Annotated in this window: 94 protein-coding genes, 2 tRNA genes, 1 pseudogene and 1 riboswitch; of the genes and pseudogenes, 59 read left to right on the forward strand and 38 right to left on the reverse strand. The window is 63.0% G+C overall.

The window, feature by feature from the left end:
- The first annotated feature begins 90 nt into the window (after nt 1-90).
- Together IE083_RS05255 and IE083_RS05260 are read left to right on the forward strand one after the other, a co-directional pair.
- Nucleotides 91-540: a GNAT family N-acetyltransferase gene (locus tag IE083_RS05255; RefSeq protein WP_189352584.1), complete on the forward strand. Its 450-nt coding sequence runs from the start codon at nt 91-93 to the stop codon at nt 538-540.
- Nucleotides 541-658: 118 nt separating this feature from the next.
- Nucleotides 659-1,588, forward strand: a complete 930-nt coding sequence (locus IE083_RS05260) for a 2-hydroxyacid dehydrogenase (RefSeq protein WP_189352585.1) — start codon at nt 659-661, stop codon at nt 1,586-1,588.
- Nucleotides 1,589-1,664: 76 nt separating this feature from the next.
- Here IE083_RS05260 and IE083_RS05265 read toward each other — a convergent pair whose 3' ends face one another.
- The 7 genes from IE083_RS05265 to IE083_RS05295 form a co-directional block, all read right to left on the reverse strand.
- Nucleotides 1,665-2,123, reverse strand: coding sequence for a COG4315 family predicted lipoprotein (locus IE083_RS05265; protein ID WP_229799613.1), 459 nt, complete (start codon nt 2,121-2,123; stop codon nt 1,665-1,667).
- Between the two features lie 86 nt (nt 2,124-2,209).
- Nucleotides 2,210-2,653, reverse strand: coding sequence for a multidrug/biocide efflux PACE transporter (locus IE083_RS05270; protein WP_229799614.1), 444 nt, complete (start codon nt 2,651-2,653; stop codon nt 2,210-2,212).
- Nucleotides 2,653-4,341 carry an ABC transporter ATP-binding protein gene (locus IE083_RS05275; protein WP_189352587.1) on the reverse strand — a complete coding sequence of 563 codons (1,689 nt, stop codon included), beginning with the start codon at nt 4,339-4,341 and terminating at the stop codon, nt 2,653-2,655. The genes IE083_RS05270 and IE083_RS05275 overlap by 1 nt, the downstream gene beginning before the upstream one ends.
- Nucleotides 4,342-4,423: 82 nt before the next feature.
- Nucleotides 4,424-5,509 carry an ABC transporter permease gene (locus IE083_RS05280; protein ID WP_189352588.1) on the reverse strand — a complete coding sequence of 362 codons (1,086 nt, stop codon included), beginning with the start codon at nt 5,507-5,509 and terminating at the stop codon, nt 4,424-4,426.
- Between the two features lie 4 nt (nt 5,510-5,513).
- Nucleotides 5,514-6,452, reverse strand: a complete 939-nt coding sequence (locus IE083_RS05285) for an ABC transporter permease (RefSeq protein WP_189352589.1) — start codon at nt 6,450-6,452, stop codon at nt 5,514-5,516.
- A gap of 26 nt (nt 6,453-6,478) precedes the next feature.
- Nucleotides 6,479-8,251: an ABC transporter substrate-binding protein gene (locus IE083_RS05290; protein WP_189352590.1), complete on the reverse strand. Its 1,773-nt coding sequence runs from the start codon at nt 8,249-8,251 to the stop codon at nt 6,479-6,481.
- A gap of 118 nt (nt 8,252-8,369) precedes the next feature.
- On the reverse strand, nt 8,370-9,278 hold the full coding sequence (locus tag IE083_RS05295; RefSeq protein WP_189352591.1) for a LysR family transcriptional regulator: 909 nt from the start codon (nt 9,276-9,278) through the stop codon (nt 8,370-8,372).
- Between the two features lie 127 nt (nt 9,279-9,405).
- Between IE083_RS05295 and IE083_RS05300 the strand changes: the two genes are divergently transcribed.
- A complete protein-coding gene (locus IE083_RS05300; RefSeq protein WP_189352592.1) occupies nt 9,406-10,188 on the forward strand; it encodes a DODA-type extradiol aromatic ring-opening family dioxygenase in 783 nt (260 codons plus the stop codon).
- A gap of 1 nt (nt 10,189) precedes the next feature.
- On the opposite strand, the gene IE083_RS05305 is transcribed toward IE083_RS05300, so the two are convergent.
- The 5 genes from IE083_RS05305 to IE083_RS05325 all read right to left on the reverse strand — a co-directional run bounded on the left by IE083_RS05305 (nt 10,190) and on the right by IE083_RS05325 (nt 15,020).
- Nucleotides 10,190-11,053: a LysR substrate-binding domain-containing protein gene (locus IE083_RS05305; protein ID WP_189352593.1), complete on the reverse strand. Its 864-nt coding sequence runs from the start codon at nt 11,051-11,053 to the stop codon at nt 10,190-10,192.
- Nucleotides 11,013-12,152 (reverse strand): alanine racemase, encoded by a 1,140-nt coding sequence (gene alr, locus IE083_RS05310; protein ID WP_189352594.1) that lies wholly within the window; start codon nt 12,150-12,152, stop codon nt 11,013-11,015. The genes IE083_RS05305 and alr overlap by 41 nt, the downstream gene beginning before the upstream one ends.
- A 58-nt stretch (nt 12,153-12,210) precedes the next feature.
- Nucleotides 12,211-12,975: a transporter substrate-binding domain-containing protein gene (locus IE083_RS05315; protein ID WP_189352595.1), complete on the reverse strand. Its 765-nt coding sequence runs from the start codon at nt 12,973-12,975 to the stop codon at nt 12,211-12,213.
- A gap of 282 nt (nt 12,976-13,257) precedes the next feature.
- The gene (locus IE083_RS05320; RefSeq protein ID WP_189352596.1) at nt 13,258-14,124 is read right to left on the reverse strand and encodes a lipid A biosynthesis lauroyl acyltransferase; all 867 of its coding nucleotides are present in this window, start codon (nt 14,122-14,124) and stop codon (nt 13,258-13,260) included.
- Nucleotides 14,125-14,138: 14 nt separating this feature from the next.
- On the reverse strand, nt 14,139-15,020 hold the full coding sequence (locus IE083_RS05325; RefSeq protein WP_189352662.1) for a lysophospholipid acyltransferase family protein: 882 nt from the start codon (nt 15,018-15,020) through the stop codon (nt 14,139-14,141).
- Nucleotides 15,021-15,090: 70 nt separating this feature from the next.
- Here IE083_RS05325 and metK point away from each other — a divergent pair, with 70 nt between their 5' ends.
- The 3 genes from metK (at nt 15,091) to metF (ending at nt 18,966) form a co-directional block, all read left to right on the forward strand.
- Nucleotides 15,091-16,260 (forward strand): methionine adenosyltransferase, encoded by a 1,170-nt coding sequence (metK, locus tag IE083_RS05330; protein ID WP_120809244.1) that lies wholly within the window; start codon nt 15,091-15,093, stop codon nt 16,258-16,260.
- Between the two features lie 136 nt (nt 16,261-16,396).
- A riboswitch (S-adenosyl-L-homocysteine riboswitch) is annotated at nt 16,397-16,460 on the forward strand.
- Nucleotides 16,461-16,564: 104 nt separating this feature from the next.
- A complete protein-coding gene (gene ahcY / locus IE083_RS05335) occupies nt 16,565-17,980 on the forward strand; it encodes an adenosylhomocysteinase (RefSeq protein ID WP_189352597.1) in 1,416 nt (471 codons plus the stop codon).
- A gap of 149 nt (nt 17,981-18,129) precedes the next feature.
- Nucleotides 18,130-18,966: a methylenetetrahydrofolate reductase [NAD(P)H] gene (gene metF / locus IE083_RS05340; RefSeq protein ID WP_189352598.1), complete on the forward strand. Its 837-nt coding sequence runs from the start codon at nt 18,130-18,132 to the stop codon at nt 18,964-18,966.
- A gap of 58 nt (nt 18,967-19,024) precedes the next feature.
- Here the strand turns inward: metF and IE083_RS05345 are convergent, their stop codons facing one another.
- Together IE083_RS05345 and IE083_RS05350 are read right to left on the reverse strand one after the other, a co-directional pair.
- Entirely contained in the window at nt 19,025-20,824 is a 1,800-nt protein-coding gene (locus IE083_RS05345) for a sensor domain-containing diguanylate cyclase (protein WP_189352599.1), read from the reverse strand.
- A gap of 240 nt (nt 20,825-21,064) precedes the next feature.
- Nucleotides 21,065-21,547 carry an Lrp/AsnC family transcriptional regulator gene (locus IE083_RS05350; RefSeq protein ID WP_189352600.1) on the reverse strand — a complete coding sequence of 161 codons (483 nt, stop codon included), beginning with the start codon at nt 21,545-21,547 and terminating at the stop codon, nt 21,065-21,067.
- A 229-nt stretch (nt 21,548-21,776) separates the two neighbouring features.
- On the opposite strand from IE083_RS05350, the gene hppD reads away from it, so the two are divergent.
- From hppD to IE083_RS05375, 5 genes are all read left to right on the forward strand, one after another.
- Nucleotides 21,777-22,844 (forward strand): 4-hydroxyphenylpyruvate dioxygenase, encoded by a 1,068-nt coding sequence (gene hppD, locus IE083_RS05355; RefSeq protein WP_189352601.1) that lies wholly within the window; start codon nt 21,777-21,779, stop codon nt 22,842-22,844.
- Between the two features lie 101 nt (nt 22,845-22,945).
- On the forward strand, nt 22,946-23,929 hold the full coding sequence (locus tag IE083_RS05360) for a fumarylacetoacetate hydrolase family protein (protein WP_189352602.1): 984 nt from the start codon (nt 22,946-22,948) through the stop codon (nt 23,927-23,929).
- Nucleotides 23,922-24,581: a maleylacetoacetate isomerase gene (gene maiA / locus IE083_RS05365; RefSeq protein WP_189352603.1), complete on the forward strand. Its 660-nt coding sequence runs from the start codon at nt 23,922-23,924 to the stop codon at nt 24,579-24,581. The genes IE083_RS05360 and maiA overlap by 8 nt, the downstream gene beginning before the upstream one ends.
- A gap of 111 nt (nt 24,582-24,692) precedes the next feature.
- Nucleotides 24,693-24,768 (forward strand) — tRNA-Phe (locus tag IE083_RS05370).
- A gap of 23 nt (nt 24,769-24,791) precedes the next feature.
- A tRNA-Phe gene (locus IE083_RS05375) sits at nt 24,792-24,867 on the forward strand.
- Nucleotides 24,868-24,981: 114 nt separating this feature from the next.
- On the opposite strand, the gene IE083_RS05380 is transcribed toward IE083_RS05375, so the two are convergent.
- Nucleotides 24,982-25,584, reverse strand: coding sequence for a MarC family protein (locus IE083_RS05380; RefSeq protein WP_189352604.1), 603 nt, complete (start codon nt 25,582-25,584; stop codon nt 24,982-24,984).
- A gap of 105 nt (nt 25,585-25,689) precedes the next feature.
- Entirely contained in the window at nt 25,690-28,227 is a 2,538-nt protein-coding gene (locus tag IE083_RS05385) for a THUMP domain-containing protein (RefSeq protein ID WP_189352605.1), read from the reverse strand.
- Nucleotides 28,228-28,342: 115 nt separating this feature from the next.
- Here IE083_RS05385 and mutY point away from each other — a divergent pair, with 115 nt between their 5' ends.
- From mutY to IE083_RS05430, 9 genes are all read left to right on the forward strand, one after another.
- Nucleotides 28,343-29,413: an A/G-specific adenine glycosylase gene (gene mutY, locus IE083_RS05390; protein ID WP_189352606.1), complete on the forward strand. Its 1,071-nt coding sequence runs from the start codon at nt 28,343-28,345 to the stop codon at nt 29,411-29,413.
- Nucleotides 29,414-29,452: 39 nt separating this feature from the next.
- Nucleotides 29,453-31,660 carry a RelA/SpoT family protein gene (locus IE083_RS05395; RefSeq protein WP_189352607.1) on the forward strand — a complete coding sequence of 736 codons (2,208 nt, stop codon included), beginning with the start codon at nt 29,453-29,455 and terminating at the stop codon, nt 31,658-31,660.
- A 224-nt stretch (nt 31,661-31,884) separates the two neighbouring features.
- Nucleotides 31,885-32,601 (forward strand): purine-nucleoside phosphorylase, encoded by a 717-nt coding sequence (gene deoD / locus IE083_RS05400; RefSeq protein WP_189352608.1) that lies wholly within the window; start codon nt 31,885-31,887, stop codon nt 32,599-32,601.
- A 351-nt stretch (nt 32,602-32,952) separates the two neighbouring features.
- Nucleotides 32,953-33,381 (forward strand): 50S ribosomal protein L13, encoded by a 429-nt coding sequence (rplM, locus tag IE083_RS05405; protein WP_189352609.1) that lies wholly within the window; start codon nt 32,953-32,955, stop codon nt 33,379-33,381.
- A 17-nt stretch (nt 33,382-33,398) separates the two neighbouring features.
- Nucleotides 33,399-33,791, forward strand: a complete 393-nt coding sequence (rpsI, locus tag IE083_RS05410) for a 30S ribosomal protein S9 (protein WP_189352610.1) — start codon at nt 33,399-33,401, stop codon at nt 33,789-33,791.
- Between the two features lie 121 nt (nt 33,792-33,912).
- A complete protein-coding gene (gene argC, locus IE083_RS05415) occupies nt 33,913-34,956 on the forward strand; it encodes an N-acetyl-gamma-glutamyl-phosphate reductase (RefSeq protein ID WP_189352611.1) in 1,044 nt (347 codons plus the stop codon).
- A 90-nt stretch (nt 34,957-35,046) separates the two neighbouring features.
- Nucleotides 35,047-35,397 carry an iron-sulfur cluster insertion protein ErpA gene (erpA, locus tag IE083_RS05420; protein ID WP_120809234.1) on the forward strand — a complete coding sequence of 117 codons (351 nt, stop codon included), beginning with the start codon at nt 35,047-35,049 and terminating at the stop codon, nt 35,395-35,397.
- A 67-nt stretch (nt 35,398-35,464) separates the two neighbouring features.
- Entirely contained in the window at nt 35,465-36,322 is an 858-nt protein-coding gene (locus IE083_RS05425) for a CheR family methyltransferase (RefSeq protein ID WP_189352612.1), read from the forward strand.
- A 47-nt stretch (nt 36,323-36,369) separates the two neighbouring features.
- Entirely contained in the window at nt 36,370-36,756 is a 387-nt protein-coding gene (locus tag IE083_RS05430; protein WP_189352613.1) for a group II truncated hemoglobin, read from the forward strand.
- A 77-nt stretch (nt 36,757-36,833) separates the two neighbouring features.
- Here IE083_RS05430 and folB read toward each other — a convergent pair whose 3' ends face one another.
- Nucleotides 36,834-37,193: a dihydroneopterin aldolase gene (folB, locus tag IE083_RS05435; protein ID WP_189352614.1), complete on the reverse strand. Its 360-nt coding sequence runs from the start codon at nt 37,191-37,193 to the stop codon at nt 36,834-36,836.
- A 68-nt stretch (nt 37,194-37,261) separates the two neighbouring features.
- On the opposite strand from folB, the gene plsY reads away from it, so the two are divergent.
- Nucleotides 37,262-37,888: a glycerol-3-phosphate 1-O-acyltransferase PlsY gene (plsY, locus tag IE083_RS05440; RefSeq protein ID WP_189352615.1), complete on the forward strand. Its 627-nt coding sequence runs from the start codon at nt 37,262-37,264 to the stop codon at nt 37,886-37,888.
- Nucleotides 37,889-37,949: 61 nt separating this feature from the next.
- Here the strand turns inward: plsY and IE083_RS05445 are convergent, their stop codons facing one another.
- Nucleotides 37,950-39,332, reverse strand: a complete 1,383-nt coding sequence (locus IE083_RS05445; protein WP_229799615.1) for a cryptochrome/photolyase family protein — start codon at nt 39,330-39,332, stop codon at nt 37,950-37,952.
- A 17-nt stretch (nt 39,333-39,349) separates the two neighbouring features.
- The gene (locus IE083_RS05450; RefSeq protein WP_189352617.1) at nt 39,350-39,637 is read right to left on the reverse strand and encodes a hypothetical protein; all 288 of its coding nucleotides are present in this window, start codon (nt 39,635-39,637) and stop codon (nt 39,350-39,352) included.
- 19 nt (nt 39,638-39,656) lie between these two features.
- Between IE083_RS05450 and IE083_RS05455 the strand changes: the two genes are divergently transcribed.
- From IE083_RS05455 to yacG, 7 genes are all read left to right on the forward strand, one after another.
- The gene (locus IE083_RS05455) at nt 39,657-40,625 is read left to right on the forward strand and encodes a porin (RefSeq protein WP_189352618.1); all 969 of its coding nucleotides are present in this window, start codon (nt 39,657-39,659) and stop codon (nt 40,623-40,625) included.
- Between the two features lie 171 nt (nt 40,626-40,796).
- Nucleotides 40,797-42,500: a type IV-A pilus assembly ATPase PilB gene (pilB, locus tag IE083_RS05460; RefSeq protein ID WP_189352619.1), complete on the forward strand. Its 1,704-nt coding sequence runs from the start codon at nt 40,797-40,799 to the stop codon at nt 42,498-42,500.
- Nucleotides 42,501-42,514: 14 nt separating this feature from the next.
- The gene (locus tag IE083_RS05465) at nt 42,515-43,732 is read left to right on the forward strand and encodes a type II secretion system F family protein (protein ID WP_189352620.1); all 1,218 of its coding nucleotides are present in this window, start codon (nt 42,515-42,517) and stop codon (nt 43,730-43,732) included.
- The gene (locus IE083_RS05470) at nt 43,732-44,586 is read left to right on the forward strand and encodes a prepilin peptidase (RefSeq protein ID WP_189352621.1); all 855 of its coding nucleotides are present in this window, start codon (nt 43,732-43,734) and stop codon (nt 44,584-44,586) included. Before IE083_RS05465 ends, IE083_RS05470 begins: the two co-directional genes overlap by 1 nt.
- Nucleotides 44,579-45,229 carry a dephospho-CoA kinase gene (gene coaE, locus IE083_RS05475; RefSeq protein ID WP_229799616.1) on the forward strand — a complete coding sequence of 217 codons (651 nt, stop codon included), beginning with the start codon at nt 44,579-44,581 and terminating at the stop codon, nt 45,227-45,229. Before IE083_RS05470 ends, coaE begins: the two co-directional genes overlap by 8 nt.
- Nucleotides 45,226-45,984, forward strand: a complete 759-nt coding sequence (gene zapD, locus IE083_RS05480; RefSeq protein WP_189352623.1) for a cell division protein ZapD — start codon at nt 45,226-45,228, stop codon at nt 45,982-45,984. Before coaE ends, zapD begins: the two co-directional genes overlap by 4 nt.
- Before the next feature lie 6 nt (nt 45,985-45,990).
- Nucleotides 45,991-46,173, forward strand: coding sequence for a DNA gyrase inhibitor YacG (gene yacG / locus IE083_RS05485; RefSeq protein ID WP_189352624.1), 183 nt, complete (start codon nt 45,991-45,993; stop codon nt 46,171-46,173).
- Between the two features lie 76 nt (nt 46,174-46,249).
- On the opposite strand, the gene IE083_RS05490 is transcribed toward yacG, so the two are convergent.
- On the reverse strand, nt 46,250-47,488 hold the full coding sequence (locus IE083_RS05490) for an N-acetylmuramoyl-L-alanine amidase (RefSeq protein WP_189352625.1): 1,239 nt from the start codon (nt 47,486-47,488) through the stop codon (nt 46,250-46,252).
- The gene (gene tsaE / locus IE083_RS05495; protein ID WP_373295172.1) at nt 47,449-47,934 is read right to left on the reverse strand and encodes a tRNA (adenosine(37)-N6)-threonylcarbamoyltransferase complex ATPase subunit type 1 TsaE; all 486 of its coding nucleotides are present in this window, start codon (nt 47,932-47,934) and stop codon (nt 47,449-47,451) included. The genes IE083_RS05490 and tsaE overlap by 40 nt, the downstream gene beginning before the upstream one ends.
- A gap of 43 nt (nt 47,935-47,977) precedes the next feature.
- Between tsaE and queG the strand changes: the two genes are divergently transcribed.
- Complete coding sequence (gene queG, locus IE083_RS05500) at nt 47,978-49,018, forward strand: tRNA epoxyqueuosine(34) reductase QueG (protein ID WP_373295171.1); 1,041 nt, start codon at nt 47,978-47,980, stop codon at nt 49,016-49,018.
- 41 nt (nt 49,019-49,059) lie between these two features.
- On the opposite strand, the gene IE083_RS05505 is transcribed toward queG, so the two are convergent.
- Both IE083_RS05505 and IE083_RS05510 read right to left on the reverse strand, forming a co-directional pair.
- Nucleotides 49,060-49,521 carry a GNAT family N-acetyltransferase gene (locus tag IE083_RS05505; protein ID WP_189352628.1) on the reverse strand — a complete coding sequence of 154 codons (462 nt, stop codon included), beginning with the start codon at nt 49,519-49,521 and terminating at the stop codon, nt 49,060-49,062.
- The gene (locus tag IE083_RS05510; protein WP_189352629.1) at nt 49,521-49,940 is read right to left on the reverse strand and encodes a MaoC family dehydratase; all 420 of its coding nucleotides are present in this window, start codon (nt 49,938-49,940) and stop codon (nt 49,521-49,523) included. Before IE083_RS05510 ends, IE083_RS05505 begins: the two co-directional genes overlap by 1 nt.
- A gap of 306 nt (nt 49,941-50,246) precedes the next feature.
- On the opposite strand from IE083_RS05510, the gene IE083_RS05515 reads away from it, so the two are divergent.
- The 8 genes from IE083_RS05515 (at nt 50,247) to IE083_RS05550 (ending at nt 60,484) form a co-directional block, all read left to right on the forward strand.
- Nucleotides 50,247-50,996, forward strand: coding sequence for an electron transfer flavoprotein subunit beta/FixA family protein (locus tag IE083_RS05515; RefSeq protein WP_189352630.1), 750 nt, complete (start codon nt 50,247-50,249; stop codon nt 50,994-50,996).
- A 3-nt stretch (nt 50,997-50,999) separates the two neighbouring features.
- On the forward strand, nt 51,000-51,932 hold the full coding sequence (locus IE083_RS05520) for an electron transfer flavoprotein subunit alpha/FixB family protein (protein ID WP_189352631.1): 933 nt from the start codon (nt 51,000-51,002) through the stop codon (nt 51,930-51,932).
- Between the two features lie 187 nt (nt 51,933-52,119).
- Nucleotides 52,120-53,904 carry an acyl-CoA dehydrogenase gene (locus tag IE083_RS05525; RefSeq protein WP_189352632.1) on the forward strand — a complete coding sequence of 595 codons (1,785 nt, stop codon included), beginning with the start codon at nt 52,120-52,122 and terminating at the stop codon, nt 53,902-53,904.
- A gap of 359 nt (nt 53,905-54,263) precedes the next feature.
- Nucleotides 54,264-55,397: a glutamine-hydrolyzing carbamoyl-phosphate synthase small subunit gene (carA, locus tag IE083_RS05530; RefSeq protein ID WP_189352633.1), complete on the forward strand. Its 1,134-nt coding sequence runs from the start codon at nt 54,264-54,266 to the stop codon at nt 55,395-55,397.
- A 16-nt stretch (nt 55,398-55,413) separates the two neighbouring features.
- Nucleotides 55,414-56,061 (forward strand): leucine efflux protein LeuE, encoded by a 648-nt coding sequence (gene leuE, locus IE083_RS05535; protein ID WP_189352634.1) that lies wholly within the window; start codon nt 55,414-55,416, stop codon nt 56,059-56,061.
- A 76-nt stretch (nt 56,062-56,137) separates the two neighbouring features.
- A complete protein-coding gene (gene carB, locus IE083_RS05540; protein ID WP_189352635.1) occupies nt 56,138-59,347 on the forward strand; it encodes a carbamoyl-phosphate synthase large subunit in 3,210 nt (1,069 codons plus the stop codon).
- 157 nt (nt 59,348-59,504) lie between these two features.
- Nucleotides 59,505-59,981 carry a transcription elongation factor GreA gene (greA, locus tag IE083_RS05545; RefSeq protein ID WP_047966974.1) on the forward strand — a complete coding sequence of 159 codons (477 nt, stop codon included), beginning with the start codon at nt 59,505-59,507 and terminating at the stop codon, nt 59,979-59,981.
- Nucleotides 59,982-60,052: 71 nt separating this feature from the next.
- Entirely contained in the window at nt 60,053-60,484 is a 432-nt protein-coding gene (locus IE083_RS05550) for a DUF4149 domain-containing protein (protein ID WP_189352636.1), read from the forward strand.
- Between the two features lie 112 nt (nt 60,485-60,596).
- On the opposite strand, the gene yhbY is transcribed toward IE083_RS05550, so the two are convergent.
- Nucleotides 60,597-60,923: a ribosome assembly RNA-binding protein YhbY gene (yhbY, locus tag IE083_RS05555; protein ID WP_189352637.1), complete on the reverse strand. Its 327-nt coding sequence runs from the start codon at nt 60,921-60,923 to the stop codon at nt 60,597-60,599.
- 88 nt (nt 60,924-61,011) lie between these two features.
- Between yhbY and rlmE the strand changes: the two genes are divergently transcribed.
- The 5 genes from rlmE (at nt 61,012) to IE083_RS05580 (ending at nt 66,866) form a co-directional block, all read left to right on the forward strand.
- Nucleotides 61,012-61,629: a 23S rRNA (uridine(2552)-2'-O)-methyltransferase RlmE gene (gene rlmE / locus IE083_RS05560; protein ID WP_189352638.1), complete on the forward strand. Its 618-nt coding sequence runs from the start codon at nt 61,012-61,014 to the stop codon at nt 61,627-61,629.
- 70 nt (nt 61,630-61,699) lie between these two features.
- The gene (ftsH, locus tag IE083_RS05565; protein WP_189352639.1) at nt 61,700-63,607 is read left to right on the forward strand and encodes an ATP-dependent zinc metalloprotease FtsH; all 1,908 of its coding nucleotides are present in this window, start codon (nt 61,700-61,702) and stop codon (nt 63,605-63,607) included.
- Between the two features lie 208 nt (nt 63,608-63,815).
- Nucleotides 63,816-64,646 carry a dihydropteroate synthase gene (gene folP / locus IE083_RS05570; protein WP_189352640.1) on the forward strand — a complete coding sequence of 277 codons (831 nt, stop codon included), beginning with the start codon at nt 63,816-63,818 and terminating at the stop codon, nt 64,644-64,646.
- A 74-nt stretch (nt 64,647-64,720) separates the two neighbouring features.
- Nucleotides 64,721-66,052: a phosphoglucosamine mutase gene (gene glmM, locus IE083_RS05575; protein ID WP_189352641.1), complete on the forward strand. Its 1,332-nt coding sequence runs from the start codon at nt 64,721-64,723 to the stop codon at nt 66,050-66,052.
- 169 nt (nt 66,053-66,221) lie between these two features.
- On the forward strand, nt 66,222-66,866 hold the full coding sequence (locus IE083_RS05580; protein ID WP_189352642.1) for a DedA family protein: 645 nt from the start codon (nt 66,222-66,224) through the stop codon (nt 66,864-66,866).
- A 75-nt stretch (nt 66,867-66,941) separates the two neighbouring features.
- Here IE083_RS05580 and IE083_RS05585 read toward each other — a convergent pair whose 3' ends face one another.
- Both IE083_RS05585 and IE083_RS05590 read right to left on the reverse strand, forming a co-directional pair.
- Nucleotides 66,942-67,283 carry a ComEA family DNA-binding protein gene (locus IE083_RS05585; protein ID WP_189352643.1) on the reverse strand — a complete coding sequence of 114 codons (342 nt, stop codon included), beginning with the start codon at nt 67,281-67,283 and terminating at the stop codon, nt 66,942-66,944.
- Between the two features lie 51 nt (nt 67,284-67,334).
- Complete coding sequence (locus IE083_RS05590) at nt 67,335-68,117, reverse strand: cytochrome C assembly family protein (protein ID WP_229799617.1); 783 nt, start codon at nt 68,115-68,117, stop codon at nt 67,335-67,337.
- A 136-nt stretch (nt 68,118-68,253) separates the two neighbouring features.
- Between IE083_RS05590 and ffh the strand changes: the two genes are divergently transcribed.
- The 3 genes from ffh (at nt 68,254) to purB (ending at nt 72,015) form a co-directional block, all read left to right on the forward strand.
- Entirely contained in the window at nt 68,254-69,609 is a 1,356-nt protein-coding gene (ffh, locus tag IE083_RS05595) for a signal recognition particle protein (RefSeq protein WP_189352645.1), read from the forward strand.
- 56 nt (nt 69,610-69,665) lie between these two features.
- On the forward strand, nt 69,666-70,565 hold the full coding sequence (locus tag IE083_RS05600) for an ATP-grasp domain-containing protein (protein ID WP_189352646.1): 900 nt from the start codon (nt 69,666-69,668) through the stop codon (nt 70,563-70,565).
- Between the two features lie 79 nt (nt 70,566-70,644).
- Complete coding sequence (gene purB / locus IE083_RS05605; protein WP_189352663.1) at nt 70,645-72,015, forward strand: adenylosuccinate lyase; 1,371 nt, start codon at nt 70,645-70,647, stop codon at nt 72,013-72,015.
- Nucleotides 72,016-72,218: 203 nt separating this feature from the next.
- Here the strand turns inward: purB and rpoS are convergent, their stop codons facing one another.
- The 5 genes from rpoS to nadA all read right to left on the reverse strand — a co-directional run bounded on the left by rpoS (nt 72,219) and on the right by nadA (nt 76,795).
- Entirely contained in the window at nt 72,219-73,169 is a 951-nt protein-coding gene (gene rpoS, locus IE083_RS05610) for an RNA polymerase sigma factor RpoS (RefSeq protein WP_189352647.1), read from the reverse strand.
- Between the two features lie 47 nt (nt 73,170-73,216).
- A complete protein-coding gene (locus IE083_RS05615; protein ID WP_229799618.1) occupies nt 73,217-74,344 on the reverse strand; it encodes a peptidoglycan DD-metalloendopeptidase family protein in 1,128 nt (375 codons plus the stop codon).
- A complete protein-coding gene (locus tag IE083_RS05620; protein ID WP_189352648.1) occupies nt 74,341-75,012 on the reverse strand; it encodes a protein-L-isoaspartate(D-aspartate) O-methyltransferase in 672 nt (223 codons plus the stop codon). Before IE083_RS05620 ends, IE083_RS05615 begins: the two co-directional genes overlap by 4 nt.
- Complete coding sequence (gene surE / locus IE083_RS05625) at nt 74,997-75,737, reverse strand: 5'/3'-nucleotidase SurE (RefSeq protein ID WP_189352649.1); 741 nt, start codon at nt 75,735-75,737, stop codon at nt 74,997-74,999. The genes IE083_RS05620 and surE overlap by 16 nt, the downstream gene beginning before the upstream one ends.
- Nucleotides 75,738-75,877: 140 nt before the next feature.
- Nucleotides 75,878-76,795: a quinolinate synthase NadA gene (nadA, locus tag IE083_RS05630; RefSeq protein WP_189352665.1), complete on the reverse strand. Its 918-nt coding sequence runs from the start codon at nt 76,793-76,795 to the stop codon at nt 75,878-75,880.
- Nucleotides 76,796-77,035: 240 nt separating this feature from the next.
- Here nadA and IE083_RS05635 point away from each other — a divergent pair, with 240 nt between their 5' ends.
- The 6 genes from IE083_RS05635 (at nt 77,036) to xerD (ending at nt 82,728) form a co-directional block, all read left to right on the forward strand.
- Nucleotides 77,036-79,738: a bifunctional acetate--CoA ligase family protein/GNAT family N-acetyltransferase gene (locus IE083_RS05635; protein WP_189352650.1), complete on the forward strand. Its 2,703-nt coding sequence runs from the start codon at nt 77,036-77,038 to the stop codon at nt 79,736-79,738.
- Nucleotides 79,739-79,815: 77 nt separating this feature from the next.
- Nucleotides 79,816-80,064 carry a 30S ribosomal protein S16 gene (gene rpsP / locus IE083_RS05640; RefSeq protein WP_047966732.1) on the forward strand — a complete coding sequence of 83 codons (249 nt, stop codon included), beginning with the start codon at nt 79,816-79,818 and terminating at the stop codon, nt 80,062-80,064.
- Complete coding sequence (gene rimM / locus IE083_RS05645; RefSeq protein ID WP_229799620.1) at nt 80,061-80,606, forward strand: ribosome maturation factor RimM; 546 nt, start codon at nt 80,061-80,063, stop codon at nt 80,604-80,606. The genes rpsP and rimM overlap by 4 nt, the downstream gene beginning before the upstream one ends.
- Nucleotides 80,606-81,373, forward strand: coding sequence for a tRNA (guanosine(37)-N1)-methyltransferase TrmD (trmD, locus tag IE083_RS05650; protein ID WP_120810434.1), 768 nt, complete (start codon nt 80,606-80,608; stop codon nt 81,371-81,373). Before rimM ends, trmD begins: the two co-directional genes overlap by 1 nt.
- A 4-nt stretch (nt 81,374-81,377) precedes the next feature.
- Nucleotides 81,378-81,740 (forward strand): 50S ribosomal protein L19, encoded by a 363-nt coding sequence (rplS, locus tag IE083_RS05655; protein ID WP_047966729.1) that lies wholly within the window; start codon nt 81,378-81,380, stop codon nt 81,738-81,740.
- An 82-nt stretch (nt 81,741-81,822) separates the two neighbouring features.
- Nucleotides 81,823-82,728, forward strand: coding sequence for a site-specific tyrosine recombinase XerD (gene xerD / locus IE083_RS05660; protein WP_189352651.1), 906 nt, complete (start codon nt 81,823-81,825; stop codon nt 82,726-82,728).
- A gap of 178 nt (nt 82,729-82,906) precedes the next feature.
- On the opposite strand, the gene clpA is transcribed toward xerD, so the two are convergent.
- Together clpA and clpS are read right to left on the reverse strand one after the other, a co-directional pair.
- On the reverse strand, nt 82,907-85,183 hold the full coding sequence (gene clpA, locus IE083_RS05665) for an ATP-dependent Clp protease ATP-binding subunit ClpA (RefSeq protein ID WP_189352652.1): 2,277 nt from the start codon (nt 85,181-85,183) through the stop codon (nt 82,907-82,909).
- Nucleotides 85,183-85,491 carry an ATP-dependent Clp protease adapter ClpS gene (gene clpS / locus IE083_RS05670; protein WP_047966726.1) on the reverse strand — a complete coding sequence of 103 codons (309 nt, stop codon included), beginning with the start codon at nt 85,489-85,491 and terminating at the stop codon, nt 85,183-85,185. Before clpS ends, clpA begins: the two co-directional genes overlap by 1 nt.
- A gap of 229 nt (nt 85,492-85,720) precedes the next feature.
- Between clpS and IE083_RS05675 the strand changes: the two genes are divergently transcribed.
- Nucleotides 85,721-85,924, forward strand: a complete 204-nt coding sequence (locus IE083_RS05675) for a cold-shock protein (protein WP_047966725.1) — start codon at nt 85,721-85,723, stop codon at nt 85,922-85,924.
- A 123-nt stretch (nt 85,925-86,047) separates the two neighbouring features.
- Here IE083_RS05675 and icd read toward each other — a convergent pair whose 3' ends face one another.
- Nucleotides 86,048-87,292 carry an NADP-dependent isocitrate dehydrogenase gene (icd, locus tag IE083_RS05680; protein ID WP_189352667.1) on the reverse strand — a complete coding sequence of 415 codons (1,245 nt, stop codon included), beginning with the start codon at nt 87,290-87,292 and terminating at the stop codon, nt 86,048-86,050.
- Nucleotides 87,293-87,592: 300 nt separating this feature from the next.
- Complete coding sequence (locus tag IE083_RS05685; protein WP_189352653.1) at nt 87,593-89,830, reverse strand: NADP-dependent isocitrate dehydrogenase; 2,238 nt, start codon at nt 89,828-89,830, stop codon at nt 87,593-87,595.
- A 469-nt stretch (nt 89,831-90,299) separates the two neighbouring features.
- Here IE083_RS05685 and IE083_RS05690 point away from each other — a divergent pair.
- Both IE083_RS05690 and aceK read left to right on the forward strand, forming a co-directional pair.
- A pseudogene (locus IE083_RS05690) lies at nt 90,300-90,902 on the forward strand (pseudouridine synthase); the annotation flags it as partial.
- 249 nt (nt 90,903-91,151) lie between these two features.
- On the forward strand, nt 91,152-92,915 hold the full coding sequence (gene aceK, locus IE083_RS05695) for a bifunctional isocitrate dehydrogenase kinase/phosphatase (protein ID WP_189352655.1): 1,764 nt from the start codon (nt 91,152-91,154) through the stop codon (nt 92,913-92,915).
- 52 nt (nt 92,916-92,967) lie between these two features.
- Here the strand turns inward: aceK and IE083_RS05700 are convergent, their stop codons facing one another.
- The 3 genes from IE083_RS05700 to IE083_RS05710 form a co-directional block, all read right to left on the reverse strand.
- Nucleotides 92,968-93,399 (reverse strand): hypothetical protein, encoded by a 432-nt coding sequence (locus IE083_RS05700; RefSeq protein WP_189352656.1) that lies wholly within the window; start codon nt 93,397-93,399, stop codon nt 92,968-92,970.
- Nucleotides 93,400-93,511: 112 nt separating this feature from the next.
- Nucleotides 93,512-96,055, reverse strand: coding sequence for a DNA mismatch repair protein MutS (mutS, locus tag IE083_RS05705; RefSeq protein ID WP_189352657.1), 2,544 nt, complete (start codon nt 96,053-96,055; stop codon nt 93,512-93,514).
- Nucleotides 96,056-96,146: 91 nt separating this feature from the next.
- Nucleotides 96,147-97,583 carry a sensor domain-containing diguanylate cyclase gene (locus IE083_RS05710; RefSeq protein ID WP_189352658.1) on the reverse strand — a complete coding sequence of 479 codons (1,437 nt, stop codon included), beginning with the start codon at nt 97,581-97,583 and terminating at the stop codon, nt 96,147-96,149.
- Nucleotides 97,584-97,820: 237 nt separating this feature from the next.
- Here IE083_RS05710 and hsdR point away from each other — a divergent pair, with 237 nt between their 5' ends.
- From hsdR to IE083_RS05735, 5 genes are all read left to right on the forward strand, one after another.
- Nucleotides 97,821-101,369: a type I restriction-modification system endonuclease gene (hsdR, locus tag IE083_RS05715; RefSeq protein WP_229799621.1), complete on the forward strand. Its 3,549-nt coding sequence runs from the start codon at nt 97,821-97,823 to the stop codon at nt 101,367-101,369.
- A gap of 142 nt (nt 101,370-101,511) precedes the next feature.
- Nucleotides 101,512-101,838 carry a helix-turn-helix domain-containing protein gene (locus tag IE083_RS05720; protein ID WP_189352659.1) on the forward strand — a complete coding sequence of 109 codons (327 nt, stop codon included), beginning with the start codon at nt 101,512-101,514 and terminating at the stop codon, nt 101,836-101,838.
- Nucleotides 101,835-103,070, forward strand: coding sequence for a type II toxin-antitoxin system HipA family toxin (locus IE083_RS05725; protein ID WP_229799622.1), 1,236 nt, complete (start codon nt 101,835-101,837; stop codon nt 103,068-103,070). The genes IE083_RS05720 and IE083_RS05725 overlap by 4 nt, the downstream gene beginning before the upstream one ends.
- A gap of 73 nt (nt 103,071-103,143) precedes the next feature.
- Nucleotides 103,144-104,601: a class I SAM-dependent DNA methyltransferase gene (locus IE083_RS05730; protein WP_189352660.1), complete on the forward strand. Its 1,458-nt coding sequence runs from the start codon at nt 103,144-103,146 to the stop codon at nt 104,599-104,601.
- Nucleotides 104,598-105,890, forward strand: a 1,293-nt coding sequence (locus tag IE083_RS05735; RefSeq protein WP_229799623.1) for a restriction endonuclease subunit S, incomplete at its 3' end; no start/stop codon positions are given. The genes IE083_RS05730 and IE083_RS05735, both read left to right, overlap by 4 nt.

The following is a 105,890-nucleotide window of genomic DNA, read 5'->3' on the forward strand; positions in this document are numbered from 1 at the left end:
CTGTGTTTTGGATGATCCGAATTATCTCATACGGCTCGTTAAGTCCGACAGGCTGCTAGACTGGCGGCTCCATCACTCGGGAGTCCGCTCATGTCGCAGCACCGTTTCCAGTTCAGTCTTGGCGCCGATCCGCAGGCGCGCGAAGTCGTCCAGCTGGGCCTCAAGGCCTTCAACGTCGGGCAGATCGGCGACTACGCCTATCAGGACCTCGAACTGTACGCGCGCGATGCGGCCGGCGCGGTGGTCGGCGGCCTGTTCGGCCACTCCGGCATGGGCTGGCTGTACGTCGATTACCTGTGGTTGGCCGAGGCGCAGCGTGGCGTCGGGCTGGGCGCGCAGTTGATGGCGCAAGTGGAGGACGAGGCGCGCCGCCGTGGCTGCGTCGGCGTGTTCCTGTACACCTACAGCTTCCAGGCGCCGGACTTCTACCACAAGCTGGGCTACCAGTTGCTGGGCGTGCTGGACGACTGCCCGCCGGGGCACCAGCGGCTGTACCTGAAAAAGCCGCTGCCGGCGGTCGCGGAGTCACCTGCCGCCTGAGCCGTGTGCTGCCGGCGGCGCGGCAGTGGCCAAGCGCGGCTGTCGCGCCCGGCCGCATCGCGCCGCTGGCGGCGATTCGCAGTAAGATGTCAGCCTCACCGTTATCGCCAGGCCCGCCATGATCCTGATCCACACTCCCAGTGCCAAAGAAGTTGCCGCCTACCTCGACCTGTTCCGCGCCGCGCTGCCGCAGCATCGCTTCATCAGCCTGGACGAGATGACAGCGCCGGAGGCGGTGCGCTACGTGATTACCTGGGGGCCGCCGCCGGCGCTGTTTGCCCGGCTGACTAAGCTTGAGGCGGTGTTCGCGCTCGGCGCCGGTGTCGACAAGCTGCTGGCGCGCGACGACCTGTTGCCGGCTACGCCGATCTACCGCCTGCTTGATGGCGGCATGGCGCAGCAGATGAGCGAGTACATCCGCTTCGGCGTGCTGTCCTACCAGCGGCATATGGATGTCTATCGTCGCCAGCAGGCGGCGGGGGTGTGGAAGATGCTGGCGCCGAAACTGCCGGCCGACGTGCGTGTCGGCGTGCTGGGGCTGGGCGAGATCGGCAGCGCGGTGGCGCAGGCGCTGGCCGCCGACAGTTACCAGGTCAGCGGCTGGAGCCGCTCGCCGCGCCAGGTGCCGGGCGTGGACTGCCTGTTCGGCGACGAGGGACTGGACGAACTCTTGGTCGGCAGCGAGGTGCTGGCCTGCGTGTTGCCATCCACGCCGCAGACGCAGGGCCTGCTCAACGCGCAAAGGTTGGCCGCACTGCCGCCAGGCGCGATGCTGATCAATGCCGGCCGCGGCGACCTGTTGGACGAGGACGCGCTGCTGGCGCTGCTGGATGCCGGCCACCTGCGCTGCGCGCAGCTGGACGTGTTCGCCAGCGAGCCGCTGCCGCACGGCCATCGCCTGTGGCAACACCCGGCGGTGACGGTGACGCCGCACATCGCCGCCATCACCCTGCGCGAGGAAGCCGTGCGCCAGATTGCGGCCAATCTTGAACGGCTGGTGGCGGGCGAGGAAGCGCAGGGGCGGGTCGTGCGCGAGCGCGGCTACTGATGGCGTGATGGCGCCGCCGGCCGCAGCCGGACAGCGCTGCGGCCAACCTTGCCTGCTGGCTTACCCCGCTGTTGCGTCACGGCCGCACCACATGCCATACGCCGCCGATATTGTCGCCCAGGGTATCGCCCGGGCTCTGGTCGCCGGACCAGAAATACAGCGGCCTGCCGCGATGGGTCCATTGCTGGCTGCCGTCGCTACGCTGGACAAGGCCGAAGTCGCCGCTGGCGCTGGCGCCGGCCGGGGCGAGATAGGGCGGCCACTTCATCGCGCAGTCGCCGTTGCAGGCGCTGCTGCCGGCCTGATCGCGGTCGAAGCGGTACAGCGTTCTGCCGCCGTGTGCCATCAGCATGCCGCCGTGAAATCTTGCCGGCGCCATCATCATCATGCCGCCATGCATGCCGCCGCCTTGCATCATCGTGTCGTCCTGCGGCATGGGCATGCCGCCCTGCGGGTGATGGGCGCGATGGCCGTAGCCGGCACAGCCGGCCAGCAGCGACAGTGCCACGGCGGCAAGAATCAGGGGAGGGTTCATGATCGTATCCTTTGCTCAAGTGTGGCACATGCCTCCCTTACCATAGCCCATGTCCCGGTGCGGACGGCCGCGAATGTGCCGCAGCCTCAGGGTTGGCCGCAGGCCGGCCGGCGCGCCAGGAGCCGGGTGCGGGCGTGGTCGTAGCACCAGTTGAACACATAGGTGTAGGGCAGGAAGAACAGCAGGATGCCGACATCGAGCAAAAACGCCTGCCAGTAGCTGATTGCCATCCACCACGCCGCCACCGGCACGCACAGGAACACCAGCCCGCCCTCGAAGGCGATGGCGTGCTGGCAGCGCACCAGCGGCGTGCGCTGCCAGCCGGTGCGCCGCTCCAGCCGTTCGAACAGCGCACCAAACAGCATGTTCCAGCTCATCGCGATGCCGGACATCAGCAGCGCCAGCACGCCGACGTGGCCGAGGCCGGTATCCAGCAGCCTGCTGCCCAGCGGCACCAGCAGCGCCATCGCGCACACCTCGTACAGCACGGCGTGGAAGATACGTTCACGCAGCGTCTTGTCGGTAGTCATCAATGCGGCCAACCTTGCGGGATGGCGTCCAGCAGCTGGCGGGTGTACGGGTGCTGCGGCGCGGCGTACAGGGTGTCGGCGTCGGCCAGCTCCACGCAGCGGCCGTGCTGCATCACCAGCACCTGGTCGGACAGGTGCTTCACCACCGCCAGATCGTGCGAGATGAACAGGTAGGACAGCCCCAGCTCGTCCTGTAGCGACTGCAGCAGGTTGAGCACCTGCGCCTGCACCGACACGTCCAGCGCCGACACCGACTCGTCGCAGATCAGGATTTCCGGGTGCATGGTCAGGCAGCGTGCGATGGCGATGCGCTGGCGCTGGCCGCCGGAAAACTCGTGCGGATACCTGGCCAGTGCCTTGCGCGGCAGGCCGACGTGTTCCAGCCAGTCGCCGGCCAGCTGCAGGCGCTCCGCCGCATCGCAGCCGATGCCGTGCAGCAGCATCGGCTCGGTCAGGATCTGCGCCACGGTAAAGCGCGGGTTGAGCGAGGCGTACGGGTTCTGGAACACGATCTGGATGCGGCGCTTGCAGGCACGCAGCTGGCGCGGCGTCAGCGCCAGCATGTCCTCGCCCTCGAACAGCACCCGCCCGGCGCTGGCCTGCTGCAGCCGCATCAGCGCCAGCCCCAGCGTGCTCTTGCCGCTGCCGGATTCGCCGACGATGCCCAGCGTGCGGCCGCGCATCAGCGTGAACGACACCCCGTCCACCGCGCGCTGGCTGTGGCGGCCGAACCAGCCGTGGCGGCTGTGGTAGTCGACGCTGAGCCCCTGCACCTCCAGGATCACGCGGTCGTCCGCCTGGTAGCCGCGCTGGCGTTGCGGCGGTTCGTGATAGCAGCCGTCGCCGAGGAAATCCCGGATCACCGGCAGCCGCGCCGGGCGTCGGTCCAGGTGCGGGCGGCAGCGCAGCAGCGCCTTGGTGTAGGCGTCCTGCGGCGCCTCGAAGATCTGCTGCACCGGCGCGTGTTCGTGGATGCTGCCGTGGTGCATCACGATCACTTCGTCGGCGAACTGGCCGACCAGCTCCAGATCGTGGCTGATGAACAGCACCGCCATGCCGTGCTTTTGCTGCAGCGCGGCCAGCAGCTGCAGGATCTGCTGCTGGATGGTGACGTCCAGCGCGGTGGTCGGCTCGTCGGCGATCAGCAGCTTGGGTTCGCAGGCGATGGCCATCGCGATCATCACCCGCTGCTGCTGGCCGCCGGACAGCTGGTGCGGGTAGCTGCGCATCTTGCGCTCCGGCGCCGGCAGGCCGACTTCCTGCAGCAGCGCCAGCGCGCGCTGCTGCGCCGCCTTGCGGCCAACCCTGGTGTGCAGCATCAGCGTCTCGATGATCTGCTCGCCGACGCTGAACACCGGGTTGAGCGAGCTCATCGGCTCCTGGAACACCATGGCGATGTCGCCGCCGCGCAGGCCGCGCAGCTCGCGGCGGCTGGCGGCGAGCAGGTTGCGGCCGTCGAACAGGATCTCGCTGCCGGGGTCGATGTGGCAGCCGTGCTCCGGCAGCAGGCGGGTGATCGCCATCGCGGTCACCGACTTGCCGGAGCCGGATTCGCCGACCAGCGCCACGGTCTTGCCGGCCGGGATGTCGAAGCTGATGCCTTTCACCGCTTCGGCACCGTGGCCGTGTTCGTCGCGGAAGCTGACGCGCAGCTTGCGCACGCTGAGCAGGGGCGGGGCGGGGTTCACGATGTCACCTTGGGGGCCTGGTTCACGGAGCTGTTTCACCTTGGGGGCTATTTCACTTTCGGCGCTATTTCACTTTGGGGGACTATTTCACTTTTGGATCGAGCGCGTCGCGCAGGCTGTCGCTGAGCAGCGAGAACGCGGTGACGAGCAGCGACATGCACAGGGTGACGGCCAGCATCTGCCACCAGTAGCCCTGCAGCAGCTCGGCCGGCGCCTCGGCCAGCATCGCGCCCCAGCTGACCTGGGTGACGCCGACGCCGAAGCCGAGGAAGGACAGGATGGCCTCGTACTTGATCAACGCCACCGTGAGCATGGAAAACTGCACCAGCAGCAGGTGGCTGACGTTGGGCAGGATGTGGTGGAACATGCGGCGGGCGTGGCCGGCGCCGATGGCGTCGGCGGCGCGCACGTACTCGCGGCCCTTGTGCTTGATGAATTCGGCGCGCATCAGGCGGAAGGTGCCGGTCCAGCTGGTGAACGCCATCACCAGCACCACGGTGCCGATGCCGCGGCCGCTGACCGCGGCAAACGCCAGCAGCAGCAGCATGTCCGGCACCGAGGTGAACACGCTGTAGCCCCACATCAGCAGATCGTCGAGCAGGCCGCCGAAGTAGCCGGACAGCGCGCCGAGCACGGTGCCGATACCCAAGGCCAGCAGCGCGCCGGCGATGCCGACCTGCAGCGAGGTGGCGCTGCCCTGCAGCAGTTTCTGCAGCACGTCGCGGCCGCGCTGGTCAGCCCCCAGCGGCAGGCTGTCGGCGCGGGTCTGCTCGGCGCCGCGGTATTGCGCCGCCTGTTGCTGCGCAGCGGCCATGTCGGCCGCCAGCGGGTCCTCGTCGGCGGACAGGCCGGTGGCGCCGCTGCCGTCCAGCGCGGCGGCGCTGGTGGCGCGGCGGTCGGCGGCGTCGATGTCGGCGGCGTTGAGTTCGAGGTGGTGCGGTGCGCTGCCGGCGAACAGCGTCGGCGGCGCGTAGGGATGGGCGACCTCGTCCTGCCAGTGGCTGGCAACGAGGCCGCTCCAGGCGGCCAGCGCCAGCAGCAGGTAGGCGCCGACGATGCACAGCGCGGCAAAGCCGATGCGGTCGCGGCGCAGGCGGCGCCAGCCGATGCGCGTCAGGCTGTTGTGATGGTGCGGGGCCGCAGGCGGCGGGGCGGAAGTATGGGGCATGGTGTCAGTGTAGTTGCACGCGCGGGTCGATCAGCTTGTAGACGATGTCGGTCAGCAGGTTGAACAGCATGGTGGCCAGCGCGATGTAGATGGTGATCGCCTTGATCACCGGGAAATCGCTGCGCTCTACTGCCATCACCACCTCCTTGCCCATGCCGGGAATGCCGAAGAAGGTCTCCAGCAGCATGGCGCCCATCATCAGGTAGGGCAGCGACATCATCAGCGAGGTGACCACCGGGATCATCGCGTTGCGCAGCACGTGCTTGAGCATGATCACCGGCTCGGACAGGCCCTTGGCGCGCGCGGTGCGCACGTAGTCGTGACCCAGTTCTTCGACAAAGCAGCTGCGGTAGAAGCGGATATCCGGCGCCAGGCCGACGATCACCCCCAGCAGCAGCGGCAGCGGCAGGTAGTGCAGCAGGTTGTCGAGCGTGCTGTCGCTCCAGCCCATGATGGGGAACCAGCCGCACTTGAACGCCAGCCAGTACTGGCCGGCGATGATGTACACCAGCGCGCTGACCGACATCGCGCAGGTGGCGATCAGCGTCACCAGCCGGTCGGTGAGGCTGCCGTGCAGGTAGGCGACCAGCGCGGCGATGCCGATGGCCAGCACGGTGCCCAGCAGCAGGATGCTGCCGGTGAGCAGCAGCGACGGCCCGATGCGGCTGTGCAGCAGCGCCGACACCGGCTGCTGCGTCGACCACGAGGTGCCGAAGTCCAGCGTCAGCACCTGCTTCACGAAGATCAGGAACTGCTGCGGCAGCGGCAGGTCCAGCCCCAGCTGCTGGCGGATGCCGGCCAGCGCCTCCGCGCTGAGGTTCTTGCCGGCGAGGATGTAGGACGGATCGCCGCCCACCCAGTTGAACAGCACGAACAGCAGCAGCATCACGCCGAACAGCGTCGGCACCATCTGCCACACGCGGCGGACGATATAAGCCAGCATGATTTATCCTCGGGCCGCGCGGCCGTTCATTTCTGCAGGTCCAAGTAGCGCCAGCTGGTGCCCAGCAGCGGGTGCAGCTTCAGCCCTTTCACGTGGCGGTGTGCCAGCGTGCTGCGCATGCGGATGTCGCCGAAGATCCACGGCTGCTGCGCCACCGCGATCTTGTTCATCGCGTCGTACAGCTGGTTGCGCGCCGGACCGTGCGGCAGTTTCAGCGACGCCTCGAACAGGCGGTCGTAGTCGGCGTTCTTGAAGTCGGCGGCGTTGGAGTCGCCGGCATTCCTGCCGTACAGCAGCTGCATGAAGTTCTCGCCGTCCGGGTAGTCGGCGCCCCAGGCCATGCCCCACATCTGCAGCTTGCCCTGGTGGTTGGCCTTGGACAGCTCGTTCCACTTGCCCTGCCTGAAGCTGAGGCGGATCTTCAGCGTGTCGAAGGTCTTCTGCCAGTACTCGTTCCACTGCTTGTCGGTGCTGCTGGTGCCGCAGGCCAGCTCGATGGACAGCGGCTTGCCGTCCGGCCGGGTGCGGTAGCCGTCGCTACCGATGCGGTAGCCGAAGCGGTCGAGCAGCGCGTTGGCCGCCGCCGGATCGTACTTCGGCGCGCCGCGGAAGGCCGGGTTGTGGCCGGCGACCCCGGCCGGCACGATGTAGTTCATCGGCACCGCCTGGCCGCGGCGGATGCCGGCGATGGCCTCGCTGACCGGGAAGGACATCGCGATGGCGCGGCGCAGCGCGATCCTGTCCTTGCTGTCGCCGCCGACCACCGGGTCCTGCATGTTGAAGAAGTGGAAGGTGATCTCCGGCAGCAGCTGGCGCTGCAGCTGGATGCCCTGCCGCGCGTACTGATCGGTCAGCCGCACCTTGAGCGGGTTTTTCGGGTCGATCACCAGCGCGCTTTGCAGCGCGACCTGCGGGATGCCGCTGATGTCCAGCTGGCGGTTGAGGAAGGACAGCCACAGCGGCTGCTCCTCCTCAATGACGGAGATCTCGATGCGGCCAACCTGCGGCAGCGTCTTGCCCTGCAGCGCCTGCACCACCGCCTTGTCCACCGGGTCGTTACCCGGCGTCGCGTTGAACACCAGCTTGCGAAAGCCCGGATTGGCCTCCAGCACGATACGGCTGCCCGGCTTCCACTCCTTCAGCAAATAGGGGCCGGTGCCGACCGGGTGGGCGTTGGTGTTGTCGCGGTTGGCCTCGATCACCTCGCGCGCCACCGCGCCGAAGGCCGGCATCGCGAGGATGGGCAGGAAGTTGAAATTGGTCTCGGTCAGCGTCAGCTGCAGCGTGTACTTGTCCAGCACCCTGATGCCTTCCAGCGGCGCGTCGTAGTTCAGCGCGCCCTTGCCGGCGGCCTTCACCAGCTCGTTGCCGCCGACAAAGCGGCCGTCGACCAGGAAGCTCCACGGCGAGTGGATGGCAGGGTCGAGGTGGCGCTTGATGCTGTAGGCGTAGTCGGCGGCGGTCAGCTCGCGCCTCTTGCCCTTGAACGCCGGATCGGCGGCAAAATGGATGCCGGGCTTGAGGCGGAAGGTGTACACCTTGCCGTCGGCGGAGATGGCGGGCAGCGCATTGACGGTATTGGGAATCAGCTTCGCCGGCCGCGCCAGGTAGTCGTAGGTGACCAGCGGGTCGAAGATGTTCTCGGTGACGGTGCTGGAGTACAGGTCGGAGACCTTGGCCGGGTCGAAGCCGGTTTCCGGCGCGTTCAACGCCACGCGCAGCACCTTGTTCATGTCGGCGGCCTGCGCCGGCAGCAGTAGCAGCGCGGCCAGGACGGCCAGCAGGGCGTGTGGTTTCATGTCGGCTCCTCGGGTTTCTTTCTATTCTGGCAACAAATGCCGGCTTTTGCGCGAGTGGTGCGGCCGGGCGCTGCAGTTGCGGCCAAGGGTAAAGCAAACGGTGCGCCGGTGCCGGGGGTCAGCGCGCCGCCGCCGGCGCCAGCCGCGCCAGCATGTCCTGCAGCAGCTCGATCAGCACCCGCACCTTCATCGGCAGGTAGCGCCGTGCCGGGTACACCACGTACACCTCGGCGCTGCGGGTGCGGTAGTCGCTCAGCAGCGGCTGCAGCCGGCCTTGCTGCAGCGCGTCTTCCACCAGGAAGCGCGGCTGCAGCAGGATGCCCATGCCGGCCACCGCGGCGCTGACCAGCACGTCGCCGTTATTGCTCTGCAGCGGGCCGTCCACCGCCACCGGGATTTCCTCGTCGCCGTGCCAGAAGCGCCATACCTGCGGCTGGTTGCCCTGCTGGTAGCGCAGGCAGCTGTGGCGGGCGAGGTCGGCCGGCGTCTGCGGCGCAGGGTTGGCCGCAAGGTAGGACGGCGCCGCGCACGGCAGCATGTCGATGTGCCCCAGCGGCCGAGCGATCAGGCCGCCGCCCAGCGGCTGGGTGCTGATGCGCAGCGCGAGGTCAAAGCCGTCCTCCACCAGGTCGACCTGGCGGTCGGACAGCTCCAGCTCCACCTGCAGCAGCGGGTGGCGGCAGCGCAGCTCGGCCAGCCACTCGCCCAGATAACGCATGCCGAAGGACAGCGGCGCCGCCATGCGCAGCGTGCCGCGCGCCTCCACGCTCTGCTGCATCGCGGCGGCGTCGGCCTCTTCCAGCTGCGCCAGCACCAGCGCGGTGCGCCGCGCGTAGTCCTGCCCGGCCTCGGTGAACGCCAGCCGCCGTGTGGTGCGCTGGATCAGGCGGGTGCCCAGCTCCTGTTCCAGCGCGCCGAGGTACTTGCTGACCATGGCGGTGGACATCTCCAGCCGCGCCGCCGCCGCGACGAAGCTGCCGCTGTCGTGAATGCTGTGGAACACCCGTAATGCCACCAGCTTGTCCATGATTGTTTCTTTATAGTTAGCAATTCATTGCATGAATAGCCGTTTATTCGCTCTCTGGCAAGGTGTTCAATATGGCTATCACTATATTGCGTGGTGTCAGCCGCGCCCTTGTTACAGGTAACGCATCATGTTCTTCGCTCCCTTGTTCCTGTCCCACGGCGGACCGGATGTCCTGATCAACGGCTCGCCGGCACCGGCGGCCTGGCGCGCCCATGCCGGCAGCCTGCCACGGCCGCGCGCCATCCTGATGATGTCGGCGCACTACCTCGCGCTGCAGCCGCTGCTGGGCAGCAGCCCGCGCTGGGGCACGGTGCACGACTTCGGCGGTTTCCCGCGCGAGCTGTACAAACTGCAGTATCCGGCGGCGGGCGACGACAGCGTGCTGGCCGAGGCGATGGCGCTGCTGGCGGCAGCGGGCATCAGCGCCCGTCACGACGGCGCCGAGGGCCTGGATCACGGCGCGTGGGTGCCGCTGTTGGCGATGTATCCGCAGGCCGACATCCCGGTGATCACCATCAGCACCCTGCCGCGGCAGGACGCGCGCGCGCACTACCAGCTGGGGCTGGCGCTGGCGCAGCTGGCCGAGCAGGGGGTGCTGATCATCGGCTCCGGCAGCATGACGCACAATCTGTACGAGCTGTCGCGCGCCGGCGGCCCGGAGCAGCCGTGGGCGAAGGCGTTTGCCGACTGGATGGCGCAGCGCCTGCAGGAAAACGATATCGAGGCCTTGCTGGACTGGGAGGCGCGGGTGCCGTTTGCCAAGCAGAACCACCCCAGCGACGAACACCTGCTGCCGCTGTTCTTTGCGCTGGGCGCGGCCCACGGCAAGGTTGGCCGCAGCCTGCACCGTGGCATCGAGCTGGGCGCGCTGGCGATGGACGCCTGGGCGTTCGACGGCGCGGCGGCCTGAGTCAGATCGCCTGCTGCAGCCACTGCACCAGTGGCTGCACGCGGCGCAGGTGGCGGTCGTGCGGCGGTAGCACCAGGTAGTAGCCCTTGCCGCTGCGCACGCTGCGCGGGCAGGGCGTGACCAGGCTGCCGTCGCGCAGCGCGTCCTGCACGATCAGCGGATCGACCAGCGCGATACCCAAGCCGTGCCGCGCCGCCTCGATGCCCATCACGTCGGCGTCGAACAGCAATTCCTTCTGTCCCTTCGGCCACGGTGCCGCCAGCCACAGCTGCCAGTCGTGACGGTCGCGGCTGGTGTGGATCAGCGGATACTGCGCCAGCGCGTCCTCGGACAGCGTCAACGCGCCGCCCAGCAGCGACGGTGCCGCCACCGGCGTCAGGACTTCCTGGTGCAGCAGTTGCACGCTGACCCCCGGCCAGTTGCCGTCGCCGTACTGGATCGCCATGTCGAACAGCCCCCAGTCGAAGGCGGGCTTCTCTTCCCACACCGTGCTGACGCTGATGTCGAGATCGGGAAACTGTTCCTTGAAGTTTTGTAGCTGCGGCACCAGCCAGCGCACCGCAATCGACGGTGGCGACTTGATGCGGATGCTGTGCTGGCGCTGGTTGAGTTGTTCGCAGGTTTCGCTGATCTTCTGGATCGCCTCGTGCAGGCCGTGCTGCAGCGTGGCGCCCTCGGGCGTCAGGGTGATGCCGCGCTGGCTGCGCACCAGCAACGGAAAGCCGAAGTGTTCTTCCAGGTTGCGCACCTGGTGGCTGACCGCGCTCTGGGTCAGGTACAGCGTATCGGCGGCTTTGGTGAAGCTTTGCAGGCGGGCAACCGCCTCAAAGATACGCAAGGCATTGAGCGGGGGCAGTTTGGTCATCGGGCAGCGGACGCGGGTGGCTATCGGCCACAATCTGCCGTATCGGTAGCCGGCTCGTCAATGCGCACTGCAATTCTTCGCTGATGGTGCCGCAGCGCCAGGCGATCTCGTCGCAGCTCAGCGCCGGGTCGCCCCACAGCGTCACCTCGTCGCCGATGCCCACCTGCGGCTGTGCGGACAGGTCGATCGCCAGCACGTTCATCGCCACGCGGCCGACCAGCGGCACGCGCTGGCCGTTCACCAGCACCGGGGTCCCGCTGGGCGCCGCGCGCGGGTAGCCGTCGCCGTAGCCGGCGCCGACGATGCCGATGCGCATCGGCTTCTCGGCGGTAAACGCGGCGCCGTAGCCGATGCTGTCGCCGGCGGCCAGCTCGCCGATGTGCACGATGCGCGCGGCAAAGCGCATCGCCGGCAGGATGCCCGCCGGCCACAGGCTGGTGTCGGGGTAGAACGGGTTGTTGTTGTACAGGAGGCCGCCCAGGCGCACCGCGGCGCCGTGGGTCAGCGGTGCGCGCAGGGTGGCGGCACTGTTGGCCGCGGTAAACGGCAGCCCGGTGGTGGTGACCACCTGCATGAAGTGCTGCCACGGCGCATCCAGCCGCGTCGCCAGATCGTCGGCGCAGGCGAAGTGCGTCATCAGCCCGGCCACCTCGCAGACGCCGTCCTGCTGCAATTGCCGCACCACCTCGATCGCGCGCTCCGGCACGAAGCCGAAGCGGTTCATGCCGGTATTGACCTTCACCCACACCCGCAAGGCTTGGCCGCAGGCGCGCAGCCACTGCAGCTGGTGCTCGGAGCGCAGCACCACGTCCAGCTGCCAGGCGTGCGCCTCGTCCAGCTCGCGTGCCTCGATGGCACCTTCCAGCAGCAGGATGGGCGCGCGGATGCCGGCGTGGCGCAGCGCGATGGCGTCGTCGAGGTTGATCAGCGCAAAGCCGTCGGCATCGGGCAGCGCCTGCGCCACGCGCAACAGGCCGTGGCCGTAGCCGTTGGATTTCACCACCGCCCACACCCGGGTGCCGGGCAGCTGCTGCCTGGCGATGGCGTAGTTGTGGCACAGGGCGGGGAGGTTGATTTCGGCGTAGGCGGTGCGGGTCATGGCGGGTCTTTCGTGCCGGGGCGGGGTGCCCCGGCGGTCGGTCAGCAAGGGGTGATGCTTACTTGAACGGGTAGATGTCGTAGCTGAAATACTTGTTCTGCACCTGCTTGTAGGTGCCGTTGTCGATGATCTTCTTCAGCGCGGCGTTGACCTTGGCCAGCAGCTCCTTGTTGCCCTTCTGCACCGCGATGCCGGAGCCCATGTAGTACTTCGGATCGTTGTACACCGGGCCGACGAAGGAGTAGCCCTTGCCCATCGGCTTCTTCAGGAAGTCCTCGTCGCCGACGTTGGCGTCGAGGTAGACCGCGTCCAGGCGCTGGTTGCCAAGGTCAAGGAAGCTGTCGGTGACCTTGCCGTACAGTTTGAGCTTCACGCCCTTCGGCACCCACTTGGCGGTGGCTTCCTCGCGCTGTACCGAGGTGCGCAGCACGCCGATGGTCTTGCCCTTGAACCACTTGTCGTCGATCTTGGTGCCGGCCTTGGCGATCAGGCGGCCGGGGATGTTGAAGTACATGTCGCTGAAGTCGACCGCCTTGGCGCGCTCCGGGGTGATGTTCATCGAGGCGATGGCGAGATCGTATTTCTTGGCCTGCACCGCCGGGATGATGCCGTCGAAGTCCATGGTGCTGACTTCGCACTGCAGCTTGGCCTCGGTGCAGATGGCGCGGGCGATGTCCGGATCGAAGCCGACGATGCTGCCGTCCGGGTTGACCTTGGAGAACGGCGGGTAGCTGACGTCGGTGACGATGCGCACGGTCTGGGCATTGGCCAGCAGCGGCAGGGAACACAACAGGGACAGCGCGAGGACTTTGTTGCAGTTCATGGTGATCTCCGATTGTTTCTTGGTTTGGTGTTGGCGGCGGTGGCGGTGCCGTTGAAGTCAGGCTAATGATCCGGCGGCTGCGGAACAAATGATTTATGGCGATCGGCGCATGAGAGAAATTCATGCTGCACTGCGTTTGAGCCGCGTTGCGGCCAACGTTGGCCGCAGACGGCAAAACACCGGCGCGTGGCCGGTGTCATGGCAGATCGTGGGGGCGGGAGTGCAGCGCCCGGGCGGGCGCATGGAGGCCGGGTTGCGGCCAACCCTGATGGTGGCGTGCGCTCAGTAAAAGCGCGCCTGTCCCTGCGGCCGGGTCTTGAAGCGCTTGTGCAGCCAGAAGTACTGCTCCGGCGCCTCCAGGATGCGCTGCTCCAGGAAGGCGTTCATGCGGCGGGTATCGGCTTCCAGATTGTCGCTGGGGAAGTTGTCCAGCGGCGGATGGATGTCGAGCACGAAGCGCGCGCCTTCGCGGCGGGCGATGGCCGGCACCACCCGCGCCTTGGCGATGCCGGCAATGCGCGACAGGCCGGTGATGGTGGCGGCGTCGGTGGCGAAGAACTTCACGAAGATGGCGTCGCGCGGGCCGAAGTCCTGATCGGGCAGGTACAGGAACGGGGTGTGCTCCTTGCGCATCGCCTTGATGATGCTGCGCAGGCTCTCCTGCCGCGACACGATGTAGGCATTGTCGAAGCGGTTGCGGCCCTTGTAGAACTGCGCGTCCAGCGTCTTGTTCTTCTGGTGCGAATAGACGCTGACCAGCGGCATCTCCAGGTTCAGGCGCAGCGCGCAGATCTCGAAGGCGACGAAGTGCGGGTAGAACAGCACCACGTCTTCGCCCGCCTCGCGCAGGCGGGTGATGTGTTCCAGCCCGCGCACCTCTACCAGCCGGCGCAGGCGCTGCGGGGACGACCACCACACGATGCCGTACTCCAGCATCAGCTTCATCATCTCGACAAAGTGGCGGCGGATCAGCAGGCGGCGCTGTGCCAGTCCCATGTCGGGAAAGCACAGGCGCAGGTTGATCAGGCCGACGCGGCGGCGCTCGCGGGCGAGCAGGTAGGCCGGCTGCCCCAGGCACCAGGCCAGGGCATGGATGACGGGCAGCGGCAACAGGCGGATCAGCCACAGCAGGGCCAGGGCGAATTTCATGCGGTATTCCAGAATTAAGCTTGATCGGGGGACGGGGCGCCGGACGGCGTCTTGTAGCGGTTGTAGCTCCACAGGTACTGCGCGGGCCAGCGCCGGATCAGGCGTTCGACATTGGCGTTGACCACGGCGGCATCGGCCTCGCGCTCACCGCTGAACTCGCCCTGCTGGCGGCTGATATGGATGTGGAAGCCGGCCCCACCAGGCAGGCGCTCGCCGGTAAACCACAGCACGGCGACATTGTTCATCTGCGCCAGTCGCGCCAGCAGCGTCATGGTGAACGCCGGCTTGCCGAAGAATGGCGCCCACGCGCCTTCGCCGCTACCGGGCACCTGGTCCGGCAGGATGATGGTGGCCTCGCCGGATTTCAGCGCCTTCATCAGCTGGCGCACGCCGGCGCCGGTGGCCGGTGCGGTGCGGCCTTTGCCGCGGGCACGGCCCTCGTTCATGATCGGCTCCAGCCACGCCAGCTTCGGCGGGCGGTACATCGCGGTCAGCGGGAACGGCAGCCGGGCCGAGATGTAGCGTCCGGCAATGTCGTAGCTGCCGAGGTGCGGGGTGACGAAGATCAGGCCCTTGCCCTCGGCCAGCGCCGCTTCCACATGCTCCCAGCCGTCACAGCCGCGTACCAGCGAGGTGATGTAATCCGGCTCGCGGCACCAGGCGATGGCCAGTTCCAGCGCGCCCTTGCCGGTTTCTGCTGCACAGAGTTTGACGAGCGATTCGTAAAGCTGATAACTTCCAGCGATTTGACTGGTTTTGAGGTTTTCGCGTATGCGTTCGCGAAAACGCGGCGATAGGCAATAGAGGATTTTCCCCAGCAGGGCGCCCAGCCGGTGCAGTGCCGGTAGCGGCAATGCGGCCAGGGCCTGCAGGATGAGTCGTGCGATTCGGGTCATCATGGTCTGCTGGAAAGTAAACGTGCCATTTTATCATTAACTCAAAGGCCATTATTCGGGAACGGACACAATGAGCGAATATCTTTTTACATCTGAATCGGTATCTGAAGGCCATCCGGACAAGGTCGCGGACCAGATTTCCGACGCCATTCTGGACGCCATCCTGCGTGAAGACAAATACGCCCGCGTGGCGGCCGAGACCCTGGTCAATACCGGTCTGGTCGTGCTGGCCGGCGAGATCACTACCACCGCCAACATCGACTATATCAAGATCGCGCGCGAAACCATCAAGCGCATCGGTTACGACAATACCGAACTGGGTTTTGACCACCGCGGTTGCGCCGTGATGGTGTGCTACGACAAGCAGTCGCCGGACATCGCCCAGGGCGTCAACGAAGGCGAGGGCCTCGATCTGGATCAGGGCGCCGGCGACCAGGGCCTGATGTTCGGCTACGCCTGCGACGAAACCCCGACCCTGATGCCGTTCCCGATCTACTACGCGCACCGTCTGGTGCAGCGTCAGGCGGAACTGCGCAAGGACGGCCGCCTGCCGTGGCTGCGCCCGGATGCCAAGAGCCAGATCACCTGCGTCTATGACAGCGAAACCGGCCTGCCCAAGCGCATCGACACCGTGGTGCTGTCCACCCAGCACGCGCCGGAAATCGACCACAAGACGCTGACCGACGCGGTGATCGAGGACATCATCAAGCCGGTGCTGCCGGCGGAAATGATTACCGCCGAAACCAAGTTCCTGATCAACCCGACCGGCCGTTTCGTCATCGGCGGCCCGATGGGCGATTGTGGTCTGACCGGCCGCAAGATCATCGTCGACACCTACGGCGGTGCCGCTCCGCACGGCGGTGGCGCCTTCTCCGGTAAGGATCCGACCAAGGTCGACCGTTCCGCCGCCTACGCCGGTCGCTACGTCGCCAAGAACGTGGTCGCCGCCGGTCTGGCGCGCCAGTGCCAGATCCAGGTTTCCTACGCCATCGGCGTGGCCGAGCCGACCTCGATCTCGGTGGACACCTTCGGCACCAACGCCATCCCGAACGAGCGCATCGTCGAGTTGGTGAAGCAGCACTTCGACCTGCGTCCGAAAGGCATCGTGCAGATGCTGGACCTGTTGCGTCCGATCTACACCAAGACCGCCGCCTACGGCCACTTCGGCCGCGAAGAGCCGGAGTTCACCTGGGAACGTACAGACAAGGCCGCCGCGCTGCGCGCCGCTGCCGGCCTGTAAGCTACTCACCTTGTTGTGCACCAAGGCCTCGCAAGAGGCCTTTTTCTTTGCCGCCCGGCACTGGCTGCGGCGGCCTTGTCGCCCGTGCGGTATCGTTGCGGCCAACCTTGCGCCGCAAGTTCTGCCATAATGGCGGGATTCCGGGGAGCGCTGCGAGGCCACGCCCCAGGCCCGGAAACGCAAAACGGCGCTCACCTGCTTTTCATTGAACGGCTCCGATCGGGCCGCTTCAGGATAACCCGTGCCGGGCACGGGATGCGCGGGTGAGCCATCCCTCCCGGCCTTCGTGACAAAGGAATACACGATGGCTGCATTCAACGACTATCTCGTTGCCGATATCAATCTGGCAGATTGGGGCCGCAAGGAACTCAATATTGCCGAGACCGAAATGCCGGGCCTGATGGCCACGCGCAAGGAATACCAGCACAGCCAGCCGCTGCGCGGCGCGCGCATCGCCGGTTCGCTGCACATGACGGTGCAGACCGCGGTGCTGATCGAGACCCTGACCGCGCTGGGCGCCGAAGTGCGCTGGGCATCGTGCAACATCTTCTCCACCCAGGACCACGCCGCCGCTGCCATCGCTGCGGCCAACATTCCGGTATTCGCCTTCAAGGGCGAGAGCCTGGACGAGTACTGGGAATTCAGCCACAAGATCTTCGAATGGCCGGAAGGTCAGCCGGCGAACATGATCCTCGACGACGGCGGCGACGCCACCCTGCTGCTGATGCTGGGCAGCAAGGCGGAGAAGGACCTCGGCGTGATCGGCCACCCGACCAACGACGAAGAAACCGCGCTGTTCGCCTCGATCAAACGTCACCTGGAAATCGACCCGCAGTGGTACTCCAAGCGCCTGCAGCACATCAAGGGCGTGACCGAGGAAACCACCACCGGCGTGCATCGCCTGTACCAGCTGGAAAAGGACGGCCTGCTGCCGTTCCCGGCCTTCAACGTCAACGACTCGGTGACCAAGTCCAAGTTCGACAACCTGTACGGCTGCCGCGAATCGCTGGTCGACGGCATCAAGCGCGCCACCGACGTGATGATCGCTGGCAAGGTAGCAGTAGTGCTGGGTTACGGCGATGTGGGCAAGGGTTGTGCACAGAGCCTGCGTGGCCTGGGCGCTACCGTGTGGGTGACCGAAATCGACCCGATCTGCGCGCTGCAGGCGGCGATGGAAGGCTACCGTGTAGTACGCATGGATGAAGTGGCCGACCAGGCCGACATCTTTGTTACCACCACCGGCAACGTGGGCGTAATCACGCATGAGCACATGAAGCGCATGCGCAACAACGCCATCGTGTGCAATATCGGCCACTTCGACAGCGAGATCGAAGTTGCCTCGCTGCGCCAGTACCAGTGGGAAAACATCAAGCCGCAGGTCGACCACATCATCTTCCCGCAACAAGGTGATCAAGCGGCCAAGCGCATCATCCTGCTGGCCGAAGGCCGCCTGGTGAACCTCGGCTGCGCCACCGGCCACCCGAGCTTCGTGATGTCCAACTCCTTCACCAACCAGGTGCTGGCGCAGATCGAGATCTTCGCCAACGAGCACAAGTACGAGAACAAGGTGTACGTGCTGCCCAAGCATCTGGACGAGAAGGTGGCGCGCCTGCACCTGGAGCGCATCGGCGCCCGCCTGACCGAGTTGTCCGACGAGCAGGCCAGCTACATCAGCGTGCCGAAAGACGGCCCATATAAGCCGGCACACTATCGTTATTGATATTTGATGTCCGGTGAAAACGGACAGGGCCGTAAAATGCCCTGTCCGTTTTTTTGTGCGGCCAACGTTGGCCGCATGCCCCGTCAGCGGCGCCAGACCGACACGGGATGCCAGGGAAACCATCACCAACCTTGCCGCAAGAGCTTGCCATGACCGAACGTAACCGTACCTTCAGCTTCGAATTCTTCCCGCCGCGCACCCCGGAAGGCGTGGCCAAACTGCGTACCACCCGCCAGCAGCTGGCGCAGTTCAAGCCGGAGTTCTTTTCCGTGACCTTCGGTGCCGGCGGCACCACCCGCGACGGCACGCTGTCCACGGTGCTGGAAATCCGCAACGAGGGCTATGCCGCCGCGCCGCACCTATCCTGCATCGGCTCCACCCGCGACAATATCCGCTCGATCCTCAACGAATACCGCAACCACGGTATCCGCCATATCGTCGCGCTGCGCGGCGACATGCCGTCCGGCATGGTCGAGGCCGGCGAGTTCCGCTACGCCAACGAGCTGGTGGCCTTCATCCGCGAAGAGCACGGCGACCACTTCCATATCGAAGTGGCGGCCTATCCGGAATTCCACCCGCAGGCCAAGTCCGCCGAAGACGACATCAACAACTTCGTGCGCAAGGTGAAGGCCGGCGCCAACTCGGCGATGACGCAGTATTTTTTCAACGCCGACAGCTATTTCCGTTTCGTCGACGAGGTGCAGGCGCGCGGTGTGAATGTGCCCATCGTGCCCGGCATCATGCCGATCGCCAACTTCGGCCAGCTGTGCCGCTTCTCCGACATGTGCGGTGCGGAAGTGCCGCGCTGGCTGCGCCTGCGCATGCAGGCTTATATGGACGACAGCGCGTCGATCCGCGCGCTGGGGCTGGATGTGGTCACCGAGCTGTGCGACCGCCTGCTGGCGAACGGCGCGCCGGGCCTGCATTTCTACACCCTGAACCAGGCCGGCACCGTGTCCACCATCTGGCAGCGTCTGGGCTTGTGAAAGCGTGAACGGATTCCGGGTGCAACAGCCCTGCAGGCACAAGCCGGCAGGGCTGTTTTCATGCGGGCGCAATGCTGACGCAGCGGTTACGTCCCAGCTCCTTGGCCTGGGACAAGGCACGGGCTGCTTCGTCGATTAGGTCGTCGATATCGTCGTGGCGGCGCAGGTCCAGCGTGGCGCAGCCGATGCTGACGCTGACAAAGCTGGATACCCGCGACGCCGGGTGCTGCAGCTGTAGCGCGGCCACCGTCTGGCGCAGCTGCTCGGCCACGGCGGCGGCTTGCGCCGGGTCGTGCTGCGGCAGCAACAGCAGCATGGTGGCGCCCTTGGTGCGTACCGCCAGGCCGGGCTGTGCCTGCAGCAACCCGGCAATGCGCAGCAGGCAGTCGTCACCGGCCAGGTGGCCGGCGTGGCTGTTGTAGGCGGTGAACTGGTCGATGTCCAGCATCAGCGCCGACAGCGCCTGCCGGTGCTGGAAGGCCTGTTCGAACAGTTGCTGCTTGTCCTGTTGCAGGCGTCTGACGCTGGCCAGCCCGGTCAGGCCGTCGCAGAGGCTCTGTGCCTGCAGTCTGGCGTTGGCCGCGGCCAGTTGCTGTGCCAGCGCCTCCTGCCGTTGCAGCAGCTGGTGACGCAGCAACAGGCCGCATAACTGCTGGGCAAACAGCCGCAGCAGTGTCAGCTCCTTGTCCAGCCAGTCGTGCTGGCGGTTGACCATCTCGCAGCCGAAGATGCCGTGCAGCGGCGCCGTGTGATCGAGTGCGATCAGCACCAGGCTGCGGATGCCGTGCCTGGCCAGCAGCAGGCGCTCGCCGTGGCCATCCGGCGGGATTTCCTCCAGCCGGCTGATGGTGAGCTGCCCCTGCTGGCGCAGCTGCGGCAGCAACCAGGGCGAATGCTGCAGCGGGGCATGCAGGTAAAAACCGTCGGCCGGCGGCAGCTGTGCGTTCTGCCAGCTGATGTGCTGCTGCAATGCCTGCCCCTCGTCCAGTAGCAGCAGGTAGCAATGATCGACCCCGAGCAGGTGGCCGATGCGGGCCAGGGCATCGGTGATGGCCTCATGCTGCTCTGCCGGCGGCAGGTGCAGAAAACCGTGTGCCAGCCTGGTCAGCAGTTGTTGTGAGCGGGTCAGCTGGTCGAGTTCGGTAGTGCGCTGGCTGGCCAGTTCGCTGAGCTGTTCGCGCTGCTTTTGCAACTCGTCGGCACGCTGCTGTTGCTGCTGCAGCCGTGCCTGCCAGCCCTGGCGATAGCGCTGCAGCTGTTTGTCCAGCGCGATCAGCTCGCGTCCGCCGTCGGCCAGTGGCAATGGCCGCTCCCGGAGCAGCTGCCCGGTCAGTTGCTCCAGCGGGCGTAACAGCTGGCGCTGCATGAAGTGGCGGCATAGCAACAGCATCAGCTGCATGGCGGCCATCAGGCTGGCGGCAAACAACAGGCTGCGCCGGCGCAGTTGCTGCTGCAGCTCCTGCTGGCCAAGATACAGCCGCAGGCTGGCCAGCGGCTGGTTGCCGGAGCGTTCGGACTGCACCGGGAAATCGCGGATCCACTCGCTGTGCGCCGCCGGATGCAGCTGGCTGCTCTGGCGTTGGCCGAGGGTGGTGATCAGCTCGACGCGGTTGACACCGTCAAGCTGGTTGATGCTTTCCAGCAGCTGCTGGGTGTTGTGCTGATCGAGATCCCACACGCTTTGCGCCAGTACGCCGACGAAGCGCCGTTCCACCAGCGTGTGCAGTTGTGCCAGCCGTTGTTCGATGTCGCGCAGGCCAAGCAGGTAGTGGCCGCCGCCGCCGAGCACGCCCAGCAACAGCAGGCACAGCACGCCGCGCCATTGCAGACGGCCGGATAAGGAATTGGAAGCGGTCACCACGGATCCCATGTTGCTGGCCAGAGTATGCCTGATGATAGCCAAATGGCGGGGTGACAGGAATGCCCCCGCACGCGGCGGGGGCGGGCTTGGTGCCTGTTCACGATCTGCTGCGGCGTGATCCCGGTGGGGCGGTGCATTGCAAACGGCTTCGGGATGCCTGTTTACTACTTGCGGACTCCGCTTCCCCGGCCGTTTTCGCCCTCTTTTGCGTGAGCGTGCAAGACCGTGAACACACTGTTACTGGGTCAGGTGCGAGATCGGCAATGCGGTGGTCTGCTTGAACTCCTTCAGCACGAAGCTGGATTTCACGTCTTCCACCCCCGGCTGCTGCAGCAGGTCATCCATCACGAAGCGCGAAAAGTGCTCCAGATCCTCGAAGTACACCTGCAGCAGGTAGTCCATCTCGCCGGTCATCGCGTAGCAATTGACCACTTCCGGCCAGCGCTGCACCGCATCCATGAAACCCTGCAGATGGGTATTGCCGCGCTTTTCCAGCGTGACCCGTACGAATGCCTGCAGGCCGAGGCCGATCTTGGCCGGATCCAGCAGCGCCACATACTGGCGGATGACGCCGGAGTCTTCCAGCTGCTTCAGGCGGCGCAGGCAGGGGGATGGTGACAGTGCCACCTTTTCCGCCAGTTCAACGTTGGTCAGCCGGCCATTGGCCTGCAGTGCGGCCAACATCTTTATATCTGTCTTGTCCAGGGGGGTTGTGGGCATATTATCTCCTGATTTCGGGTTTGCTCTAAGTTATTGTTTTATGTTTTTTTATTTTCAAGCACGATATGGCAAGAAAATTGCGGTTGAGTTTACTTAGAATGAAGCGTCCGGGCTAGGCATTTTACACCGCGGCACAAGATGTCTGGATATTGTCTACATCATGCGACAGTAACTGTGTCCGGACGTGATGGTGCCGACGGCAACACGCAACTGAAGAGGAGTGGGCACAATGGCACAGCTGCTGAATCCGCTGGCTACCGATGGTTTCGAGTTCGTCGAATACACCGCGCCGGATGCCGAGGGGGTGGAAAGACTCAAGGCATTGTTCCTGTCGCTGGGCTTTGCCGAGATCGCCCGCCACCGCCACAAGAATGTCAGCCTGTTCCGTCAGGGCGACATCAATTTCATCCTCAATGCCGAACGCTCCCAGCCAGCCGCCGAGTTTGCCCGCGTACACGGCCCGTCTGCCTGCGCGATGGCCTGGCGCGTGAAGGACGCCGCCCGCGCCTACGACTACGCGCTGGCGCACGGTGCCAAGCCCTACGAGCGTCCGGTAGGTGCCATGGAGCTGAACATTCCGGCGGTGGAGGGGATCGGCGGTTCCGCGCTGTACTTCATCGACCGCTACGGCGACGAGCACAACATCTATGACGTCGACTTCGTGCCGCTGGATGGTGTCGAGCAGCACCCGTACGGCGTCGGCCTGAAACTGATCGACCACCTGACCCACAACGTGACCCGCGGCAATATGGCGAAGTGGGGCTCGTTCTACGAGAACATCGCCAACTTCCGCGAAATCCGCTACTTCGACATCGAGGGCAAGCTTACCGGCCTGGTGTCCAGGGCGATGACCAGCCCGTGCGGCAAGATCCGCATCCCGATCAACGAGTCGTCCGACGACAAGAGCCAGATCGAGGAATTCCTGAAGGCATACCACGGCGAAGGCATCCAGCACATCGCGCTGACCACCGACGACATCTACACTACGGTGGAAACGCTGAAGGCGCGTGGCACCCGCTTCCTCGACACCCCGGACACCTACTACGCCAAGGTCGACCAGCGCGTGCCGAACCACGGTGAAGACCTGGCGCGGCTGCAGAAGAACAGCATCCTGATCGACGGTGCACCGGTGGAAGGCATCCTGCTGCAGATCTTCACCGAGACCGTGATCGGGCCGATCTTCTTCGAGATCATCCAGCGCAAGGGCAACGAGGGCTTCGGCGAAGGCAACTTCCGCGCGCTGTTCGAATCGATCGAGGAAGACCAGATCCGCCGCGGCGTGCTGAAGGCCGACTGAGCCCGCCGCATCACCGCGTGAACGCATAGCAGCACAAGGTTGGCCGCAGCGGATTGCTGCGGCCAACGTGTATCGACACCGTTCCAGACGAGACCACCCACATGAAACTCGCCACCTGCCAGAACCACACCCGCGACGGCCAGCTGATGGTCGTCAGCCGCGACCTCTCCCGCGCCGTCGCCGTACCGCACATCGCCGCCACCCTGCAGCAGGCGCTGGACAACTGGGCGCAGGCCGAGCCGCAGCTGCAGCAGGTCTACATCGCGCTGAACCAGGGTGAGGCCGCCAGTGCCATCGCCTTCGACGCGGCGCGCTGCCTGAGCCCGCTGCCGCGCGCCTACCAGTGGGCGGACGGCTCCGCCTACCTCAACCACGTCGAGCTGGTGCGCCGCGCGCGCGGTGCCGAGGTGCCGGACAGCTTCTACCACGACCCGCTGATGTACCAGGGTGGCTCCGACGCCTTCCTGCCGCCGTGCGCACCGATCCCGCTGCGCGACGAGGCGTGGGGGCTGGACTTCGAGGGCGAAGTGGCAGTGGTCACCGGCGACGTGCCGCTGGGCGCCGATGCCGCCGCGTGTGCCAGCCACATCCGCCTGCTGCTGCTGGTCAACGACGTCACCCTGCGCAACCTGATCCCGGGCGAGCTGGCCAAGGGCTTCGGCTTCTTCCAGAGCAAGCCGGCCACCGCGTTCTCGCCGGTGGCGGTGACCCCGGACGAGCTGGGCGACGCGTGGCAGGACGGCAAGGTGCACCTGCCGCTGCTGGTTGACTACAACGGCGCCTGCTACGGCAAGCCGAATGCCGGCGTCGGGATGCAGTTCAGCTTTCCGCAGCTGGTGGCGCATGTGGCCAGGACCCGCGAGCTGGTCGCCGGCTCCATCGTCGGCTCCGGCACCGTGTCCAACCACGACCGCAGCGTTGGCAGCTGCTGCCTCGCCGAACAGCGCATGATCGAGATCATCGACACCGGTGCCGCGATCACCCCGTTCATGAAGGTGGGCGACACGGTGCGCATCGAAATGAAGGACGCTGCCGGCCTGAGCATTTTCGGCGCCATCGCGCAGACGGTGGTCAAGCATGACTGATGCGGCCAACGTTGGCCGCACCCTGTACGGCTACTTCCGCTCCAGCGCCGCCTACCGTGTGCGCATCGCGCTGAACCTGAAAGGGCTGGCCTACGCCCAGGCGCCGGTCAGCCTGCTGCGCGGCGAGCAGCGCAGCGCCGATTATCTCGCGCTCAATCCGCAGGGGCTGGTACCGGCGCTGCTGGACAACGGTGTGCTGCTGACGCAGTCGCTGGCGATCTGCGAGTACCTGGACGAAGCCTACCCGGACGGCGCACGGCTGCTGCCGGACGGCGCGGTGCTGCGGGCACGGGTGCGCGCGGTGGCACAGGCCATCGCCTGCGACATCCACCCGCTCAACAACCTGCGCGTGCTGAATTACCTGAAGGCCGAGCTGGGGCAGGCCGAGGACGCGCGGGGCGCCTGGTACCGGCACTGGATAACGACGGGCTTTGCCGCGCTGGAGCGGCAGTTGGCCGCCAGCGCCGGGCAGTGCTGCTTTGGCGACACGCCGACGCTGGCCGATGTCTGCCTGCTGCCGCAGGTATTCAACGCGCAACGCTACGCCGTGGACATGGGCGGTTATCCGCTGCTGGCACGCATTGCGGCCAACCTTGAGCGGGTGCCGGTATTTGCGGATGCTCATCCGTCACGGCAGCCGGACGCACAGTAAATTTGTAAAAACCGCTGTTTTGGCGGTTTTTTTTCGGCAGAGCCTTGACGCATAAATTATGATCTGCTTTAATGCGTGCCTCTGATGCAGCACGCAAGTGCGCGGCAAAGAGGCCAATTAGCTCAGTTGGTAGAGCAACGGATTGAAAATCCGTGTGTCCTTGGTTCGATTCCGAGATTGGCCACCACTTTTCCCCTGCACCGGACGTTTGGCCAATTAGCTCAGTTGGTAGAGCAACGGATTGAAAATCCGTGTGTCCTTGGTTCGATTCCGAGATTGGCCACCAGACATGAAAAGCCGCAATCCTCAATGGGTTGCGGCTTTTTGCATTGCCGGCAGCGTATCCGGGCCGAAAAAAACGGCACCGCAAACGGCGCCGTTGTCGTTCGCTGCGCCGGCCTCAGGCCAGCTTCTTGATGTAGGCGGCAACGCCACCCAGCAGCATCTCGATCGAGATCGCGGTCAGCACCAGCCCCATCAGCCGCTCCAGCGCGGTAATCGCCTGTTCGCCGAGCAGTCTCTGGATCTTGCCGGAAAACAGAAACACCAGCAGCGTCACCAGCATGGTCAGCGTCAGCGCGCCTATCCACTCCGCCATCCGTTCCGGTTCGCGTGTCGACATCAGCAGTACCGTGGCCATCGCCGACGGCCCGGCAATCAGCGGCACCGCGATCGGCACGATGAACGGCTCGCCGTGCAGCTTGTCGCCGCCGAACATGCTGCCCTCGCCGGGAAAGATCATCTTGATGGCGATCAGGAACAGGATCACGCCGCCGGCCACGCGCAGGCTCTCGTCGGTCAGGTGCATCACTTCCAGAAAGCCCTTGCCGAAAAACATGAAAGTCAGCAGCACCATGAAGGCGATGAAACACTCGCGGAACACCACGCGGCGGCGGCGCTCCGGTTTCACCTGCTTCAGCGCCGAGATGAACAGCGGGATGTTGCCCAGCGGATCGGTGATCAGGATCAGCAGGATGGTGGCGGAGAGGAAAGAGGTATCCATGAGCGGTCTCGGTGGCGGAGAAATGGCAAAGGGCGTGCGATGGATTATCGCACGCCCTTGCTTGGTGGCTACTGCCATGCCCCGTTGCTGAACGGAGCTGTCGCATTATTCCTTGCGGTTGGAGCCGGCCACCAGCGGGAAGGCGTAGACGCGGCACTCCAGCGCGCCGTTGTACAGCAGCGGCCGCGCTTCGGCATTCAGGCGCATCAGTGCCGGCAGACGGCTGTCGGCGGTCATCAGGTGCGCGGTCCAGCCGGCAAAGTTGCGCTTCAGCCAGGTCGCCAGCCGTGGGTACAGCTCGGCCAGCGAATCCTGCTCGTCGAGGCGGATGCCGTACGGCGGGTTGCACACGAGCAGGCCGCTGGCGGCCGGCGCCTGCAGCTCGGTGGCGTCGCCGTGGCTGAGCGTGACCAGCGACTCCAGGCCGCAGCGCGTCAGGTTGTGGCGCGCAATTTCCACCATTTCCAGCGACGCGTCGTTGCCGTAGATCGCCAGCTTCTCCAGCGGGCGTACCGCCAGCTCGGCATCGTTGCGGATGCTGTGCCACAGCAGGTCGTTGTGGGTGTTCAGCTTTTCGAAGGCAAAACTGCGCAGGCGGCCCGGTGCGCGGTTGAGCGCGATGTCGGCGGCTTCCACCAGAAAGGTGCCACTGCCGCACATCGGGTCCAGCAGCGGCTGGCTGCCGTTGTAGCCGGCGCCGAGCAGGATGCCGGCGGCCAGGTTTTCGCGCAGCGGCGCCTCGCCGGTCTCGTCGCGCCAGCTGCGCTTGAACAGTGCTTCGCCACTGGTGTCGAGATAGATCTGCACGTCGAAGCCGGACAGGAACACGCGGATGCGGATGTCCGGACGGCGGGTGTCCACGCTCGGACGCTCGTCGTTCAGCGCGCGGAAGCGGTCGCAGATCGCGTCCTTCACGATCAGCGACACGTAGTCGATGCTGCGCAGGCGGGCGTGGCCATCGGTCTTCACCTTGATGGTGTTGCCGACGTCGAACAGCGCCGGCCAGTCGATGCTCTTGGCCAGGGTGTAGATGTCGCGCTCGATCTGGAAGCTGCCTTGCGCCAGCTGTTGCAGCAGGCGGCTGGCGGTGCGCGAGTGCAGGTTGACCCGCATCATCACTTCCTGGTTGCCGGTAAAGTGCACGCCGCCATCGGTCAGCTGCAGGTCGATGCCGCCTTGCTGGCGGATTTCCTCGGCCAGCAGTTTTTCCAGGCCGCGCGGGCAGCTGGCGAACAGCGCCAGCTGGCCTTGCTGCAGGACGCGGGCTTGCGGCTTGGCGTACGGGGTGCGGCCAACGTTGGCCGCATCGCCGCGCTGCGGCGCGCTGCCGCGCGGGGCTTCGCTGCGTTGCGGCGCATTGCCCTTGGCGAACAGTGAGCGCGGAGCCTGCTCGTCGCGTGACGCACTGCGCTCGCGGTCGAAGCGCGGCTTGTCGTCCTGCTGCCATGGCTTGCGTTCGCCGTCGCGTGCCGGGCTGCTGCGGTCGAAGGTGCGATCACGCTGGAAGCCGCTTTCGCGCACGCCGCTTTGCTCGCCACGGGCGTCAAAGGTGCGGTTGCGCTGGAAGCCGCCTTCGCGGGTTTCGCCGTACGGGCGGTCATCGCGGCGTGGTGCACGCTCGCCGCTGTCGCGCGGTGCCTCATCGTCGCGACGCGGCGTTTTCAGGAACGATTTCGGGCGCGCCGGTTCGGCGGCTTCGCGCGGCCCGGCGGCCAGAAAGCTGCGCGGTGCGCTGTCGCCCTCGTCGCGGCGCGGCGTTTTCAGGAAGGATTTTGGACGTACCGGCTCGGCCGGTTCGCGCCGTTCCGGTGCCTGGAAGTCCGGATGCGCCTTGCCGCGGATGCCGGCCACGCGGTCGCGGGTGTAGCTGCGCTCGCCGCTAGCGGCCGCGCTGTCGCTGCTGCCAGGTGCTGCCGGGGTGTTGTCTTCGCTGATCTTGCGGTTGCCGAACAGTACTTTTGGGGCGTTGCCCTCGGCGGCCGGGCTGCGCGGTGCGCTATCACGCTGGAAGCTGTCCTCACGCGGCTTGTCGCCACCGAAACGCGGTTTGTCGTCGAAGCGCGGCTTGTTGAAGCCACCGTCGCGCGGCGCCTGGTCGCGGTCACGCTGGAAGCTGCCCTCGCGCGGCTTGTCGCCACCGAAACGCGGTTTGTCGTCAAAGCGTGGCTTGTTGAAGCCACCGTCGCGTGGTGCCTGGTCGCGGTCGCGCTGGAAACCGCCCTCGCGCGGCTTGTCGCCGCCGAAGCGCGGTTTGTCGTCAAAGCGTGGCTTGTTGAAGCCGCCGTCGCGTGGCGCCTGCTCGCGGTCGCGCTGGAAGCTGCCCTCGCGCGGCTTGTCGCCGCCGAAGCGTGGTTTGTCGTCGAAGCGTGGCTTGTTGAAGCCACCGTCGCGTGGTGCCTGCTCGCGGTCGCGCTGGAAGCTGCCCTCGCGTGGCTTGTCGCCGCCGAAGCGCGGGTCCTTGTCACGGGGGGCGCCGAAGCGACCTTCCTGCCGTGCATCGCCGGCGCGTGGTTTTTGCTGGAACGGTTTGTCGCCACGCGGGCCGGGCGGGGCATTGTTCCCGGCTGGTGGCGTGGCGCGCTCGGCGGTCGGAGTGGGCTGACGGCGTTGCGCGGCGCGCTGGCGGGAACGGAAGGTCGACATCTGAGGGTAATCCTTTCAAAACAATCCTCTATTCTAGCCGATTTCGCCGGCGACTTCTTGGTAGTCGCGGATGATTGGTTTACCATGCCCGGTTCGATTCGGAGTGGATGATGCGATGACCTTGCAGTCGGCGTTTGCGGCGCGCCTCGTCGCCTGGCAGAAACAGCACGGCCGGCACGGTTTGCCGTGGCAGGTCAGTGACCCCTACCGCGTGTGGCTGTCGGAAATCATGCTGCAGCAGACGCAGGTGAGCACGGTGCTCGGCTACTACGCGCGCTTCCTCGGGCGCTTCCCGGATCTCGCCGCCCTGGCCGCCGCGCCGGTGGACGACGTGCTGGCGCACTGGAGCGGCCTCGGCTACTACACCCGCGCCCGCAATCTGCACAAGGCGGCGCAGCAGGTGATGGCCGGCTTTGGCGGCGAGTTTCCGGCGCGGCGCGAGGCGATCGAGACGCTGCCCGGCATCGGCCGTTCCACCGCGGCGGCGATTGCCGCCTTTGCCTTCGGCCAGCGTGAAACCATACTCGACGGTAATGTCAAACGGGTGCTGACGCGCTGCTTCGGCGTCGACGGCTATCCCGGCGACAAGAAGGTGGAGGCGCGGTTGTGGATGCTGGCGGAGAGCCTGCTGCCGGCCGCCGACGGCGACATGGTCGCCTATACCCAGGGGCTGATGGATCTGGGCGCCACCGTCTGTAGCCGCGCGCGTCCGGCCTGCGGCGTCTGCCCGATGGCGGACGGCTGCGTCGCCGCCCGTGACGGTCGCACCGCCGAGCTGCCGCAGCGCAAGCCAAAAAAGGTGCAGCCAGAGCGGGAGACGGTGATGCTGATCGCGCTGCACCAGGGGCAGGTGCTGTTGCAGCGCAGGCCGCCTTCCGGCATATGGGGCGGCCTGCTGTCGCTGCCGGAATTCGAGTCCACGCTGGCGATTGCCGACTGGCTGGCGGACAACGGCGACGGCGAACTGCTGCCGGTGTGGCCGGAATTGCGCCACGTGTTTACCCATTTCCGCCTCACCATCACGCCGCAGTGCGTGCCGCTGCAAAGGTTGGCCGCAAGCCATTGCGCCGAAAACGGCCATGTCTGGCTGCCGCTGGCGCGTGCGCTGGACGCCGGGGTGCCGACCCCGGTACGCAAATTGCTGTTGCAGGCCTTGCAGTCGCCGGCCGGCGCCACCATTGATTAACCCCGATACGCCATCACAGGCAGGGTGAAAGACTAGACCATGGTTTCCGTTGTTCGATCTGTTGCCGATACGCTGGCCGATGCGGCCGATCCGGGGCGCTGGCTGGCGCAGCTGTCCAGCTCGGTCGCGCCCGACGACATGGCGATGCTGGAAAAGGCGTTTGCGGAAGCGCGCGAGCTGTACCGCGACAAGAGGCTGCCGCACACCGGCGAGGACGTGTTCAGCCACGCGGTGGCGGCGGCGGCGATCGTCGCCGACCTCAACCTGCTGACCGACGCCATCGTCGCCACGCTGCTGTTCGCGGTGCCGGACTACCGTGCCGACTGGCAGGAGTGGCTGCCGAAGGCATTCAACCGTACCGTGCTGACGCTGGTGGAGGGCGGCAACCGTGTGCGTCGCCTCACCGAAATCGCGCGCATCGACAGGTTCGCCACCCCGGAAGACAGCGCGCGGCAGGCGGAAACCATGCGCAAGATGCTGCTGGCGATGGTGGCCGACATCCGCGTGGTGCTGATCAAGCTGGCGTGGCGCACGCAGACCATGCACTACCTGCCGCAGTGCGACGAGGCCATCCGCCGCCAGATCGCGCGCGAGACGCTGGAACTGTTCGCGCCGCTGGCCAACCGTCTCGGCGTGTGGCAGATCAAGTGGGAGCTGGAAGACCTCGGCTTCCGCCACACCGATCCGGACAACTACAAGAAGATCGCCAAGCTGCTCGACGAGCGGCGGCTGGAGCGCATCGACTACATCGAACGGGTGCTGGACACCCTGCGCGGCGAGCTGCGCCAGGCCGGGGTCAAGGGCGACGTCGCCGGCCGGCCCAAGCACATCTTCTCCATCTGGAAAAAGATGAAGAAGAAAAAGCTCGACTTCTCCGAGCTGTACGACATCCGCGCGGTGCGCATCCTGGTGGAAAAACTGCAGGACTGCTACACCGTGCTCGGCCTGATCCACAGTATGTGGCAGCCGATTCCCGGTGAGTTCGACGACTACATCAGCAATCCGAAGGCCAACGATTACCGCAGTCTGCACACCGCGGTGATCGGCCCGGAAGACCGCGTGGTGGAGGTGCAGATCCGCACCTTCGAGATGCACGAGCACGCCGAATTCGGCGTCGCCGCGCACTGGCGCTACAAGGAAGGCGGCAAGGGCGACAGCCAGTACGAGGAGAAAATCTCCTGGCTGCGCCAGCTATTGGACTGGCGCGAGGACATGTCCGGCTCCGACCGCGAGGGGCTGGCCGACGCGTTCAAGACCGAGCTGTTCGCCGACACCATCTACGTGCTGACGCCGCAGGGGCGGGTGCTGGCGCTGCCGCAGGGCGCCACCGCCATCGACTTTGCCTACGCGCTGCACACCGACGTCGGCCACCACTGCCGCGGCGCCAAGGTCGAGGGCCACATCGTGCCGCTGTCGACGCCGTTGCAGAACGGCCAGCGCGTCGAGGTGCTGACCGCGAAGGAGGGCGGCCCGTCGGTGAACTGGCTGCACGAAGGCTGGGTCAAGAGCCATCGCGCCATCTCCAAGATCCGCCAGTACATCCGCCAGCAGAACCTCGACGCGGTACGCGAAACCGGGCGCCACATCTTCGAGCGCGAGCTGGCGCGCCATCCCGGCGTGCAGCCGAACCTGGCGCAGGTGGCGGAAAAGCTGGGCTACGACAAGCTGGACGAGGTCTACGCCGCGCTGGGCCACGGCGAACTGGGCACCCGCGCCGTGAACCAGGCCTTCGTCAGCTTTGCGCCGCCACCACCGCCGGACGTCAACCCGGAAGACATCGTGCGCCGCAGCCGCGGCGGCCACGACGCCGGCGGCGTGCTGATCGAGGGCGTCGGCAACCTGATGACGGTACTGGCCAAGTGCTGCCGTCCGGCGCCGCCGGACAGCGTGGTCGGCTTCGTCACCAAGGGCCGCGGCATCTCCATCCACCGCAGCAGCTGCATCACGCTGAAGCGGCTGTCGGCGGACGTGCCGGAGCGGCTGATCGCCGCCGACTGGGGCGAGCAGAAGGGCAGCGTGTTCCCGATCGACATCGACATCCTCGCCGGCGACCGCCCGGGGCTGTTGCGCGACATCTCCGACGTGTTCTCGCGCGAGAAGCTGAACGTGATCGGCGTCAACACCCTGTCGCGTGAGCAGAAGGCGCGGCTGCGCTTCACGCTGGAGGTGCGCCACGTGCGCGACATCAGCCGCGTGCTGGCACACCTGATGGAAGTGCGCGGCGTGCAGGAGGCGCGCCGCGTGTAGCCGCCGGCCGCGCTGCTTGCCTTCCCCGCCAAGGTTGGCCGCAAGCGTTGCGGCCAACCTTGTTCCATTTGCGGGAGCCGGCGGATGCAAGCTGCCGGTGCGCAGCCCGGCGGCGCGGGCGGGGTAGGTCGGTGATACGGCCGACGCCGCGCTATCATGACAGGGCTGGCCGCAAGCGGCACGGAGGGCCGTGGCGCAAGGCGGCATGACACAGGAGAGCAAACATGGCGACACCGCATATCGGCGCCGCAGCCGGCGACTTTGCCGACATCGTGCTGATGCCGGGCGACCCGCTGCGCGCCAGGCTGATCGCGGAAACCTATCTGCAGGACTCGGTACTGGTCACCAGCGTGCGCAATGTATTCGGCTACACCGGCAGCTACCGTGGCAAGCGGCTATCGGTGATGGCGCACGGCATGGGTATCCCGTCGGCCAGCATCTACGCCACCGAGCTGATCAAGGACTACGGCGTGGGCACCCTGATCCGCATCGGCTCCTGCGGCTCGGTGGACGCCAGCCGTCTTGGCTTGCGCGACATCGTCATTGCCATGGGCGCCTGCACCGACAGCAAGGTCAACCGCCTGCGCCTGCTGGATCACGACTTCGCCGCCATCGCCGACTTCGAGGTGCTGCGCAGCGCGGTGGAGGTCGCCGCGCGGCTGGGCAAGCCGGTGCGGGTCGGCAACGTGTTCTCCACCGACCTGTTCTACGGCGTGCAGCCGCAGTTGCTGGACGCGCTCAAGGGCATGAATGTCAACGCGGTGGAGATGGAAGTGGCCGGCATTTACGGTGTTGCGGCGCAATATGGCGCCCGCGCGCTGGCCATGCTCACAGTGTCGGATGTGATTCCGACCGGGGAGGCGATGGATGCCGAAGCCCGCCAGAACAGCTTCCGCGACATGATGGAAATCGCGCTGGAGACTGCGCTGCAGCTGGATTGAGCGTTGCCGGCTGCGGCAGGCGGGCCATGGTTGGCCGCACTGTGGCGCAACCTATACTGCGCTGCACAAAAAAACTTGCCAAACCCGAATCGGGTCACCATAATCACAACTGCATCAGGACGTTGCATATCGTGTGCGTTTTGGTGTTGTCTCCTCCATCCTCCTTCTATAAGGTGGAACTTGGCGCGATCAGTCTCTTGGTTGCGCCCTTTTTTTGCCTGTTGTCCACGCTCTGTTGCCGCGGCGGGTGTTTTTGGTCGCGATTCCCCGGCGAAAGCCAGCTTCGGTTTGACAGCGAAATAGTCTTGTAATAGACTCCGGAACTTTCAAGAATTACGATGGTAGAGTTCCATGAAGACCTTTTCTGCCAAGCCGCATGAGGTAAAGCGCGAGTGGTTTGTGGTCGACGCCGAAGACAAGGTGTTGGGCCGTCTTGCCGCTGAAATCGCACACCGCCTGCGTGGCAAGCATAAGCCGGAGTTCACTCCGCACGTTGATACTGGTGATTACATTGTTGTCGTTAACGCGGAAAAACTGCGCGTAACCGGTAACAAGGCACTGGACAAGAAATACTATCGCCACTCTGGCTACCCTGGCGGTATCTACGAGCGCAGCTTCACCGAACTGCAAGACAAGTTCCCTGAGCGCGTTCTGGAAAAAGCCGTAAAAGGCATGCTGCCCAAGGGTCCGCTGGGTTACGCGATGATCAAGAAGCTCAAGGTTTACGCCGGCAGCGAGCATCCACACACCGCGCAACAGCCTAAAGTGCTGGAAATCTGATCAGAGGCAATTAATAGATGAACGGTAAATATTACTACGGTACCGGCCGTCGCAAGAGCTCTGTAGCTCGTGTGTTCATGCAAAAAGGCTCCGGCCAGATCATCGTTAACGGCAAGCCTGTCGACCAGTATTTCGCTCGCGAAACCGGTCGTATGGTTATCCGTCAACCGCTGCAGCTGACCGAGCACCTGGAATCGTTCGACATCATGGTGAACGTATGCGGTGGTGGCGAAACCGGCCAGTCCGGCGCCATCCGCCACGGCATCACCCGTGCACTGATCGACTTCAGCGCCGAGCTGAAGCCGGCCCTGTCGCACGCTGGCTTCGTTACCCGCGATGCCCGTGAAGTTGAACGTAAGAAAGTCGGCTTCCGCAAGGCACGTCGTCGCAAACAGTTCTCCAAGCGTTAATCTGTTTGTACCGATCGAAAAAGCCACCCAGCAGGGTGGCTTTTTTCTTTGTTGCAATGCCTTGCCGCACTCCTTACCATGTCGCCTTTGCGACATTTTTTTATATTGTTAGGAGCGCAGCATGATCAAGGTGGGCATTGTTGGCGGCACCGGGTATACCGGCGTGGAGCTTTTGCGTCTGTTGGCCAACCATCCTTCGGCCAGGATAACTGCCGTTACCTCGCGCAAGGAAGCGGGGATGAAGGTTGCCGAGATGTTCCCGTCGCTGCGCGGCCGTGTCGATGTCGCCTTTTCGACGCCGGATGAAACCGACCTCAAGGCCTGCGATGTGGTGTTCTTTGCCACGCCGCACGGGGTGGCGATGGCACAGGCGCGCGAGCTGCTGGAGGCCGGGGTCAAGGTCATCGATCTGGCCGCCGACTTCCGCCTGAAAGACCCGGCCGAGTTCGCCAAGTGGTACGCGATGGAGCACAGCTGTACCGACCTGCTGGCCGAGGCGGTCTACGGCCTGCCGGAAGTGAACCGCGATGCGATCAAGCGCGCACGCCTAATCGGCATGGCCGGCTGCTATCCGACCTCGGTACAGCTGGGCCTGTTGCCGCTGCTGGAAGGCGGCAAGCAGTATGTCGAAACCAGCACCCTGATCGCCGACTGCAAGTCCGGTGTCTCCGGCGCCGGGCGCAAGGCCGAGGTCGGTACCCTGTTTGCTGAAGCCGGCGACAACTTCAAGGCCTACGGCGTGAAGGGGCACCGCCACTCGCCGGAGATCGAGCAGGGCCTGTCGCTGATCCACGGCGCGCCGGTGAAGCTGACCTTCGTGCCGCACCTGACGCCGATGATTCGCGGCATCCATTCCACCATCTACGCCCGCATCAAGCCGGAAGGCCGCGATGTCGACTACCAGCAGCTGTTCGAGCAGCGCTTTGCCGCCGAACCGTTCGTCGATGTGATGCCGGCCGGCAGTTGCCCGGAAACCCGCTCGGTGCGCGGCGGCAATACCGCGCGCATCGCGGTGCATCGCCCGGGCAATGGTGATTTGCTGGTCATCCTGGTGGTAGAGGATAATCTGGTGAAAGGGGCATCCGGCCAGTCGGTACAGGTGATGAACCTGATGTTCGGGCTGCCGGAAAATGCCGGCCTGGATATCGTACCGCTGCTGCCGTGAGCTTGAAGTCTCGCCAGACGGCCCGATATCCGACTAAAATAGTAGGATGAAAGGCCGCCTTGCGGCCTGTCCTGTATCGTGAGGCTTAAAATGACTGCTGCTGCTGAAACCCTGTCCCCGATCAACTTTACCGACAGCGCCTGCGCCAAGGTGCGCGACCTGGTGGCTGAAGAGGGTAATCCTGACCTGAAACTGCGTGTATTCGTCACCGGCGGTGGCTGTTCCGGCTTCCAGTACGGCTTTACCTTCGACGAGATTGCCAACGAAGACGACACCACCATCGAACGCGAAGGCGTGGTGTTTCTGGTCGATCCGATGAGCTACCAGTACCTGGTCGGCGCCGAAATCGACTACCAGGAAAGCATCGAAGGCTCGCAGTTCGTGATCCGCAATCCGAATGCAGAGACCACTTGTGGCTGCGGTTCGTCGTTTTCGGTATAAATACGGCATTACCAGCACCTGAAACCCGGACCTGGCGTCCGGGTTTTTCAACTTCAGGGTTCCCACGATGCAAAACAAGATGCCGCCTGTTACCTTGCCCAGGATTGATTTTACCCGCGAGTTTACGTTCAGCGACCAGGAATTCGAGCGCATCCGGCAACTGATCTACAAGGAAGCCGGCATTGCACTGAACCCGACCAAGAAGGACATGGTTTATGGCCGGCTGGTGCGGCGTATTCGCGAGCTGAAGCTGAATGGCTTTGCGGCCTATATCGACTTCCTGCAATCCGTTGCCGGCAAGCGCGAGTTTGAGCAGTTCGTCAACGCGCTGACCACCAACCTGACCTTCTTCTTCCGCGAGGAGCACCACTTCCAGATTCTGGCCGCGCACCTGAAGACGCTGGCGGGCAAGGGTGAGATCAACATCTGGTGCGCGGCGGCATCGACCGGTGAAGAGCCGTATTCGATCGCGATCGCGGCGCTGGAGGCACTGGGCGGCGGCAGCCGCATCCAGATCCAGGCCACCGATCTTGATACCAGCGTGCTGGAGGTTGGCCGCAAGGGCATTTACAGTGCCGACAAGGTAGCACGCCTGCCGGCAGGCCATGCCGCGCGCTACTTCGACAAGCTGCCGGACGGCAACTACCAGGCCAAGGCACAGCTGCGCGAGATGATCACCTTCTCGCGGCTGAACCTGGTGGATGCCAGCTGGGCGCAGCGCAAGCAGTTCGACGCGATCTTCTGTCGCAACGTGATGATCTATTTCGACCGTGACACCCAGCTGGCGGTGCTGAAGAAATTCCATCCGCTGCTGAAGGCGCACGGCCTGCTGTTTGTCGGCCACTCCGAGAACTTCTACTTCGCCGCCGACTATTTCACCCTGCGCGGCAAGACGGTATACGAGCTGGCCCGTGCCCGGGCGTAATCGGACGTAGCGATATTCACGCGGGCAGCACCCGCGCAAGGAACAACATGCAGGAAATGAGCCCCTACGAGCTGCTCGGCGGCGCCGGCGTGGTGCGCTGGCTGAGTGAGCGCTTCTACGACATCATGGATAGCGATCCGGCGGTGAAGCCGCTGCGCGACATGCATCCGGCGGATCTGGCCGCCTCGCGCGAGAAGCTGTACATGTTCCTCTCCGGCTGGCTGGGCGGCCCGCCGCTGTTCATGGAGACCTTCGGCCACCCGCGGCTGCGGCAGCGACACATGCCGTTCGCGGTGGACGGCGAGGCGCGCGACCAGTGGATGAAGTGCATGACGCAGGCGGTGAACGAGTTGGTGTGCGAGGACTGGCTGAAGGCCAGGCTGCTGGAGGCGTTCTACAATACCGCCGACTTCATGCGCAATCGCGAAGACTGAGCGATTACCCGCCCCAAAAACATTGCGGCCAACCTTGTACCAGGTTGGCCGCAATGTTTTTGCTGTGGGCGGAGCGGTCAGCGCGGACGGTGGCCGCGTTCTATCATCACGCCGACATGCTTCACGTCCGGCAGGATGTTGAGCTTGGTGACCGCCACCTTGGTCCACGGCGCGCCGAATTCCTCGCGCACCATGCGCGCGATGTGCTCGGCCAGCGCCTCGATCAGCAGGAAATGCTGCTCGGCCAGCGACTGGCGGATGCGCTCCACCACCACACCGTAGTGGATGGTGTCGCCGATATCGTCACTGTGGCAGGGTACTTCGCTGGGAATGCCGATCTCCAGATCCAGCAAGACAGTCTGGGGCGCCAGGCGCTCCCAGTCATAAACGCCGATCACTGTCTCGGCGCGCACTTCGCGCAAAAAAATGATGTCCATCGCTGCGGGCTTTGGGTTTGCTGCCCGATACCGTAAAATGCCAAGTCCTGCATTCTAGTGGATAAGCCATGACCACAACAGCGTTTGCCTTTATTTTGGGCGCCTACCTGATCGGGTCCCTGTCGTTTGCGGTAATCGTCACCCGCCTGATGGGGATGGACGATCCGCGCACCTACGGCTCGAAAAATCCCGGTGCCACCAATGTGCTGCGTTCCGGCAAGAAGCTGGCCGCGGTGCTGACGCTGCTGGGCGATGGCGTCAAGGGCTGGCTGGCGGTGTTCCTGGTCGCCAGCTTCGGCCCGGCCTACGGCTTGGGCGAGCAGCAGGTCGCCATGGCCGGTCTTGCGGTGCTGTTCGGCCACATGTGGCCGGTGTTTTTCGGTTTCAAGGGCGGCAAGGGCGTGGCCACCGCGGTGGGCGTGCTGCTGGCCTTCAGCCCGTGGCTGGCGCTGGCGGCGCTGGCTACCTGGCTGTTCATGGCCTTTGTGGTGAAGATTTCCTCGCTGTCGGCCATCGTCGCCTGCGTGATGGTGCCGGTGTACGCCTACTTCATCGTCGGGCCGCAGAGCGTCTACTTCGGTACCTGCATCATCATCGCCATTCTGGTCGTGCATCGCCACAAGTCCAATCTGGTGAACCTGCTCACCGGTACCGAGGACAAGATCGGCAAGCCGGACGAACAGGGCAAGTCCTGAACGTTGGCCGCAAACAAAAAGCCTGTCGTCACCGACAGGCTTTTTTGCGTATTGCCGGACCTCAATCGCGGGCAAACAGCTTCAGTGCCGCTTCGCGCTGTACTGCATGGTCGACGATGGGGGCTGGATAGTCGCGGCCGAGCACAAAACCGGCCGGCAGCGCTTTCGCCAGCCACGGCGCATGGATCGCCTTGTCGTCCAGCGCCGCCAGCTCAGGCACGTAGCGGCGGATGAACTGACCCTTGGCGTCGAACTTTTCCGATTGCGTCACCGGGTTGAAGATGCGGAAGTAGGGCTGCGCGTCGCAACCGGTGGACGCCGCCCACTGCCAGCCGCCATTGTTGGCCGCCAGATCGAAGTCCAGTAGCTTGCTGGCAAAGTAGGCCTCGCCCCAGCGCCAGTCGACCAGCAGGTCCTTGACCAGGAAACTGGCGGCGATCATGCGCAGCCGGTTGTGCATGTAGCCGCTGTGCTTGAGCTGGCGCATCGCGGCATCCACCAGCGGGTAGCCGGTACGCCCGTCGCACCAGGCCTCGAACAGCGCCGTGTCATTGGGGAAGGGCAGGCCGCGGTACTCCGGCTTGAAGCTGTCACCGGCCACCGCCGGGAAGTGCCATAGCAGCTGCTGGTAGAACTCGCGCCAGATCAGCTCGTTCAACCAGCACTCCGCACCTTCCGACGCCTCCGCCAGCGCGACCCGCACCGCCTCGCGTACCGACAGTGTGCCAAAGCGCAGGTGCGCCGACAGGTAGGACACGCCCTTCACCGCCGGGAAGTCGCGCAGCGTCTTGTAGTGCGCGATGCGGCGGCGGAAATCGTCCAGCAGCACCAGCGCGCCGCTGCGGCCGGTCTGCACCCGCAGCCCGTCCAGCGAAGCCTCGCCGAAACCCAGCTCCGCCAGTGTCGGCAGCGGGCGCAGCGCGGCCGGCGTCGCCAGTGCGCCGCGCAAGGCGGTACTGGCCTCCGCCGCCAGCGCCGGGTGAAAGCTCTGCCGCCAGCGCTTCATGTACGGGGTGTATACGGTATAAGGCTTGCCCTGGCCGGTGAGTAGCTGGTCCTGCTCGAAAATCACCGTGTCTTTATAGAGCCGCAAGTCGCCAAGGTTGGCCGCAAGCCCTGCCGCCACGTCCGCATCGCGCTGCCGCGCATACGGTTCGTAGTCGCGGTTGGCGCAGACGCTGCAGCAGCCCAGCTCGCGCGCCAGTGCCGGAATCTCGTGTACCGGATCGCCGTCCCGCCACAACAGCTCGCCGCCGGCGTCGCGCAGCGTCTGCTGCAACTCCACCAGGGCGGCGTGGATGAAGACCAGGCGTTTGTCGTCCGGCGGCAGACCGGCCAGAATCCGGCGGTCAAACACGAACACGCAATGCACGCTGGCGCCGCTGCGCAAGGCGGCATTCAGCGCCACGTTGTCGCTGGCACGCAGATCGCGGCGAAACCACATCAGAACGCTTGCTTGGCTCATGGTTTTGGCTGGGTTGTGTGTGAAAAAACAACAGATATCTTGGTTGTAGTCAATTGTGTTGCGAAAAGGAGACTGCTGTTGTTTTTTGTATTTTTCAAAAAAAACAATGGCTTGTGTTGGTTTTGTGCCGGCTTTGTATTTGGCTTCAACACAAATGCGTAAAGCGCTTTTGTTTTTTCGCAACGCCCCGCTGTATATTGCCATCCAGAAACCGCCACCTGACCGTGGTGGTCAATACAGCCCCGCCGGGCCACAGGCTTTGGCAAAACACGGGCAGTGTACATGACCTCGAAAGGAACACACATGAAGAAGCTGATCGTTCTGGCTACTCTGGCTGCGCTGCCAGCTGCTGCAATGGCTGATGTTGTTATCTCCGGTAATCTGGCTGTTGGTATCGTGAACACCAAAGAATCCGGCAAGGGTTCGCTGACTACCGAAAACCGCACTTCCGGCGAGTTGAAGTTTGCTGGCAAGGAAGACTTGGGCAATGGCCTGAAGTCCATCTGGCAGATCGCTACCAAGATCGACCTGGCTGATACTCAGGCTAACGCCTCCAAGCCTAATACTTCCAATAGTTGGGCTAGCCGTGATTCCTTCGTAGGCCTGCAAGGCGATTTCGGTACTGTTACTTTGGGTAACATCTACCACATGCCAACTTCCGGTGCACTGGCTGTCTTCGAAGACATTTCCGCTACCACCGAGTCCGCTATCTACGACCAAGGTACCCGTGTTAACAACACCGTATCGTACAAATCGCCAGCTGTTGCCGGTTTCACTGCTGTCGTTCAGCACTCCTTCGGTAGCTCCACTACTAAAGAAGAAAACAAAGAGCACCAGCAAGCTGTGAGCCTGGCTTACGAAGGTGAAGGTTTCGGCGTGTCCTATGACGGCTCCCGCTTCAAAAATGCTACTCTGGACAAGACCGCCAAGCTGCACGAGCTGAACGCTAACGTATCGCTGGATGCGCTGAACCTGGTGGCCGGTTATGCCAACAAGAAAGAAGCTAACGGCGACAAGCGCAGCGGTTACGGTCTGTCCGCTACTTACGCAATGGGCAACCTGAAGCCGATGCTCGGCTACTGGAAAGAAGGCGACAAGAAAGAGGCTGACGGCGACAAGGTTAACGATGGCCACAAGGCTTACGCCATTGGTGCTGAATACGCCCTGTCCAAGCGTACCCGCGCTGGCGCCCAGATCACCAAAGTCAACTACGACGACAACGCCAAAGGCTCCCTGCGCAAGGCCATGGTTTACCTCGGTACCAAGTTCTAATCATCGCTTGATGGTTTGATCTGAAAAGGCTGCTTCGGCAGCCTTTTTTCATTGCAGTCAGCATTAACTGCTGACTGCGCGGGTGTAGGTATGCGTCATTTGTTGCGCCACCATGAACCCCGCCCCGTTTTCTTCGTATAATCCCCCCATCCTTTTCTGGCGAATAATGTCATGAGCACAGCAAGCATTTCCGGACTGGCACGCGCCCTGGTGCAGAACGAGCGGCTGGCGACGGCGGATGCCGAGGCGCTGTTCAAACAGGCGCAGAGCACGCGGGTGAGCTTTGTCGAGCTGCTGGTGCAGAGCAAGAAAATGAGCGCGATCGAAGTGGCGGTGTTTGCGGCCAACATGTTCGGCTTGCCCTTGCTGGATCTGGCCGCGCTGAGCCAGGACGGACTGCCGCGCAATCTGGTGGACGACGACACGGTCAATAACGGCCGTCTGCTGCCTTTGTACAAGCGCGGCAACAAGCTGTTCATCGCCACGTCCGATCCGACGCAGGCGACGCTGTTCCACACCATTACCTTCAAGACCGGCCTCAGCATCGAGCTGGTGGTGGTGGAGGACGACAAGCTGGCGCGGGCAATCGGCCGCTATGCCAGCAACCCCGGCAAGATGCTCAACGACCTGGTCGGTGACGAGTTTGGCGAACTGCAGCTGACCGATGGCGATGCGCAACTGGAGAGCGACAGCCTGCCGGATGTCGATGACGCGCCGGTGGTCAAGTTCGTCAACAAGGTGCTGATGGATGCCATCAATGGCGGGGCGTCGGACATTCACTTCGAGCCTTACGAGAAGTTCTTCCGTATCCGCTACCGGGTCGACGGCATCCTTAAGGAGATCGCGCAGCCGCCGCTGGCCATCCGCGAGAAGCTGGCGTCGCGCATCAAGGTGGTGTCCAAGATGGACATCTCGGAAAAACGGGTGCCGCAGGACGGCCGCCTGAAGCTGGTGATTTCCAAGCACCGCACCGTGGATTTCCGGGTCAGCACCTTGCCGACGCTGTACGGCGAGAAGATTGTGATGCGTATCCTCGATTCCTCCGGTGCTGCGCTGGATATCGAGCAGCTCGGCTTTGAGCCGGAGCAGAAGGAAATGCTGCTGCGCGCAATCGAGCGTCCGTACGGCATGGTGCTGGTGACCGGGCCGACCGGTAGCGGCAAGACGGTGTCGCTGTATACCTGCCTCAATATCCTGAACCAGCCGGACAGCAATATTTCCACCGCGGAAGATCCGGTAGAAATCAACCTGCCCGGCATCAACCAGGTCAACGTCAACGAGAAGGCCGGGCTGACTTTTGCCTCGGCGCTGCGTGCCTTCCTGCGCCAGGACCCTGACATCATCATGGTCGGCGAGATCCGCGATTTCGAGACGGCGGATATTTCGATCAAGGCGGCTCAGACCGGCCACATGGTGTTTTCCACCCTGCATACCAATAATGCACCGTCAACGCTGACCCGGCTGCTGAATATGGGCGTGGCGCCGTTCAATGTCGCCAGCTCGGTATTGCTGATCATGGCGCAGCGGCTGGCCCGACGTCTGTGCAACCACTGCAAGGCGCCGGTCGAGATTCCCGAGCAGGCCTTGCTGCAAGCCGGCTTCGGCCAGGAAGAGCTGGATGGCGGCTGGCAGCCGTATGGCCCGGTCGGCTGCGACGAGTGCCGCGGTAGCGGCTATAAGGGACGGATCGGCATCTACGAGGTGATGCCGATTACTGATGCCATGGTGCGGCTGATCATGAGCGGCGGCAATGCGATGGATATTGCCGATCTTGCGCGCCAGGAGGGCATGGTCGATTTGCGCCATGCCGGCTTGCTGAAGGTAAAACGCGGCCTGACGTCGTTGACCGAGATCGAAGCCGTTACCAACGAATAAACAGAAAAATCATTATGCCCACGCCAAGCAAGAAGCCTGCCTCCCATGTCTTTGTGTGGGAAGGGCGCGACCGGGCCGGCAAGGCCATCCGTGGCGAGATTCGTGCCGAGTCGGAAACCGTCGCCCGCGCCCAGTTGCGCCGGCAAGGGGTCAGCCCGACCAGACTGAAAAAACGCGGCGTCAGCCTGCGCCAGCGTATTACCGAAAAGGATGTCGCGCTGTTTACCCGCCAGCTGGCGACCATGATGAAGGCCGGGGTGCCGCTGCTGCAGGCCTTTGATATCGCGGCCAAGGGCCACAGCAATGCCGCCTTCGTGCGTATCCTGCTGGATGTGCGCTCGGAGGTCGAGTCCGGCAGCAACCTGGCCGATGCCTTCCGAAAATACCCGCTGTACTTCGACAAGCTGTTCTGCAACCTGATCGCCGCCGGCGAGGCGGGCGGGGTGCTGGATGCGCTGCTGGACAAGCTGGCGACCTACAAGGAAAAGATCATTGCCATCAAGGGCAAGATCAAGTCGGCGATGATCTACCCGGCGGCAATCATTGCCACCGCCTTCATCATTACCGCGGTGATCCTGATCTACGTGATTCCGGCGTTCAAGGAACTGTTCTCCAGTTTTGGTGCCGATCTGCCGGCGCCGACGCAGATCGTGATCTGGCTGTCGGACCTGTTTGTCGAGTACTGGTGGATGGTGTTCGGCTCCATCGCGGTGGTGATCATCGGTACCGTCAAGCTGTATCAGCGCTCGTCCAGGATGCAGGCGGCACTGGACCGTTTCGTGCTGAAGGTGCCGGTGATCGGCGATGTGGTGCGCAAGGCGACCATCGCGCGCTGGGCGCGGACGCTATCGACGCTGTTTACCGCCGGCGTGCCGCTGGTGGAGGCGCTGGATTCGGTGGCCGGTGCCGCCGGCAACCAGGTGTATGCCGAGGCCACCAGGGTCATCCAGTCGGATGTCAGCGCCGGTTCGACCCTCAACAACTCGATGCAGCGTTCCAATCTGTTTCCCAATATGGTGCTGCAGATGACCTCGATCGGCGAGGAGTCCGGCTCGCTCGACTCCATGCTGGACAAGGTGGCGGATTTTTATGAAGACGAAGTCGATAATGCGGTGGCGTCGCTGTCCAGCTTGCTGGAGCCGATGATCATGATCATTCTCGGGGTGCTGATTGGTGGCTTGGTGATCGCAATGTACATGCCGATCTTCCAGATGGGACAGGTGGTCGGTTGATGCTGGCGCTATTGGCGGAGCTGCCGGCAGGCGGCCAGGTGGCGATTGCGGCACTGCTGGGCCTGCTGCTCGGCAGTTTTCTCAACGTGGTGATCCATCGCCTGCCCTTGATGCTGGAGCGGCGCTGGGCAGTGGAGTGTGCGCAGTGGCAGGGTAGCGAGTTGCCGGAGCAGCCGCCGTTCAACCTGCTGGTGCCGGCCTCTGCTTGTCCGCATTGCCAGGCGCCGATCCGTGCGTGGCAGAATATCCCGTTGCTCAGTTTCCTGCTGCAGCGCGGTCGCTGCAGTCATTGCCGGGCACCGATTTCCTGGCGTTATCCCTTGGTGGAACTGGCCAGCGGCCTGCTGTTTGCCGGCTTTGCCTGGCACTACGGCCTGTCGCCGTGGTGGCTGGCGGCCTCGCTGTTTTCGGTGACGCTGCTGGCCTTGGCGCTGATCGATGCCCGTACCCAACTGTTGCCGGATGACCTGACCCTGCCCTTGCTGTGGGCCGGTCTGCTGTACAACCTGTGGAGTGGCCGGGTGCCGCTGGCGGATGCGGTAATGGGCGCGGTGCTGGGCTACCTGGCGCTGTGGTCGGTGTACTGGCTGTTCAAACTGGTAACCGGCAAGGAGGGCATGGGCTACGGCGACTTCAAGCTGCTGGCGGCGCTGGGTGCCTGGCTGGGCTGGATGCTGCTGCCGCTGGTGATCCTGCTGTCGTCGGTGCTGGGGGCGGTGTTCGGCATTCTGTTGCTGCTGCTGTCGAAACATGAAAAAGGCCAGACCATGCCTTTCGGGCCGTACCTGGCGCTGGCCGGCTGGTGTGCCTTCGTGTGGGGGCCTGCCATCATGCAGTGGTATCTCGGTGCCTAGCCCGGTGATCGGCCTGACCGGCGGCATCGGCGCCGGCAAGAGCACTGTCGAGGGGCTGTTTGCCAGTCTGGGGATTCCCTGTGTCGATACCGACCGCATCGCGCATCAGCTGACTGCAGCCGGTGGTGCCGCAATGCCGGCACTGGTGGCTCAGTTTGGCGCGGCGATCCAGACGCCGGAAGGTGCGCTGGATCGTGGCGTGATGCGGCAGAAGGTGTTTGCCGATGCCGGCGAGCGGCAGCGGCTGGAGGCCATTCTCCATCCACTGATCCTGGCGGAAAGCCGGCGGCTGCTGGCTTCGCTGCAGGAGGCCCCTTACGTGCTACTGGCGGTGCCGCTGCTGTTTGAAACGCCGGCTTATCGAAACCTGGTGGCCGAGACGTTGCTGGTGGATTGCGAGCCAAGGCTGCAGCGTGAGCGGGTGATGCAGCGCAGCGGCTTGCCGGCAGTACAAGTAGATGCCATCATCGCCGCACAGATGCCACGTGCCGAGCGACTGGCCCTGGCGGATGCCGTGCTTGATAATAGTGGCGATTTGGCGCTATTGTCGCGGCAAGTCGAGAACAAACATCGTTATTATCTGCAACGTTTTGCTGCGGCCAACCTTGCTACCCCTTCAAATTCTGTGGATCCGGCGCTGTGACTAGTTTCGAGTTTCCTGTTACCGAACGTACCAGAACACTGCTCCGGCTGGAGCAGCTTTATCAGCGGCTGGCTTTCTTCGTGGCACAGGATGAACCATACCAGCATCACGCTGCGCTGATGGCGCTGTTCGAGGTGCTGGAAGCGGCCGGCCGTACCGAGTTGAAATCGGAGCTGCTGCAGGAACTGGAGCGGCAGAAGCAGGCGCTGGAGAGCTGGCGCGACAGCCCGGCCATTGAGCAGGTGGCGCTGGAGCAGGTGCTGGACGAGATCGAACTGGCATCGCAGAACCTGCTGGAGCTGAGCAGCCGCTTTGGCCAGCATCTGCGCGAAAACGAGTGGCTGATGGCGATAAAGCAGCGCGCCATCATTCCCGGCGGCACCTGCTCCTTCGATTTGCCTTCCTACTACCTGTGGCTGCAGCAGCCGGTGGCGCAGCGCCGTGCCGACCTGCAACGCTGGGCGCAGCCGCTGATGCCGACGGCACAGGCTGCGGCCATCCTGTTGAAACTGCTGCGCGACAGCGGCAAGCATTTTTCCTATGTTGCGCGCCGTGGCGCGTTCCAGCAGATGTCCGGCGGCAAGGTGGTGCAACTGATCCGCATCAGCTTTGCCGACAGCTACCGGGTAGTGCCGGAGGTCTCTGCCAACAAGTATGCGCTGAATATCCGTTTTGTCGATGCCGGCACCGGCGAGGTGCGTTCGCGCCAGGCGGAGCAGGATATCGAGTTCACCCTGACTTTTTGCAAGTTCTGATTGCCGATGACCTCGCCCACTATCGTTCGCTGTCCGCAATGCAAGACCCCGGTGCGCTGGGGCCCTGACAGCCCGTACCGCCCGTTCTGCAGCGAGCGCTGCAAGCTGATCGACCTCGGCCAGTGGGCCGACGAACAGTACCGTGTGCCGGCGACGCCGGATCTGCCGTTCGACGACCATCCCGATTGAGCGCCGAGCGCCGAGCGCCAGCCAGCAAAAAGCCGTTGCCCGCAAGGCAACGGCTTTTTCATTGCTGGCCGGTGATTCAGGTGCGGGCCAATACCGCGCCCTGCGCAAAATACTGGTGCACGCCGGACATGATCGCTTCCGCCATCTGCTGCTGGAAGGCCGGGCTGAGCAGCTTCTTTTCTTCCTCGTAGTTACTGATGAACGCGGTTTCCACCAGGATGGAGGGGATGTCCGGCGCCTTGAGCACGGCAAAGCCGGCCTGCTCCACCTGCGGCTTGTGCAGGCGGTTGAGATTGCCCATCTTGCCCAGTACCAGCTTGCCCAGTTTCAGGCTGTCATTGATGGTGGCGGTCTGTGTCAAGTCGAACAGGGTGTGGGCGAGGTAGCGGTCCTTGCCGCTGATCTTGACGCCGCCGATCAGGTCGGCATCGTTCTGGCTCTTGGCCAGCAGCCGCGCCATGCTGCTGGTGGCGCCGTTTTCCGACAGTGCGAACACCGAGGAGCCATTGGCGGTGCGGTTGGCGACGGCGTCGGCATGGATGGAGATGAACAGGTCGGCGCCGAGTTTGCGCGCCTTGGCCACGCGCACCCCCAGCGGGATGAACACGTCCTCGTCGCGCGTCAGGTGCGCCTTCATGTTTTTTTCACTGTCGATCAGCTTCTTCAACTGGCGGCTGATACGCAGCACCACGTCTTTTTCATAGACGCCGGACGGGCCGACCGCGCCGGGGTCCTCGCCGCCGTGGCCGGGGTCGATGACCACGGTGATGATGCGGTTCTTGTCGGTGCGGCCCTTGCCGCCCAGTGGTGCCTGCTCGTTCAGCTGCCCCTTGTTGTAGTCCTGCAGCAGCGCCAGCAGCGGATCGTCCTGCTGGCCACTGGCCGGATACAGATCCACCACCAGCCGGTGCCGGTACTCGCCGATCGGCTGCAGCGAGAAGATCTGCGGTTTGACCTCGTTGCGCAGGTCCAGCACCAGGCGTACGGTGTTGCTGTTGAACTGGCCGGCGCGCGCGGTCTGGATGAAGGGGTCGGCGCTCTGGATCTGCTTGTTGATGTCTTGCAGGATGCCGGTCAGCTGCACGCCTTCCAGGTCGATCACCAGCCGGTTCGGATCGGCGAGGCTGAAATGCTTGTAGCGGATGGTTTCGCTGGCCTCGATGGTGACGCGGGTGTAGGTTGACGACGGCCACACCCGTACCGCCACGATCTGGCTGCTGCTGGCGAAGCCGATGCGGCTGACGCTCAGGAAAAACGTGGCCGCGGCGGCACCGATCAACTGGCGGCGGCGGGGGTCGCAAGGCGGGAGAGGCATTGGTGTCCTGTTTCGCTAAAGGCTTGAAGGCGATAGTTGCGACCAGCGTCGCAGACCGAGAGTTCCAGCACCAGGTCGGGCGGCGGCAGGCAGTCACCGGCCTTGTCCGGCCATTCGACGATGCACAGCGTGTCGGCGGCAAAGTAGTCACCAAAGCCCGCATCGTGCCATTCGTCCGGATCGGTAAAACGGTACAGGTCGAAGTGGTGCACCATCAGCGGCGGCAGGCTGTAGCTTTCCACCAGGGTATAGGTCGGGCTTTTCACCCGCCCCGCATGGCCCAGCGCCTGCAGCAGGCCGCGGGTGAAAGTGGTCTTGCCGGCGCCGAGATCGCCGTGCAGTTGCAGCTGGATGCCGCCGTGCAGCACTGCGGCCAACGTGGCGCCCAGTTGCAGGGTGGCGCTTTCATCGGCAAGGAAGCCTTGCCGCAGGCTGGTATCATCCATTGCCATGAGTGAAATATCCTGTAAAAGCGAGAATTATCGCCAATTGGCCAGCCAAATCAAGGGATGGGCCAAAGAACTCGGTTTTGCCGAGGCACATATCACGGCGGCGGCATTGCCGCCCGAGGCCGAGGCCGGCCTGCTGGCATGGCTGGCGGCGGGCAATCATGGCGAAATGGATTACATGGCGCGCCACGGCGTGATGCGGATGCGGCCGGCGGAACTGGTGCCGGGCACGGTGCGCGTGATCAGCCTGCGCATGCACTACTGGCCGGCGGCGGCGCGTGCTGCCGAAGCGGTGCTGGGCGACGGCACACGCGCCTACCTGTCGCGCTATGCCCTGGGCCGCGACTACCACAAGGTGATACGCAACCGCTTGCAGAAGCTGGCCGAGCGCGTCACGCAGGCGGTGGGCGAACACGGCTACCGCGTGTTCACCGACAGCGCGCCGCTGGCCGAGGTCGCGCTGGCGGCACAGGCGGGGCAGGGCTGGCGCGGCAAGCACACCCTGCTGCTCAACAAGAAGCAGGGCTCGCTGTTTTTCCTTGGCGAGATTCTCACCGATCTGCCGTTGCCGGAGGATGACAGCGAGGATGGCCACTGCGGCAGTTGCACGCGCTGCATCACGGCCTGCCCCACCGGTGCCATCGTGGCGCCGTACCAACTCGATGCCCGGCGCTGCATTTCCTACCTCACCATCGAGCTGAAGGGCGTGATACCGGAGCCGCTGCGGCCGCTGATCGGCAACCGTGTCTATGGCTGTGACGACTGCCAGCTGGCGTGTCCGTGGAACCGTTTCGTGGTGCACTCGCGGGAGGAGGATTTTGCCGTGCGTCACGGGCTGGACGATGTCAGCCTGCTGGAGCTGTTCGGCTGGGACGAGGCGACCTTTGCCAGCCGCATGGCCGGCAGCCCGATCTACCGTATCGGCTACGCCAAGTGGCTGTCCAATCTGGCCATCGGGCTGGGCAATGCGCCGTATGCGGTGGAGATTGTTGTTGCGTTGCAACAGCAGCAGGATCATGCGGACGACGTGGTGCGCGAATCGGTGCGCTGGGCGCTGGCGCAACAACAGGGCCGCGCATGAAAGGTTGGCCGCAAGGCCTGCGGCCAACCTTGGGCGGGCGCTCAGTCCAGCGCGCGGGTGAAGTGGAAGGAGGAGATCACGAACTCCTTGCGCAGGTACAGCTTGTGCGCGGCGGTGCGCCAGGTGCCGGAATCCAGCACCAGGAAGCGGCAACCCAGCGCCCGCGCCTCGGCCTCGCACCAGTCGATCAGCGCGCTGCCGACGCCTTGCGAGCGCAGGCGCTCGTCGGTGACCAGATCGTCGATGTACAGGCGCAGGTCTTCGTAGGTGTTCTCGTAGACGCGGTACAGCGCCAGGCCTGCCACCTGATCGTCCTCGTTCAATGCCGCCACCAGCCGCGCGCCGTAGCCGGTGATGCGCGCCATCTTGGCGACATAGCTGGCGCTATCTTCCGGCAGCATCGGCCGCAACTGCCTATGCACCGCCAGCGCCGCGGCCAACGTTTGCGGCCGGGTGATATGGCCGTGCCCGTCGCACAGCCGTTCGATGCGCAGCGTGCCCATCAGGCGGGACGCGACGGCGCGATCACCAGCGATTCGCCTTCCAGTACCACATTGCCCTTCACCAGGCATTGGGTGGCGAACTTGACGCGCTTCTTCGCCGGGTCCAGCTCGGTGACGGTGACGCGGGCGGTGACGGTCTCGCCGAGACGTACCGGTGCTTTGAACCTGGTCGACTGCGACAGGTAGATGGTGCCGTTACCCGGCAGGCGGGTGCCGACCACGGTGGAAATCAGTCCGGCGGTGAGCATGCCGTGGGCGATGCGGGTCTTGAACATCGACGCTTCGGCGTATTCCTGGTTGATGTGTACCGGGTTGTCGTCGCCGGAAACGGCGGCAAACATCAGGATATCGGCCTCGGTGATGGTCTTGGCGTATTCGGCGCTGTCACCGATCTGGATGTCTTCGAAGTAGACAGTCATGCTGTGCTCCCTGTTTTGGCAAGAAATGCCGCAAGTAGCCGCCACGATGACAGCACTTGCGACAGGAATGTCCGGTCTGTCGGCGTGTTATGACATGCTCAATTGTTGCAGCGCATTCTGACACGCTTTACCTTAAATGCAAATTGCGGGGAAAATGGCGTAATATTTGTGTCACCCCTGTTGTACTGCAGTTTTTTTGTAGGCAATCTACCAATTAAACGCTTGTTCGATATTGTGCTGCCGCCTCATGCCAGGCAGCCGCACATTGACGACAATTGTTCAACTCAGAGAGTTCGCTGGAGGAATATGAAAGCTCTAGTCGCTGTGAAACGCGTTGTCGATTACAACGTGAAAGTACGCGTCAAGGCCGATGGCACCGATGTGGATGTCGCCAACGTCAAGATGTCGATGAACCCGTTCGACGAGATCGCGGTTGAAGAAGCCGTACGCCTGAAGGAAGCCGGCAAGGTCTCCGAGATCGTGGTGGTATCGCTGGGGGTGAAACAGTGCGAGGAAACCCTGCGTACCGCACTGGCCATGGGCGCCGACCGCGCCATCCTGGTGGAAACCGACGCCGAGCTGCAGCCGCTGGCGGTGGCCAAGCTGCTGAAGGCGATCGCCGACAAGGAACAGCCGCAGCTGCTGATCGTCGGCAAGCAGGCGATCGACGACGATGCCAACCAGACCGGCCAGATGGTGTCGGCACTGTTGGGCTGGGGCCAGGGTACCTTCGCTTCCAAGGTTGACCTGTCTGCGGAAACCGTGGACGTGACCCGCGAAGTGGATGGCGGCCTGGAAACCGTCAAGCTGCGCCTGCCGGCGGTGGTCACCACCGACCTGCGCCTGAACGAGCCGCGCTACGTCAAGCTGCCGAACATCATGGCCGCCAAGAAGAAGCCGCTGGACAAGACCTCCCCGGCCGATCTGGGCGTCGATGTCGCCCCGCGCCTGAAGACCCTGAAAGTGGCCGAGCCAGCCAAGCGCTCGGCCGGTATCAAGGTTGCCAATGCCGCCGAGCTGGTGGCCAAACTCAAAAACGAAGCAAAGGTGCTGTAAGCCATGGCCATTCTCGTTATCGCTGAACACGACAACCAGAGCCTGAAAGCAGGCACTCTGAATACCGTTACCGCCGCCGCCAAGCTCGGCGAAGTGCACGTGCTGGTCGCCGGTCACAATGCCGCTGCCGCTGCTGATGCCGCCAAGAGCGTTGCCGGCGTGGCCCGCGTGCTGCTGGCCGACAACGCCGCCTACGCCCACGGCCTGGCCGAGAACGTGGCACCGCTGGTGGTGGACTTGGCCACGGCTTACAGCCACGTGCTGGCTCCGGCAACCTCCTACGGCAAGAACCTGCTGCCGCGCGTGGCCGCGCTCTTGGACGTGGCCCAGGTTTCCGACATCATCGCCATCGAATCCGCCGACACCTTCGTGCGTCCGGTGTACGCCGGCAACGTGCTGGCCACCGTGCAGTCGCTTGATGCCATCAAGGTCATCACCGTGCGTACTACCGCCTTCGAGGCGGCGGCTCAGGGCGGTGCGGCCAACGTTGAGGCGGTCGCTACCGTGTCCGACGCCGGCCTGTCCAGCTTTGTCGGTCAGGAGCTGACCAAGTCCGATCGTCCGGAACTGGGCGCCGCCAAGATCATCGTGTCCGGTGGTCGTGCGCTGGGCTCCGAAGAGCAGTTCAAGGCCATCATCGAGCCGCTGGCCGACAAACTGTCCGCCGCCGTCGGTGCCTCGCGCGCTGCGGTGGATGCCGGCTACGCGCCAAACGACTACCAGGTCGGCCAGACCGGCAAGGTGGTGGCGCCGCAGCTGTACCTGGCGGTGGGCATCTCCGGTGCCATCCAGCACCTGGCCGGCATGAAGGATTCCAAGGTGATCGTGGCGATCAACAAGGATGAAGAGGCGCCGATCTTCCAGGTGGCCGACTATGGCATCGTCGGTGACCTGTTCACCGTGGTGCCGGAGCTGATCGCCGAGCTGTCCAAGTAATACCCGCAGTACCCATAAAACAAGGTGCGGCGCCACGGTGCCGCACCACACAAGAAGACCGGCCATGACCGGTTCGTCTGGAGGAGCCCATACCGCGCAGTGCGCAGCGTGCGGCTTGTCCGTTGGCGGACACATGGCCGGTTTTTTTGCACGAGAAATGACGAGAAACGACACAGAGGAGCGATCAATGATTTACAAGGCACCCAGCAAAGACATCCGCTTTGCCCTGAACGAGCTGGCCGAGCTGCCGGCCATCTGCACCCTGCCGGGTTACGAAGACTGCAGCGTCGAACTGACCGAAGCCATTATGGAGGAAGGCGCCAAGTTCGCCGAGAACGTACTGGCGCCGATCAACCGGCTGGGCGACAAGGGCGCCAAGTGGGCACCGGATTTCAGCGTGACCGCCGCCGAGGGCTTCAAGGATGCGTGGCAACAGTATGTCGAGGCTGGCTGGGTCGGCCTGCGTGCACCGGCCGAGTTCGGCGGCCAGGGCCTGCCGGCACTGGTGGCCATCGCCGCCGAGGAAATGTGGTGCTCGGCCAGCCTGGCGTTCTCGCTGGCGCCGCTGCTGACGCTGGGCGCGATCGAGGCCATCAATCACCATGCCTCCGGCGAACTGAAAGCCGTCTACCTGCCGCGCATGTCCAGCGGCGAGTGGACCGGTACCATGAACCTGACCGAACCGCAGGCCGGTTCCGACCTGGCCCAGGTACGCAGCAAGGCGGTGCCGGTGGGGGATGGCAGCTACAAGATCAGCGGCCAGAAGATTTTCATCACCTGGGGTGAGCACGACATGGCGGACAACATCGTCCATCTGGTGCTGGCCCGCCTGCCGGACGCCCCGGCCGGGGTGAAGGGTATCTCGCTGTTCATCGTGCCCAAGTTCCTGGTGAATGCCGACGGCAGCCTGGGCGCGCGCAACGACGTGCGCTGCGTGTCGCTGGAGCACAAGCTGGGTATTCACGGCAGCCCGACCGCGGTGATGAGTTTCGGCGACGACGGCGGTGCCATCGGCTACCTGGTGGGCGAGGCCAACAAGGGGCTCTCCTACATGTTTACCATGATGAACCACGCGCGCCTCGGCGTTGGCGTGGAAGGCATGGCGGTATCCGAGCGCGCCTACCAGAAGGCGGTGGAATACGCCCGCGAACGCGTGCAAAGCCGTGCCATCGGTTCGCCGGATGCGGCCGGTGTCGCCATCATCCAGCACCCGGACGTGCGCCGCATGCTGATGACGATGAAGGCGCAGATCGAGGCGCAGCGTGCGCTGGCCTACTATGCTGCCGCCGCGCTCGACCGCGCCGCGCGTGATCCGGTTGCCAGCGAGGCGGCGCGCAGCCAGGCGCTGGTCAATTTCCTGATCCCGGTCGTAAAGGGCTGGAACACCGAGCAGGCCAACGAAATCACCAGTCTGGCGATGCAGATCCACGGCGGCATGGGCTATATCGAGGAAACCGGCGTTGCGCAGTACTGCCGCGATGCGCGCATCACCGCCATCTACGAAGGCACCACCGGCATCCAGGCGCTGGACCTGATCGGGCGCAAGACCGCCAGCGAAGATGGCGCGACCGCGCGCTGGTTGCTGGAAGAAGTCAAGGTTACCGCCGGCAAGCTGGCGGCGGCGGGCTACGCCAGCCTTGCGGCCAACCTTGAGGCGGCGGCTGCGGATGCCGAGCGCTGCGTCGCCTTCATTCTCGACACCTTCGGCAGCCGGCCGCAGCTGGCCGCCGCCGGGTCGGTGCCGTTCCTCAAGCTGATGGGCATCGTGCTGGGTGGCTGGATGATGGGGCGCGCCGCGCTGATCGCCCGTGCGCAGCAGGGCGAGGAGGATGCCGACGCCGGGTTCCTGGCGGCAAAGATCGTCACCGCCCGTTTCTATGGTGAACACCTGCTGCCGCAGACCTCCGGCCTGGCTGCCGCCATTATCCACGGTGCCGATAGTGTGCTGGAGCTGGACGCCGCACTGTTCTGAGCGGGGGCTTGATCTGCAAGAACCGCCGGTGCCGCAGCTGCGGCACCGGCGGTTTTCATATGCTATTCGCCGCTGGCGACGTGTGGGGCTGCTGTGTTGCTGGCCGGTGGGTGGTGCGGAACAACTTGCCGTATGCGCGCATTTTTTGTAAGGTTTGACGCTAGCGTAAACAAGGGCTTAGCCGATGATGGCGACTGTATCCATTGTTCAGAAAAGCATCAGTCCTGCCGTGCGGCCTTGCCGATCCGGCCGGAAACAGGATATACTTGAAAAGTTTAACCGAACGGGACAAGCGCACGTCGCTATGGTCCCGTTTGTTGTATCAATAAACCAAAAATATCATTATTAGGAGCCAGCCAGTGACAACCGTACCCGCGATTCTTGCCTTGGCTGACGGCACGCTGTTCAAAGGCGTCGCCATCGGAGCCAACGGCCACACCGTCGGAGAGGTGGTATTCAATACTGCCATGACCGGTTATCAGGAAATCCTTACCGACCCGTCCTATACCCGGCAGATCGTCACCCTGACTTATCCTCATATCGGCAACGTCGGCGCCAACTCGGAAGATACCGAGTCCGGCGCCGTCTTTGCATCCGGCCTGATCATCCGTGATCTGCCGCTGCTGCACAGCAACTTCCGTGCGGAAGACTCGCTGTCCGATTACCTGACGAAGCACAACGTTGTCGCCATCGCCGACATCGACACCCGCAAACTGACCCGCATCCTGCGCGAAAAAGGCGCCCAGCCAGGCTGCATCATGGCCGGCGACATCGACGAGGCGAAAGCCGTCGAGCTGGCGCGCGGTTTCGGCAGCATGGCCGGTCAGGATCTGGCCAAGGTGGTCAGCTGCAAGGAAGCCTACGGCTGGACGATACGTGAATGGCGTCTGGGGCAGGGTCATGTCGAGCAGACCGATACCCCGTTCCATGTGGTGGCCTACGATTTCGGTGTCAAGCACAACATCCTGCGCATGCTGGCCGAGCGCGGCTGCAAGCTGACCGTGGTGCCGGCCGAGACGCCGGCCCGCGACGTGCTGGCGCTGAATCCGGACGGCGTGTTCCTGTCCAATGGCCCGGGCGATCCGGAACCATGCGACTACGCGGTCACCGCCATCCGCGATATCCTGGATACCAAGCTGCCGGTATTCGGCATCTGCCTCGGCCACCAGTTGCTCGGTCTGGCGGTCGGCGGCAAGACGTCCAAGATGAAGTTCGGCCACCACGGCGCCAACCACCCGGTGCAGGATCTCGATTCCGGCCGCGTGATGATCACCAGCCAGAACCACGGTTTTCAGGTCGACGAGGCCAGCCTTGCGGCCAACGTACGTGTCACCCACCGTTCGCTGTTCGACCAGACGGTGCAGGGCATCGCGCTGACCGACCGTCCGGCCTTCTCCTTCCAGGGTCACCCGGAAGCGAGCCCGGGGCCGGAAGACGTGGCCTACCTGTTTGACCGTTTCATCGCCATGATGGCTGCGCACAAAGCGGCCTGATCACCGAGGACGCATCATGTTCGGCATCACTGACCTGACCACTTACATACTCGGCACCATCTTCATCGTGCTGCTGCCGGGCCCCAATTCGATGTATGTGCTGTCGGTGGCAGCGCAGCGCGGGGTGCGCGCCGGCTTTGCCGGTGCCTGTGGCGTGTTCGTCGGTGATTTCGTACTGATGACGTTGGCCGCAACCGGTGCTGCCGGTCTGCTGCAGGCCAATCCGGCGCTGTTCGCCATCGTCAAGTATGCCGGCGGTGCCTATCTGGCGTGGCTGGGCATTGCCATGCTGCGTGGTGCCTGGGCCGGCTGGCAGCAGCGTCGCCAGGGCCAGGCCGCGGTGGCGGCACCGGTGCTGGACAGCAACCGTCCGTTTTCCAGGGCGCTGCTGATCAGCCTGATGAACCCGAAGGCGATCCTGTTCTTCGTGTCGTTCTTCGTGCAGTTCGTCGATCCGGCCTATCCCTACCCGGCACTGACCTTTGCCATCCTCGGCGCCATCGTGCAGCTGTGCAGCGCGCTGTACCTGACCACGCTGATTCTGGCCGGCAACCATCTGGCCGAGGCGTTCCGTCGCCGCCGTCGCCTGTCGGCGGCGATGGGCGGGGCGGTCGGTGCCATGTTTATCGGTTTCGGCGCCAAGTTGGCCGCCGCCAGCCTGTAATACCCGGCGTCTCCGGCAGCGGGCCACGTCAGCCTGCCGGAGCGTGTAAAACATTGAATAATATTGAGCGATTACCATGCCTAAACGTACTGATATCAAGAGCATTCTCATCATTGGCGCTGGCCCGATCGTCATCGGCCAGGCCTGCGAGTTTGACTACTCCGGCGCGCAGGCGTGCAAGGCACTGCGTGAAGAAGGCTACAAAGTCATTCTGGTGAACTCCAACCCGGCCACCATCATGACCGACCCGGACATGGCCGACGTGACCTACATTGAGCCGATCAACTGGCAGGTGGTGGAGAAGATCATCGCCAAGGAACGTCCGGATGCGATCCTGCCGACCATGGGTGGCCAGACCGCGCTGAACTGCGCGCTGGACCTGGCGCGCAACGGCGTGCTGGAAAAGTACAAGGTCGAGCTGATCGGCGCCACCGAAGACGCCATCGACAAGGCGGAAGACCGCGGCCGCTTCAAGGAAGCAATGGCCAAGATCGGCCTGTCCTGCCCGCTGTCCTTCGTCTGCCACACCATGGAAGAATCGCTGGAAGCACAGACCAAGGTCGGCTTTCCGACCCTGATCCGCCCGTCCTTCACCATGGGCGGCTCCGGCGGCGGCATCGCCTACAACAAGGAAGAGTTCCTGGCCATCTGCGAGCGTGGTTTCGAAGCGTCGCCGACCCACGAACTGCTGATCGAACAATCCGTACTCGGCTGGAAAGAGTACGAGATGGAGGTGGTGCGCGACCGCAACGACAACTGCATCATCATCTGCTCGATCGAGAACTTCGACCCGATGGGCGTGCACACCGGTGACTCCATCACCGTGGCCCCGGCGCAGACGCTGACTGACAAGGAATACCAGATCATGCGCAATGCCAGTCTGGCAGTGCTGCGCGAGATCGGTGTCGATACCGGCGGCTCCAACGTGCAGTTCGCGACCAACCCGGACACCGGTGAGATGATCGTGATCGAGATGAACCCGCGCGTGTCGCGTTCCTCGGCACTGGCGTCCAAGGCCACCGGCTTCCCGATCGCCAAGATCGCCGCCAAGCTGGCAGTCGGCTTCACCCTCGATGAACTGAAGAACGACATCACCGGCGGTGCGACCCCGGCCTCGTTCGAGCCGTCCATCGACTACGTGGTTACCAAGATTCCGCGTTTCGCCTTCGAGAAATTCCCGCAGGCCGATGACCGCCTGACCACGCAGATGAAGTCGGTCGGCGAAGTGATGGCCATGGGTCGCACGCTGCAGGAATCGATGCAGAAAGCGCTGCGCGGCCTGGAAACCGGCCTCTCCGGCTTCAACTCCGTTACCAGCGATGAAGAGGCGATCCGTCACGAACTGGGTGCTCCTGGCCCGGAACGCATACTGTACGTGGCCGATGCCTTCCGTATCGGCATGAGCCGTGATGACATCCACGCCATCAGCAAGATCGACCCGTGGTTCCTGGCGCAGATCGAAGACCTGATCGGCGAAGAAAAAGCGCTGGCCGGCCGCAAGGCGGACAGCCTGGATTACGACGAACTGCGTCGCCTGAAGCGCAAGGGATTCTCCGACCGTCGCCTGGGCGAGCTGCTGGGCACCGACCAGGCTGCCGTGCGTAGTCACCGCTGGGGCCTGAACCTGCACCCGGTATACAAGCGCGTGGATACCTGCGCCGCCGAATTTGCCACCAACACCGCCTACATGTACTCCACCTACGAAGAGGAGTGCGAGTCCAAGCCGACCGACCGCAAGAAGGTAATGGTGCTCGGCGGCGGTCCGAACCGTATCGGCCAGGGTATCGAATTCGACTACTGCTGCGTACACGCCGCGCTCTCCCTGCGCGAATCCGGTTTCGAGACCATCATGGTCAACTGCAACCCGGAAACCGTGTCCACCGACTACGACACCTCCGACCGCCTGTACTTCGAGCCGCTGACGCTGGAAGACGTGCTGGAAATCTGCCGCATCGAGAAGCCGTTCGGCGTCATCGTGCAGTACGGCGGCCAGACGCCGCTGAAACTGGCGCGCGCGCTGGAAGCCAACGGCGTGCCCATCATCGGTACCAGCCCGGACATGATCGACGCTGCCGAAGACCGCGAGCGCTTCCAGCAGCTGCTGAACGACCTCGGCCTGAAGCAGCCGCCGAACCGCACCGCGCGCAACCCGGTTGACGCCATGCGCCTGGCCGAAGGAATCGGCTACCCGCTGGTGGTGCGTCCGTCCTACGTACTGGGCGGCCGCGCGATGGAAATCGTGCACGAGCCGGCCGATCTGGAACGCTACATGCGCGAAGCGGTGAAGGTGTCCAACGACAGCCCGGTGCTGCTGGACCGCTTCCTGAACGACGCGATCGAGGTCGATGTCGACTGCGTGTCCGACGGCAGCACCGTGGTGATCGGCGGCATCATGCAGCACGTGGAACAGGCCGGTGTCCACTCCGGTGACTCCGCCTGCTCGTTGCCACCGTACAGCCTGTTCCCGGCGGTGCAGGACGAGATCCGCCGTCAGACCGAAGCGATGGCGCGTGCGCTGAACGTGGTCGGCCTGATGAACGTGCAGTTCGCGATCCAGAAAGACACCATCTACGTGCTGGAAGTGAACCCGCGTGCGTCGCGTACCGTGCCGTTCGTGTCGAAAGTGACCGGTGCACCGCTGGCCAAGATCGCCGCCCGTACCATGGCCGGCATCAGCCTGATCGAGCAGGGTTTCACCAAGGAAGTGATTCCGCCGTACTACGCGGTCAAGGAAGCGGTGTTCCCATTCATCAAGTTCCCGGGCGTGGACACCATCCTCGGGCCGGAAATGAAGTCGACCGGTGAAGTGATGGGCGTTGGCCGCACCTTTGCCGAAGCCTTCGTCAAGGGCCAGCTGGCCGCCGGCGACCGCCTGCCGCGTACCGGCAAGGTGTTCCTGTCGCTGCGCGAGAGCGACAAGGAAGGCGGCATCGAAGTGGCGCGCGAACTGCAGAAGCTGGGCTTCGGCGTGTGCGCCACCCGCGGTACCGCCAAGGCGATGGCCGATGCCGGCATCGTGGTGCAGGTGGTGAACAAGGTGAACGAGGGCCGTCCGCACATCGTCGACATGATCAAGAATGGTGAGATCGACGTGCTGGTCAACACCGTGGACGAGAAGCGCAAGGCGATCCAGGACAGCCACGCCATCCGCCGCTCTGCACTGCAGATGCGTGTGCCGCAGTACACCACCCTGGCCGGTGCCAAGGCGGTCTGCGTCGGCCTGTCGCACGTCGATGATTTCGACGTCTACAGCGTGCAGCAGCTGCACGCCGAGCTGAAGGGCTGAGCCCGGTCAAAGGTTGGCCGCATGCGGCCAACCTTTGAACCCGGAGCAAAATCTCGTTACAATCACCGCTGAATCCAACGTCCAGCAAAGCCGCCGTCCCGTACGGCGGCTTGCGCTTTTATCACAGGGCAGCAGTACGCCCTTGGAGAACCGAGTCATGAACAAAGTCCCGTTGACCGTGCGTGGTGCCGAACAGCTGAAGGCCGAATTGCAGCGTCTGAAAAGCATTGAGCGTCCGTCGGTGATCGAGGCCATTGCCGAAGCGCGCGCGCAAGGCGATCTATCCGAGAATGCAGAATACGACGCCGCCAAAGAGCGCCAGGCCTTTGTCGAGGGCCGTATTGCCGAGCTGGAAGGCAAGATTTCCAACGCACAGATCATCGATCCGACCGAGCTGGATGCAGACGGCCGTATCGTGTTCGGCACCACCGTGCTGCTGACTGATCTGGAAAGTGAAGAGGAAAAGACCTATCAGATCGTCGGCGACGACGAAGCCGACATCAAGCTGGGCAAGGTGTCGGTCAACTCGCCGATCGCGCGCGCGCTGATCGGCAAGGTGGAAGGCGACGTGGCCGAGGTGATGGCCCCGGGCGGCATCCGCGAGTACGAAGTACTGGAAGTGCGCTACATCTGAGCGCGGCGGCCGCCTGGGGCCACACTGGTGCTGTAACGTTGGCCGCAAGCCGGCCGGGAAGAGGAAGACCAATGGACGGATTGCGTGCGATTGCCCGGACCCTGTGGATCGGCGGCATGTGGGTGGTCGGCATCATCGTGGCCCCCATCCTGTTTTCGGCGCTGGATAACGTGACCGCCGGCATGGTGGCGGGGCGCTTGTTTGCCGCCATCGCCTGGGTCGGGCTGGTGTGCGGCATCTTCCTGCTGGCCGACTACGTGCTGCGCTACGGCGCGCGCGGCCTGAAGCAGGGTGGTTTCTGGCTGCTGATGGGCATGCTGGTGTGCATCGTGATCAACCACTTTGCGGTGACGCCGATCATCGCCAGCCTCAAACTGCAGATGAACCATGCTGCCGAAGGCTTGTTCGGTGGCGGCTTTGCCACCTGGCACGCGATCTCCAGCCTGATCTACCTGCTGCAGAGCCTGATGGCGCTGGTATACCTGCTGCGCAGTGACAACTGAGGCGCTTCGTTTCTGGAACGGTGTACAAAGACAAAGCGGTGGCATCGCCACCGCTTTTTGTCTGTCATGCGCGGGCTGCGCCCGGAAGTGACTGCCCGCTAGCCGGCAAGGATCAAGGGCGCGCCTTGAGCGCCTTCTTGCTTTTCGGCAGGTCGATGCGCTTGGCCTCGGACGGGCGGAACAGCACCAGCAGCTTGCCGATGTGCTGCACTTGACCGGCGCCCAGATCGTTAGCAATCTGGTCATACATGGCCACGCGTGCCGCGCGGTCGTCGCCGAGCACGCGCACCTTGATCAGTTCGTGGGCGTCCAGGCTGATGGCGATTTCACGGATAACCGACTCGGTCAGGCCATTGTTGCCGATCATCACGACGGGGCTGAGCGAGTGGGCCAAACCCTTCAGATATTGGCGCTCGACTGGGGTCAGTTCGATTTTCATTGTGGCTTCAAGTTTCAGATCAAAAAGCGATTTTACTAAACTTTAGGTCATTCCCCAAACGGCACATGCATTAATTACTGGAATCCACATGGCAAGAAGCAAGTCTAGCAACGCCTGGCTGCGTGAGCACGTCAACGATCACTATGTGCAAATGGCCCAGAAAGACGGCTATCGCGCGCGCGCCGCGTACAAACTGCTGGAAATCAACGACAAGGACAAGCTGATCCGGCCGGGCACCGTGCTGGCCGATCTCGGCTCGGCGCCGGGCAGCTGGTCGCAGGTGGCGGCGCGCATCGTCGGCGACAGCGGCAAGGTATTCGCCATCGACATCCTGCCGATGGACCCGATCGCCGACGTCGCCTTCATCCAGGGCGACTTCCGCGACGACGAGGTGCTGGAGGAGTTCGTGACCATGCTCGGCGGGCGACAGCTGGACCTTGTAATTTCCGATATGGCACCCAATATTTCCGGGATGAGCGGGATCGACCAGGCCAGGAGCTTTCACCTGAACGAGCTGGCGCTGGAATTTGTCCGTGACCATTTGAAACCCGGCGGCAGTTTCCTCGTCAAAGTGTTCCAGGGCAGTGATTTCCAGCCCTATCTGAAAGCCATGCGCGAGCTGTTTGGCGAAGTCGTAACGCGTAAACCCAAGGCCTCGCGCGACCGTTCCAGTGAAATCTACCTGCTGGGTAAAGACCGTCGCTGACAGTCAGGGATGCCGGGTTTACAATAGAAAAAACCATTTACCAAGTCAGGGCACATAGGAGCACGCTCTTGTGAACAATATCGGAAAAAACATCGCGATCTGGGTCATCATCGGTCTTGTACTGATGACTGTGTTCAACCAGTTTACCAAGCGCCAGGAAACCCAGAATCAGGTCGAGTATTCGCAATTCATGAGCGATGTGGAGTCCGGCAAGATTCAGACGGTGAGCATTGAAGGCAATCCGCTACGCGGCCAGTGGGTACGCGGCAAGCGTACCGACGGCTCCAGTTTCAGCACCTATGCCCCGTTTGACGTGAAAATGGTGGACGTGCTGATCAAGAACAACGTGACCTTCTCCGCCAAGCCGGAAGAGGAACCATCGTTGCTGATGAGCATCTTCATCAGCTGGTTCCCGATGCTGCTCCTGATCGGGGTGTGGTTCTTCTTCATGCGCCAGATGCAGGGCGGCGGCAAGGGTGGGGCGTTCTCGTTCGGCAAGAGCAAGGCGCGCATGCTGGACCAGGACACCAACACCGTGACCTTTGCCGACGTGGCCGGTTGCGATGAAGCCAAGGAAGAAGTGAAGGAGATCGTCGACTACCTGCGCGATCCTTCCCGCTACCAGAGCCTGGGCGGCCGCATTCCGCGTGGCATCCTGCTCGCCGGCTCGCCGGGTACCGGTAAGACCCTGCTGGCCAAGGCCATTGCCGGCGAAGCCAAGGTGCCGTTCTTCAGCATTTCCGGTTCCGACTTCGTCGAGATGTTCGTCGGCGTTGGCGCCTCCCGCGTGCGCGACATGTTCGAGCAGGCGAAGAAGAACGCGCCGTGCATCATCTTCATCGACGAGATCGACGCCGTCGGTCGCCAGCGTGGCGCCGGTCTCGGCGGCGGTAACGACGAACGCGAACAGACTCTCAACCAGCTGCTGGTGGAGATGGATGGTTTCGAGACCAACCAGACGGTGATCGTGATCGCCGCCACCAACCGTCCGGACGTGCTGGACCCGGCGCTGCAGCGTCCTGGCCGTTTCGACCGCCAGGTGGTGGTGCCGCTGCCGGATATCCGCGGCCGCGAGCAGATTCTGAACGTGCACATGCGCAAGGTACCGATCGCTGCCGACGTGGATGCGCCGATCATCGCGCGTGGTACGCCGGGCTTCTCCGGTGCCGACCTCGCCAACCTGGTCAACGAAGCCGCGCTGTTCGCTGCGCGTCGCAACAAGCGCCTAGTCGACATGCTGGACTTCGAATCCGCCAAGGACAAGATCATGATGGGCGCCGAGCGCAAGTCGATGGTGATGTCCGAGGACGAGAAAAAGAATACCGCCTACCACGAGTCCGGCCATGCGGTGGTGGCCAAGCTGCTGCCGAAGTCCGATCCGGTGCACAAGGTCACCATCATCCCGCGCGGCCGTGCGCTGGGGGTGACTATGCAGCTGCCGGAGGAAGACCGCTACGCCTACGACCGCGGCTACCTGATGGACCGCATCGCCATCCTGTTCGGCGGCCGCATCGCGGAAGAGCTGTTCATGAACCAGATGACTACCGGCGCCTCCAACGACTTCGAGCGTGCCACGCAGATGGCGCGCGACATGGTGACCCGCTATGGAATGTCCGACCGTCTCGGCCCGATGGTCTACGGCGAGAACGAGGGTGAAGTGTTCCTCGGCCGCTCGGTGACTACCCACAAGAACATGTCGGAAGCCACCATGCAGCAGGTGGATCAGGAAATCCGCCGCATCATCGACGAGCAGTACGCGCTGGCGCGCCGCCTGCTGGACGAGAACCGCGACAAGGTGGAAGCAATGACCGCCGCGCTGCTGGAGTGGGAAACCATCGATGCCGAGCAGATCAACGACATCATGGCCGGCAAGACGCCGCGTCCGCCATCGCCAGGCTCCGGTTTCAACAAGCCGGACACCAAGCCGCCGGCACCACCGGCACCAGAACCATCGGTGACGCCGGCACAAGAACTGTAAGAACCTTTTCAAGGTCTTGCGAGCTAGAGCGAGACAAGGCAAAAACGGCTGAGGAAGCGGAGTTTGCATCGGGTAAATGAGCACTCCGAAGGTGTTTTTAACGCCGTATCGCCGAAGCGCAGCAGACATTGAACAGGTTCGAAGGCAGGTCAGGTAAACAACAGGGTGTCAGTCCAGACTGACACCCTGTTTTGCATTGGAGAAAGCTATGTCGGTTTTTGCCTGTGGCAGGTTCAGCCTGTCGCTCGAGCGCCCGCTGCTGATGGGCATTTTGAACGTGACGCCGGATTCCTTTTCCGATGGCGGTAGCTACAACCGGCTGGATGCGGCGCTGGCCCACGCCGAGCGCTTGCTGGCCGACGGTGCCGACATCCTCGACATCGGTGGCGAGTCGACACGGCCGGGCGCACCCTACGTCAGCCCGGAAGAGGAGCTGCAGCGGGTGCTGCCGCTACTGCAAAGGTTGGCCGCACTGCAGGTGCCGCTGTCGCTGGATACCCGCCGCACCTCGGTGATGCGCGCCGCGCTGCAGGCCGGTGCCGTCGACCTGATCAACGACGTGTCGGCATTGGAAGACGACGGCGCGCTGGCGCTGGTGGCTGCGGCCAACGTTGGTATCTGCCTGATGCACAAGCAAGGCAATCCGGACACCATGCAGCAGCAGCCGGACTACGCCGACGTGGTGCAGGAAGTCGGTGGCTATCTCGCTCGCCGCATCGAGCTGTGTCTGGAAAACGGCATCGCCCGCGACCGGCTGTTGGCCGATCCCGGCTTCGGCTTCGGCAAGACGCTGCAGCACAATCTGGAACTGCTGCGCGCGTTGCCGCAGCTGGAAGCGCTGGCCGGTGCGCCGTTGCTGGTCGGCATGTCGCGCAAGTCGATGCTGGGCGCCATCACCGGCGAGCCGCAGCCTGACCAGCGCCTCGGTGCCAGCGTGGCGGCGGCGTTGCTGGCGGCGCAGCGCGGTGCCAAGGTAATCCGCGTGCACGACGTGAAGGCCACGCACCAGGCGCTGCAGGTGTGGCAGGCGCTGGGCTGAGCTTGGTGCGGCAGTTGCCCCCGCAAGCGGGTGGCGATGTAAAATCGGCAGGATAAAAGTCTGAAGGAACAATAATGAGCCGCAAATATTTTGGTACCGATGGTGTGCGTGGCGAAGTCGGCCAGTTTCCGATTACCCCCGATTTCGTGCTGCGCCTCGGCTACGCCGCCGGCAAGGTGCTGGTCGATCACGAGCGGCAGGAACACCCGACGGTGATCATCGGCAAGGACACCCGCATTTCCGGCTACATGCTGGAAGCGGCGCTGCAGGCCGGCCTCACCGCCGCCGGTGTCAACGTGCTGCTGACCGGGCCGCTGCCGACGCCGGGCATCGCCTACCTGACGCGCGCGCTGCGTTTGTCGGCCGGGGTGATGATCTCCGCGTCGCACAATCCGTATCAGGATAACGGCATCAAGTTCTTCGCCGAGGGCGGCAAGAAGCTGGACGACGCGCTGGAGCGCGAGATCGAGGCGATGCTGGATTCGCCGATGCAGACCAGCCCGTCGCGCGAGCTGGGCCGGGCACGTCGCATCGACGGTGCCGCCGACCGCTACATCGAGTTCTGCAAGAGCACCTTTCCCAACGAGCGCAACCTGAAGGGCCTGAAGCTGGTCGTCGATTGCGCGCACGGCGCCACCTACCACATCGCGCCGAAGGTGTTCCACGAGCTGGGCGCCGAGGTGATCACCATCGGTGGCGAGCCTAACGGCTACAACATCAACGACGGCGTCGGTGCCACCCACACCGGGGCGATCAGCCAGGCGGTGCTGCAGCATGGTGCCGATCTCGGCATCTCGCTGGACGGCGACGGCGACCGGCTGATGATGGCCGACCGCAACGGCAAGGTCTACGACGGCGACCAGCTGATCTACGTGATCGCCAAGGCGCGCGCGGCGCGCGGCCAGCTTGGCGGTGGCGTGGTCGGCACGGTGATGACCAACCTGGCGATGGAGCTGGCGCTGCAGCAGCAGGGTATCGCCTTTGGCCGCGCCAAGGTCGGCGACCGCTACGTGCTGGAGATGCTGCACGAAAAGGGCTGGCAGGTCGGAGGCGAGGCGTCCGGCCACGTGCTGTGCCTGGACAAGCACTCCACTGGCGACGGTATCATCTCCAGCCTGCAGGTGCTGGCTGCGCTGGCCGAGCTGGATGGAGGCCTGGCCGCCATCTGCAGCGACTGGCAGCCATTCCCGCAAAAGATGATCAATGTGCGCCTCAACGGCCAGGACTGGCAGGCCGCCAGTGCCGCCAAGTACGCCGAGGCACAGCTGGCGCTGGCTGGCCGTGGTCGCGTGGTACTGCGTCCGTCCGGTACGGAACCGGTGGTGCGCGTGATGGTCGAAGCGGATGAACTGGCGCTGGCCGAGCAGTGGGCCAATCAGATCGCCGCGGCGATCGAAGCGGCCTGACGGCGTACCGGTATCGGCGCAAGCCACCTGCGAAGGTGGCTTTGTTTTTACACGACCATAGTCAAGCGGGGGGCAACGGTGGCTGTGCTATGATGGCAGCCGTTCTCTGAACTGCTTCGACTGGCCTTGCCGGAAGTACTTCGACCGATCAACAGCTTGTCAGGCCGACATGGATATCCTGCAGATTCTTCTCGATTTGTTTACGGGATATGGCTATTTTGCCGTATTCATCGTATTGCTGGTGTGTGGTTTTGGTGTGCCGATTCCGGAGGACGTCACCCTGGTGGCTGGTGGCATCATTTCCGGGCTGGGCTATACCGATGTGCATGTGATGTTCGTAGTAGGCATGGCCGGTGTGCTGGTCGGTGACGGCCTGATGTTCCTTGCCGGTCGCGTCTACGGAGACCGCGTGCTGCGCTTCAAGCCGATTGCCAAGGTGATGACGCCGGAGCGTTTTGCCGCCGTACAAGAGAAATTTTCCCGTTATGGCAACTGGGTGCTGTTTGTTGCCCGCTTCCTGCCCGGCCTGCGCTCGCCGATCTTCCTGACTGCCGGACTGACGCGGCGCATCCCGTATTGGCGTTTTTTGTTGATGGATGGGTTTGCCGCGCTGATCTCGGTACCGGTGTGGGTGTATCTTGGCTACTTCGGCGCGCGCAATCGCGAGTGGCTGATGCAGATGGTACACCGCGGCCAGGCCGGCATCCTGATTGCGGTCGCACTGCTGGCTGTGGTGCTGGGCGGTTTCTACTGGCGGCACAAGCGTCGAGAGTCGAAGGCGCGGCGTCACGCCAAAGATCTGGTGATCAAATGAAAAATGCCGTCCACCTTTGCAAGTGGGCGGCATTGGCACTGTAGTGCAGTCTTGCCGGGCTGGCAAGGCGCAGGCTTAAGGTTTTTTTGCGGGCGCCGGCACCGTGGTCGGTTTGGCGGTAGCCGGTTTGGCCGCCGGAGCCTTGGCAGCTGCCTTGGCCTGGTTGCCTCCAACCTGCAGGTCGGCCTTCAGCTTCTCAAGGGTCTTGGCTCCGATGCCGGGTACGTTTTCCAGATCGGCGTAGCTCTTGAACGGGCCATTCTTGGTGCGATAGTCAATGATGGCTTTGGCCTTGACCGGGCCGATGCCATTTAGTGACTCCAGTTCCTGCTGGCTGGCAGTATTGGCATTGACGGCAGCAAACGCTGCCATGGAAAACAGCAGGGACAGTAATGCAGCGAAGAACAGTTTCATCATTTGGCTCCCATGGGTTCAACTTGCACAGTCAATATCCCAAACAAATAAACTCTATTGCAAGATAAATTGCATCACTGCCTTGGTTCCGATGTACGCCAGCAACAGCAGCGCGAAGCCGCCCAAGGTCCAGCGTATTGCCAGCTTGCCGCGCCAGCCTCGGTATCTGCGGCCAATCAGCAGGGCGCCGAATACCAGCCAGGAAGTGACGGCAAACACGGTCTTGTGATTAAACACGGCCGGTTTGCCAAATACCTCTTCGGAGAAGAGTACACCACTGGCCAGGCTGGCGGTCAGCAGCAGAAAACCGGTACCCAGCGTCTGGAACATCAGGTTTTCCATCACCAGCAGGGGGGGCAGCTTGCCGGACAGGCGGCCTGGCTTGCGTTCGTGCAGTGCCCGCTCCTGCATCAGCATCAGGATGGCAATCAGTGCGCCAATGGCAAACAGGCTGTAGGCCAGCAGCGATACCACCATGTGCAGCAGGAAGGCGATATCGTCTACGGCATAGGTATTGCGCGGCAGCGGCAGGATTTCCGCCAGCAGCACCGTGACGAATGCGACCGGTACCAGGAAGGTCTGCAGCCCTTCCATGCGCGAAAAATAGCTGCCGGTCCAGAAGATCAGCAGCATCATCCACGACAGCAGCGACAATGCGGTGCCCAGCCCCAGGCTTACTGTGCCGCTGCGTAAAACCGGCAGCACCAGCACGATTGCATGCAGCAGCAGCAGCGTCCCCAGCAGGGAGTGCTCGATACCGCTCTGACGGGGCCATAGTGCATGCCCGCGCCAGTGGCCAAGATAGTGAAGCGCCAGGCCCAGGTAACCAAAAGTCAACAAAGTGACCAAGATGAAAAGTAATCCGCTCATGGAGATATGGCAGGTCTGCGAACCGGGGACGGCTCGTGGTAAAATAAACAATTAAAGAGTCTACACCAAAGCAGCCCTTGCTTGGCAGACAGAAGGACACCGCATGCTCGACAACCTTACTTCCAGACTTACCAGCGCGCTGAAAACCATCCGCGGCCAGGCGCGCATCAGCGAAACCAACATCCAGGATGCCCTGCGCGAAGTGCGGCTGGCCTTGCTGGAGGCCGACGTTGCCCTCCCGGTCGTCAAGATTTTCATCGCCCAGGTCAAGGAACGCGCGCTGGGGCAGGAGGTGATGGGCAGCCTGACCCCGGGCCAGGCGCTGATCGGCATCGTCAACGACGAGCTGGTGCGGCTGATGGGGGACAAGAACGACGCGCTGAACCTGGCTGCCGTGCCACCGGCGATCGTGCTGATGGCCGGCCTGCAGGGCGCCGGCAAGACCACCACCGTCGGCAAGCTGTCCAAACTGCTGAAGGAAACCCAGAAGAAGAAGATTTTGGTGGTCTCTGCCGACGTGTACCGTCCGGCCGCGATCGAACAGCTGAAGACGCTGGCCGAGCAGGTCGGCGTCGAGTTCTTCCCGTCGTCGCCGGACCAGAAGCCGCTGGATATCGCCGCCGCGGCGCTGGATCACGCCAAGCGCCACCTGTTTGACGTGCTGATGGTCGATACCGCCGGTCGCCTCGCCATCGATGAGGCGATGATGGCCGAGATCAAGGCGCTGCACGCCTTCCTCAACCCGATCGAAACCCTGTTCGTGGTCGACGCGATGCAGGGTCAGGATGCGGTCAACACCGCCAAGGCCTTCAATGAGACCCTGCCGCTGACCGGCGTGATCCTGACCAAGATGGACGGCGACTCGCGCGGCGGTGCCGCGCTGTCGGTACGCCACATCACCGGCAAACCGATCAAGTTCATCGGTGTCGGCGAAAAGCTGACCGGCCTCGAGCCGTTCCACCCCGACCGTCTCGCCAGCCGTATCCTGGGCATGGGTGACGTGCTGTCGCTGATCGAAGATGTGCAGAAGGGCATCGACGAAAAAGAAGCGCAGGCGATGGCCAAGAAGCTGAAATCCGGCAAGGGTTTCGACCTCGAGGACTTCAAGGCGCAGATGCAGCAGATGAAGAAGATGGGCGGCATGACCAGCCTGCTGGAAAAAATGCCGGGCGAGATCGGCCAGCTGGCCAAGGGCGTGCAGGGCGCCGAGGCCGAGAAATCCATGCGCCGCATCGAGGGCATCATCAACTCGATGACCATGGAAGAGCGCCGCAAGCCGGAATTGCTGAAAGCCAGCCGCAAGCGCCGTATCGCCGCCGGCTCCGGCGTCAGCGTGCAGGAGGTCAACCGCCTGCTGAAGCAGTTCGAGCAGACCCAGAAGATGATGAAGCAGTTCTCGTCCAAGGGCGGCATGATGAAACTGATGAAGGGCATGAAAGGCATGATGCCTGGCATGTAAGACAAGGGTGGCCGGCGATGGCCGCCCCGTTTTTCACCTTGCACACGGATAGAGCTATGCATTACGACGTTGTCGTCCTGACCGATCACAAACTGCTGGCGCTGGATGCCGCAGACTGGTACAGCCAGCAGGTGCACACCGAGGACAATCTGGTGTCGGCCGCGCTGGAACGGCAAGGCCTCAAGGTTGGCCGCAAGGACTGGGCCGACCCGGCCTGTGACTGGACGCAATGCCGCGCCGCCGTGTTCCGCAGCACCTGGGACTACTTCCACCGCTTCGCCGAATTCGCGCCGTGGCTGGCACGCGTCAGCCAGAGCACCCGCCTGTTCAACGAGGCCGGCCTGATCCACTGGAACATCGACAAGCACTACCTCGGCGCGCTGGCCGAAAAAGACGTCAACATCGTGCCGACCCTGTTCATCGAGCGCGGCGATCCGCGCTCGATGGCGCACATCGTCGCCGAGAGCGGCTGGGAAGACCTCATCCTGAAGCCCACCGTCTCCGGTGCCGCCCGTCACACCTACCGCTTTCACGTCCTCGACAGCGAACGGTATGAGTGCACCTTCGGCGAGCTGGTGGAACAGGAGGCGATGATGCTGCAGCCGTTCCAGCGCAGCATCCTGGAACAGGGCGAGCTGTCGCTGATGGTGATCGACGGCCAGTACACCCACGCCATCCGCAAAACCGCCAAGGCCGGCGACTTCCGCGTGCAGGACGACCACGGCGGCACCGTGCACCGCTTCGAGCCGTCCGCCGACGAGATCCTGTTCGCCGAGGCCGCCGTGGCGGCGGTGCCGTTCGACGTGCTGTACGCCCGCGTCGACCTGATCCGCGACAACGACGGCGCGCTGGCGGTCATGGAATTGGAAATGATCGAGCCGGAGCTGTTTTTCCGCTTTTGCCCGGACGCCGCCGACAAACTGGCCGCCGGCATTGCGCGCCGCCTGGCCGCCTGAGTGCGGCCAACCTTGGTCCCCATTTCTTTTTGAAGCAACCGGCCAGCCCCGCTGGCCAGCAACCTGGAAGCACTGAGTGATGAATCTGACAACGCTGACCGCCCTCTCCCCGCTCGATGGCCGCTACTCCGGCCAGGCCGAGCCACTGCGCGCCATTTTCTCCGAATTCGGCCTGATGAAAGCGCGCATCAAGGTCGAACTGGAATGGCTGAAAATGCTGGCAGCCGAACCGGGCATCGAGGAGGTAAAGCCGTTCTCCGCCGCCACCATCCGTGAAATCGACGATGTGATCGACAACTTCTCGATCCAGCACGGCGAAGAAGTGAAGGCGATCGAAGCCCGCACCAACCACGACGTGAAGGCGATCGAGTACTGGCTGAAAGAGCGCCTGTCCGGCAACCCGGAGGTGATGGCCGCCAGCGAATTCATCCACTTCGCCTGCACCTCGGAAGACATCAACAACCTGTCGCACGCACTGATGCTGAAGACGGCCCGCAACACCGTGATGCTGCCGGCCGTGGACGAAGTGATCGCCAGGCTGTCGCAGCTGGCGCACGACCAGGCCGCCATCCCGATGATGAGCCGCACCCACGGCCAGCCAGCCACCCCGTCCACCATGGGCAAGGAACTGGCCAACGTGGTGTACCGCCTCAAGCGCCAGCGCGAGCAACTGGTGAAGCAGGAACTGCTGGGCAAGATCAACGGCGCGGTCGGCAACTACAACGCCCACATCGTCGCCTACCCGGACGTGGACTGGGAAAGCCTGGCCGGCCGCTTCGTGACCGGTCTGGGTCTGACCTTCAACCCGTACACCATCCAGATCGAGCCGCACGACTACATGGCCGAGCTGTACCAGCAACTGTCGCGCATCAACACCATCCTGATTGACCTGGATCGCGATATCTGGGGCTACATCTCGCTGGGCTACTTCAAGCAGAAGGTGAAGAAGGACGAAGTCGGCAGCTCGACCATGCCACACAAGGTGAACCCGATCGACTTTGAAAACTCGGAAGGCAACCTGGGTCTTGCTAATGCCGTACTGGGCCACCTGGCCGAGAAGTTGCCGCTGTCACGCTGGCAGCGCGACCTGACCGACTCCACCGTGCTGCGCAATATGGGTGTCGGTTTCGGCTACACCCTGCTGGGTTTCAAGGCGCTGATGAAGGGCCTCAACAAGCTGGAGATCAACCCGGCGATGCTGGTTTCTGATCTGGATGCTACTTGGGAGCTGCTGGCCGAGCCGATCCAGACCGTGATGCGCCGCTACGGTGTGCCGAACCCGTACGAGCAGCTGAAAGAGCTGACCCGCGGCAAGGACGGTATCACCCGCGAAACCCTGTCTGCCTTCATCAAGGGTCTGGATATTCCGGAGGTGGAAAAAGTCCGCCTGTTGGAGCTGACCCCGGCTAGCTACGTCGGCAAGGCAGAAGAGCTGGCCCGCCGCATCTGAGTTGCGGCCAACATTGCTGCTTGCAAAGGTTGCAGCGTTTGTTGGCAGTCGCGACGAAGGGGCAACATGTTTTTAAAAACTGTTGCCCGGTTTATGGGGGGCGGGAATCCGGGGCGGGTTCGGCGGCATGCTCGATTCGGTGAAGGCCGGGCCCGCCATGATTATGGCCCAGGTCCCCCGGAGCCGGCACGCGGACGATGCAATCAGAGCAGGAAGTCCTTGGAGATGCCCTTGCGGCGCAGGATGCGCCGCAGGTGCTCCAGTGCCTCGATCTGGATTTGGCGTACCCGCTCCCGGGTAAGGCTTAATGTGGCGGCCAGCTCTTCCAGTGTGCAGATCTCGTGATTATTGAGGCCATAGCGGCGTTCGATCACCATGCGCTGTTTCTCGGTCAGCTGCGACAGCCATTCATGCACAAAATGTTCGATCTGCACATTGTGCAGCTGGGTATCCGGCTCCTCATGCTGTTCGTCGGGAATGGACTCGCCAATCGACAGCATCGGATCGATATCCAGTGGTGCATCCAGTGAAGCCATGCGCTCGTTGAGGCTCATTACCTTACGAACTTCCTCTACTGGCTTGTCGACCAGATGGGCGATTTCATCCAGTGTCGGCTCACGGCCGATCTGGCTCTCCAGATGGCGCGAGGCGCGGAGGTAAATATTGAGTTCCTTGATGACATGTACCGGCAGGCGGATGGTGCGCGACTGGTTCATGATCGCCCGTTCCACGCTCTGCCGGATCCACCAGGTGGCATAGGTGGAGAAGCGGAAGCCGCGTTCCGGATCAAATTTTTCCAGCGCGTGCATCAGGCCGATATTGCCTTCCTCGACCAGGTCGAGCAGTGCCAGGCCGCGATTGATGTAGTGCTTGGCAATATTGACCACCAGCCGCAGATTGTGTTCGATCATCTTCTGGCGGGCAGCAAAGTCGCCTTGCACTACACGGCGTGCCAGTGCCACTTCTTCGGCCGGTGTCAGCAGGGCATTATTGCCGATATCGTTCAGGTAGATTTGGGTGACGTCGGTGACTTCGCTTACCGCCGGATTGACGCTGCTTTCCTCAGCGTCAGCAGCCGAGGCTTCTCTGGTTTCTGCTTCCTGCTCTGCTTCGTCATCCAGCACTTCTTCGAGTAGTTCCAGATCATCGCTCATGATGCTTTCCCCCGCTTGCAGTTACCCTGGTGCAGGGGGGATCCCTGCTAGGGCTTGGCTGCCAGAAACTTGCTCGGATCCACCGGTTTGCCCATTTCCCGAATCTCAAAATGGAGTTTTACCTGATCCGCGTCGGTATCACCCATTTCGGCAATTTTCTGGCCTTTCTTGACAGCTTGTCCTTCTTTGACTACCAGCGCACTGTTATGTGCGTAGGCTGACAAATAAGTCTTGTCGTGGCGGATGATGATCAGCTTGCCATAACCACGCAGGCCACTGCCACTGTAAACCACCTTGCCGTCATTTGCTGCCATTACCGGCTGTCCCGGTTTGCCGCCGATATTGATGCCCTTGTTTTGCTCCGAGAAGCCCCGGATTACCTTGCCTTGTGTCGGCCATTGCCACTGGCCCGCGGTGCCGGATGCGGCGGCGGGACGCTTGCTGTCGGCGGTGCCGCTTGTCGTGGCTGGTGTAGTGCTGCTGGCAGGGGCTTCGGTGGGCGGCTGCTTTTCCTGTGATGTGGCAGCCTTGCTACCGGCATTGCCTTCCGCCAATTGTGGCAGCTGCTTATTTGCATTCTCCGAATGCGGTAATTTCAATGCCTTCGGGTATTGTTTCAGTGCTTCGTTACCATTCTTGGTGGTATTGCCTACCGTTGCCACTTCGGCTGGTGGCTTGGCTGCCGTCATCGGGCTGGCGGTGCCGGGAGGCGTCAGACGTAGTATCTGGCCAACCTTGATGTTGTAGCCATCCAGATTATTCCACTCAGCCAGATCCTGATAGCGTAGGCCATTATTAACCGCAATGCGGTACAGCGTTTCGCCGGCCTGTACCTGGTGCGTGCTGCCGGCGGTCGGTGCATTCGCTTTTGGCAGTGAGCCCAGCCGGATCGGGCTGCTCTGCGTGCTACCCGCTGGCGGGTTGCTGTTAGCGGCCTTGCTGCCGGTGGCCTTGCTGCTGAGAACGCTGGCTTGGCCGGTCACAATCGGTGCCAGTGTCGGGCTGCTGGTGGCGCACGCAGCCAACAGCAGCGGCAGGATGCAAGGAAGCGGTTGGATCAGTTTAAATACATGCTTGTGCATTGGCTTGAGGGTGTTATATGCCAGTTTTGTGCCGGCTGTAAATTGTCTGACAATCAGGCTGGTACGTGCTGTTGCGTTTGTGCCCTGCATCATTGTTTACCTGGCAGCAGCGGTACAAAGCGGACGGCCTCCAGCCGGGTTTCCTGTATTGCAGTGGCGGTTTTTTCATAGAGCCACAGGAATTGTTCCTGATCGCCGATCGGCAGGATCAACCGGCCACCGGTTGCCAGTTGCGACAGCAGTGCCGACGGCACCTGGCGGGCGGCTGCGGTCATGATGATGCCGTCAAATGGTGCGACATCGGGCAAGCCCTGATTGCCGTCGCCATGAACCAGTCTGGCATGGACCAGTTTGGCATTGCGAAGGTTCAGCCGTGCTTTATCGAGAATGGTGGACAGGCGCTCAATGGAGTAAACCTGAGCCCCGGTTCTCAGCAGTACGGCAGTCTGGTAGCCGCAGCCGGTGCCGATCTCCAGTATTTTGCCGGGACTGCTGCGCCCTTCCAGCAGCTTTTCTGTCATGCGTGCCACCGTCAGCGGCTGGGAGATGGTCTGTCCCTGTCCGATCGGTAGTGACACGTCATCGTAGGCGCGGGTGGCCAGTGCCTGGTCGATGAACAGGTGGCGCGGTACTTCGTACATCGCAGCCAGTACCCGTTCGTCGCGAATGCCCTGCTGGCGCAGACGCTCAATCATGCGCAGGCGCGTGCGCTCGGAAATCATGCCGTAGCTGCTCTGGGCAACGCTTACTGGTTGAGCCATGTGCGGATGAATCCCATTTGTTCGCTGGCGGTCAGGTCTATCATCAGCGGCGTGACCGAAATCCGGTTATGGCGAATGGCGTGGAAGTCGGTACCGGGGCCGGCGTCCTGCTCCGGGCCTACCGGGCCGACCCAGTACACGGTGTCGCCGCGCGGATTCTTGCCGGCAATCACCGGCTCGGCATGGTGGCGACGGCCGAGGCGGGTGACCTCGACCTCTTGCAGCTGTGCCACCGGTACGTCGGGGACATTGACGTTCAGCAATACCGGGTGGGTAAACGGTGTCTTGAGGATGTTGGCCATCAGCAGGTCGACGGCATGGCAGGCGCTGGCGAAATGATGGTGCTTGCCGGCAAGCGAAACGGCGACCGCCGGAATGCCGAGCAAAAAGGCTTCGGTAGCGGCGGCAACGGTGCCCGAGTACAGCGTGTCGTCCCCCATGTTCGGACCGTGGTTGATGCCGGAGAACACCATGTCCGGCTTGAAATCCAGAAAGCCGGTAACGGCAACGTGTACGCAGTCGGTGGGGGTGCCGTTGACGTAGTAGTAGCCGGATGCCGCCCGCTTCACGCTCAGCGGCCGGTCCAGCGTCAGCGAGTTGCTGGCGCCGCTGCGGTCGCGTTCCGGCGCCACTACCACCACCTCGCCGTATTTGGCCAAGGTGCTGGCCAGGGCCGCGATTCCCGGCGAGAAATAACCATCATCATTGCTAACAAGAAATTTCATGGCAACCTTCCGTCCAGACCTCACGATTGTATCCGCGTATGCTGGTGGTGCAAAATTTCTCTGTCGGGCTGATGTTGGGATCGTACCGGATGAAAAAGGCCGGCATGCGGCCGGCCTATGGTGCAGTGCCTGCTGGCGGCTCAGGCGTAATAACGCTGGCTGAAGTCGAGCATGCGTTTGATCGGCAGTCTGGCTGCATCCATTTCTGCCTGGCTCAAATAATCAATATGGGTGCCTTCACCCAACTGGGCGCGCTTGACTGCCTCGATGGTATTCATCTTCATGTACGGACAGGAGTTGCACTGGCAGCCGGCATAGATCGGTGCTTGGCGGATATCCAGATCCGGGCGCGCCAGACGCATGTTGTAGAGGATGCCGTCTTCGGTGGCGACAAAGATCACGTCGCTGGTTGTGCCGTCATAGGCCTTGATCCAGTTCAGCATACCGGAGGTGGAACCGACGTATTGTGCGCGTTTGAGCACGGGCAGCGGGCTTTCCGGATGGGCAATCAGATAGGCCTTGCTGTTGACTGCGTCCAGAGCCTCGTTGAGTGCGGCCTCGTTGAACTTGTCGTGCACCTCGCATACCGCAGACCATAGTGGCATATCATAACCATACTGATAGTTGAGGTAGCCGCCCATGTTGCGATCCGGCGAGAAGATGACTTTTTTGCCCTGCTCATACAGGTGGGCAATGATGTCGTCGACATTGCGGCTGGTAACAATCCAGTCCGACAGCGCCTTGTGCGCGGCCGAGGAATTGATATAGGACACGTGTACGTGGTCAGGGTGGCTCTCGCGCCATTGGCGCAGCGCCCCGACATCAGTCTGGGTCACTAGCGAGCAGGTGGAGCCGGCGTCCGGCAGGATGACCTCTGCCTGCGGGTTCAGGATTTTTGCCGTCTCGGCCATGAAGCGCACACCGGCGAAGACGATGATGTCGGCTTTGGATTCGCGCGCGAACAAGGACAGCTCGAGGCTGTCTCCCACCTTGTCGGCCATTTGCTGGATTTCGGGCTGGGTGTAGTAGTGCGCAAGTGTAACGACGCGTTTGGACATGGTAGCAATCCCCGGCACGGGCGTGAGCCCTGGCTGTTGGCGTTGATTCTTGATGCGGCGCAACAAAAATGCAGCGCCAAACAAGGAAGATTAGCAATAATGATCGTGCGGCGCTACTGTCGAGATGCGTTGTATGCCGTAGGCAAGTGGTGTCTGTATCTTTACACATCTGCAATGGCAAGTAGCGGCCGGTAGTGTCGCTCAGGCCTGAAAACCTCTGTCCACCAGGATGGCAAAATAATGAAACCGCATTACCTGACTCCGTTATTCTCTCCCCGCAATGTTGCCGTGATCGGCGCCAGCGATACGCCCGGCTCGGTGGGGCAGGCGGTGTTTGCCAACCTGCTGGCCGGCAACTTCCAGGGCAAGCTGTATCCGGTCAACCTCAATCACCGCATCGTCGGCGGCATTGCCGCCACCCCGTCGGTGCGGCTGATCGAAGGGCCGATCGATCTGGCGGTGGTGACCACGGCGTTGCGCGGTTTGCCGGCCATCGTCAAGGATTGCGGCAAGAAGGGGGTCAAGGCGATCCTGCTGGCCAAGGACTTTTCCGATTCGGAGGACGTGGAGCGCGCGGCGATGGACGAGGCGCGCTCGCTGGCGCGCCACTACGGCATCCGCATTCTCGGCCCCAACGTGCTGGGCCTGATGCGGCCGGTGGCCGGCTTCAATGCCAGCAATTACAACAGCCGGGTGAAGGCGGGCAATCTGGCGTTGGTATCGCAATCCTCGGCCTTGTGTACCGCAATGCTGGACTGGGCCGACAGCAAGGGTATCGGCTTTTCCAGCGTGGTGTCAGTCGGCGAGGCGCTGGACGTGGAGTTCGGTGAAATCCTCGATTACCTGATCGCCGACAACTTCACCCAAGGCATCCTGTTGCATGTACACCACGTGCACGATTCACGCCGCTTCATGAGTGCGCTACGCGCCGCCGCGCGGACCAAACCGGTGGTGGTGGTGAAGTCGGGGCGCTACGAGGACGATGTGATCGGCGTCACCCACTCCTCGAACCTGGTCGAAAGCGGCGATGTGTTCGATGCCGCGCTGTCGCGCGCCGGTGTGCTGCGGGTGGCGACCATCGCGCAGCTGTTTACCGCCGCCAAGGTGCTTGCGGCCAACTATCGCGTCACCGGCAAACGGCTGGCGATCGTCACCAACGGCATCGGCCCCGGCGTGCTGGCCGCCGACAGTGCCTATATGTACGGTGTGGAGCTGGCCAAGCTGTCTGCCGCCAGTCTCGACCTGCTCAACGAATCCTTGCCGCGCAACTGGTCCGGCAGCAATCCGGTCGACATCATCGGCGACGCCAGCCCGGTGCGCTTCCGTACCGCGGTCAAGGTCTGTCTCGACGATCCCAATGTCGACGGCGTGCTGGTGATCTTCACGCCGCAGGCCGGCACCGACCATCTGACCACCGCGCAGCTGATGGTCGGCTTGCAGCGCGAGAGCAACAAGCCGCTGTTCCTGTCGTGGCTGGGCGATGCCAAAGTGTCGGAAAGCCGCGAACTGTTTTCCAAGTCGAAGTGCGCGCATTTCCGCGCCCCGGAGTTCGCCATCGAGGTATTCCGCAACCTGGCCTCCTACCACCAGAACCAGCAGTTGCTGCTGCAGACACCGGGGCCACTGGAAGGCGAGCGGCTGGTGCCGGACGTGCTCAGCGCCCGCGCGGTGATCGCTGCGGCGCAGGCGGAAGGGCGCAGCATCCTGTCGGAGCGCGAATCGAAGGCGGTGCTGGCCGCCTTCAATATCCCGGTCAACCCGACAAGGTTGGCCGCAAGCGAGGACGAGGCGGTACGCTACGCCGCCGAGATCGGTTACCCGGTGGTGCTGAAGATCGACTCGCCGGACATCATCTACAAGTCGGATGTCGGTGGTGTCGAACTCAATATCAGCAACGAAGCCACGCTGCGCGACGCCTATCGCGGCATCATCGGCCGCACGCTACAGGCGCGGCCGGAGGCGAAGATCGTCGGCATCTCGGTGCAGCCGATGCGCAAGCGTCGCTTTGCCCGCGAGCTGATGGTGGGCGTGACCCACGATGCCTCGTTCGGGCCGGTGATCACCTTCGGCGCCGGCGGCATCGCGGTCGAAGTGATGCAGGACCGCGCCTTGAGCCTGCCGCCGGTCAACCACTATCTGGTGGAGCGCATGATCGACAAGACCCGCATCGGCAAGATACTCGGCCCGTTCAAGAACATGCCCGGCATCGACATCGAGGCACTGAAGAATATCGTGCTGCACGTGTCGGAGCTGGTGTGCGAGCTGCCGGAAGTGCGCGAGATGGACATCAATCCGCTGATGGCGGACGAGTCCGGCGTGGTGGCGCTGGACGCGCGCATCATCGTGCAGCCGCAACCGCAGGGCAAACCCTACGGCCATATGGCGATCATGCCGTACCCGGTGCACATCGTGCACTGCGCGATGCTGAAGGACGGCACCACGGTGATGATCCGGCCGGTGCGCCCGGAAGATGCGCAGATGCAGCAGGAGTTCGTGCGCAACCTGTCCGAGGAAAGCCGCTACAACCGCTACATGTCCAGCATCAAGCAGCTGTCGCAGAGCATGTTGGTGCGCTTCACCCAGCTCGATTACGACCGCGAGATGGCGCTGGCGATGGTGCGGCAGACCGATGACGGCGAAGAGCAGCTGGCGGTGGCGCGCTACATTACCGACCCCGACAACGAGAGCTGCGAGTTTGCGCTGGAGGTGGCCGACTCGTGGCAGGGCAAGGGCATAGGCGTGACCCTGATGCAGGCACTGTTCGACGCGGCGCGCGAGCAGGGGCTGAAAACCATGGTCGGCGAGGTACTGGCCGGCAACAAGGGCATGCTGAAACTGATGGCGCGGCTGGGGTTTGTGGTGACCACACATCCGGAAGACCGGGCGCTGACCATCGTGACCAAAGACCTGCAGGGCGAGGCGGCGGTGAAGTCCCTGCAATAAGCGCTTGCGGTATAAGGGAAAAGTGCCATAAAATCGGAAGCTTTTCTACGATTCCGTAATTTTAAGGACAATCGACAATGGTAGTGATTCGTCTTGCACGTGGTGGCTCTAAAAACCGCCCGTTCTACAGCGTGGTAGTAACTGATTCCCGCAGCCGTCGCGATGGCCGCTTCATCGAGCGCGTTGGTTTCTACAACCCGGTCGCCAACGAGAAGGAAGAGCGCGTTCGCCTGTCCATGGACCGTCTGAACTACTGGATCGGTACTGGCGCACAAGTATCTGATTCCGTTGCAAAACTGCTGAAAGAGCAGCCAAAAGCCGCTTGATCTCCGTTGATCTGCCAATAACGGAGCCTGAGCGCATGCGTGATGATGATCTGGCAATAATGGGTTTTGTCCGCGGCGCGTTTGGTGTTCGTGGCTGGATCAAGGTACACGCGGATACCCAGTTCGCTGACAGCCTGTTTGACTACCCGGTCTGGTGGATCGGCAAGGAAAACGACTGGAAGCCTTTTACGTTCAAGGACGGGGCAGTGCAGCCAAAGAACTTGGTGGCGCAGCTGGAAGAAGTCACCGGGCGTGAACAGGCTGAGGCGATGCGTGGCCTGAAAGTTGCAGTATCCAAGGTGGAATTGCCGCCTGCCGAAGATGGTGAATATTACTGGTCGGACCTGATCGGTATGGATGTCATCAACGCGGAAGGCCTCTGTCTGGGCAAGGTTGTGGACCTGATGGAAACCGGCGCCAATGACGTGCTGGTGATCAGCGGTGAACACGGCCAGATCCTGATCCCGTTTGTGGCTGCCTATGTCGGCGATGTCGACACGCAGAACAAGCAGATCAAGGTCGAGTGGGGACTGGACTACTGATGCAGCTTGATGCGGTATCACTGTTCCCCGAAATGTTTGATGCCATCACCCGCTACGGGGTCACCCGTCGGGCGCTGGAACAGTCGATCTGGCAGTTCTCGGCGTGGAATCCGCGTGATTTCACTACCGACAGTTACAAGACAATCGACGATCGCCCTTACGGCGGTGGCCCCGGAATGGTGATGATGGCCAATCCGCTGGAGCAGGCCATTGCGGCCGCGAAAGCCAGGCAGCAGCAGCAAGGTGTCGAACGCAGTCATGTCGTGTACCTGTCGCCGCAGGGGCAACCGCTGACGCACCAACGGGTGGCAAGTCTGGCCGCAATGCCGGGCCTGATCCTGTTGTGCGGGCGTTATGAAGGCATCGACGAGCGCTTGATCGACCAGGAGGTCGATGAAGAGATTTCGGTCGGTGACTACGTGCTGTCCGGTGGTGAATTGCCGGCGATGATCGTGATGGACGCGGTGGTACGGCTGTTGCCGGGGGTGCTCAATGACATGCAGTCCGCCTACGAAGACTCTTTCGTGGATGGCCTGCTGGATTGCCCGCACTACACGCGTCCGGAAGAATACCGGGGTGTCCGGGTGCCAGAGATTCTGCTCTCCGGTAACCATGCCCTGATCGCCAAATGGCGGCTGAAGCAGTCTCTCGGACGCACCTGGTTGCGCCGGCCGGACTTGCTGAAAGACCGCATTTTGACAAAACAGGAATCTCGGCTGCTGACGGAGTTTCAGCAGGAACAAGATTCCCTGAAAAACAAGGAGTAGCAACATGAATCTGATCCAGCAACTGGAACAGGAAGAAATCGCTCGTCTGGGCAAGACTTTCCCTGAATTTGCACCTGGCGACACCGTTGTCGTGCAAGTCAAGGTTAAGGAGGGTACCCGTGAGCGTCTGCAGGCTTACGAAGGTGTTGTGATCGCTCGCAGCAACCGTGGTCTGAACAGCTCTTTCATCGTGCGCAAACTGTCCGCCGGTGAAGGCGTTGAGCGTACCTTCCAGCTGTACTCCCCGCTGATGGCTTCCATCGAAGTGAAGCGTCGCGGTGACGTACGTCGTGCCAAGCTGTACTACCTGCGTGGTCGTACCGGCAAGTCCGCACGTATCAAGGAAAAGCTGCCAAACCGCAAGTAATCTACTTGCGAAGGCTTTGCCTCAAGAAAGCGCCAGCGCCTGTTGCTGGCGCTTTTTTCATGTCGGTACGCAATAAGAAATCATGGCACAGCAAACACAGTCCGCATCCTCCGCGCCGGCACTGGACGGCTTTCTCGATCACCTCTGGCTGCTGGATAACCTGTCACTGAACACGTTGGCTGCTTACCGTCGCGATCTTGGGCGGGTGCACGAGTTGCTGCTGGCGCAAGGTACGACACTGGAGGAGGCCGATACCCCAGCGCTGGAACAGGTGATGCTGGCGCTGATCGAGGTCGACAAGCCGGCTACCCGTGTGCGGCGCTTGTCGGCGGTGCGGCGCTATTACCAGTATCTGTGCCAGCAGCAGCTGCGCGATGACGACCCGGCGGCCAGGCTGCAGGCGCCGCGTCTCGGCTTGCGCCTGCCGACCTCGCTGTCGGAGCAGCATGTGGAGGCTTTATTGCAGGCGCCGGATTGCGAGGCGCCGCTCGGGCTGCGCGACCGGGCGCTGATGGAGGTACTGTACGCCACCGGGCTGCGCATCAGCGAGCTGGTCGGCCTGACGCTGGGGCAGCTGTATCTCAACGACGGCTATCTGCGCGTGGTCGGCAAGGGCAACAAGGAACGGCTGGTGCCGCTGGGCGAGGTGGCCGAGGACTGGTTGCGGCGCTATCTGGCGGAGGCGCGCACGCTGATCCTGGGCGCGCATCGTTGCGATGCGGTGTTTGTCAGCCGCCGCAAGCAGGCGCTGACACGACAGATGGCCTGGGTGTTGATTACGCGCTACGCGCGGCAGGCGCAGTTGCCGCCATTGAGTCCGCATACCCTGCGTCACGCGTTCGCTACCCACCTGGTCAACCACGGCGCCGACCTGCGCGTGGTGCAGTTGCTGCTAGGTCATGCCAGCCTGTCCACCACCCAGATCTACACCCATGTTGCGCGCGAGCGTCTGAAGGCCCTGCACCTGGCGCATCACCCGCGCGGCTAAGCGCCACTAACAAAACCCCTGATCCTGCGTTACGCCTCCTTGCCGTACGACTTGTACTGTCTGCGTCGGCGCGCCTTGGCTCAGGTGCTCTGCGAGGTTTTGTTAGCGGCTCTAAGGTTGGCCGCAGGCAAGAAAAAACCCCGCGTCGTGACGCGGGGTTGTGCTTTGACAGTCGGATTCAGGCAACGTCGGCGGTTTCCTCGAAGCTGAGCTGGACCTTCTCCGCGTCGTCGATGTCCACCGTCACCTCGCCGCCATTGGCCAGGCGGCCGAACAGCAGCTCGTCGGCCAGCGCCTTGCGGATCATGTCCTGAATCAGGCGTGCCATCGGGCGTGCCCCCATCAGCGGATCGAAGCCCTTCTTCGCCAGGTAGGCACGCAGCTCGTCGGAGAAGTGGACCTCCACTTTCTTCTCGTTCAGCTGCTGCTCCAGCTGCATCAGGAACTTGTCCACCACCTGCAGGATGATCTGCTCGTCCAGCATGCGGAACGGGATGGTGGCATCCAGCCGGTTGCGGAATTCCGGGCTGAACAGACGCTTGATGTCCGCCATTTCATCCCCGGCCTGCTTGCTGTTGGTGAAGCCCATGCTCGGCTTGGCCAGCGCTTCGGCACCGGCGTTGGTGGTCATGATGATCACCACGTTGCGGAAGTCGGCCTTGCGCCCGTTGTTGTCGGTCAGCTTGCCGTGGTCCATCACCTGCAGCAGCACGTTGAAGATGTCCGGATGCGCTTTCTCGATTTCGTCCAGTAGCAGCACCGCGTACGGTTGCTTGTTGATGGCCTCGGTCAGCAGCCCACCCTGTTCGAAGCCGACATAGCCCGGTGGCGCACCGATCAGCCGCGATACCGCATGGCGTTCCATGTATTCCGACATGTCGAAGCGGATCAGCTCGACGCCGAGGAAGTAGGCCAGCTGCTTCGCCACTTCGGTCTTGCCGACGCCGGTCGGGCCGGAGAACAGGAAGGAGCCGATCGGCTTCTGTGGATTGCCTAGGCCGGAGCGTGCCATCTTGATGGCGCTAGTCAGCGCATCGATCGCCTTCTCCTGGCCGAACACCACGTTCTTCAGGTCGCGGTCGAGGTTCTTCAGCACGTTGCGGTCATCGCTGGAGATGGTCTTCGGCGGAATGCGCGCGATCTTGGCGATGATTTCCTCGATCTCGGACTTGTTGATCACCTTTTTCTGGCGCGACTTCGGCAGGATCTTCTGCGCGGCGCCGGCTTCGTCGATCACATCGATCGCCTTGTCCGGCAGGTGGCGGTCGTTGATGTAACGAGCGGACAGCTCGGCAGCGGTGGTCAGCGCCGACACGGTGTACTTCACGCCGTGGTGTTCTTCAAAGCGGCTCTTCAGCCCCTTGAGGATCTCCACGGTTTGTTCCACAGTCGGTTCCACCACGTCGATCTTCTGGAAGCGGCGCGACAGCGCGCTGTCCTTCTCGAAGATGCCGCGGAACTCGGTATAGGTGGTGGCACCGATGCAGCGCAGGCTACCATTGGACAGCGCCGGCTTCAGCAGGTTGGACGCGTCCAGCGTGCCGCCGGAGGCGGAGCCGGCGCCGATCAGGGTGTGGATCTCGTCAATGAACAGGATCGCGCCCTTGTCTTCCGACAGTTGCTTGATCACCTGCTTCAGGCGTTGCTCGAAGTCACCGCGGTACTTGGTGCCGGCGAGCAGGGCGCCCATGTCCAGCGAGTAGACGGTTGCGGTGGCCAGCACTTCCGGTACGTCGCCACCGACGATACGCCGCGCCAGGCCTTCGGCGATGGCGGTCTTGCCGACCCCGGCCTCACCGACCAGCAGCGGGTTGTTCTTGCGGCGGCGGCACAGGATCTGGATCACGCGCTCGACTTCGCTGGCACGGCCGATCAGCGGATCGATCTTGCCGTCGCGGGCCAGCTGGTTCAGGTTCTGGGTATAGCTTTCCAGCGCCCGGCCAGGGTTGGCCGCGGCTTCTTCCTGGTCGGCATCATTGTTTTCGCTGTGCTCGCTGCTGCCGGCACCGCTGGCTTTCGGGCTTTGCTTGGTGATGCCGTGCGAGATGAAATTGACCACATCCAGGCGTGAGGTTCCCTGCTGGTGCAGGTAGTACACGGCATGGGAATCCTTTTCGCCGAAAATCGCCACCAGAATGTTGGCGCCGGTGACCTCTTTCTTGCCGGAGGACTGCACGTGCAGGATGGCACGCTGGATCACGCGCTGGAAGCCTAGCGTGGGCTGGGTTTCCACTTCGTTGTCACCCGGGACGATCGGGGTGTGTTCGTCGATGAAATCGCCCAGCTGTTTCTTCAGCTGTTCGATATTGGCGCCGCATGCGCGCAACACTTCGGCAGCAGACGGATTGTCTGTCATCGCCAGCAGCAGATGCTCAACGCTGATGAGTTCATGCCGCTTGCGCCGTGCCTCCATAAATGCCATGTGCAGGCTTACTTCCAGTTCTTGGGCAATCATCAGTTTTCCTCCATGACACACTGCAGCGGTTGCTGGTGCGCCCGTGCGTGCTGCGAAACTTGTTCAACTTTGGTCGCGGCGACATCTTTAGTATAAACACCGCAAACGCCTTTGCCTTCTGTATGTACCTGCAACATGACGCGTGTTGCCTTGGTCTCGTCCATGTAAAAAAACTGCTGTAACACGGCGACCACAAAATCCATCGGGGTAAAGTCGTCGTTCAGCAGCAAGACCTTGTACAGGGGGGGCGGGGCCGTCTTGCTGCGGGACGCCTTGAGCGTCGTGTCATCCTGATACTGCGTAGACATGTGGGCTTTCTACTAATTCATGCTTGCTTGAAGTTTGGTTCGCGGTGCTTTTTTTTCAAGAGTAACGCATGGTATTGTGCTTGTCGCTTGACGTCTTGGTACGGCTGGCGTAAAAACGAACTGTAAGTTGGCTTACCAGTTTGCATAAGGTTGTCCTTTGCATGCTTGTAGGCTCGAATTGTCAGGCTGCTGCAGCCTGTTTTCATTATGCATGTAAGGATAGTTACAGATGGCAACTGGTATTGTTAAATGGTTTAACGACGCTAAAGGTTTCGGTTTCATCACTCCTGATGGCGGTGGTGACGACCTGTTCGCGCACTTCTCCGCGATCAATATGCAAGGTTTCAAAACCCTGACCGAAGGTCAGCGTGTATCTTTCGACATCGTCCAGGGCCCTAAAGGCAACCAGGCGTCGAACATTCAGGCTGCCTGATTTAGCCGCGTCTGACGCAAAACCCCCGCCAGCTGTGCTGGCGGGGGTTTTTGCATGGCATGAGCCAATTGCAGGTTGGCAACAGGTACTTGGCCACAGATCTCGTGGCCCGGGGCGCGATATTTACATGCGCACAATCATGGCATCGCCGAATTCGGAGCACGACACCTCGGTGGCACCGTCCATCAGCCGGGCGAAGTCATAGGTAACCACCTTGTCGCCGATGGCCGCCTCCATGGCACAAATCACCAGGTCGGCGGCTTCCTTCCAGCCCAGGTGGCGCAGCATCATCTCGGCGGACAGGATCAGCGAGCCCGGGTTCACCTTGTCGAGGCCGGCGTACTTCGGCGCGGTGCCGTGGGTGGCCTCGAAGCAGGCGTAGTGGTCGGAGATGTTGGCGCCCGGTGCGATGCCGATGCCGCCGACCTGTGCCGCCAGCGCGTCGGAGATGTAGTCGCCGTTGAGGTTGGTGGTGACGATGGTGTCGTACTCGGCCGGGCGCAGCAGGATCTGCTGCAGGAAGGCGTCGGCGATGGCATCCTTGACGATGATGTCGCGACCGGTGTGCGGGTTCTTGAACTGGCACCACGGGCCGCCATCGATCGCCTGGGCGCCGAACTCTTCCTGCGCCACCTTGTAGGCGACGTCACGGAACAGGCCCTCGGTGAATTTCATGATGTTGCCCTTGTGCACGATGGTCAGCGACTGGCGGTCGTTGGCGATCACGTACTTCAGCGCGGCGCGTACCAGGCGGGTGGTGCCCTCGATGGAGATCGGCTTGATGCCGATGCCGGAGCTGTCCGGGAAGCGGATCTTCCTGACGCCCATGTCCTGCTGCAGGAATTCGATGATCTTCTTGGCGCCCTCGGATTCGGCCGCCCATTCGATACCGGCATAGATGTCCTCGGTGTTCTCGCGGAAGATCACCATGTTGACCAGTTCCGGGTGTTTCAGCGGCGAGGGCACGCCGTTGAAGTACTGCACCGGGCGCACGCACTGGTACAGGTCCAGTTCCTGGCGCAGCGCCACGTTCAGCGAGCGGATGCCGCCGCCGACCGGCGTGGTCATCGGCCCCTTGATCGACACCGCGTACTCCTTCAGCGCATCGAAGGTTTCCTTCGGCAGCCATTCGTCCGGGCCGTACAGGCGGGTGGATTTCTCTCCGGCGTAGACTTCCATCCAGTGGATCTGCTTCTGGCCGCCGTAGGCCTTGGCCACGGCGGCATCAATGACTTTGATCATCACCGGGGTGATGTCGATGCCGATACCGTCGCCTTCGATGAACGGGATGATTGGCTTGTCTGGAATAGGCTGGCCCGGAATGATTTTCTGTCCGTCGGCTGGTACCTGGATATGGGATACGCTCATCATTATCTCTCCTTTGTGGACTCTATCTGTGTTGACCTGTGTCGTGGCAATCCGCGTTGCCGCCCCTGAGCTTTCGCCTCCTGCGTGATAGAGGGCTGCTGCTTGTTATTGTTAGCCCAAGGTTGGCCGCAGCGGTATCTGTATCTGATGTGGCTACACGTCAATGTATTGTAGCCGAGCATATGCTTGGTGGAACATGCTTGTCGGTGAGCATCCACCAGTGGCATGAAAAAACGCCAGGAGGGCCCTGGCGTTGTCGGGAGCAGGCAGGGCGGTGGCTGCCCTGCTGTCTGTGCTGGCTTAGCCGCGCGCTGTTGCCAGTGCGGTGTTGAAGGTGGCGCTTGGGCGCATTACCGCCTGGCACTTTGCGGTGTCGGCCAGATAGTAGCCGCCGATATCCGCCGGCTTGCCCTGAACGGCTTTCAGTTCACTGATGATTTGCTGCTCGCTCTCGGCCAGGGTTCTGGCCAGTGGAGAGAACCGGGCTGCCAGGGCGGCATCTTCGGTTTGTGCGGCCAACTCCTGTGCCCAGTACATGGCCAGATAGAACTGGCTGCCGCGGTTGTCCAGCTCGCCGGTCTTCGGCGACGGACCCTTGCTGTTGTCCAGCAGCTTGCCGGTGGCGGCGTCCAGCGTCTTGGCCAGGATCTTGGCTTTGTCGTTGCCGGTCTTCAGGCCCAGGTCTTCCAGCGATACCGCCAGCGCCAGGAATTCACCCAGCGAATCCCAGCGCAGGTGGTTTTCTTCCAGCAGCTGCTGCACGTGCTTGGGTGCGGAACCGCCGGCACCGGTTTCGTACATGCCGCCACCGGCCATCAGCGGCACGATGGACAGCATCTTGGCGCTGGTGCCCAGCTCCATGATCGGGAACAGGTCGGTCAGGTAGTCACGCAGGATGTTGCCGGTCACCGAGATGGTGTCCAGGCCGCGGATCACGCGTTCCAGTGTGTAACGCATCGCACGTACTTGCGACATGCACTCGATGTGCAGGCCGGTGGTGTCGTGATCCTTCAGGTACAGCTTCACCTTCTTGATCAGCTCGTTCTCGTGCGGACGGTACGGATCCAGCCAGAAGATCGCCGGCATGCCGGAGTTGCGGGCGCGGGTCACCGCCAGCTTCACCCAGTCGCGGATCGGGGCGTCCTTTACCTGGCACATGCGCCAGATGTCGCCTTGCTCCACGTTCTGGCTCAGCAGCACTTCGCCGGTCGCCAGATCGACGATGTTGGCGATGCCGTCTTCGGAGATTTCAAAGGTCTTGTCGTGCGAGCCGTACTCTTCGGCTTTTTGCGCCATCAGGCCGACGTTCGGCACGGTGCCCATGGTCTTCGGATCGAAGTTGCCGTGCCATTTGCAGAAGTTGATCATCTCCTGGTAGATGCGGGCGAAGGTCGATTCCGGCATCACGGCCTTCACGTCCTTCAGGCGGCCGTCGGCGCCCCACATCTTGCCGCCGTTGCGGATCATCGCCGGCATCGAGGCGTCGACGATGATGTCGTTCGGCGAATGGAAGTTGGTGATGCCCTTGGCGGAGTCCACCATCGCCAGTTCCGGACGATGCTCGTGGCAGGCGTGCAGGTCGCGCTTGATCTCGTCCTGCTTGGATTGCGGCAGGGTGGCAATCTTGTCGTACAGGTTGGCCATGCCGTTGTTCACGTTCACGCCCAGCTCGTCGAACAGCGCGCCGTGCTTGGCGAAGGCGTCCTTGTAGAAGATCTTCACGCAGTGACCGAACACGATAGGGTGCGACACCTTCATCATGGTGGCCTTCACGTGCAGCGAGAACATCACGCCGGTCTTGTGCGCGTCTTCGATTTCCTTCTCGTAGAACTCGCACAGCGCCTTCTTGCTCATGAACATGCTGTCGATGATCTCGCCGTCCAGCAGCGCGACCTTCGGCTTCAGCACGATGGTCTGGCCGCTCTTGGTCACCAGCTCCATCTTCACGTCACGGGCGCGGTCCAGGGTGATGGATTTTTCGCCGTGGTAGAAGTCGCCGTGGTGCATGTGCGACACGTGGGTGCGCGATGCCTGGCTCCATTCGGCCATGCTGTGCGGGTGCTTGCGCGCGTATTCTTTTACTGCTTTCGGTGCGCGACGGTCGGAGTTGCCTTCACGCAGCACTGGGTTGACGGCCGAGCCCAGGCACTTGCTGTAGCGCGCCTTGATGGTTTTTTCTTCGTCGCTGGCCGGGTTTTCCGGATAGTCCGGCACTGCGTAGCCCTTGGCTTGCAGTTCCTTGATGCAGGCTTGCAGCTGGCCGACGGAGGCGCTGATGTTCGGCAGCTTGATGATGTTGGCGTCCGGGTCTTGCGTCAGGCGACCCAGCTCGGCCAGGGTGTCCGGCACCTTCTGGGCGTCGGTCAGGTAATCGGGGAATTCGGCCAGCACGCGTGCCGCAACCGAGATGTCGGCGGTGTCAATCTGGATGCCGGCGGCGCCGGTAAAGGTCTGGATGATGGGCAGGAATGCGTTGGTTGCCAGCGCGGGCGCTTCGTCGGTGAGGGTGTAGATGATGGTCGGTTTTTCCGAAGGCATTACTCTATCTCCATGATTATTTTGAGACGACTAAACGATGGCACGGGGCGATGGCACGGGGGCTTGCAGTGCTGGCCGACAACCCGTGTCGACGCGGGGAAAGGCTGTGAAAGGCGGGCTCTTGGTTCGTCAGGCGCCAGCGGTACCCGGAACGGTGATGCCCGGTGACTCTCGGGCGACTTTTCAGCTGCCGATTATACTCCGCCCGTGCCCTGCTGTTCGGCGCACATTCGAACTTTGGTGTCGTTTTAACGGTGAACGCTTGTTCGAATGTGAATTGTGTTGCGCAGCGGCTACGGCAGGGGGCCGGCTATTCCGAAGCGGGATAACTGCTATCGCGCCGCCGTTTTCTGAAACGAATGTTTTAATCGCCGCGCGGGGCACAAGGTTGGCCGCAACGCGTGTGTGACCGCAAGCGGGCAGCCTTGCTATCATCCGGGTCATTACTTCCACACCGGCCGATGCGGACATGTCCCGACTCTTCCTGCTCAACAAGCCCTACGGCGTGATTTGCCAGTTTTCCGAGCACCCCTTGCATCCCACGCTCAAATCCTGTGTCGCCCAGAGCGGCATCTACCCGGCCGGGCGGCTGGACACCGACAGCGAGGGCCTGCTGCTGCTGACCGGCGACGGCGAGCTGCAGCACCGCATCAGCGACCCGCGCTGGAAGCTGCCCAAGACCTACTGGGTGCAGGTGGAAGGGCGGCCGGACGAGGACAAGCTGGCGGCCTTGCGCGCCGGCGTCGATCTTGGCGATTTCGTCACCCGGCCGGCTGAAGTGCGGGTGTTGCCGGAAGCGCCGGCACTGTGGGAGCGCAAGCCGCCGGTGCGCTTTCGCAAGACGGTGCCGGACTGCTGGCTGGAAATCATCATCAGCGAGGGCAAGAACCGCCAGGTGCGGCGCATGACCGCCAAGGTCGGTCTGCCCACCTTGCGCCTGGTGCGGGTGGCGATCGGCCCGTGGCGGCTGGACGAGCTGCAGCCGGGCATGCTGCGCAGCATCGAGGTGTCGCTGGCCGACCTGCCGCGCACGCGAGCGGCCAAGCCGGCCGGGCCGGCGCCGGCGGGCAAGGGCCTCGCGGGCAGGAACCCGGCGGACAAGAACGCCGCGAACGGGAGCAGAACGCCGTCCGCCGCGCCGAAGGCTGCGCCCGCGCCCGCGCCGCGCTTCCGTTTCGCCAGGAAAAAGTAAGCAGCGAGCAATCGCCCGCGGCGAGATTGCCTCTATCTCGCCGCCCGGCAGCCAGCGGCGCTACTCGTCGCCCGTACCACTCGATCGTCCCGCCCGCCACCCAGCCGCGGGCGCCAGCGAGGTGCCACGATGCAGATTCCCGAATACTACAACCCGGTGGCGCGCGAGATCGCGCAGGCCTTGGTGGACGGCTTCAACCGCCACTACCGGCTGTTTCGCGCGACCAGCCAGCAGGCCAAGCCGCTGTTCGAGGCCGCCGACTGGCAGGGCGTGCAGAACCTGGTGCGCGAGCGCATCCAGTTCTACGACGAGCGCGTGCACGAGACGGTGCAGCGGCTGAAGCACCAGTTTCATGCCGACCTGCTGGATGACGAGATCTGGCAGCAGGCCAAGCTGTACTTCATCGGCCTGCTGACCAACCACAAGCAGCCGGAGCTGGCTGAGACCTTTTTCAACTCGGTGTTCACCCGCATCCTGCACCGCGACTACTTCAACAACGACTTCATCTTCATCCGCCCGGCGATTTCCACCGAGTACATCGAATCCGACCCGCCGAGCTACCGCAGCTACTATCCGAAGCAACGCGGCCTGCGCCGCACGCTGCGCCAGATCGTGGCCGATTTCGGCTGGCGGCGGCCGTTCGCCAACCTGTCGCGCGACCTGGCGCGGGTGATCCGCGCGGTGGACGAATTCTGCGGCCAACGTTGGCCGCAGGCCGAGGCCAACCTGCAGATCCAGCTGCTGTCCAGCGCCTTCTACCGCAACAAGAGCGCCTATATTTTCGGCAAGGTGGTCAACGGCGGGCAGGTCTACCCATTTGCGGTGCCGGTGCTGCACGACGCCGACGGCCGGCTGTATCTGGACACCGTGCTGCTGGAGCCGTGGCGCATCGGCGTGCTGTTCTCCTTCAGCCGCGCCTATTTCCTGGTGGACATGGCGGTGCCGTCCGGCTACGTGCAGTTCCTGCGCGCCATGCTGCCGACCAAGACCAAGGCCGAGCTGTACACCATGCTGGGGCTGCAGAAGCAGGGCAAGAACACTTTCTACCGTGATTTCATGCAGCATCTGCAGCACTCCGGCGACCAGTTCACCGTGGCACCGGGCATCCGCGGCCTGGTGATGCTGGTGTTTACCCTGCCGTCCTATCCCTACGTGTTCAAGCTGATCAAGGACGTATTCGGCGGGCCGAAGGAGGTGGACCGCGCCACGGTGAAGGCCAAGTACCAGCTGGTGAAGCGCCACGACCGGGTTGGCCGCATGGCCGACACGCTGGAATTCTCCAACGTTGCCTTCCCCAAGGCGCGTTTCAGTGGTGAGCTGCTGGACGAGCTGCACCGTCATGCTGTGCTGTCGCTGGAGGAGGGCGACGACAGTATCGTGATCAAGCACCTGTACATCGAGCGGCGCATGAAGCCGCTGAACCTGTACCTGATGAACTGCGACGAGGCGGAGAAAGAGCGCGTGGTGCGCGAGTACGGCGATGCCATCAAGGATCTGGCTGCGGCCAACATCTTTCCCGGTGACATGCTGTTCAAGAACTTCGGCGTGACGCGCTACGGGCGGGTGATCTTCTACGACTACGACGAAATCGAGTACATGACCGACTGCCGCTTCCGCCGCATTCCGCCGGCGCCGAACCCGGAAATGGAGATGTCGGGCGAGGTGTGGTACCCGGTGGCGCGCGGCGACGTGTTCCCGGAGGAGTTCGGCACTTTCCTGCTGGGCGATGCGCTGGTGCGGCGGGTGTTTCTCAAGTATCACCGCGACCTGCTGGACGTGGCGTTCTGGCAGCACAAGCAGCAGCGCATCCGCGACGGCTTCATCGAGGACTTCTATCCCTATCCGGTGGAGCTGCGCTTCTGCCACCGCTACGCCGTCCGGTCGCGGGCATGAAAAAACCGGGAGTTCAGCGCTCCCGGTGTGGTGGTGACCGCGTGCCTGGTGCCTATTGAGGCGTGCACTGCTGGTCCTGGAAGTAGGCGATCGGGCCTGCGCTGGTCAGGCCGATGTGAAAACAGCTGTCCTCCGCAAAAGTGACACCCAGGTTTTCGGTGGCGCGTACCACCTCGAACAACACTTCGACTTCCTTGAAGTACTTGGCAACACGGTCATTGCCGTCCAGCCACGCCAGGATGCGGTCCCGCTGCGGGTGTTCGCTTTCCAGGGTGAGCTGGCAATCGGAGCAACTGACCAGGCTGATTGCCGGCGGGATGGAAACACTCAGGCTGGCAAGCTCTTCACGCACGATGACGGAGAATTGCGACAACTCCCGCATCGCGCGTTCGCGGATGCCTGAAAGGGGGAGGGCTTCGCCACCGTTGGCCGTGCCGAACAGGCGGGCCAGTGCGGATGTGACGGCGTAACCTTCTGCATGCATGATATGGGGTTCCTCCAGTAGGGCAGTGTTGATCGGATGCTCACTCGTCTGCACTGTATTTGCGGCAGATTCGTGTTTTTATTGTAGGCAACCGTATGCAGAATGCCTGTCTTTATTTCGCCATTTCCTGCAATTCGTACAGTAGCTGCAGCGCCTGCCGCGGCGTCAGGCTGTCGCTGTCGATATCGCGCAGCCGCTCCAGCGCCGGGTGCGGCTCGGCCTCCACTTCCACCACGCGCGGCGTGCTGAACAGGTCGGGCTGCGCGCGGGCGGCGGATTCGTTTTCCAGCTCGGCAAGATAGCGCCGCGCCTCGCGGATCACCTTGGGCGGCACGCCGGCCAGCTGCGCCACCGCGAGGCCATAGCTCTGGCTGGCCGGGCCGTCTTCCACATGGTGCAGGAACACGATGCGGTCCTTGTGCTCCACCGCCGACAGGTGCACGTTGGCCACGCTGTTGTACTCACCGGCGAGGCTGGTCAGCTCGAAGTAGTGGGTGGCGAACAGGGTGTAGGCACGGTTCTTCTCGATCAGCGCCTTGGCGATTGCCCACGCCAGCGCCAGGCCGTCGAAGGTGGAGGTGCCGCGGCCAACCTCGTCCATCAGCACCAGCGACTTGTCGCTGGCGTTGTTGAGGATGTTGGCGGTCTCGGTCATCTCCACCATGAAGGTGGAACGGCCGCCGGCGAGATCGTCGCTGGCGCCGATGCGGGTGAAGATGCGGTCGATCTGGCCGATGGTGGCGGCGTCGGCCGGCACGAAGCTGCCGACGTGCGCCATCAGCGTGATCAGCGCGTTCTGGCGCATATAGGTCGACTTACCGCCCATGTTCGGGCCGGTGATCAAGAGCAGCTTGCGTTCTGCGGCCAACCTGGTGTCGTTGGCGATGAAGCGCTCGACCTCGGCCTCCACCACCGGGTGGCGGCCGGCGACGATGTCCAGCCGCGTCTCGGCCACGAACTGCGGCTCCACGTAGTTGTGGTTGGCGGCGCGCTCGGCAAACGCCGCCAGCACGTCCAGCCCGGCCACCGCCTGCGCGATCAGTTTCAGCTCGCTGATGTGCGGTGCCAGCTGGTCCAGCACCAGTTCGTACAGCTGCTTTTCCAGTGCCAGCGACTTGTCCTGCGCCGACAGCGCCTTGTCCTCGAAGGTTTTCAGCTCCGGTGTGATGTAGCGCTCGGCGTTCTTCAGCGTCTGGCGGCGGCGGTAGTCTTCCGGCACGTTCACCGATTGCGCCTTCGACACCTCGATGTAGAAGCCGTGCACGCGGTTGAATTCCACCTTCAGCGTGCTGATGCCGGTGCGCTCCTTCTCGCGCGCCTCCAGTGCCAGCAGGAAGTCGCCGCAGTCGTTCTGGATCGCGCGCAGCTCATCGAGATCGGCATTGAGGCCGTGGTTGATCACGCCGCCGTCACGCAGGAAGGTGGCCGGCTCCGGCAGGATGGCGGCGCGCAGCAGGCTTTCCACCGGCGAGTCGTCCGGCAGCAGCGTCGCCAGCTCGGCCAGCAGTGGCGCGTCCAGGCTTGCGGCCAACGTTTTCGCGCCGCTGAGCGCCGCCAGCGAATCGCGCAGCGCGGCCAGATCGCGCGGCCGCGCTGAGCGCAGCGCGATGCGCGCGGTGATGCGCTCGATGTCGGCCACCTCGCGCAGCTGCGCGTGGATGTCGCCGTGGCGGGCGAGCAGCGCGCGCACCGCCTGCAGGCGGCGTGCCAGCTTGTCGTGGCGGCGGATCGGGTGATGCAGCCAGTGGCGCAGCAGGCGGCTGCCCATGCTGGTGGCGCAGCTGTCCAGCAAGGACGCCAGCGTCGGCGACGGCTCGCCGCGGATGGTTTCGGTCAGCTCCAGATTGCGGCGCGTGGCGGCATCCATGCGGATCAGCTCGCCGGCATCTTCCACCGCCAGCTGCGCGATGTGCGCCGGATTCACGCCCTGCGTCGACTTCACGTACTCCAGCAGCGCACCGGCGGCGCCGACCGCCACCGGCAGGGTGTCGGCGCCAAAGCCGGCCAGGTCGTGGGTGCCGAAGTGGCGGGTCAGCGCCAGCTGCGACGATTCGGCGTCGAACTGCCACGGCGGCAGCTTTTTCTTCGGCATCGCGATGCTGTCGAATACCGCGAGGCCGGTGTCGTCGGGAATCACCAGCTCCGCCGGCTTCAGCCGCTCCAGCTCGCTGGACAGCTCCTCGATGCCGGTCTGCATCACCTTGAACTCGCCGCTGGCCAGCGACAGCCAGGCCAGGCCCAGCACGCCCTTGTGCATATTGACGGCCAGCACCAGGTTGTCGCGCTTGTCGTCCAGCAGCGCGGCGTCGGTCAGGGTGCCCGGGGTAACGATGCGCACCACCTTGCGCTCCACCGGGCCCTTGCTCAGCGCCGGATCGCCGATCTGCTCGGCAATGGCCACCGACTCGCCCATTTTCACCAGCCGCGCCAGATAGCCCTCGGCGGCGTGGTAGGGGATGCCGGCCATGCGGATCGGGTTGCCGCCGCTGGCGCCGCGCGCGGTCAGGGTGATGTCCAGCAGCCGCGACGCCTTCTCGGCGTCGTCGTAGAACAGCTCGTAGAAGTCGCCCATGCGGTAGAACAGCAGCTTGTCGGCGTGTTCGCGTTTCAGGGCGAGGTACTGCTGCATCATCGGGGTGTGCTGGGGCGTGCTCATCGGTGAATCCTGGGCAAAAGGTTGGCCGCAATAGGCAACGCCCCGACAGGCGGGGCGCGGCAAGCCATTTTACGGGATGTGGCCGGAGCCGTCACGGCGGGTCGGCACCGAGTACGACGATGCGGTGGCGGCCGGCGGCCTTGGCGGCATGCAGCGCGCGGCTGGTGCGGGCGAGCAGGGTGCGGCAGTCGTCGCCGGCCTGCAGGCAGGCGACACCGATGGAGCTGGTGATGGCGAGGATATGGTGTCCGCTCTGGATGCGCAGCTCGCTGATGTCGTCGATGATGCGCTCGGCCAGATCCAGCGCCTCGTGCAGTCCCTGTCCCGGCAGCAGCAGGCAGAATTCCTCGCCGCCGACGCGACCGGCGACATCGCTTTCGCGCAGCACCTCTTCCAGCGTATCGCCCAGCGCCGCCAGTACCAGATCGCCGGCGTGATGACCGTAGCGGTCGTTGACCTGCTTGAAGTGGTCGAGGTCCAGCAATAGTACCGACAGCGGCGCGTGCTGCATCCGGGCCAGCTGCAGTTGCATTTCCAGCCGCGCCAGCAGTGTCGGGCGGTTGAACAGCCCGGTCAGCGTGTCGATGGTGGCCTGCTGCTCAAGAATGCGCTGTAGTGCCTTGCGCTGGCTGATGTCGTGTGTCGAACTCCAGACCACCGGCCGGCTGTCCAGTATCAGGCGGCGGGTGTGGATCTCGACCTCGAGCAGCCTGCCGTGCTTGGTGCGGTTGACGCTTTCGAAGGTTTCGCCATCCTCGCCGGTAATGGCCAGCCGCTGGCGGATGCTCTGCGGCGTGCTGCCGGGCATCACCTGCCACAGGTACATGCGCCGCAGCTCGTCCTGGCGGTAGCCCAGCATCCGGCACAGGCTGTCGCTGGCTTCCAGAAAGCGGCCGTGCATGTCGATCACGGACAGGCCGTCGGCAGTGTTCTGCAGGATGGCGCGGTACCACTGGCTGCGGTGCTCCAGCTGGTGGTGGATGGCGTGGTTTTCCAGCAGCAGCGCCAGCAGGTGTGCGCTGTTTTCAAGGGGGGAGATGGCCTGCGGCACCGGCGCAGACGGCGTGCGCTGGCGGATGGCGAGAACCCCGTGCACGGCGCCCGCGCTGCCGGCAAGCGGTACCAGCCAGCCGGTATCGGGCTCGAAGCGTGCCGCCAGTTTGCGGTACGGTGCCGATCTTGCAAGCTGCGCTGGCATATCGCCACCGTTTACCGTCTGGCAGAGGGTGAGACCGGCCAGATGCCGCAGGCTGGTGCCGGGCAACGGCGGGCCGGCAGCCAGCTGCAGGTGGCCGCATGAATCCCGCAGCAGGATGGTGCCGCGCCATTGCGGCAGGATCTGCTCGATCTGCTGCAGCACGGTGCGCAGCAGGGTGTTCAGCGGCATGCCCTGTGTGTTAAGGCGCAGCATGCCCCGCTGCAGCAGTTGCCACGGCCGGAGTCCGGGCTGCTGCCGGTGCGGGCATATGTGACCGCTGCCGCTGGTGTTGTGCGGCAGGGCATCGTGGATGCTGTCGGGATCGGGCATGGCTGGTACGCTCGGTACGTCTTTGTTTCAGTATGGAACCTGGAACCGGCTTGCGGAAGCGGGGAATGGCAGGCGCCTGCACCCGGCAGCCCCTGTGGTGGATTTCACTGCGGCTGACGCGGCTGCATGATGCGTACTTTCAGCCTGCCAGGACGCGCGGCCTTGTGCCAGGATGGCGAACCGCGTGCAAATCATCAAAGTAGAAGCCGAATTTACAAATAGCCGGCAGAGGTAACCATGACGTATAGTTATGATTTGAATCAGCCCCTCTATGCCATCGTGAGCATGTCCAGCAATTTCGGTTTTCTGGTTGAGCATTCTGCATTGCTCGCTCAGCTGACGACAACGGCAGAGCAGGTCTTTGCCAGCGACCCCAATACCACGCTGATCAAGCTGCGCCAGTTTGGCGAAGCAATGGCGCGGGATTTGGCCGTTCGCTACGGCATTGCGTTCGACGATAAAACCACGCAAAGCGACTTGCTCTACAAGCTCAATCGCGAGCTGGAGCCGGAAATCCGCTCGTTGTTCCATACCCTGCGCATCGAAGGCAACCGTGCCACGCACGAATTCCACACCCGGCACCATGAGGCGATGGAAGGTCTGAAGGTCGCCCGCGTGCTGGCTATCTGGTATCACCAGTCATTTGGCCGGCAGGGCGCCAAGTTCAAGCCCGGCCCGTTTGTCGCCCCCGCCGATCCGAGCAGCCAGTTACGGGCGCTGCAAAAACAAATCGAACAGTTGCGTGGCCAGCTTAGCGATACGCAGCAGGCACGGGACAGCAACCAGCAACTTGCCGACCTTATCGCCCGGGAAAAAGAACAGTACGCGGCACTGGCCGAACAGATGGATGCCGAGGCGCGTACCTTTGAGGCGATGGCCGCCGAGCATGAAGCCAGGCTTGCCGCAGCGCAAACTGAATTCGCCGCCCAAATCGCCGCCCTGCAGCAGCAAATCGATAAAGACACGGCCGGCCAGACCCGCAAGAAAACCAGTGCTGCCACCAAACAGCTGGTGCTCAGCGAAGAGCTGACCCGCATCATTATCGACCAGCAGCTCACCGCTGCCGGCTGGGAAGCGGATACGCAAACCTTGACCTATGCCGCAGGCGCACGACCCGAGCGCAACAAAAACAAGGCAATTGCCGAGTGGCCATGTGCCGGAAAGCAGTCTGCCGATTACGTCTTGTTCGCTGGCCTGACGCCAATTGCTGTCGTTGAAGCCAAACGCGAGAATCAAAACGTCGCCGGCAAAATCGGGCAGGCAGAGCGCTATTCGCACAATTTCCGCATCGAAGCCCAGCACAAGCCCGCATGGGCGTTGGCAGGGCTTGATTCAGCATGGCAAGACGGCAGCCAAACCGGGAGCCATGCACTGTTTCATATCCCCTTTGTCTACTCCTGCAATGGCCGTCCGTACTTCAAGCAGGCGCTGGAGCAAAGCGGCACCTGGTTCCGCGACGTCCGCCATCCGGCCAATCTGGCGCGTGCGCTGATGGATTTTCATGCGCCGGACCAGCTGCTGGATTTACTCAAACGCAGCCGCGAGGAAGCCGAAGCCAAACTCAAGGCAGAAGGGTTCGCGTATCTGAAAGTGCGCGATTATCAGCAAAAGGCCATCGAAGCAGTCGAAACCGCGCTGGGTCATGGGCAGCGCAGTATCCTGCTGGCCATGGCCACCGGCACGGGTAAAACGCGCACCATCATCGGCCTGATTTACCGCTTCCTCAAAGCCGAGCGCTTTCGCCGCATCCTGTTTCTGGTAGACCGTACTGCACTGGGTGACCAGGCACTGGATGCTTTCAATGAAGCACCGCTGGAGCAGGGCCTGCCGCTGTCCAAGGCCTATAACATTGCCGACCTGGGTGATATGGCTGCCGAAGCAGAAACCCGCGTGCAGGTCGCCACGGTACAAGCCATGGTGCGGCGCATTTTCGATGCCGACTCGCCGCCGCTGGTGGGCGAATACGACTGCATCATCATTGACGAGGCCCACCGGGGCTACACACTCGACCAGGAAATGACCGAAGGCGAGCAGGCCGTGCGCGACCACACGCAATACCTGTCGCGCTACCGCCAGGTACTCGATTATTTCGACGCGGTGAAAATCGGCCTGACCGCCACGCCGGCCAAGCACACCAGCGATATTTTCGGCAAGCCGGTTTACACCTACAGCTATCGCGAAGCGGTCGCCGACGACTGGCTTGTTGACCACGAACCGCCCATCCGTTACGAAACCCTGCTCAGTAAAAACGGCATTACTTTTGCCAAGGGCGAAGCCGTGTCGGTTATCGATACCCGCACCGGTGCAATTGATGTGGCCGAACTCGCTGATGAACTCAGCTTTGACGTTGAAAGCTTCAATCGCCGCGTGATTACCAAAGATTTCAACCGCGTCATCTGCGAAGAGCTGGCCCGCGAAATTGACCCGCTCGGCGACGAAAAGACCATGATTTTCTGCGCCACCGATGCCCACGCCGACATGGTCAAGCGCCTGCTCGACGCGGCATTCAAAGACGTCTATGGCGACCAGTACAACGCCGCCGCCGTGCAGAAAATCACCGGCCAGACCGACAAGGTCGCGCAGGTCATCAAACAGTACAAAAACGAACGCTACCCCAGCATCGCCATCACCGTTGATTTGCTGACTACCGGCATCGACGTGCCGAAGATTTGCCATCTGGTCTTTCTGCGCCGTGTCCGTTCGCGGATTCTGTACGAGCAGATGATTGGCCGCGCCACGCGGCGTTGCGATGAAATCGGCAAAACCGAGTTCAAGATCTACGACCCCGTGGACATTTACGCCGCGCTTGAAGATGTGAACACCATGAAGCCGCTGGTGAAGAACCCGGACATCACGTTGGCACAACTGCTGGACGAGCTGGACAACCCGGCCAGCTACGAGACAGCGGCGGAAACAGACCATGGGCACGATGGTGGCGAAGCTGCCGGCCAGGGTAAAACCCACGCCGATGACGTGTTGGCCGCAGTCAGCCAGAAAGTGATGCGCGTGCTGCGCAAGGCTGGGAAAAAGGCCGAAAAAAATCCGCAGGTCAAGGACAAGCTTGCCGAGCTGGAGCAGCAGTGGGGCGTCGAGCCGGCAAAAATGCACGAACACTTGCGCAAGCTCGGCCCCAGGGCGGCTGCCGACTTTATCAGCAACAACACCCGCCTGCTGGAGCAGCTTGATGCCATCCGTGAGCTGATTGGCACCGATTACCGCCCGCTGATTGCGCCGCATAAGGACGAGCTACTCGCGCGCGAACAAACCTGGGGCCAGTACACCAGACCCGCCGACTATCTGGACAGCTTTGCCGATTTCATCCAGCGCTCGCTTAACCAGTCCGCCGCACTCAGCCTGGTGGTGACCCGCCCGAAAGACCTGACTCGCGCCCAGCTCAAGGAAATCCGCCTGCTGCTCGACGAAAACGGCTTTGCCGAGAGCAAGTTGAAGTCGGCCTGGCGCAATGCCACCAATCAGGAAGTCGCTGCCAGTATCATCGGCTATATCCGCCGCGCCGCCATTGGCGAGGCCTTGGTGCCTTTCGAGCTGCGCGTTGCCAATGCCATGCAGAAAATCTATGCCCGGCACAGCTGGAGCACCATCCAGCGAAAATGGCTGGAGCGCATTGCCAAGCAGCTCAATCACGAAGTCGTCATCGACCGGGATTTTGTCAACCACGCCTTTGCCAGAGATGGTGGTGCCCAGCAGCTGGAAAGAATCCTCGGTACGCAATTGCCAGCGGTGCTGGATGCGCTGGCTGAAGAGCTCTGGTCATCTGCTGCTTAAGGGTCATTATTTTGATTTTTGGTGGGTATTTTCACTGTTAAGAGTTAAAATAATAGCCATTATATATTTGATTCTGGCGTGCATCCCATGTAAGGGCTAAAATAGTAGCTATATCGCCATAAAATGGCCGTTAAGGGATGTTATGTTGGATTTTGCTTTTGCCTCCTGTCAGGAGGTCTGCGCCGAGCTTGGCCAGCGGCTCAAGCGCCAGCGTCTGGCGCAGGCGCTAACGCAAAAAGACCTTGCCGAGCGCGCTGGCGTGGCGCCGGGCACGGTGAAGAATCTGGAAGGCAAGGGCGTGTCCTCGCTGGAATCCACCATCCGCATCGTCATGGCGCTGGGGCTGGTTGACGAACTGGCCCAACTTTTCGAGCTCAAGGCCGCGCAGTCGATTGCCCAGATGGAGCGCGCCCAGCTGGCCGAGCGCAAACGCGCGCCCAGTCGAGCCAAACTGGCGGGCAAGCCATGATTAGAAAAGTCGAGGTCTTTTATGAAGGCTGGGGCGAACGCTGGCATCTGGCGACGCTCGCCGACGACGGTCGCAAGCTGCTATTCGAATACAGCCCCGAAGCACTGGCGCAAGGCCTGGAGCTATCGCCACGCCATCTGAAACTGCAGGCGGCGGCGTATGGCGATTTTCCTGCTTGCCAGCTTGGGCTGCCAGGGCTGATTGCCGATGCACTGCCTGATGGCTGGGGCTTGCTGCTGATGGACAGACTGTTCCGCCAGAATGGCATCGATCCGACTCGCGCCTCGGTACTCGACAGGCTGTCATTCATCGGCCAGCGGGCGATGGGCGCATTGAGCTTTCAGCCTGCCGCAGCCGCCGACATTCCCACTGATGATGTGCAATTGCTGAATCTGGCACAGCAAGCGCAAACCTTGCTTAGCGGCGAAGACAGCACCATCCTCAAGCAGCTCGCGCTGATGGGCGGCTCGCCGCATGGCGCGCGCCCCAAGGTGCTGGTGCATTACGACCCCACCAGCGGGCAACTCAGCACGCAGCCCTTCGCCGGCAGCGCGCCGTGGCTGGTCAAATTCCAGGCGCAGAACGAGCACAAGGAAGTCTGCGCCATCGAGCATCTGTACGCCCAGCTGGCGCGCGATTGCGGCCTGGACATCCCGGCCTCCCAGTATTTCGACCTGAGCCCAAGGTTGGCCGCATTCGGCATCGCCCGCTTTGATGTCGCGGGGGGCATGCGCATTCCTACCCACACCCTGGCCGGGCTGTTGCACGCCGATTTTCGCCTGCCCGGCTCGGTCGACTACACGACGTTTTTGCGTGCCACCCGCTTTCTCACCCGCGACGAGCGCGAGGTGCAAAAAGCCTACCGGCGCACCGTGTTCAACGTGCTGTTCAACAACCGCGACGACCACCCGAAGAATCTCAGTTTTCTATTGGGCCAGGACCGCCGCTGGGGCTTGTCGCCCGCGTACGACCTCACCTTCTGCGCCGGGCCGGCGGGCTATCACCAGATGGACGTCTGCGGCGAGGCGCTCAACATCAGCCGCACCCACCTGCTGCAACTGGCCACGCAAAACGCACTCGATGCACGCTGGGCAGGGCAAGTCATCGAGCAGCAACTTGCCGTGGCAGACCGCTTCGTGGTGCACGCCAAAAACCACGCCATCCGCCGCGCCACGCAGCAAGACCTCGCCGCCATCATTGCGGCCAACCTTGCACGGCTCAGGGCAAGTTAAACCGGATTAATACATTAGACGGCAGGGCATGGCCCTGCCGTCATTCCCCGATACTTTCGACAAGGCAATACCCATGAATAACAACGACATCGTCCAGAAGCTGTGGAGCCTCTGCGACGTGCTGCGCGACGACGGCATCAACTACAGCGACTACGTCACCGAGCTGGTGCTGCTGCTGTTCATCAAGATGGAATACGAGAACACCCAAAGCGGCGTCATCGCCGCGCACAAGCTGCCCGAGTACGCGCGCTGGAATGTGCTGACCGCCTTGTCGGGCTTGAACCTGCTCAACGAATACCGCGCCATGCTGCTCAAACTCAGCGTGCATCAAGACCCGCTGATTTCCGCCATCTACGCCGATGCGCAGACGCGCCTGCGTGAGCCGCGTCACCTGGAGCACCTGATCAAAGCGCTCGATGGCCTGGACTGGTTCTCCGCGCAAAAAGACGGCCTGGGCGACCTGTACGAAGGTCTGCTGGAAAAAAACGCCAGCGAGACAAAATCCGGCGCCGGCCAGTACTTTACGCCGCGCCCGCTCATCGACAGCATCATCGCGCTGGTGCAGCCGAAGCACGGCGAAACCATCCAGGACCCGGCCGCCGGTACGGCAGGCTTCCTGATTGCCGCCGACGCCTACATCAAGGCCAATACCGACGATCTGTACGACCTGACCGACAAGGAACAAACCTTCCAGCGCACCAGGGCGTATCTCGGCATGGAGCTGGTGCCCGACACCCGCCGCCTGGCGCTGATGAACTGCCTGCTGCACGGCATGGAAGGCGACGACGAGGGCGTGGTGCATCTGGGCAATACCCTGGGCAGCGCCGGCAGCCGCCTGCCCCGCGCCGACATCATGCTCAGCAACCCGCCATTCGGCACCGCCAAAGGTGGCGGCGGGCCAACCCGTGACGACCTGACCTTCGACACCAGCAACAAGCAGCTCGCCTTCCTGCAGCACATCTACCGCCACCTGAAAGACGACGGCCGCGCCGCCGTGGTGCTGCCCGACAACGTGCTGTTCGAGGCCGGCGTCGGCGCCGCCATCCGCCGCGACCTGATGGACAAGTGCAAGCTGCACACCATCCTGCGCCTGCCCACCGGCATCTTCTACGCGCAGGGCGTGAAAACCAATGTGCTGTTCTTCAGCAAGGTCAGCAACCACGCCACCGACAGCACGCAGCATGTCTGGGTCTACGACCTGCGCGCCAACATGCCCAAATTCGGCAAACGCACGCCGTTCACTCGCGCCCACTTTGCCGATTTTGAAGCCGCCTATGGTGCCGACCCGCACGGCACAAGCCCACGCACCGACCTTGGCGACACCGGCCGCTTCCGCGTGTTCAGCCGCGACTGGATACGCGAACGCGGCGACAGCCTGGATATTTCATGGCTCAAGGACGACAACGCCGAGGATGCGGCAGATTTACCCGAGCCAAGCGTGCTGGCGCGTGAAGCCATGGAGGAACTCAACGGCGCACTGGCCGAGCTGGAAGCGATACTGGCTGAACTGGGTGAAGAGGTGGAGGCATGATTTACGATTTAGATAACTTCCCTGAATTACCTGAAACTTGGGTCTCTGCGTGCGTAAATGACGTATTTACTCAGGTCAGTACGTCGAATAAGCAAATTAAATCAAAAGAAGCTTTGGTCGAGGGCCGCTTTCCTGTTATTGACCAAGGGGCACAATTCGTCAGCGGTTACTGCAATGATGAGGAGAAGTGTATTAGTGCTTCGATTGAGCAGCCCATTTATTTATTTGGCGACCACACCAGAACATTAAAGAAAATTACGACTCTGTTTGTTCCTGGGGCTGACGGCACCAAACTCTTGCAGGCAACCTCAGTTTTTAATTCCGATTATGCTTTCAGTATGCTTCGGGCAATTAAATTGCCTGATAGGGGGTATTCAAGGCATTTTCAGTTTTTACGTGATGCTCAAATCCCGCTCGCTCCGCTCCCCGAACAAAAACGCATCGCCGACAAGCTCGACGCGACCCTGGCGCGAGTCGATGCCTGCCGCGCACGCCTCGCCCGCGTTGCCCCCATCCTCAAACGCTTCCGCCAATCCGTCCTCGCCGCCGCCACCAGCGGCCAACTCACCGTCGACTGGCGCGAGCAGCAAGGGCATGGCCATGCAGGTAATGACGGTAAAACGCTGCAAGGCAATGCCGATGCCAGTAATGTAGGTCGGGCTGATGAAGGAAACCCAACGTTGGCCGCACACAATGAACGTTGGGCTTCGCAAGTTCAGCCCAACCTACGGGCTGACAGCGCCTCCGGCTCTTCCGACCCATGTGCTACGGAGGTTCTGTCTGGAACACAAGTTCATCAGCAAATTCAGTTTGTCGATGTTAGAGAGCCGTATTCCCATCGAGTTACTGCTCCTTTGTCTTGGGTGAAAAGCACTATCGGTGAAATGGTCGATATTATTGGTGGCAGCCAGCCGCCAAAATCAGTATTTCAAACCTCTCCAGGTGAAGGCTTGATTCGCTTGATTCAGATACGGGATTACAAGTCTGACAAGCATCTGACCTACATTCCAGTTTCCCTAGCAAAACGCTTTTGTAGCGAAACTGATGTGATGATTGGAAGGTATGGTCCTCCTATATTCCAGATTCTACGTGGATTGGAGGGGGCTTATAATGTTGCACTCATGAAAGCACAGCCGAAAAATTCCGGTTTAGACCTCGACTATCTATTTCATTTCTTAAAAGGCGATTTGCTTCTTAAATATATCGAGGCTGGTTCTGATAGAACCGCGGGGAGGGTGTGCAGAATTTTGTGTAAACGGACCATTGGCGGGAAACTGCCAAATTGTCCG

Origin of the sequence: Vogesella fluminis (assembly GCF_014652335.1) — a bacterium.
Lineage (GTDB): Bacteria > Pseudomonadota > Gammaproteobacteria > Burkholderiales > Chromobacteriaceae > Vogesella > Vogesella fluminis.

Coding starts and splice junctions, on each gene's coding strand:
- IE083_RS05255 (WP_189352584.1), top strand. CDS start 91: ATGTCGCAGCACCGTTTCCAGTTCAGTCTTGGCGCCGATCCGCAGGCG.
- IE083_RS05260 (WP_189352585.1), top strand. CDS start 659: ATGATCCTGATCCACACTCCCAGTGCCAAAGAAGTTGCCGCCTACCTC.
- IE083_RS05265 (WP_229799613.1), bottom strand. CDS start 2,123: ATGAACCCTCCCCTGATTCTTGCCGCCGTGGCACTGTCGCTGCTGGCC.
- IE083_RS05270 (WP_229799614.1), bottom strand. CDS start 2,653: ATGACTACCGACAAGACGCTGCGTGAACGTATCTTCCACGCCGTGCTG.
- IE083_RS05280 (WP_189352588.1), bottom strand. CDS start 5,509: ATGCCCCATACTTCCGCCCCGCCGCCTGCGGCCCCGCACCATCACAAC.
- IE083_RS05285 (WP_189352589.1), bottom strand. CDS start 6,452: ATGCTGGCTTATATCGTCCGCCGCGTGTGGCAGATGGTGCCGACGCTG.
- IE083_RS05290 (WP_189352590.1), bottom strand. CDS start 8,251: ATGAAACCACACGCCCTGCTGGCCGTCCTGGCCGCGCTGCTACTGCTG.
- IE083_RS05295 (WP_189352591.1), bottom strand. CDS start 9,278: ATGGACAAGCTGGTGGCATTACGGGTGTTCCACAGCATTCACGACAGC.
- IE083_RS05300 (WP_189352592.1), top strand. CDS start 9,406: ATGTTCTTCGCTCCCTTGTTCCTGTCCCACGGCGGACCGGATGTCCTG.
- IE083_RS05305 (WP_189352593.1), bottom strand. CDS start 11,053: ATGACCAAACTGCCCCCGCTCAATGCCTTGCGTATCTTTGAGGCGGTT.
- alr (WP_189352594.1), bottom strand. CDS start 12,152: ATGACCCGCACCGCCTACGCCGAAATCAACCTCCCCGCCCTGTGCCAC.
- IE083_RS05315 (WP_189352595.1), bottom strand. CDS start 12,975: ATGAACTGCAACAAAGTCCTCGCGCTGTCCCTGTTGTGTTCCCTGCCG.
- IE083_RS05320 (WP_189352596.1), bottom strand. CDS start 14,124: ATGAAATTCGCCCTGGCCCTGCTGTGGCTGATCCGCCTGTTGCCGCTG.
- IE083_RS05325 (WP_189352662.1), bottom strand. CDS start 15,020: ATGACCCGAATCGCACGACTCATCCTGCAGGCCCTGGCCGCATTGCCG.
- metK (WP_120809244.1), top strand. CDS start 15,091: ATGAGCGAATATCTTTTTACATCTGAATCGGTATCTGAAGGCCATCCG.
- ahcY (WP_189352597.1), top strand. CDS start 16,565: ATGGCTGCATTCAACGACTATCTCGTTGCCGATATCAATCTGGCAGAT.
- metF (WP_189352598.1), top strand. CDS start 18,130: ATGACCGAACGTAACCGTACCTTCAGCTTCGAATTCTTCCCGCCGCGC.
- IE083_RS05350 (WP_189352600.1), bottom strand. CDS start 21,547: ATGCCCACAACCCCCCTGGACAAGACAGATATAAAGATGTTGGCCGCA.
- hppD (WP_189352601.1), top strand. CDS start 21,777: ATGGCACAGCTGCTGAATCCGCTGGCTACCGATGGTTTCGAGTTCGTC.
- IE083_RS05360 (WP_189352602.1), top strand. CDS start 22,946: ATGAAACTCGCCACCTGCCAGAACCACACCCGCGACGGCCAGCTGATG.
- maiA (WP_189352603.1), top strand. CDS start 23,922: ATGACTGATGCGGCCAACGTTGGCCGCACCCTGTACGGCTACTTCCGC.
- IE083_RS05380 (WP_189352604.1), bottom strand. CDS start 25,584: ATGGATACCTCTTTCCTCTCCGCCACCATCCTGCTGATCCTGATCACC.
- IE083_RS05385 (WP_189352605.1), bottom strand. CDS start 28,227: ATGTCGACCTTCCGTTCCCGCCAGCGCGCCGCGCAACGCCGTCAGCCC.
- mutY (WP_189352606.1), top strand. CDS start 28,343: ATGACCTTGCAGTCGGCGTTTGCGGCGCGCCTCGTCGCCTGGCAGAAA.
- IE083_RS05395 (WP_189352607.1), top strand. CDS start 29,453: ATGGTTTCCGTTGTTCGATCTGTTGCCGATACGCTGGCCGATGCGGCC.
- deoD (WP_189352608.1), top strand. CDS start 31,885: ATGGCGACACCGCATATCGGCGCCGCAGCCGGCGACTTTGCCGACATC.
- rplM (WP_189352609.1), top strand. CDS start 32,953: ATGAAGACCTTTTCTGCCAAGCCGCATGAGGTAAAGCGCGAGTGGTTT.
- rpsI (WP_189352610.1), top strand. CDS start 33,399: ATGAACGGTAAATATTACTACGGTACCGGCCGTCGCAAGAGCTCTGTA.
- argC (WP_189352611.1), top strand. CDS start 33,913: ATGATCAAGGTGGGCATTGTTGGCGGCACCGGGTATACCGGCGTGGAG.
- erpA (WP_120809234.1), top strand. CDS start 35,047: ATGACTGCTGCTGCTGAAACCCTGTCCCCGATCAACTTTACCGACAGC.
- IE083_RS05425 (WP_189352612.1), top strand. CDS start 35,465: ATGCAAAACAAGATGCCGCCTGTTACCTTGCCCAGGATTGATTTTACC.
- IE083_RS05430 (WP_189352613.1), top strand. CDS start 36,370: ATGCAGGAAATGAGCCCCTACGAGCTGCTCGGCGGCGCCGGCGTGGTG.
- folB (WP_189352614.1), bottom strand. CDS start 37,193: ATGGACATCATTTTTTTGCGCGAAGTGCGCGCCGAGACAGTGATCGGC.
- plsY (WP_189352615.1), top strand. CDS start 37,262: ATGACCACAACAGCGTTTGCCTTTATTTTGGGCGCCTACCTGATCGGG.
- IE083_RS05445 (WP_229799615.1), bottom strand. CDS start 39,332: ATGTGGTTTCGCCGCGATCTGCGTGCCAGCGACAACGTGGCGCTGAAT.
- IE083_RS05450 (WP_189352617.1), bottom strand. CDS start 39,637: ATGTACACTGCCCGTGTTTTGCCAAAGCCTGTGGCCCGGCGGGGCTGT.
- IE083_RS05455 (WP_189352618.1), top strand. CDS start 39,657: ATGAAGAAGCTGATCGTTCTGGCTACTCTGGCTGCGCTGCCAGCTGCT.
- pilB (WP_189352619.1), top strand. CDS start 40,797: ATGAGCACAGCAAGCATTTCCGGACTGGCACGCGCCCTGGTGCAGAAC.
- IE083_RS05465 (WP_189352620.1), top strand. CDS start 42,515: ATGCCCACGCCAAGCAAGAAGCCTGCCTCCCATGTCTTTGTGTGGGAA.
- IE083_RS05470 (WP_189352621.1), top strand. CDS start 43,732: ATGCTGGCGCTATTGGCGGAGCTGCCGGCAGGCGGCCAGGTGGCGATT.
- yacG (WP_189352624.1), top strand. CDS start 45,991: ATGACCTCGCCCACTATCGTTCGCTGTCCGCAATGCAAGACCCCGGTG.
- IE083_RS05490 (WP_189352625.1), bottom strand. CDS start 47,488: ATGCCTCTCCCGCCTTGCGACCCCCGCCGCCGCCAGTTGATCGGTGCC.
- tsaE (WP_373295172.1), bottom strand. CDS start 47,934: ATGGATGATACCAGCCTGCGGCAAGGCTTCCTTGCCGATGAAAGCGCC.
- IE083_RS05505 (WP_189352628.1), bottom strand. CDS start 49,521: ATGGGCACGCTGCGCATCGAACGGCTGTGCGACGGGCACGGCCATATC.
- IE083_RS05510 (WP_189352629.1), bottom strand. CDS start 49,940: ATGACTGTCTACTTCGAAGACATCCAGATCGGTGACAGCGCCGAATAC.
- IE083_RS05515 (WP_189352630.1), top strand. CDS start 50,247: ATGAAAGCTCTAGTCGCTGTGAAACGCGTTGTCGATTACAACGTGAAA.
- IE083_RS05520 (WP_189352631.1), top strand. CDS start 51,000: ATGGCCATTCTCGTTATCGCTGAACACGACAACCAGAGCCTGAAAGCA.
- IE083_RS05525 (WP_189352632.1), top strand. CDS start 52,120: ATGATTTACAAGGCACCCAGCAAAGACATCCGCTTTGCCCTGAACGAG.
- leuE (WP_189352634.1), top strand. CDS start 55,414: ATGTTCGGCATCACTGACCTGACCACTTACATACTCGGCACCATCTTC.
- carB (WP_189352635.1), top strand. CDS start 56,138: ATGCCTAAACGTACTGATATCAAGAGCATTCTCATCATTGGCGCTGGC.
- greA (WP_047966974.1), top strand. CDS start 59,505: ATGAACAAAGTCCCGTTGACCGTGCGTGGTGCCGAACAGCTGAAGGCC.
- IE083_RS05550 (WP_189352636.1), top strand. CDS start 60,053: ATGGACGGATTGCGTGCGATTGCCCGGACCCTGTGGATCGGCGGCATG.
- yhbY (WP_189352637.1), bottom strand. CDS start 60,923: ATGAAAATCGAACTGACCCCAGTCGAGCGCCAATATCTGAAGGGTTTG.
- rlmE (WP_189352638.1), top strand. CDS start 61,012: ATGGCAAGAAGCAAGTCTAGCAACGCCTGGCTGCGTGAGCACGTCAAC.
- folP (WP_189352640.1), top strand. CDS start 63,816: ATGTCGGTTTTTGCCTGTGGCAGGTTCAGCCTGTCGCTCGAGCGCCCG.
- glmM (WP_189352641.1), top strand. CDS start 64,721: ATGAGCCGCAAATATTTTGGTACCGATGGTGTGCGTGGCGAAGTCGGC.
- IE083_RS05580 (WP_189352642.1), top strand. CDS start 66,222: ATGGATATCCTGCAGATTCTTCTCGATTTGTTTACGGGATATGGCTAT.
- IE083_RS05585 (WP_189352643.1), bottom strand. CDS start 67,283: ATGATGAAACTGTTCTTCGCTGCATTACTGTCCCTGCTGTTTTCCATG.
- ffh (WP_189352645.1), top strand. CDS start 68,254: ATGCTCGACAACCTTACTTCCAGACTTACCAGCGCGCTGAAAACCATC.
- IE083_RS05600 (WP_189352646.1), top strand. CDS start 69,666: ATGCATTACGACGTTGTCGTCCTGACCGATCACAAACTGCTGGCGCTG.
- purB (WP_189352663.1), top strand. CDS start 70,645: ATGAATCTGACAACGCTGACCGCCCTCTCCCCGCTCGATGGCCGCTAC.
- rpoS (WP_189352647.1), bottom strand. CDS start 73,169: ATGAGCGATGATCTGGAACTACTCGAAGAAGTGCTGGATGACGAAGCA.
- IE083_RS05615 (WP_229799618.1), bottom strand. CDS start 74,344: ATGATGCAGGGCACAAACGCAACAGCACGTACCAGCCTGATTGTCAGA.
- IE083_RS05620 (WP_189352648.1), bottom strand. CDS start 75,012: ATGGCTCAACCAGTAAGCGTTGCCCAGAGCAGCTACGGCATGATTTCC.
- surE (WP_189352649.1), bottom strand. CDS start 75,737: ATGAAATTTCTTGTTAGCAATGATGATGGTTATTTCTCGCCGGGAATC.
- nadA (WP_189352665.1), bottom strand. CDS start 76,795: ATGTCCAAACGCGTCGTTACACTTGCGCACTACTACACCCAGCCCGAA.
- IE083_RS05635 (WP_189352650.1), top strand. CDS start 77,036: ATGAAACCGCATTACCTGACTCCGTTATTCTCTCCCCGCAATGTTGCC.
- rpsP (WP_047966732.1), top strand. CDS start 79,816: ATGGTAGTGATTCGTCTTGCACGTGGTGGCTCTAAAAACCGCCCGTTC.
- trmD (WP_120810434.1), top strand. CDS start 80,606: ATGCAGCTTGATGCGGTATCACTGTTCCCCGAAATGTTTGATGCCATC.
- rplS (WP_047966729.1), top strand. CDS start 81,378: ATGAATCTGATCCAGCAACTGGAACAGGAAGAAATCGCTCGTCTGGGC.
- xerD (WP_189352651.1), top strand. CDS start 81,823: ATGGCACAGCAAACACAGTCCGCATCCTCCGCGCCGGCACTGGACGGC.
- clpA (WP_189352652.1), bottom strand. CDS start 85,183: ATGATTGCCCAAGAACTGGAAGTAAGCCTGCACATGGCATTTATGGAG.
- clpS (WP_047966726.1), bottom strand. CDS start 85,491: ATGTCTACGCAGTATCAGGATGACACGACGCTCAAGGCGTCCCGCAGC.
- IE083_RS05675 (WP_047966725.1), top strand. CDS start 85,721: ATGGCAACTGGTATTGTTAAATGGTTTAACGACGCTAAAGGTTTCGGT.
- icd (WP_189352667.1), bottom strand. CDS start 87,292: ATGAGCGTATCCCATATCCAGGTACCAGCCGACGGACAGAAAATCATT.
- IE083_RS05685 (WP_189352653.1), bottom strand. CDS start 89,830: ATGCCTTCGGAAAAACCGACCATCATCTACACCCTCACCGACGAAGCG.
- aceK (WP_189352655.1), top strand. CDS start 91,152: ATGCAGATTCCCGAATACTACAACCCGGTGGCGCGCGAGATCGCGCAG.
- IE083_RS05700 (WP_189352656.1), bottom strand. CDS start 93,399: ATGCATGCAGAAGGTTACGCCGTCACATCCGCACTGGCCCGCCTGTTC.
- mutS (WP_189352657.1), bottom strand. CDS start 96,055: ATGAGCACGCCCCAGCACACCCCGATGATGCAGCAGTACCTCGCCCTG.
- IE083_RS05710 (WP_189352658.1), bottom strand. CDS start 97,583: ATGCCCGATCCCGACAGCATCCACGATGCCCTGCCGCACAACACCAGC.
- hsdR (WP_229799621.1), top strand. CDS start 97,821: ATGACGTATAGTTATGATTTGAATCAGCCCCTCTATGCCATCGTGAGC.
- IE083_RS05720 (WP_189352659.1), top strand. CDS start 101,512: ATGTTGGATTTTGCTTTTGCCTCCTGTCAGGAGGTCTGCGCCGAGCTT.
- IE083_RS05725 (WP_229799622.1), top strand. CDS start 101,835: ATGATTAGAAAAGTCGAGGTCTTTTATGAAGGCTGGGGCGAACGCTGG.
- IE083_RS05730 (WP_189352660.1), top strand. CDS start 103,144: ATGAATAACAACGACATCGTCCAGAAGCTGTGGAGCCTCTGCGACGTG.